Consider the following 115,343-nt stretch of genomic DNA (forward strand, 5'->3'; position numbering starts at 1 on the left):
TCTTAATGACACGTGTACATGAAGAATACAGTAAGACTGGCGACAATGATCATTCAATCCGTGTAGGTATCAAAGAAAGTGGACCTGTTATCGTAGCTGCTGCACTTATTATGTTCAGTGTATTCATCGCATTCGTCTTCCAAGATGACAGTGCAATTAAGTCAATGGGTATCGCATTAGGTTTCGGTGTGTTATTCGACGCATTCGTCGTACGTATGACATTAATTCCAGCATTGACGAAACTCTTTGGTAAAGCTTCATGGTACCTTCCTAAATGGTTAGGTGCAGTATTGCCAAACGTTGACGTTGAAGGTAAAGCTTTAGAAGAAGATAATCATCACGACACATATTCTGAAAAAGGTCATGTCAACGATAAAAATAATGAATACGCTAGACAAGACAAAGATAACTATGTTTATCAAAATGACAAACGTAACCACAATCGCAATTATAATGACGAAGATTATAACCGTTCTGTGCATTTAGATAATCATCATCGCCAACATCATTATGATAATCAACGTGATGATATCGACTATGAATCACTTTATACTCAAGATGGCGACCATACTTATCATGATGAACGTAATTATAATGATCGACACTATCAAGACAATTACGATAGAAACGATGATTATAGTCATAACAATCATGATCAACAAAATGATAACCATGATTATCATGATGCAAATTTCGATAAAACAACAAACTTATACAAAGAATTAACTGATAGCAATATTGATCAAGATGTATTATTCAAAGCATTAATGTTATACGCTCGTGAAAACAACAAAGGTGTTTACGATAGATATAACCGATCATCTCAACATCGTCATGATGACGAACTTAGAAACTAATTTTAAAAAGGAGGAAACACGTTATGTTAAAACGACGTAGTTCGAAATTCTTAGGACTACTAGCCACACTAGCCTTAGCCATAGTGCTAAGTGCTTGTGGTAATAGTGGTAGCGGTAGTGGTTCATCAGACGATAGTCAAACATCACTTGGTAATAAAGAAATCGAAATACCTTATATCGCGAGTGATAATTCAACACCACGTTCACTAGTTATAGCAGAAGTATTGAAAAAAGCAGGTTATGATGTAACAACTACACCAGTAACAGCAAGTGGCCCGTTATATGCTACTGTATCAGAGAACTCTGATTCATTCCATGCATCAGGTATCTTCCCTACTACTGATAAAAGTTACTACGATAAGTTCAAAAGTAAATTAACAATTTATGATGATAAACATTTAATTGATAACGCAAAAGTAGGTTTAGCCGTACCTAAGTACGTGCAAGATGTCGACTCAATTAGTGACTTAAAAAACAGTGACTTCGGAAAATCTGTAGATTGGACAATTCAAGGCACAGACGCACGTAATGGCGTTATGCAAGAAACTAAAGATGAACTTGATAGTGACAACTTGGATAAATATAGCTTGAAAGAAAGTTCTGACCAAGACCAATTCAAGAAAATTCAATCTGCTTTTAAACAACAAGAACCTATCGTCTTCACATCAATGGAACCTAGTTGGTTCTCTAAAGAATTAGACGTTAAAATGTTGAAAGATCCTGACAACATTTATGGTAATAATAATCAACATATTGACTTAGTATTTAACAAAAACTTTAAAGAGGCACATCCAGCTGCATACACAATTGCAACACGTATGGCAGATGATTGGAGTAAATCTGACGAAGACAAATTAGCTAAAAAAATCTTTGTTGATAACAAAAATCCAGAACAAGTAGCTAAAGACTATGTGGATGATAATGATAATAAAGTAGATGAATGGTTAGAAGGTATTGAGACTAACTAATTACAAAGTTAAGATAGACAAATAAAGAATATGCTCGTTTGGTGTAGCATATTTAAAACTCATAATGCAAATTTACAATAGCAAACCAAGTTGAGAAGGCGCTTAAGACAAACTCTTCTCAATCGTAGCTATATTGCGAGGGAGTGAAACTAAACTCAGTTTCGCTCCTACTTTTTTATATCGCTCTTATAGTATTAAACGTTTCAAATAACTTATTTACTCTTTTTTTATAAACAAATTTAAACGTAGTATCAGTTGTTATGTTTGGAAAAATCAACTTTATTGTGATAAATTACTCTTATTACGTCAGGCTATCTGACTAGATTAAATAAATAGGAGAATCAGATAATGCCGTCAGCAAATCAAAAGCGTATGATTAAACATATTCATGAAACTGTATTTATACTTTTACATGATTATCATTTTGATGAAATCACCGTACAAAAAATATGTGATATTGCAGAAATCAACCGCAGTACGTTCTACAGATACTTCCAAGATAAATATGAATTACTCTACACTTTACCTGACTTTATTACACAACAAATTATAGCTAAAGGTGACACATCAGCAGACATTACAACCCCTGAATCATTTGAAGACTTTATCTATTACATTGGTAATAATAAAAAGATTTTCAAACATCTATTAGTTTCGTCTCGACAGTCAGATGTATTTAGAAGTTTAACGAATGTGAGTCGCGAATTGATGTTAAATAACTCAACTCGTAAGCGTGACCTCTTAGCGCAAAAGATTAGAGAAAGTAAACATCCTGAAATTGTAGCTGATTTTTACAGTAGTGGCGTAATAGAAGTACTACGACGTTGGGTAGAAAATGACTATAACTATACAGTTGAAGAAGTGTTTGAAACATTAAATAATGTGCTTGAAACGTCATTATATTGTTATGATAAATAAAAGCAATCTCACATAAATTAAGAGTGAGATTGCTTTTTTGTCATTTGCGTTTTTTAACGTCTACTGTCTTGTAAACCATAAAAATACTATTAGCTATGATTAATAATGCTAGAATGACCATTGGCCAAATACCTATATTAATCATATTAAATATAATGAGTACTATCATTAAAATAAGATTTAATGCGTTTGAAATCATTAATGATTTATCCACTGAAACCACCTCTTATTACGTTATAACCTAATTCACTAAATTTAATTAGAAATTGGTTACCTCAATTAATATTTCCTACGTGTCATGCATAGTGCAATCATAATAGCGATAATACCAATCATAGCTATAATGTTAAATTGTACTGTGAAACTTGAAATCGTATTTAAGACAATGCTTAGAATAGGTGCAATCGCAGTACCTAAGAATAAAATAAATGTGTTTACTGATAAGAAGAACCCTTGGTTACCTCGAACAGTTAAGCCTACTTTAGAAATTGTTGATGGAATTGCGAAGGCGATACCACTTACAAATAGCACACTCCAAATAATTAGTAACACGATGTTTGTTGTTACAGACATTAAGATCAGTGCTACTGTACTCACAATTAATGCACTTAAAATAAGATTTTTAACACCTATGCGATCACTGATTCGTCCTGCAATTAGAGACAACAACATACCAATAATACCAAACAGTTTAGCATTAATCGCAGTTGTTTCATCCCCACCAATTGTATCGGAAGTGACGTAATGATTAAACACTGTATACATACTAATAAACATCGTCAACAATGTTAGCGACACCCCATAGCATAAGAGCACGGATTTATTCGTTTTAAAATCACTAAAATTATTAAAGAATTTAAGTAATTGTATGTTGGGGTTCTTCACAGGACTTTCAGGAATTTGTCTATGAATAACGAAGGCTAAGATGATATATAGCACCGTTAAAGTGAAATAAACCATATGCCAATTTGAAAAACCTACTATGATCTCACTTAAATTTTGACCAATAATCCCTGATAACATGAAACTCGTACTGATGAAACTAATCGCAGTCATACGTTTGACCGGTGAATAAGTTTCTGTCACGTATGTGATAGATACTGGTGAAAAGGCAGCAGCAAATATACCTTGTATCGCTCTTAAAACGATCAGTATTGCGAAAGAATGTACAAAACCTATAACCATACAAATCATTACAAGCCCACAAATTCCAAATAACATGGTGCGAATTCTCCCATATTTTTCTGAAATAGTCCCATAAAACAAACAACTTACTGAATATGTAACGGAAAATGCAACACCATTTAAAGTTGCAACTGATTGTGGAATTTTAAAGTCTTTAGCAAACTCTGCAGTTAATGGAATTGCCGTATATAAACTGCTCATTACTATAATTCCTGCAATAAAGAATATGGTTGTTATTTTGTTATAATTCATTGTTTTTTGGATAGACATTTGCTTCTCCCTTCTTTCTATTTTCTACAACATTCCTATTATGACACTTTCACTTATTTTTCAAAAGACTATTTGGAATTGACAAAATACTTTTAAAGTTCTTTCATTTAAAAATCACATATTCGCTTTTTAAAATAAAAATCTCTAATTCGAAACATTTCTATTGACTAATCCTAAAATAAGGACTACAATTCTAGTATAAAATTTATACCAATGGAGGTGACGTGTTGAAAATAGAATTAGGATTGACTTCATTTGCAGATAATGGTGATATGGTTATGCCTGATGGTACACAAGCTGCTGTTTCAAATGCTCAGAGAATTCGCGATATTGTAGAAGAAATTGAACTAGCTGATCAATTAGGATTAGATATATATGGATTAGGTGAACATCATCGTCCTGATTATGCTGTATCAGATCCAGTGACCGTACTTGCTGTTGCAGCATCACGTACTGAGCATATTAAATTGTCATCTGCAGTAACTGTGTTATCATCAGATGACCCAGTACGTGTGTATCAACGATATGCGACATTAGACGCCGTATCTAATGGACGTGCTGAAATTATAATTGGACGAGGGTCATTCATCGAATCTTTCCCATTATTCGGTTATAATTTAAATGACTACGAAGACTTATTTAATGAAAAGTTGCAATTATTACTAAAAATCAACGAACATGAAGTTGTAAGTTGGGATGGTAAATTACGTCCAAGTTTCGACCCAACAGGTATTTATCCACGTGTCGAACATGGTAAGTTACCTATTTCCATTGCAACTGGTGGTACACCTGAATCATCATTAAGAGCTGGTGCCTTTGGGTTACCAATAACGTATGCGATTATTGGTGGTAATCCTAGACGATTTACACGAAATATTGAGATTTATAAATCTGTCGCAGAATCTTACGGTCATAATCCAGACGAATTATCCGTATCGGTACACTCATGGGGGTACATCGCTGAAACAGACGAGGACGCTAAGAAAGAATTCTTCCCCTCTTTAAAGGCACACCATGATATTTTAGGTCGTGAACGTGGATGGCCTAGCTTTGACGAGAATATGTTTGAAAGAGAAGTAGGAAGTCAGGGCGCAATCTATCTGGGTAGTCCTGAGACGGTTGCCCAAAAAATTATTGAAACTGTTGAAACGTTAGGTCTTAACCGTTTTATGATTCATACACCTGTAGGTTCAATGCCTCATGAGTATGTAATGAAATCAATCCGTCTATTTGGCGAACGCGTTAAACCTATTGTTGATAAATATTTTGAAAACAAATAAAAAGGAGATTTTTAAATTATGATTTTACGTTATGCTGCAAACTTAAAACTTGCTAAAGAATTATACACTGCTTCAAAACCTAAATTAAAAGGTGACCAAGAAATGAAAGATACATTCCAAAATGTATTCGGCTTACCAGAAAGCTCAGTTAAATTAGCTGGTACTGTAGAAGCTGCTGCCGCTGCTTTTTATGCTGCTAGTTTCTTAAACAAAAACTTATCACGTTTAGGTTCAATTGCTACTTTCGGTGTATTAGGCGTTGCTGCTTACAAACACTTTGAAGCTGGACATGGTAAAGAAGGCGCTCAACACGCTTTAGACTTATTAGGTTTAGCTGCATTAAGCTTTGCTGATACTTTCGATTGCGATAACAAATAGTATCGTTAAACTTTATAATGTAATAGTAGGACGTGCGATGACTATCATCACACGCCCTATTTTTAATGTTCACTTTTTTAAAAATTCTGGGAAAGTTTGTGGTTTATCATGAACTAGTTGTTCAAAATCATTTGAATGTTGATCAAGTAACCCTCTTGCACCTGCTTCGTACATTGATGCAAGCAATGCACCAAACCCTTTAGGTTCATCATACATTTCTGAGAACTTTTCCAAAGAAACAGGACTATATTCAATCTTAGAACCTGCTGCTTCAGACAAAATTGCTGCTAATTCTGTCATAGAATAACTATAGCCAGATAGTAAATATCTGTGTCCAAATTTATCTGGTTGTTGTAATAATGCTACGATACCTCTAGCAATATCATCTCTAGAAATATAATTAATACGGCCATCACCCGCTGGATAAATGAGTTTCCGCATATCTGCAAGTTCTGGTAAATAAGGTTTCAATGGATCCATATACATCGCTATTCTGACATAAGTATATTTAAGACCACTAGATGCAAGTAAACGTTCAGCGTAGCCAAAGTATGGACTCATATGGAAAGGATTATTATGTTGATCTGCATAGTATCCAATAAACATAATGTGTGAGACATGTGCTTTATGAGCTGCACTAACTAAATTCTCCACTTCTGGGAGTCGCTTAAATGACGGATGAATAATACTCGGAATAAATATAACCGTATCAATACCTTTGAATGCACGAACCATACTTTCCTCATTAAAATCTAATTCTCTAACGCCTACTTTATCTTTCCAGTGTGATGGCATTTTATCTGGATTACGTATCCCAATATTAAAATCAGGCACCTGTTCTTTAACTGCATGTTCAGTGATATGTGACCCAAGAGCCTGTAAGTAAAATTGTCATTACTATCGCTTCTTTCTTTTATAATTTAATTACTTTCTATAGTACTGTATTGCCCAAATTTGTCTGGATATACGTATTCTTAATGACATTGTTTCGAACTAACCTACACAAAATAGTGATTATTGTAACAGCTCATATTTGTCAAAGATATTTTTTCAACATGTCAGGTGTAACATGACAGTATGAGATATCCTCTGGATGTTTATCGAGTCTGTCTTGATGTTCCTCAGCACTTGCAACGTAATTATTTAAAGGTAACACTTCTACGGCAATTCGCTCTTTATCAGGTCGTTTTGAGATGAAGTCGCGTGCTTCTTCAAGATGCTTCTGTTCATCACTATAAATACCTGTACGATATTTGGGTCCTTCATCAACACCTTGTTTGTTAATACTATATGGATCTATAATCTCAAAAAGATAATTCATTAAGTCAGTAATTGATGTCTGCATAGGGTCGAATGTTGTTTTGACACATTCTGCATAGCCGTCATATTTGTCACTAAGTGTTTCAGATATCCCATTTGCACGTCCTGCTTCAGTCGATAAGACACCTGGCAATGTTTTTATAAACGCTTGAACTCCCCATAAACATCCACCTGCAATGTACACAGTTTCCATCTTTAACACCTCATTTCGAATCATAATTAAAAAAATAAAAGGAACTTTGTCATAGTTCCTTTTATTCTATCAAATTATTTCCTAACTAATGCGATAATCCCAGCAACGAGGATTAGAATACCTGATAAATAACCAAAAAATCCTAATAAATATATATGAATTATTGCAGCAACAATAAGTATAATACCAATTAAAACACGTCTTTTATTAATTAAACAGCTTAATGTTAAAGTTATTGCTGATAAAATAATAGAGCTGGTTGCCACAATAGTCATTAATCCAACAAGTTCTGAACCATAACTTTTTCATAGTTTGTTAGAATTAGTGCAATCAATCCACCAATAATTCCAAATATACTTCCTGTTATTCCAAGAATCATTTCAATAATTCTGTTAGTTGGCTTAGGTTCATTCATATAATTATGTTCCATTGTTACCTCCTTTTCTATGCTGCGTCATCTTCAGAAGAAGTAACTTCTGTATCTTCTGTTCCACTGTCTAATGAAGGATCATCAGAACCAGGACCATTTGAATTGTCATCAGATTCAGATGCTTCATTTTCAGCTTGTTCTGCTTGTTGTTGTTCATATTCTTTTTGAGCCAATTGGTCTTCATAATCTTGCATTGCTTTTTCGTATTCTTTTTCGCTTTAGCATTTTCTTTCTCATACAATGCTTCTACACAAGCTTCTAATTGATCATACTCAATTTCTAACACATCTTTAGATACATGGTTCATCTTTTCACCATCAGTGAGTGAATTATATTCATCTACTAAAGCATTATACATATAAGCAGGGTATGTCACGCCCACGTCCGCTTGATTAGAATCATCATTTTTTTTTACTAGAAGATGTTGTATCTGATTCGTCCTCAACATCTGTAGTTGAGCTAGTCAAAGTATCTTTAGTGACATTTGAATTCTTAATTTCTGATTTATTAATAATCCATTGTGCCCTAACTTTGTTGAAATTAGGTATGGTATCTAATTCTAAAGTATAATGATCACTATCCGGTACATCATAAGTAATGTAGCCTGATGCAGTGTTATGCTGATTTAATTGGTGGCTAAATCCTTCATGCATATCTTCACTACCATACCATTCTTCATAATTCTCGTTATTTACTTTCATACTGAAATCAGTATTATCCATTAAAACTTGATCATCGTTATTATTTCTAAAATTTATGTATACTCTCAAGGCTTTGCCATTTACAGGTGCACTATACTCATCATAGTTATCTACGAATTCTGCTTTAACTACTTTAATATCTACACCGTGAGCATCCACGACTTGACCTATTTTAAATTTTTACATTTTGTCTGTAGCTTTAGCCTTGTTATTGGCTTCTTCACTTTCTGCTTTATCTTTGTTGTCACTGAAGGAACATCCTCTTAAAAATACTAAAAATATAATACTTATAAAAAATAATCTTTTCATATTAGCCTCCTCATCTTTTTTGTAAATTGAAAAGATACTATTTACATATATTTTTTATATTTGATTTAACTTTTTCAGTGACATAAATAATTAATTGATATCCCAACCTTTCGTACTCTTTTATATGAATTTAAGAAGATAATACGAATTATTCATAACTTTTTCAGAATTAATTTTTAAACTGGAATCACAAAATCAGATAAAGGAGTGCATAAGAATGACTGGTATCATATCATCAGTATTATTACTCATTTCAATGGGGAGTTTAGCAGTAGCTTTTTTAACAGGAATATACGAAATACTTTTATGGTTAAGAGATAAAGATTATTCTCCTACATTTAAAATTCCCGTATTATTCTTTGGTTTATACGTGCTATTCTATATACCAACATTTATATTAATTAATTAATAAAACATGGAGGTGAAATATATGGAGGGGTTTCATATTTTATTAGTAGAAGACGATGAAACCATCGCTAAAAATTTAAAACAAATATTACAACAAAAAGGTGCACAGGTGACATTAGATAGAACTGGAGATAGCGTTTTTAACGTATTGAATGACGTTCATATCATTATTATGGATATAATGTTACCCAATAATGATGGTTTGTCTATCACTGATGAGATAAGAAGCATTTCTACTATACCTATTATTTATTTATCAGCAAGAGTCGATATCGATTCTAAAGTTAAAGGTTTGAATAATGGCGATGATTACCTTACCAAACCTTTCAATCCGAGAGAACTTATTTCTAGGATTAATAATCTTTTAACTATCCATTATGCTGATAAAGAGGCTCAATTTTATGAGTTTAAAGTTAATGCTAAAGACAAGATAATCAAATCTAATGATGGAAACCAATTATCTTTAACTAAAACGGAACGTCGATTATTTTTCTATATGTATGAAAACAGAGATTTGATTTTAAATAAGGATCAAATTATTGATTACGTTTGGCAATTTGAATCCGCTTCTGAAAATACTTTGAACGCTTATGTAAAAAAATTAAGAACTAAGTTATTAGATTCTGGAACAATTATTGAGACAATTTATGGTATTGGTTATAGATTAAATGGGGGCTAATTTATGAGACTATTAAAAAAATACTATATGTTCATGGGATTGGGTTTATTATCGATACCTCTAGTTTTTTTAGCTATCAATAGTATGATACTACTATGTATTCTATTTATTGAAAAAGTCTTGGGTTATCCAATCGGTTTAAATTTTAAATCCAGTGGTCTTACAATAATTTTTTATATCTTTTTCTTCTTAATTCTAATTACTTTAGTTATTATTGCTTCACGCTATGTATATAAAATTGTGGATCGTTTACGTTTACTTAATGATAAATTATTAGACATTGCTAATAGTGACAAATTACCTAATAAATTAGACATACCTACTCATATAAATGACGAAATTGATGAAGTTGGCCAATCTATAAATATCTTAATAGACAGACTAAGATATAGAGAGTTAGAAATCATCGAAAACAAAAAGCAAGAACAAAATTACATTAATCAACTTGCCCATGATATTAATACGCCTCTAACTGCATTAAATTTAGAGTTATACCAACTCGGATTTCAATATCAAATTAATGATAATGATATAGAGTTATCTTATGAAAAGATAAACTATATTTCTAATTTAATTAAGGCATTACCTAACAAAGATGATATTACTAGATTTTATACGTTTAACCACCAAGTTGATATACAAGCATGTATAAACACAACAATTGATAAATGGCACTATCTATTAGATTCAAAGAACATTCTAACCATTCTAAATGTTGAAGGTAACCCTATTTATTGGCTTGGTGACCAATTATGGTATGAGCGCTTATTTGATAACATTATTTCTAATATTTATAAACATTCTGATTCATCTCGTATTACCATTTTTCTAAACGAGGATTATATTACTATTCAGGATAATGGTATTGGCTTTAATGATATGTCTACTAAATCTAAAGGTTTAACTATTATTAAAGATATTTGCGAAAGATTCTCTTTAAAATTAAATATTAAATCTGATTCTAACGGTACTATAATCACTATTGAAAACAACAGAGAGTAATTATTTATATAAATCATTTATTTGTTAAAACTAGATATACTTTCTTAAAAATTGTTTTAAATTAAAACCACATAAGAAACATAAGCGTTCACATTCTTTCGTGTGTAGTTCTAAGATAGATTACGAAACATAGTTGCGAAGACTCCTAGGGGAGCATCTCAACTAAAGTGGAATGATGAACCTAAGTGCTATGACACACCAGGAACGCGTATCAACTTATTTGAGTAATCATCTATCTAAGAACACCTTTACAAAACAAAAAAGCTTTTGAGTAAAAGTAGACTTTTTGTAAGTCTTCATTTATCTCAAAAGCTTTATTATCCTCATTTAATGATTTAACGCATTCGTAATGACATTTTTAAACGTAGTTTCTTCAATACGATTATTCTGTTCTTGTTGTGCATTGACTCGCTCTTTAAATACACTTGGTTCCTTAGCAATTTCATTTAATATATCAATTAATTGTTGAGGTTCGTCTTGCTTTGTAATATTCTTTTTAGCAATAAATGAACGACGATGCGCAGTTTCATCATAAGCCAAAATTAATTGATTATGGAGCATTGCACGTTCAATAGCATTAACGATTTCTCCACCTTTATTGATATCTAAATAAACATCACATGTTTGGAATAATTGATCAATCTTCGCTTGGGTGATTGTTGGATAAAGTTTAACGTTATCATATTTACCCAAGCCCATTAATTTAGCTGACATTTCGGTAATAGCACCAATATGAAATTCATAATCTTCACACTGTCGTATAATTTCTTCTAAATTTGGAAGATCATCAGAATTCGTTAAATTAAGTACTTGCTTGTTATAATTATTAGGCTTCTGATAATCATACAAGTAGCCCAATTGACTGATGAAAGGACGATACTGCGCCTCAACATTGGATGTAATAGCCTCAAATTCTGCACTATCTGGGATAATTACCTTTGAATTCAGCGTCTCTTTATCTAACAATAACTTCATATTTCCCGGGACATTACTATGACTTTGTTCTTGCCAGAATAACACTGCATTCAACATATGATTCGATTGATATAACACGAAAAATGGTGTTGCCAATGAATTGATGAAGACAGTTGAAGTATCAACATCTATTTGGTCTAAATAGAAGCTAATGAAGTCTTGTTTTGACGCAAAGAAATGCGATTGACCTTGCCAATCTAATATAATATCTTTTGTGACAAAGTTTTCATATAACACTTCTTTCCCTTGACGATCTACGTAAGTCTTCAAGATGGGCTTTTTATTTAAATCATATACCGTTTCCGCAAATTTAAATCCATCTTTGTTATAAAAATCGACCGAACGCAAACGGTCCTTTGTATCAAACCACTCCACAAAACTCACAATTCGATTTTTAAAATGCTCGCGATAAAATATTCGCCCTCTTACATTACCATTATCTATAATTTCTGCATGATTATAATTACCTTTAATTTCCCATAATGGTGGCACTTGAACCTCATTAAAAAATGCTGGTTTATCGTCATCATTTCGTTTATAATTTGCAAAAAATTGATACGGCGTCATGACGTTATCGGGTAAAAAACCGTCATCATCCATCACAATGGTCTCATGTTTAAATCCTGCAAATTGAAGTGATTGTTGAAGTTTTTGTGATGCTTCATCAAATATTTCAAATAAATTAATCATATAGCACCTCATCAATTAGATTTTGCCACTTTTGCGTAATATGCTCAGTTTTAAATGATTCTGCAATTTTATAAGATTTCTCATGCGAATGCTTAGGCCCATCATTAAAATACTGAACAATTTTTTCAGCCATAAGATTTGTAATGACTTCGACATCTTGGTTATCTTTATCAATTGGTATGAGATATCCATTCTCACCGTGACTAATAAATGTTGGATTACCGTAATTCACATCGAATCCTATCATGCCTAATCCAGAACCTACCGCTTCCATTAAGGTCAAACCGAACCCTTCACTTGTTGAAGCCGATACAAATAAATCATAGTTCACATAGATTTCATCTAACTTCTTATGACCTTTAAGTTGAATATAATCTTGTGCTTCATTTTCTTTAATGATTTCTTCAATTTTCGATCTTTCGTTACCATGACCATATATATCAAATGTTAATTTTGGCACTTTCTTTTTAGCTTTAATTACAGCTTTCGCAATCCAATCTACATGTTTTTCACTAGCTAACCTAGAAGCCGTAAGCATAGAATATCGCTTTCTTTCCCCAATTGGATAACTTAATTGATGTAGACTACCTACTGGGATAGTTCTGACACGAGGTTGATGAGATGTATATTTTTGAAATTGCTCGGATAAAACTTGATTTTGTAAATCCGTCGCAGTGATATAAAAATCGATATATGGTGCTTGTGCAAATACATATTCGTAATAGTTATTCCACAAAATGTAGCTATCATTTGTAGCATTTTCGCTATAATGTTCCGCATGTACAACAATACCGACTTTACTTGATCCTTTATGTTCTAATATACTTTGACCAACTTCAGTCGATCTATCAATAATAACGATATCTTGTTCAGTCAGATGCAACTTTTTCATAAAATAAGCTACAAATTCCTGTTTACTGTATAATCGAGCATCCTCAAATACATAGACACTCGATTCTCCGTCTATATATTCTTTATAAGCAATAGAGCCATCCTCATTGTAAAACTGTCGCTTATATAATTTGGCACGATTCTCATATGGTGCATAATATTCCGAGAAAGTTCGTACATAGCTATAGTAATCTTTCCGAACTAACATACCATTGACGACAACTTCTGCACGATCGACAATAATGTCATCTTCATTCTTCAAATAACAGCTCACATAGGATTTATCATTCCCGATGTATAAGCGCATAGTTTTACCAGTAACCACTTGGGCAGTGACAGGATTACCTAAATCCTTTTTCAAGTCATCAACCGTATACGTTGTTGGTGCGATAGGTATATCACTGAAATATTGATACAGCCATATCACTTCATCATCTTTAAACCCGATATTGTCAGTTAACGTTTGAATGTTCTCTGCGGAAATAAAGTCTAGAAAGATAAATTTAGCTGGTTGATTTACCTCTCTTAATAATTTGGCACGATAAGCTTGAGCATATTCTACACCACTGCTCGCCCACCCAATGCCAAAATTAATATTATATATTGTCATCTATGAACACCTCATTTTAAGGAAAATGTACTACTAAATCTTGATCTTTATCAAACGTTAGAATACTTAAACATAAATTACGAATCGTTGCCCGTTTAATATTTATCAGCATCATTTCATATGTTTCTAAAGCTACTTTATGATATTCGAATATTGCATTTCGTTGACCATTTTGTCGATTATTAACACTCGCTTTAAGTTGTTGAAGTTGATCAACTTGATTTATCCATTCTACATCTATGGCTTTCAATATTGCTTTTTGAAGAAATCGTAATTTAAAATAATCGTTATTTGCAATTTTCATATTCTCTTTTAATTGTTTGTTAAATTGTTGCACTAGATAATCAATGGTTTGTTCACGTGTTTGAATCTGTTGGCTAATAGCGTCATCTTTGAAACTAAAGCTCAACTGCTCATAAATATAATTGATGATGTCATCTTTATTATGAATATGCTTTGTTCTCAAATCATAGTCAAAGACATCACGCGCTAGTGAATCAAAGTCAAATGCACTGAAGTCTGACGTTTCAAGAATACGATTGCGCTCTTCATACACACGATCACGTTGAATGCCGATACTTTTTTCGAATTCATTAGCCATTTCACGCGCCATCATTGAGGTTTCTTCAGATACACGCTGTGCTTTAGAGACAATCCCTCTTACTCTTCTTCTGAAAAAAGGACTATCTTGTAGTTTGTCTGGATCAACGTCTTTTAGTTTTTTATTTTCAGCTAGTTTAGAGTTACTCCAACGTTTAACAATGTAATCATCTAATGATACATAAATCTGTGAAACACCTGGGTCACCTTGACGACCAGAGCGTCCACGCAATTGTCGGTCAACCCTGCTATTCTCCATATGTTCATTGATTATGACTGCAAGTCCTCCGAGCTCATAGACTCCAGAGCCAAGCTTAATGTCTGTACCACGACCAGCCATACTAGTTGAAACTGTAACAGCACCCAGTTGTCCTGCCTCAGCAATCATTTGTGCTTCTTTAGCAACATTCTGTGCAATTAATAAGTTATTAGGGATATTGTCTTTAAATAATTGGGTTGAAAAATATTCAGCCGCTTCAGCAGTTCTTGTTATTAAGAGTACTGGTTGTTTAGTGGCATGAATTTCTTTTACTTTCTCAAGTATCGCTTTATTCTTTTCATCTGATTTCGCATATACCCGGTCTTCTTTATCATTACGTATAATCGGATGATTGGTTGGAATTTCAACTACTAACTTAGAATACAAATCAAAGAATTCCTTTTCTCCCAACTTACCGGTTCCGGTCATCCCTGAAAAGCCATTAAATAATTTGAATAGATTTTGGAAGGTAATTGTCGCCATTACACTTAAATCTTGTGATAATTCTACACTTTCTTTAGCTTCAATCGCTTGATGCAAACCAGATTGTAGTTTGGTACCCGGCAACATTCGCCCTGTAATTCGGTCTAAAAGTACAACTTCGCCATTATAAATAAAATAATCTAAATTATCTTTGAACAGATACTTCGCGCGTAATGATAAGTTAATGACACGTACCAAATCAAAATATTGTGGTAGGTAGATATTATTCACTTTAAAATAATGATTGGCTACATCAATGCCTTCATCCGTAAGCCATACTTCTTTTTTATTCACATTTAATTTAAAGTGTTCATCTTCAACTAACGTTTCAACAAACATCTTAATAATGTGGAATAAATTGGATTGCACACGTGGAGCACCAGAAATAACCAGTGGTGTTTGCGCAGCATCCAATATAATTGAATCAACTTCATCAATAATCGCAAAGTTCAATTCAGGTAAATATTTAGCATTAATATGGTCTGCTAAATTATCAAATAAATAATCAAATCCTAAACGACCATTTGTTGTATAAATGATGTCATGGTTATATAACATTTGCTTCTCATTTTCGGCATATTCATAATCTGGAATATCCACAAAGCCAAGTGACGCTGTTAAGCCTAACCATTCATATAAAGGTCGCATTTCTTGAAAATCACGATTCGCCAGATAATCATTCGTAGTAATTAGAAATGCGCTTTTTCCTGTAAGTGCGTTTAAATAAAGGGGCATTGTCGCTGTTAACGTCTTACCTTCCCCGGTTTGCATTTCTGCTATATTACCTTGATGCATCACGATGGCGCCCATCACTTGAACATCTTTCGGATACATACCTAGTACACGTTTCGATGCTTCACGAATCGTTGCATAAGCTTCCGGCAACAGTTTATCCAGCGTCGTTTCCCGTTTCTCTAAACGTTGTTTAAAGTCAGCTGTTTTAGCTTGTAATGCTTCATCTGAACAGTTTCGCATTTGATCACTTAATCGATTTACTGCCACTAACTGCTTCTGTAATCTTTTCAAACGCATCGAGTTAATCACATTACTAACTTGATTAGCCATTTTGATCACCTCGCACATAAACACTTTCGCCAAATATGACTCGATTTAATACATCTAAATTAACTTTACTTTCAACGATAGAGTGTGTTTCAGATTCATCTGTATCTAACTCTTGAATAATAATATTTTTGAAAAAAAGTTCCGACAAGCCAGCATTTATTAATTCAATTTTATAAGCATAAGCCTCTTCAGGAAATTCGAATTCTGCATCACTATTTTGAATGATTAAATTGGAATGTTCCGTGTCATTTTTACGATAAAATGTAATCTTTATATACACACTCCCTAGAGGCTCGACATTGTAATTTAAAATCACTTTATATTGTTGTTTCTTTTTCAAAATAGGGAGCGATGGCGCGTATTTATGTTCACTAAAAGTTGTTAACATACGCCAATCATGTATAACAGTCCCTGATGGCATCAATGGATTGTTAAAGTATGTTCCATCATCCTCAATGCGTAATTTCGTACCATACATAAAGGTTGTAGTATTTATATGACGCCACGTTAATGTATAACTATTTAATGCTGACATCGCTATCTCTCCCGAATTGATCTTTTAATATAATGTTATAAAAGTTGACAAACCAACTTGTTATTGTAGGTGAATCATCATTATGTCGACCCGGTACACCACGACTCATAACATGTGAACCTTGTTGACTCAATACTGGTGATAAATTTTGAAATGCCGTAGCATCATAATCATCATTGTACATATATGCAATTGCAAATGTTGTATTTGTTAGATTACTGTTTTTTAATTTTTCCCAAAAACGTGTATCTAAATGTTGAACATCTGCAGTGGAAATACCACCTGTATTCGCCAACAACACATCGTTTGCAGTGCCAAATTCATTTGGACGTAACAATTTCATATTATCTGCTATAGTACCAATATTTAATAACGGTTTCCCTACTACAACCGCAGCTGGTTCTAATTGAGCTGCATAGTACAAGGCACCAAATGATCCCATAGATAACCCTGATAGTATAAGTTCATCATGCTTGAAACCTAAAAAGTCTAAGGCTTTTTGAATCACATTGATAATCCCTTGTTCAAAAGTTTCGGATCCAAGATAGAATGAACCACCTTCAAGACGAGGGTCACCAATTAAGATAAACGGTGCATTCATCTTATTCATCATGAAATAGCCTTCAAATCCTTCAGCAGGACGATAACCACTAAAATACACATTGAGCGGGGGCTTCATATCACCTGGATTAAAATAATGTATAAACTCATCTCGTTTCTCATCAGTAAAACGCTGTCCACCCAAAATAAATTGTCCCATTTCTAGTCGTGACCAACGTTTATGAATGGCACCAATACATAACTTACCCTTTCCTTTTGCTTTAAGAGATACGCTGACATTCATTTGAGTCGTCCTTAATGGTAATTGAATAGGTTGATTTAAATCTTTATGCTCAAAACGTAATGTTGTATCTGGATATTCCGTCGATCCAAACGGAGATAATCTAAATGTGTACTCGATTTCTACATCTCCTTCAAGTGAATACTCCGGCCAAAGCTCGTTAACCTTATCTTTATCACTTACTAAACTTTGTGTCCACGTAACAATAGGTTTGAATGATGTACCGAAATCACCTTCTAACACGAGTGACTTGTTCCCCTCATATTTATACGTTCCTTGAAAATGTGGGTTAACAGTCGTCTTAATTGGTGATACTCTATCGCCATATTGCCCAGGAAATGTTACAGCTAACAATTGATGATGTAGCTCTTTCTCAGTTTGATAATTAAGTTTCTTTACAAATTTGTGTTGGATTAATGGTTCAGCATCATAATTGGGAGACCACATTTGTGCATCGATGACCGTATTGTGAGGTGTAGCGACGACTCGTAATAAATCCATTAATTCAGGTGAGTAAGCACTTTGTACAAATACTAAATCAAAGTTACCAAATGCATTTATAATACTTTTTACCGCTTCAATATAACCACTATCAAACGTAAATAATGCATCATCTAAATAATCCCATTCAACACCTTTTTTACTGTCAAATAATGGTTCTAAATCTTTCCCACCTACTTGTAAGATTCTGAATTTACGTGCCATGAATTTCACCTTCAATCACACTATTTAATCTTTGGATTATCTTTTCTGAACTGAATTCATCACTTAATTTAATAGAATGCGCAAACGAATAATTCCAATTCTTCAGATTGTCTATAAAATAATTTAGCGCTGCACTTAATTGTTGGATATTATCGATAATTAAGCCATTTAACTTATCATCTACATAATCCGTCTCTCGCCTATTGATTTGTGGAACGCCTGCACTAATACTTGAAATTTGTAAATATAAATCAGGCTCTTGGTTTAAATCTACAATCACTCTTAATTGCGACAATTCCTTCATTAAATCTTCTTCGAAAGGCACATAAATTAACTTAACCTTTTCTATTTCATCTTCTTCAAGTTCCGTTTGTAAAATATCTTGAACTTCTGGAGAGAATTCTTCTTCCTCAACATTTAACAATGCATTTAATTGATCTATTTCATCTCTTAACCATTGCTGTATATCGTTCTCATTTAATCGCGTTAACAGATGGATTATGGTTTGTTCATGTTGAGAGACGTATTGACTCAATTGATTGATAACCGTTTTTAAGTCTTCTTCACTAAGTGAAGCTATCCAAACGCCAATATTCGTTTCATACAATTGACTACTTATATTAGGTAACATTTGTGCATCAAACGGCGTTACGCGCATAATTTTGAATGGTTGGTACTCAGGATTCTGAGTTATGAATTGATTTAATTTAGTCGCATTTGCTTGTGTATCAACTATACATTGATTCGCTTTTCCAATAGTTTCTAATAACGTCGCATCGATGTATGCATTTCTCTGCCTGAATAATGAGAAACACATATTCTCAGGTTTGAATGTATCTGTTAATACATAATTGTGTCTTTTATCTGCAGCAATAATCACTTTATCGTCATCCGCTAATGTTGAAGTATTGTATTGTTGAATTTTTTCAAAAATAAGTTCATCCATATTGCCATATGACTTCTTCTGAAAAAGGTCATAGAATTCTGGTTGGATAGTAATTTTTTCAGTCATAAAATCTTGAGTCATAATGATCTGACCTTTAACCGCTAAGTAATATCGTTTCATTGGTGATTGTCCATCATGATAAATTTCAATCGATGACACAAACCCTCTATCATCAAATATCAATTTACGGCTTAGTGTTTTGTGTTCATAATCCTCAATGCAAATTAAATAGCCTTCTTGACTAAAAATCATCTTAGAAAATTGATTATCACTTTTAATGGCCAAGACTTGAAATGGCGTATAAATAAATTCAGTGTCTTCTGACCAAGATAATTCTCTATAATCAATTGCTACAGGTGTGCCATGCGTTGCACCTTGTATCTCATCAAAAAGAGACCAATAATTCATTTCATAAAGCTCATGACGATGTAAAAATAATCGCAACAGGGGATTATAATTCAAGATGATTGTATTGAATGGTTCATTGTTTTTATGATGCATCAACATTAAACTTACCATGTCATCAAATTCTGTCGTTTTTCTTTTTATATAAAAGGGTACAACAGCGCTATCCCACCAATTGTTCGAATCGTACCATGCAGGTATAAACTGTTTCATAACTATCTCCTACCAATATTTATTCAAGATTTGCTTGTAACGATCAAAGTATAAGTACGTGCGAATCGTCTCACCAATATTAATACTGATGTACACTAAGATAATCAGTTGCATTGAAAAGTAAATTTCTGTTGATAGATTGGGCACCAACAATGTTGAATATAATGGCACTGCCAGAATCAATGCTACCAATATGGCACCAGTCCAACATACTCTTCTAGCCTTACTATTTAAATACCGCTCTGTCTCACGACCCGGACGTATAGAATCAAAATAATTCCCATTCTTTAGAAATTCATCCGCCTTTTTCTTAGTATTAATCAAAAATCGTGACAGCAAGTAACTCAGTACGATTTGTAACACAATATAAAACATAATACCTATCGGATTAGCAAAACTTAAAAATTCGAAATTTGCGTTTGACCCGAGCAATGTAGCTATTAAATTAATCATATTATTTAACAGTACGTATACTGATAAACTAATCATAATTGAAATACTTCCAGCCGGATTTAATTTCCATGCTAAATATGTTGGTGTCTTATTCGTAGAGTTATTCATGATGTCTTTGTAATTGAGTCGATATTCCGATAACTCAATAAATAATAGAATGAGTAATGCTATGACTAATGTCACAATTACTAATATAAGTAATAAGACACTTACACTTAACTTAAAAAAGTGTTGGTTATTAAATAATGATTTGATTAAACTTGTTAATACAATTGGCATTGGACCACAAATACCGTATGTAATATTTTGATCTGCTAACCAAACCAATAACATTGTCCCCGCAACAAGAATTAGCATGAGTAAAATGATGTTTGAATCTTTAATAAAGTTATTATGAATATACGTACTGATTACAAAATAACTTTGAAATATTGCAAACACTATTGTTATAATTCTTTCCTTATAATGCTTTTCAGAACGTGTTTGTTTCGTTGCTTGATCCAAATTACGATAATTTAATAACATAATGATAACTAGTGATGTTAACCAAGGTCCAAGACCTAATGAGAATACATTTAATGTATGAAGATCCCCACCTACATTTGAAACTGCTAATTTGAAAAATGTATCTTTGTTATCATAAATACCTTCCGAACCCACTATTGAAATATTACTTCCAAAAATGTAAACAATTAAAATGAAACAGGTAAATAAAATCCTCTTGTATAAAATCTTATATTCATGTTTCTTAATCATAATTTCACCTAAAATTTTAAAAATAAATTTTTTTACATTATATCAAAGAGGCTAAAGATATTAATTAGTTTGGTTTATACATACATTATTCCAACCAATAATTATACTTTAGCCTCTTTTTTTAAGGATAGACAACCAACTTATAGAAAAGTGATTATTTTATAAATCTATCTCCCACATGAAGTAGTTTATTGTTCTGATCCTTTATTCTTTTTATCTTTTTTATTTTTACGAGATTTACCAAATAATCCTAATCCCGCTAACATTGCTGCAACAGCTGATACAAGTCCTGTTGAATTAGAGTCACTATCTCCAGTATCAGGCAATTCATCTTTAGCATCATGATGAAGTGAATTGCTATGCATTTGTGAATCATTATTACTTTGAGATTCAGAAGTAGTCATTGACGTACTGTTTGAAGTTGATGCTGAGTGACTTAGTGACGTGCTCAAGCTTGTTGAATCTGTTCCACTCATACTTTCTGAAGTTGATATTGAATCAAATTGTGAGTGAGAAGTACTCATAGAATTTGATTCACTTACAGAATGTGATGTGCTGAATGAATGTGAAGCATTACTATCTGATGTGCTTGTGCTACTTGAATCACTAATACTTGTTGATGCTGATGCACTATCTGACGTCGTATTAGAATCAGAATTACTGATTGAATGTGATTTGCTGTCTGAGCTTGAAGTATTATTTGAATCTGTTCCACTCATTGAATGTGAAGCACTTCTACTTTCTGACGTACTTGCTGACGTAGATGTACTATCTGATGTGCTTGCGCTTGTTGAACTTGATTCGCTCATTGATATTGATGTACTGATTGATGTCGATACGCTTGCACTTGTTGAATCACTCACACTTGTTGACGTTGATTCACTTGATGATGTGCTTGCACTTGTTGAATCACTCACACTTGTTGACGTTGATCCACTTAATGATGTGCTTGTGCTTGTTGAGTCACTCACACTTGTTGATGTTGACGCACTCAATGATGTGCTTGCACTTGTTGAATCACTCACACTTGTTGACGTTGATCCACTTAATGATGTGCTTGCACTTGCTGAGTTTGAAAAACTCGTACTTGTTGATTCACTTAATGACGTACTTGTGCTTGTTGAGTCACTCACACTTGTTGACGTTGATCCACTTAATGACGTGCTTGCACTTGTTGAATCACTCACGCTTGTTGACGCTGAATCGCTTAATGATGTGCTTGCACTTGCTGAGTCACTCACACTTGTTGACGTTGACTCACTTAATGATGTGCTTGTACTTGTTGAATCACTCACGCTTGTTGATGTTGATCCACTTAATGACGTGCTTGCACTTGTTGAGTCACTCACACTTGTTGATGTTGATGCACTAACTGATGTGCTTGCACTTAATGAGTCTGAAAGACTCGTACTTTCTGATCCACTTAATGATGTGCTCATACTTGTTGAATCACTCATGCTTGTTGACGTTGATGCACTATCTGATGTACTTGTGCTTGTTGAGTCACTCACACTTGTTGATGCTGACGCACTCAATGATGTGCTTGTACTTGTTGAATCACTCACGCTTGTTGATGTTGATGCACTTAATGATGTGCTTGCACTTGTTGAGTCACTCACACTTGTTGATGTTGACGCACTCAATGATGTGCTTGTACTTGTTGAATCACTCACGCTTGTTGATGTAGATGCACTTAATGATGTGCTTGCACTTGTTGAGTCACTCACACTTGTTGATGTTGACGCACTCAATGATGTGCTTGCACTTGTTGAGTCACTCACACTTGTTGATGTTGATGCACTCAATGATGTGCTTGCACTTGCTGAGTCTGAAAGACTCGTACTTGTTGATTCACTTAATGACGTACTTGTGCTTGTTGAGTCACTCTCACTTGTTGACGTTGATCCACTTAATGACGTGCTTGCGCTTGTTGAATCACTCACGCTTGTTGACGCTGAATCACTTAATGATGTGCTTGCACTTGCTGAGTTTGAAAGACTCGTACTTGTTGATTCACTTAATGACGTACTTGTGCTTGTTGAGTCACTCTCACTTGTTGATGTTGATGCACTCAATGATGTGCTTGCACTTGTTGAATCACTCACACTTGTTGACGTTGATCCACTTAATGATGTGCTTGCACTTGCTGAGTTTGAAAGACTCGTACTTGTTGATTCACTTAATGACGTACTTGTGCTTGTTGAGTCACTCTCACTTGTTGACGTTGATCCACTTAATGACGTGCTTGCACTTGTTGAATCACTCACGCTTGTTGACGCTGAATCACTTAATGATGTGCTTGCGCTTGTTGAGTCACTCTCACTTGTTGACGCTGAATCACTTAATGATGTGCTTGCGCTTGTTGAGTCACTCTCACTTGTTGATGTTGACGCACTCAATGATGTGCTTGTACTTGTTGAGTCACTCACACTTGTTGACGCTGAATCACTTAATGATGTGCTTGCACTTGTTGAATCACTCACACTTGTTGACGCTGAATCACTTAATGATGTGCTTGCACTTGCTGAGTCTGAAAGACTCGCACTTTCTGATCCACTTAATGACGTGCTTGCACTTGTTGAATCACTCACGCTTGTTGATGTTGATCCACTTAATGATGTGCTTGTGCTTGTTGAGTCGCTCTCACTTGTTGACGTTGACTCACTTAATGATGTGCTTGCACTTGTTGAATCACTCACACTTGTTGACGCTGAATCACTTAATGATGTGCTTGCACTTGTTGAGTCACTCACGCTTGTTGACGTTGATCCACTTAATGATGTGCTTGCACTTGTTGAATCACTCACGCTCGTTGACGTACTTGTTGATGTGCTTTGACTGTTCGCTGTGCTTGTTGACGTACTTGTTGATGTGCTTTGACTGTTCGCTGTGCTTGTTGACGTACTTGTTGATGCGCTTTGGCTGTTCGCTGTGCTTGTTGACGTACTCGTTGATGCGCTTTGACTGTTTGCTGTGCTTGTTGACGTACTTGTTGATGCGCTTTGACTGTTCGCTGTGCTTGTTGACGTACTCGTTGATGCGCTTTGACTGTTCGCTGTGCTTGTTGACGCGCTTTGTGAGTTAGCTGTACTTGTTGGATCAGTTACAGTAACTTTTTTACCATTAAAAAAGTCAGTACCACCTGTGTCAGATGTAGAGTACGGATCAAATGTAAACGATGTATCGCCCCCAGAATTAATAGGAACTGTCCATGTCGTTGTTAAACCATAGCCTTGTTTAACCTGATATCCAGTCAGTTGATAACCATTTGCCCAAGTATATCCATTACCTTGTTTAACCATAGGTGTTGAATTTTCTTTTGGATTACTAACCTTTGTACCTGTTGAGTCTGTAATATAGTTCGTGGCAGATGAAGGAGTTCCATATCCGTTACCTAATGTAAACATCGTTTGATAAGATGTACCTGTATTGTATATTGCATAACTATTGTTTAACGCTGTTGGCTTTTCAACCGTTGTAGTTGCTGGATTATCATATGTAACTGTATAAGTAAATGTCATAGACGTTCCATTATTAACAGTTGTTAATTTATAGTAAATTGGTATGTTATAATTTGTGTCAGTCCCTGAACCTGTATAAGTATTTGTAGTTGACGTTGCTGCGAATGTTGTTGTTGCCAATCTACTAAATGTTCTAAGTTTTAGTGGTGCTGTACTTGTAGATGTACTTGTTGAATCGCTCACTAATAATGTAGAACCTAAATCTGTATTTATCTGACTTTCTGAAGTACTCGTTAACTGTGACGTCGTTGAATTAATAGAAACTGTTGAACCACTATTACTGTCTGATGTAGAATTTGATGCCGTTATACTATTTGATTCTGTTGAATTTTTTCTTATTTGATTATCTTTTGTACTTGTTGACGTAATACTATTATCATTGGTTGAAGTACTACCTTTTTGACTATCAGTAGATGTCGTGTTGGCTTGACTATTAGTATCTTTCTCTGAAGTGGTGCTATTATTACTTGTTGAATTATCAGTAGTTGATGAACTTGAAGCTTTAGTATCAGAATTTGACATCGAGCTATCTTGCTTTTCAGAATTTGATGTAGATTTATCTGACGTTGAATCTGTACTTGTTTGACTATCTGTTGTAGATGATGAAGTACTTTTTTCTGTTGAATTTGTACTAGATGTAGCATCTTGGGAGGTACTTGTTTGACTTGAAATAGACTCAGTTGTTGAGGTTTCAGACTTTGTAACTTTGGTTGAGTTTTGATTTGCAACTGTTTCACTATTAGATGCAATTTCTAAAGTCATTGGTGTTTCAGAAGCTGCGTATGCGTGATGATCATTCAACATTGCAAATGTAAAGGCGCCTCCTGCTAAACCTGTCGCCTTCATCGCTTGATTTTTAAAATTTTTATCTTTATTAGTATCTAAATTATTAATTTGTTCAACATCTTTATTTAAAAAGGGTATACCTAACACTTTAAGTAATTGAACTTCTCTAATCCCAGCTTTAACCCATTGTTTACCAGATTTATAAAGTTTGACCCTAGCTTTTTCTTGACCAAAGGACCGTTTAAAATTTCTCTCTTTTCTCGACATAATACTCTCCTTTATTCTCACACTTACTTCCCAATTAACTAATTGACCACAATTAATTTGAATTTACATCTTTATAGTCCCTTTTACATGTAAATTGCAACAGAATTAGAACATCTATATATATAGTTTTTCTAGGTTTTATTGCACAAAACTCAATAACATTCAATCATCTATTCAAAATTGATTTTAGTGTTAATCTTGCAATACGTATATGAAGCTTGATTTAATAAGATATAATGGCAAAAATAACCTCAACCAATAAACATAACCACTTCAATGATTAGGGTTAAAATTCATTAAACTGCATGTAAATACATAGCATTAAACTATATAACAATTTTGTAACTATCTAATTTTATTCATCGTATTTAAAATAAGAATGTATTGAAGAATTATTATTGAATATAGAATATTTAAGTTGAAGTAGAACTAGTTTCTTCTTATTAAAATATAGTTTTCTTATACTTTTAAAATTAAAATTTAAAAATTAATCAAAAAGCTTTAAGAAGAAAATATTATTTAATTATTGGAGTGAATGTCCAAAGAGGGAAATATCTATTTAAAATGTGAGAATAAAAAAAGTGAGAATACTCAAGAAATAAATTAAACATAATATAGATATAAGGTTGAAACGTATTCGTCTCAACCTTATCCTTTCACTTCTTTAACCATGTTATACCACTTTATACCAGCATGTTGTGAGGTTGACTCTCCCTCATTGTTGTAGCCATAACGTTCATACAATGACACTAAAGCCTCTCGACATGTGAGTGTCACACCGCATCTTAATTGGCGCTTCGCCAGTTTCTCAAATTGCTCTAACAGTTTGCCCGCAATCCCTTGTCCTTGATAATCTTTGTTAACGACTAGACCTAATACACTAAGATAACCACCACTGTTAGGGTTGGATTGAATCTCTTCAAATAAGTCGTCGGTTATATATCGTTGATTAATTACAGGTCCATTAATATATCCGATTATGCGTCCTTCCTTTTCAGCGATAATAAATGTATCAGGTATTTTATTGATTCTCTGTTTCAAAGTTTTTGGCATTGCCGCTTCATCTGGCGTAAAACCCTCATTTTCAAGTTTAATAAGTGAGAACAAGTCTTCTTCTGTAACTTTGCGTAATTGCATTAAAACACCCTCTCTTATTTTCAAAAAGTTGATTATATAATAGCATACGCTTGCCTTAAATAAATATATGACAAAACTGTCATTCAGTTGATAGAAAATATTAAGGTTTAAATTAAATTATTATGTTAAGTTAAAAATATACATATTTATGATATTTTTAATTATTAAATAATCATCTTTATGTATGAAGAATGCTTTTTACTAAGGAGTGAATAAATTGATTAAAAGACGTTTTAAATATGCTTTTGGAACAACATTGATAACATCATCACTATTACTTATGTCACACGGCCATGCTTTTGCAGCAACAAGTAACATTGACCAAGAGTTCAACCATGATAACAATGGTCAACCAATTACATCCCAAGATAGTAACAACAATGTAGATCCAGGTTTCAACCATGATGTTGATGACAATAACGATACTGATCCTGGTTTCAACCATGATGTAATTAACAATAATGACCCTACTAAACACCAAGCTGAAGATAATGACATGGGATTCAATGGCTATGCCGAGCAAAATGGTCTAGTTAAACAAACATCTAAGTCTAATTCTCAACAAGACTCTGCTAAACACCAAGCTGAAGATAATGACACGGGATTCAATGGCTATGCCGAGCAAAACGGTCTAGTTAAACAAACATCTAAGTCTAATTCTCAACAAGATTCTACTAAACAACAAGCTGAAGATAATGACATGGGATTCAATGGCTATGTCGAACAAAACGGTCTAGTTAAACAAACATCTAAGTCTAATTCTCAACAAGATTCTACTAAACAACAAGCTGAAGATAATGACATGGGATTCAATGGCTATGTCGAACAAAACGGTCTAGTTAAACAAACATCTAAGTCTAATTCTCAACAAGATTCTACTAAACAACAAGCTGAAGATAATGACATGGGATTCAATGGCTATGTCGAACAAAACGGTCTAGTTAAACAAACATCTAAGTCTAATTCTCAACAAGATTCTACTAAACAACAAGCTGAAGATAATGACATGGGATTCAATGGCTATGTCGAACAAAACGGTCTAGTTAAACAACAAGATCAATCAACAAAATCACAAATGAATTCGCCACTTATTAAACAAGCAACTCGTTCTCAACAAGCGAGTCAAACTTCATTACATCATGAATTACCTATGACAGGTGAACGCACCTCAACGACACCGTTTGTTTACAGTCTTATAGCTTTCATATTAGGCGTAGGTGTAATTAGCCTTAGACGTAAATTTTCTAAATAAGCAATAACTATATTTTTCTAATTATCTGTTACTTTTATTACTAGAGCATTTCTTTTATGCATATGAAAACGAAGAAGCTATCGCTACAGGTGAATCAACCTATAAGCGATAGCCTCTTTTTTATAACTTCTAAACTAATAATAATTTGATGCCTCTAATAATATTTTTAATGAACAAATAAACGCCTACTACCACCAATATAACTGCAATTGTCCATGAACCAAATACAATCCAGCTTTCTGTATTAGTTGATGCATTGCCCATAACACTAGCAGATAGCATCAATGCTAATGGCGCTAATGTAAAGCAAACCCAAGTAAGTATATGGTTAAATAAAGCTTTACGTGCATGAGTTGATACAGATTTGTCAGCGATAATCCACATTACAATAGGTAATAGTATCGGTGCAAAAAACACACTTAAATAACTTATAGATGATGCAATATTTTCATTTCTACTACCATAGAATTCATCGTTTCTATATTTATTACTATTTACATTTTCCATATTTACTCACCTCACTTATATATAAACATATAAAATAGGAGACTTTTAGGAAAAGCGTCCAAAATTACAACTCTGTAAATTTCGGATATTTTATAATTTTGTAGAAATGTGAGACATAACTATGGCAAATAAATTAGTGAATGAATGCTTAAAATTTATATCTTAATGCAATAACATTTCAAAGCAGTTAGAACACAATGCTGTAATCCATCGACAAGGTTATAATGCTGACAAACGTGATGCTTATGCTGCGATGATAAAAGGGTCGTCATTCCTATAATGAAGTCAAAATCATTTTTGAAAACACTTTACATAGGGTTTTTAAAACATAAAAAATAAACCATGGTAATGGGACGCCACTCATATCAAATGCATTGTCCTATCTCCATGGTATATTTTAAACATTTAGAGTATCGAGCCGATTAAATAGACTTTAATATTTACTCGACTCTCTCATCTATACAATTCGCTTACGTATTGCTCCTGAAATTAAGTCAACAATTGCTACCATAATAACTAATCCGATTAATATGATACCTACCCTGTCCCAAGAACGTGTTTGAAGTGCAAAAATTAATGGTGTACCGATACCTCCAGCACCGATAAGTCCTAGAATCGAGGCAGAACGTAAATTCAATTCAAAGCGATATAACACAAGAGATAAAAATGATGGTAATATCTGTGGTATAACTGCAAAGATCACAGTTTTCGTCTTGTTAGCACCACTTGCTTTCAATGCCTCGACTGACGTGAAATCTAGCCTTTCGATATCTTCTACGAATAATTTTCCTAGCATCCCCACTGAATGAATGCCCAAGGCTAATACACCTGAAAATGATCCTGGTCCAACTGCTTTAATGAAGATTAAAGCCATGACAATTTCCGGAAATACACGAATGACACTTAATATAAATTTAGTGATGCCAGTTACTGGTCGTACTTTGATTAAATTTCGTGCACCTATAAAGGCAAATGGAATACATATAATAGCAGCGATAAACGTACCAATCACCGCAATCGCAAACGTTTCAAGTAATCCACGTAATAAATCTTCACCAGCAGGAATGTATACATAACCCCAATCCGGATGAAAAAGTCCGTTAAAAATAGATTTTAAAATTTCAATGGATTTGGATTTTAATTCTAATGCGGGCATTCCTACAAAACCCCACGCAATAATAGCCAAAACAACAATTACTATGATCCAATTTTTAATTATTTTTTCCTTGTGCTTTTTTGATTTAACGGGATAATTTTGTTCTAAATTATATTTATTTTGTGTCATGCGAGTTGTTTCCTCACTTTCGAGCTTACATAGTCAATGATGACAACAATAACTAATGTAAATAAAATAATCATCGCAGTTTTAGGATATTGGAATAAGCCTAAAGTAGAATCATAGAACAATCCAATACCGCCAGCGCCTACAAGACCAAGTACCGCTGAAGCACGAATGTTAATTTCAAAAGCGAACAACACATATGAGAAGAAAGTTGATAATATTTGTGGCACAACTCCGAAGACAATCCATTTCGTTTTATTTGCCCCAACTGCCGTCATGGCCTCCATTGGGCCTGGATCTATGGTTTCAAGTGCTTCATAGAGTAACTTTGCAATAACACAAATAGTTAAGATAAATAGTGCTAATACACCTGGAATTTGACCAATACCGAAGACAGCTACAAATATAGCTGCTAGTAATAAATCTGGTATCGTACGCACAATATTTAAAATAAAACGAGCCGGAATTGAAATCCATTTCGTTTTAACAATATTACTTGCACAGATTAAAGCAATTGGGATAGATACAATCGCACCTAGAAATGTCCCAACAATAGCCATGCGAATGGTATCTAACATAGGTTTCAATATTGTATGTATATATACCCAGTCTGGCGGTACCATTTGTCCAAAGAATGAACCAATTTGAGGTAAACCTACCATTAAATCGGCAAAACTAAAGCCAGTATATAAGAAACTCCATATTATTAAAGCTAATACTAGAAAAATAGTAAAACTCGTTTTTAGCGAAAACTTCTTATTTAAATATTCATCATATTTACTTGTTGTAGGTGTCGCCATATTATTCAACCCCTAGCTTCTCATCATCTTTAAGTTTACGACCGTAAATATCATTAAACACTTCCTCAGTTGCCTCACTTGCAGGGCCATCGAATACAAGTTCACCAGCACGAAGCCCTATAATACGCGTACCGTATTCAAGTGCTAGATCTACAAAGTGCAAGTTAATAAGAATTGTAATACCTAATTCTTCATTTATCTTCTTTAAATCATCCATCACTTGTTTTGTTGTTAGAGGATCCAAAGACGCTACAGGTTCATCAGCTAAAATAATTGCTGGTTCTTGTGCTAATGCACGAGCGATTGAAATACGCTGTTGTTGACCTCCTGACAATTCATCGGAACGTTGGTCGTATTTATCCAGAATGTTCACACGCTCTAAAGCATCCATGGCCTTTACTTTATCTTCTTTTGGAAAAAGCCCTAACACCATCTTCCAAGTTGGATGATAGCCAACACGTCCGCTTAACACATTGCGTAATACAGATGATCGTTTTACAAGATTAAAATGTTGAAAGATCATCCCAATATTACGGCGCATCATTAGTAGATCTTTACCTTTAGCTTTCGTAATCGATTTATCTTCAATAAGAATATCACCAGATGTTATATCATGAAGTCGATTAACTGATCTTAATAGCGTTGATTTCCCTGCACCTGATAAGCCTACGATAACTGCAAAATCTCCCTTTTCAATATTCAAATTGATGTCTTTTAAACCTACATGACCATTTGGATAAACTTTATTGACATCTTTAAATTCAATTTGACTCATTTAAATAGCACCCTTCATTTATTACAAAGAAAGGCGTGAGACAGAATTGTTTATGAATTCGTTGTATCTTTAGCTTGTTGAAATTCCCTTTACTAGGGTCTGCTCACACCCACAAGGACGACTAGAACTGAGAAAGCTTGTTTTATGTGCCATCTCAGTTCAGCCAGCTACTGCAAATTTGCTGAGTAGCCTCAAAAATATTATTTTCGACCTTGCTCCTCTTTGTCTTTTATTAATCTACAATGTTCATTAGTCTAAGTTTAGATATATTGTGATAATTTTAAAACTTCAATTTCGTTTAATGATGTTCTAATATTATTTCATATCTTGAACTTGTTTTTCATATTTTCTTACAATATCAAAGTCTGAATCTTTGGCATCTGTGTATCCTTCATGAGAATATACTTCACTGATGATTTTGTGACCTTCTTTTGTTTTTGCGATATCTTTAAATGCCTTTTTAAGTTTATCTTGGAATTCTTTATCCATATCTGGACGAACTGAGATTGTGTCATTTGGAATAGGTTCTGTTAACTTAATAATCTTAGTGTCTTTAAATACGTTAGGTTGATCTTTTTTAACAATGTTACGTGCATCTTGGAATACTGCTGCCGCGTCAACATCACCATTGAGTAATGAAATAACCGCTTGGTCATGCCCTTTCACATTTACAATATTCATATCTTTAGTAGCGTTAATGCCAGTCGCTTCTTTAAGTGTCGCAATTGGGAACGTGTAACCTGCTGTAGACGTTACATCTTGTAATGCGATTTTTTTACCTTTTAAGTCTTTTAAATCTTTAATTCCAGAATCTTTTTTGACCAAAATTTCTGATTTATAATCTTTAACTAATTTGTCTGAGCTAGACCCATCTTTGTTAACGCCATAACGTTGAGCTTGTAACAATAAATCTGCTGCTTTTTGATCATGTGCTAATGTGTATGCAGTTGGTGGTAAGAAACCTACGTCTACTTTTTTAGATTTCATCGCTTCTACGATTGTATTGTAGTTAGTTGATACAGATACTTTTACTGGGATGTCTAACTTTTCAGATAATAATTTTTCAAGTGGCTTTGCTTTCGCTTCAAGTGTGTCCGCGTTTTGAGATGGCACGAATTGCACTGTTAATTCTTTAGGTTTGTAACCATCTTTACCAGAATCAGAACCGCTGTCAGAACTTTTGTTGTTGCTATCTAATGAGCTATTATTTCCACATGCTGCTGTAAAAATAATAACTGTTAAAGCTAGCACTAAAAGATACTTCATTTGCTTCATAACTGTAATGCCCCCGTTCGATATGTATAAATCGTGTAATTTGTCAATTTAATTGACAATATAAGATTAGCACAATATTAATTGAAATAGTATTTAATTAACATAAAATTTATATAAAATACGTTTATATCATTAAGTTATTGTAAATTATTTCTAAAAAATCTTCTTAAAATCTATTCTGCATATATTTTTTACTATAATTTTTTTACTATAATTTTTTTCTATAAAAATAAATTTATTATTGGATATGAATAATGATTGATTATCACGCATACCTTATAATTATAAATAACTATCATTAATGAAAGGATGGTACTTATGACTCAACTTAGCTTTTATATCGTTAGTGATGTTCACGGCTACATATTCCCAACTGATTTCTCACAGACGAATCAACAGTTACCTATGGGTTTGTTATATGCTAATCAACTTATCGAACAATCAAGCAAAAACGACGATATTTACTTCAAAATAGATAACGGGGATTTCTTACAAGGATCACCTTTATGCAATTATTTAGTTTCAGAGATACACACTAGCAAACCATTAACAGCGATATATAATCGCTTGAATTTTGATTTGGGAACGATTGGTAACCATGAATTTAATTACGGCTTGCCTTATCTTAAAGACACACTTCATGACCTTAACCATCCAGTGCTATGTGCTAATATTTTAGATTCGAAACAGCAACCTCTTACAGGTGAAGGCGTACATTATATTGAAAAAGAAGGACTAACAATAGGCGTCATCGGTTTAACTACGCAATATATTCCCAACTGGGAACAACCTCATCATATCGAAGGTTTAACTTTCAAGAGTGCGATTGAAACACTTACCCAACTATTACCTAATGTCCGTGAAAAAGCTGACATCGTCGTCGTTTCATATCACGGTGGATTCGAATGTGATATAGATACAGAGGAACCAACTGAAGATTTAACTGGTGAGAATGAGGCTTCCGAAATTCTACGTCGCTTCCATGAAAGTATCGATGTCTTGATTACAGGTCACCAACATCGAGATATCGCGACAGTTAAGTATGAAACTGCCGTTATTCAACCTGGTACACGTGCAACACAAATAGGTAAAGTAACGCTAACGATTGACGACAATAATCATATTATTGATACGCAAAGCGAATTGTTACCTGTAGTGGGAGACTCAGAATTTAGTCTATTACCGGAAGATTCTAAGCTATTAACACATCTAGAAGACTGGCTAGATACTGAAATCACGACCTTACCTGAACCGATGTTAGTAGAAGATCAATTTGAGGCTCGAATTAAACCTCATCCACTTATTAATTTAATAAATGTTATGTTATTAGAGAAAAGTAGTGCTAATATTGCTAGCACAGCACTCTTCGACTCTGCAGCAGGATTTAATAAACGTATTACTATGCGCGATATCATCAATAATTATCCATTTCCTAATACATTCCAAGTTTTAAAACTTACAGGTGCAGATATTAAAGACGCTTTAGAAAAATCAGCAAGCTACTTCACGCTTAACGATAAAAATGAAATAACTATCAACGATGCATTTTTATTTCCGAAACCACAACATTTTAACTACGACATGTATGGCGGTATCACTTATACCATTCATGTAAGAGAACCTATTGGTCAACGCGTAACTGATATTAAGGTTGGCAATGAACCACTTATCAGTGATAAAACTTATACCATTTGTGTCAACAACTATCGTGCTGTAGGCGGTGGTAATTATGACATGTTCGCTGAAGCACCTGTAGTTAAAGATATACAAGAAGAAGGCTCACAAATTTTAATCGATTTCGTTACTAATGGTGATTTGCACAATATACCTCAAGTTGTTAACTTTAAAGTCAAACAATAATTCTCTTCTCACACTATTTAAATAATGTAAAATATAAGTGTAAATATTCTCACTAGAAAAGGAGTTCATTATTATGAGTGAATTTTTAGCTGCCATTGTCGGAGGTATCTTTGCGCTAATTGGAACATTTTGGGGGATTAAATATCAAATCACTAAAGAGAAAGAAGAAAAACGTGAAGATTATAAAAATGATATTTTGAGTATGATAGATTTAACTGCTTATAAAGCATCTAAAATAAGTAAAATTCATTTAAGTGAAACCAATGCTCTAATAAACAAGCCGCAAACGTTAGAAAAATGCGATGACGTGGAGGAACTTTTTGTAAAATTAGACGATCAAATCCAAGAATTATTGGGTACTATGAGTCACCATGAAGAAGAATCTAATAAACCTATTCGTGATTTGCTAAATTGCTATGAATCACTGGAGAATTATATCTCTAAATTTTCTATAGCTGCAAGAATCTATAATGATAAATACGAAACAAACTCTGACGATAAGCGCGTTATCATCGTGAGAACCAAAGAGAAATTAGATCGTAACATAAATACGTTCATAAATGATTTACGTCAATTTTCTAAACATCACTTCAATCACGATATGTACGAACCAACATTAAAATTCGAATCTGAATAACTATAATAGAACACCTCCAACATCGGTATAAAGATAAACTGACATTAGAGGTGTTTTCAATTTAACTATTATTCTTCAAATTGAATGTGTTTCTTTTCATAAAAATAATTAACTGCATTAATTAAAATACCTAAAATAATTATTCCCCCTGACACAAAGGTAATCATTAAATAAGGTAAACCGATTGATAATAAAATTGAACCGATAATGGCACCTAAAAAATTTGCCACATTAAAGATAGACGCCGCTAATGTACTCGCAAGTAATGGTGCTTCTTTGGCACTTAATATAATCTTACTATTTAATAACGGTGTCGTACCAAATGTTCCAAATCCAAATAAGAAACATATAATAATGGCTAAAATCGCATTATGCACAAAAGTGACAAATAATATGATAGTTAAAAATAGTAATAAAAACGTATAAAATAGATATTTTGTCAGTTTAGGTTCTGGCACATTCCCTGTGATTAAGTTGCCTAACACACCGCCTAACCCAAACATAAATAGACAAATTGTTAAGCCTACTATTTTAAAAGGTGCGAAGTCGTGTATCATTGGTTCCATAAAAGTATATGTTGTGAATACGCCAGAATAACCAAAGACAATAATAGACATCACGATTAAAATGTGTGGATTTTTAAATACTTTTAATTCATTTTTTAAATTAGATTCTGTACTTAGAGATACATCTGGTACAAACTTCAATATACCTAGCATTGTAATAATCGCTAAACCAATCATAACGCCAAATACGGCTCTCCAATTCGCAAAGCCACCTAAGAATGAGCCGAATGGCACACCAATCATAACCGCAATTGTTAATCCTGCTTGGACTAATGCGATGGCTTGCGGTTGTTTACCACGAGGTGCAACGGCTGCAGCCACACTCATACACACGCCAAAGAATGGTGCGTGCATTGAAGCTGACAACAATCTTGATAACAGCAATACTTGAAAATTGGGTGCCAACATCCCTACAATATTACTACCTATAAATATGGCAACTAAAATGGGTAATAAGCGTTTGGCACGAACATTCATTGTGAATATACGCATAAATGGTCCAATTAACGCAACACTCACAGCATATACACTGATTAATAAACCTGCACTTGAAATAGACACTTTCATATCACTTGCGATTTGAGTTAGTAATCCCGTTACAACATACTCTGCCATTCCTACTGTAAATGTACCTAACATGAATATGAAGAACATCATTCTGTTACCTTTCATCATTGCTACCTCCTTTTTTGTCGCTCTCAAAAATAATACGAGTGCTATATTACAAAAAATTAGATACCATGTGAAGAAGTTTGTTCAGATTTTTTATTTTCTTAAGTCAGTGTTCGCAAGTTTTCATATATTTTCATTGTATTAAAATTAAGACAATTTCAAGTATGTAGTATTTCGAAAACCTTCCATATATGTAACATTTTCAATCAAAATGTCGCTATGTTAATCTAACTAGCATAGGAGTGAAATGATGTCTGAATCTAAAAAAGATTAAATCCAAACAGCCACTTTGGGAACTCATAATTAATATTATCCTAGAACTATTTAATGCGATCATTCGATTTTTCAAACATTTATTATCTTAAATTCTCAGGTGATGTGGCGAATAATTAATAATTATCAATGCTATTACAACACATAATCCGCCTATCATAATGTGCAATGTAAAAGGTTCACCTAACCCTATAATTGAAAAAATGGTTGAAAATAAGGGCACTAAAAATAAAAAACTACTCGAAATAGTGGCACCACATAAATTCAAACTGCTAAACCATAATCCAATTGATCCAATAGACGCAGGAAACACAAGCCACCAAAACCATAACCATCCCCAACCATTCAATTGTTCAATGTGATAGTGCTCTCCTAACAATTGGCTAATCAAGAGCATGATGATGCCACCAAATAATAGTTGCCATCCCGTTAATACCCATGCACCTTTATCAAACTTAAATTGCTTGGTCACGACAGTATTACATGACCAACATAGTGAACCAAGTAATGCGACACACGCACCCCACCCTAGCAATGTACGATCTAACCCTAGACATACCGTAACCCCAACCACACCAATCACGAGTGTAACCATTTTAATCATTGTTAACCGCTCTTTCAGTATGAAATGTGCAAGAACAGCTAACCATAATGGATTGGTAAACAGTAAAACACCTGACATTGAAGAGGATACACCCAATGACATTGCTATATTTAATAATCCCATCGTTCCAGCCGATTGTAACGACAAATATAAAGCCTTTATAACTATTATGAGCAATTGATGGTAATGTGTTTTTAACGCCCCTTTTCAAAAATAAAACCAATAAGATAATGAATCCCGCGATGGTAAAACGCCATCCGCCTAGTAACATAGGTGGCACGTGTTCAATTGAGATGAGGTACTTCCCAGTTGGAAAAGAAGATCCCATACATATTGTCGTTAAAATAATACATATATAGAAGTATAAATGCGAACGTTGATGTAAATTCATAGATGTCATCTCCAGGTTATATATTAAAGATAATTAAGATATTCTTTATCTTTAATTAGTATTATAATGCACCCTTTCTATTTTTCAATCATAATATATAAAAATTTTATATTATATTTTATAATGAAATAAACGTCTATCATTGGAGGACTGTTATGAAATTATCTATAGGATGGGAACAAGCCGTCTATGTTCTCATAATGCTGAATCTACTACCAGAACATAGCGTGATGACCTCTACTGCTTTAAGTGATCGTTTAAATGTTTCAGATTCTTATTTAAAGAAGATTATTAAAGCTCTTGTTAAAGAAGGTCTCGTTAATTCTTCTACAGGCAAAAATGGTGGCTTTTCTTTAAATAAGCCTTTAAATCAAATCACATTTTATGATGTTTTTATAGCAATTGAAGGTCGAGACGCGATCTTTTCTAGTCAGCAATTATTGAAGCCCTTCTTAGGTGAAAATGAAGGTCAAAAAGCAGAAATGTGCGTAGTTAGTCATGCTCTAAATAAAATTGAAGCTACTCTAATTTCAACATTAACTTCTATTACACTAGATGAAGTAAATCAAAACATCGTCACAAAATATCGTCTAAACGATTTAAACCAATGGGTTTTAACAAATAGCAAAACACTGTAATACAAGCCTTCAGGATGTCTTACTTCAGACAACCCGAAGGCTACTTTTTATATCTAATTTGACAAAAATACAAGTCTTTTTGACTAATATACTTGTCGAAATGACAAAGATAATGTAACGTAAAAGCCAAGGAGTTGATGAATATTGCGAAATCGTCTTAAAGAATTACGTGCTCGCGATGGCTTCAATCAAACACAACTCGCTAAACAAGCCGGTATCTCTCGGCAAACAGTTTCTTTGATTGAACGTAATGATTTTATGCCGTCCATTTTAACAGCCGTTAAAATTGCGCGTATATTCAATGAACCAGTTGAAAATGTCTTTATATTTGAGGAGGGAGATTTATGAAAGTAAAACGCTATCTTATATTACTAGTACTTGGTGGCATTATTGGTGGTTTTGTGGGTTCTTCAATGGGAAGTATTAGTACTTTTCTATCAAATGTTAATTTTGCACATACCCATTTTGGGTTAATCATTTGTATCATTGCATCGCTAATTATCATCGGTCTTACATTTTATTTGTGGAAAGTTCAAAAAGATGCGCTTAAATTTAAAAATCAAAGTCTCAATTCTATTGAAGATGATGATGCTGATTTATTCGAAATGAAATCCAATTTAAACTTCAATAAATCTAGTATCATCACCTATATTCAATTAATCATAAGTTTTGTTGCGCTTTTATTAATCGTCTTTGGTCATGGTTCAAATATTGATGTATTGTACGCTACCATCCCTTACATGTTGACCATCATACCTTCAATAATGCTAGGCTTTTTCAATCGTCGTTTCGATTCACGTTATCCTAAAATAGGAGAAAAAAATTATACTGAAAAAACCTTAGCACTTTTGGATGAAGGTGAACGTCATATCGCTATAGTAAGTATGTATAAAAACTACGGAGTAAACTTAGTACTATTAATGATCGCAATTATATTTTTAGGTATCTTCTCTATTGATACTGACTCAAATCAAACATTAGGGATACTATTCTTAATAATTATTTTCGCCTATAACAGTTTAGGTTATATGTTAAAAGTACGTAAATTTTACAAATCCTAGTTATTTATTAATTAATCTATATTATGATAAAAGCAACTAATCTTTAATTGAATTAAATCTAATACTAATCAACAGAAAGAGTGGTTTATTATGGAACATCTATTGCAAGTGCAAGATCTCAACAAGTCGTACAAGAAATCCAATTTCCATTTGAAAGATATTTCTTTAACACTTCAACCTGGCGAAGTTATTGGTTTAATTGGTAAGAATGGTTCAGGTAAATCAACATTGATTAATACATTAGTTGGTAACCGTTTTAAAGATTCTGGAGAGATTTCATTTTTTGATCAAGTTATCTCTGATAAGGATCATGCATACAAAGAGCATATTGGCGTTGTATTCGATGACTTACGTGTGCCTGATAAACTCGAAATTAAAGATATGGATAAAGTTTTTGAGAATATTTTCAAAACGTGGAACAGTGATCGTTTCTTTGAAGTCATTCAGCGTTTCGAATTACCAACTAACGCTCAAATTAAAACATTCTCAAGAGGAATGCGTATGAAAGCAGCCTTAGCCATGGCTCTAGCGCATGATACAAAATTACTCATACTGGACGAAGCAACTGCTGGTATGGACGTATCAGGACGAGAAGAAGTCATTGAAATGTTGGAAGACTATATTTCAGAGGGTAATGGCATACTCATTTCATCTCATATTTCCGAAGATATAGAACATTTAGCTACAAAATTAATCTTTATGCGTGATGGTGAAATTGTACTTCAAGAAAGCAAGGAAGAATTGTTAAATCAATACGGTATTGTCGAAGTTGATGAGCATGATGTTTTAGATATTCCACAAGACATCATCATTGCATCAAGAGTGAGACAAGGTCAACGCCAAATCTTAGTCAAGGATTGGTCTAGTGTGACAAACGCTAACCCACTTAACACTATTGATGACGCAACAAAATTAATTATGAGAGGTAATAAATAATGAAAGGTCTAATTTTAAGTAGTTTCTATGCATCTAAAAAATCACTTATCACATATTTAATTGTAGCTATTGTAGCAAGTTTCTTATTCGCTTTTATAAATCCAGCAATGGCATGTTTCTTACCAATGATTTTCTTATTGTCACCAGTGACGGATAACTTAAAGCGAGAAAAAGATTCTAAATGGATGTATTATATTTCAACATTGCCAACACATCGAAGTGCTTACATTAAAAGTTATTTCGCATTTTATGGCATACTCATCTTTATCGGATTAATTATTGGATTAATTGCAGTATTAGCGATACATCAGAATTTAATGTTAACACTTATTTCAGGTTTAGTAGGTATTGGTGCGGCAGGCACATATGCTATCATGTTCCCGTTAACATTTAAATTTGGTCCTGAAAATTCAAATGTCATCATGATTTCAACATCGGTTATCGTTCTTATTTTATTCTTTATTACTTACTTTGGTGTTATTATGTCTGCCATTGTACGTTCAGGTTCATTCTCTGATTTAGGAACAAATCCTACAGATATCCTTTTCATTAGTTTATATGCAATACTTGGTTTGATTTGTTTAGTGGCTTCTTATTTCATTTCAATAGCCATTTTCAACAAACAAGAACTGTAATTTTTTGAATAATAACATAGTTTAATATATTAATACTGGTTCTAAACACGAGGCATCAACTGCTATCAAGTGTTTGGAACCTTTTTCGTCTCTATTCTTACATGCGTCATTCCATCATTATAGGGTATGGATTACTAAAAGCTTTTAACAAAGGAGTCCTCATCTAATGGATATTCAAACTATCGAACACTATTTAAATATTGATTCATCAAAATATCATGAACCTTCACTTGAAGCACTCAATTATTATATTAAACGCTATATGTTGGCGGTTCCTTTTGAAAATATCAATGTCCAAAATGGCATGCCTGTTTCTGTAGAAATTAATGATTTGTATGATAAATTGATCAATCAGCATCGTGGTGGATTCTGTTACGAAATGAATCATTTCTTTGGGACTTACCTTGAAGAAAAAGGTTTCACCGTATATCGTATGTCTGCAACTGTTGAACAACCTAATGGCAATCGTAGTCCAGAAGGTTCACACATGTCACTTGTAGTTCCAATTAATGACGTAAATTATGTCACAGATGTAGGCTTTGGTGACTTACCTTTACAAGCCTTGCCTATTACAAATATAGATCCTACTCACCCCGTTACAGATATTACCGGTAAATTCCGAGCAATTTCAGAACATGAAGGAACTTATAGCATTCAGAAACTCGAAGATGATAGTTGGATTACACGTTACGAGGCTCGTTTCCAACCTAAGCAAATAGAAGATTTTGAAGATATGATTCAATATAATTCACAACATCCAGATTCTATTTTTGTACAACAACTTATCGTTACTCAACCACAATCATTTGGACGAGCAACGATGTCCTCACACCATCTAACGCTAAGTAAACAAGATGGCAAAGATAAATATGATGTAACTTCAGATAACTACCGAAATATTTTAAAAAAATACTTTAATCTTGATGTTAAAATCAAACCACTAGAAGCATAATTTAATATGACCAGCAAGGTAATCTAGATTTAAGAGGTGTAATTATGACTAATATAGAAATTATTGGTGCCAAACAAAATAACTTAAAAAATATAAATGTATCAATTCCGAAGAATCAATTAACAGTTTTTACAGGGCGTTCAGGTTCGGGTAAGTCTTCCCTCGTCTTCAATACTGTAGCTGCAGAATCTGAAAGATTGTTAAATGAAACATATTCAAGTTATGTGCAACATCAACTGACACAATATGAGAAACCAGACGTCGATCAAATTAAGCATCTTCCTGTCGCAATGATTATTAATCAGAAACGACTTGGAGGTAACTCTCGTTCAACTGTAGGTACAATTTCTGATATTTACGCGTCTGTCCGACTGCTATGGTCACGTATCGGCAAACCATTTGTCGGTTATTCAGATATCTTTTCTTTCAATAACCCTAAAGGTATGTGTGAAACATGTTCAGGACTAGGTTATGTTGAGGATATTGATTTAAATGAATTACTTGATTATGATAAATCACTTAATGAGGATGCGATTAAATTCCCTTCATTTAGACCTGATAGTTGGCGAGGTAAACGTTATTTATATACAGGTTTGTTTGATAATGATAAGAAATTAAAGGATTATACGAAAGAAGAAATGGATACGTTTTTATACACCGAACCAACTAAATTAAAGAATCCACCATCAAATTGGCCTAGAACTGCCAAATTTGAAGGTCTTATTCATCGTTTCCGTCGTTCATTTTTACTCAATGATAATTTTGAAAAGAAACGTTTTAAAGAAGATATTGACCGTGTAGTATCGAAACATGATTGTCCTGATTGTCATGGACAACGTCTTAATGACACTGTATTAAGCTGTGAAATCAATGGCTTAAATATTGCAGAATTTACAAACCTACAAATCGATGAGGCGTTAGACTTTTTAAGAAAAATAAAATCAGACAAAGCCCGTGTGATTATAGAGCCACTTAAGAAGCAACTAGAAGCATTAAGTTATATTGGATTGAATTATTTAACACTAGCGCGAGAAACAACTTCACTATCTGGTGGTGAGTCACAACGTATTAAACTCATTCGTCACCTTAATAGTCCTTTAAGAGACTTAGTCTATATTATTGATGAACCAAGTGTCGGACTACATCCAGAGGATATTCAGCGTATCAACGATATCATTCAATCCTTAAAAGATAAGGGCAACACAGTCCTCGTTGTAGAACATGATCCAGATGTTATCAAGACTGCTGATCACGTTATTGATTTAGGACCTTTAGCAGGAAAAAATGGCGGTGAAATTACATTTACTGGCTCTTATAATGAATTACTCAGTTCGGACACAAGTACTGGTCAGGCGTTGAACCGTCAGCATCAACTTAAAAAAACGCCACGTAAAGCGAAAGACATGCTTCAAATTGCTAATATTAGTCGCAATAACTTACAAAATGTCTCAACTGAACTACCTAAGCATGCAATGACTGTTGTTACAGGTGTTGCAGGTTCAGGTAAAAGTTCACTCATCACTGCAGGATTTGAACGTGAACAAGAGGCGATCTTTATTGATCAGAAACCTGTCCATGCATCAAATCGTTCTAATCTACTTACTTATTTAGATATCTTTGATGATGTACGTAGTTTCTTTAGTCAACATACTGGTCTTAAGAAGAGTATGTTCAGCTATAATTCAGAAGGTGCCTGTCCGGAATGTCATGGTAAAGGGGTTTTAAAAACGGAACTTGCATTTATGCCAGACTTTTCACAAGTATGTGAATTATGTGGTGGTACAAGATATCGTCCAGAAGTGTTAGAAGCAAAAGTGGAAGGCTATTCTATTGCGGATATTTTAGCGTTAACCGTAGATGAAGCTATTGAGAAATTTAGCGACAGTCCAGGTATTACACGACCGCTTCAAGCATTAGCGGATACTGGATTAAACTATATGACTCTTGGACAATCATTAGATACCCTTTCAGGTGGTGAAATTCAACGTGTGAAACTAAGCCGTTACCTGACACAAGATGTGAACGATAAGATCTTTATTTTTGATGAGCCAACGACTGGGCTACATGAAGATGATTTACCAATTCTAATTGATTGCTTTAATCATCTTATTGAAGAAGGCAATACGGTTATCTTGATTGAACATAATTTAACGATGATGACTCAGGCGGATTGGTTAATTGATATTGGGCCTTATGCTGGAGATAAAGGTGGTCAATTACTTTATGCGGGTGAACCTGAAGGCATTTTTGACATCGACAATTCCGTAACCGCTAAACATTTAAAACGATATATTGGCCAATAAGTAAACAAAACAAACACCCCCACATGCTGATTAGACATGTGGGGGCATAATTTTGCCATTATGAATTTTATCTACACTTATAGTAACTTGTGTTGGTGCAACAATTCTTCGATATAGGTACCTTTTATTTTCTTCAAGAAAGCGTTAAGAGCGAGTTTCTGTATTTTGTTATGTTCTGAGAGTTCTGATAGATTTTTACCATCATTAAGTTCATATAAGGCATCCATCAATATACGAAGGTCGAATTCTGTTGCAACCACTTCAGGGACACCTCTATCTATGTCCAATAATTGGTATACTGCTTCCATAGCAGTCCTTACCGAATATCCAGTGGTAAATACAGTATCTCTTTCTGTTTCTGCAAAATTACCAATAAAGGCTATGTTGCGAGCATTTTCAGGCACGACAAGTGGTCTGTCCCCAACGGATCTAGGCATAAAATAAGAACAGATATATGGCATATAGACTGGTATCGTATTACATTGCGTTTTAGCGAGGTCTTCAATTTGATTGATAGGAACGCCCATATGATATAACCATTCTTGGCAAATTTCATTTCCACTGCATTCAGTGATAGGTTTATGGATGTAATCCCCATTTACGTTTGAATATAATGCATAGATCCAAACGCTCACCTTGTCTTCGGGTTGGCTTTTAAATTGTTGTTGACGATTAACAGTAAAACTCATTTGCCATTTAGAATCATTAACAGTAACAATACCACCTGTCACTGTCTTGCCGGCTAAAGGGTCTCGTTTACAAATTTGCTCGATTGTATTAATAATTGTCATGTTATTTGTCGTCGCGGTTGCTGATACAAACCAACTTTTGTCTGGTAAACGATGATAGAACTTTTCGGGACAACCAAACTCAGGGCTCTGTTTGGCAAGATTACGCCATAACGTCCAACTACCACCGATTTCTTTTGTAGGGGGTGCGGGTGTGTTGTTATCTCCATAAGTTGAACTTTCAGTGATACTACCATTCGTAACAAATACTAGATCATCTGGCATTAGAGGAATGATATCATCTTTACCTGAACGCTTAAGTTGAATTTCACGCGCAACCTTCTCTTTCGTTGTGATATCTACTTTGATATTCAACACTTGAACATCATATTGAAATTGCACACCGTGGGACTCTAAGTAAGCAATCATCGGAAGAACTAGTGATTCATATTGATTATATTTGGTGAACTTAAGGGCACTGAAATCTGCTAATCCTCCAATATGATGTACAAAGCGCATTAAATATCGACGCATCTCCATTGCAGAATGCCATGGCTCAAATGCGAACATCGTTTTCCAATAGATCCAGAAATTCGAATGCAAAAAGTCATTTGAGAAGACATCCGTAATCTTCACATCGTTTAATGTCTCTTCTTTCATTAAACATAAATGAATGATTTCTTTAATGGCTTGTGGCGCCAAAGTAAAATCACCATCAGTAGCTAACTGATGCCCCCTTTTCTCAATAACACGACAACGTGAGTAATTAGGATCTTCTTTATTTAACCAATAAAACTCATCTAGAACTGAAGCATTTTCCATTTCAAGTGACGGGATGGAGCGAAATAAATCCCACAAACATTCGAAATGGTTCTCCATTTCTCTTCCACCTCTCACAACATAGCCTTTCAAAGGAAGTTCATCTCCATCTAAACTTCCACCAGGTTTAGATAATTCTTCTAAAATATGGATTTTTGACCCATCCATTTGTCCGTCTCTAATCAAGAAACATGCAGCAGCTAGAGATGCTAATCCGGAACCAATAAGATAAGCAGATTTACGCTCTACATTTTCTGGTTTTTTAGGACGTGCAAATGCTTCATAATTTCCATTACTATAGTACATACGTATCACTTCCCAAGTTTTCATAGTTTTTAATTTTTAGATTGAAAAGTAGTAAACTATAAGTAATCTTAAAGAAATTAATCTACCCTTCGATAGTATTATAAAATGACGAGGGGCAAGAATTGTGCGTCACTTATGTGCGTTTGTAACATATGCGACATTTTATTCAAACTGTCCGATATGAGGAGTGATTAAGTTGAACAAACAAGATTTACGCGTCCAAAAAACACATCAAGCCCTAATTATTTCATTTTCTGATTTACTACAAACTAAATCTTTTGAACAAATAACGGTTCAAGACTTATGTGCAAATGCAAATGTACGACGATCAACTTTTTATCGTCATTTTAATGATAAATATGACTTGTTAAATCACGTTGTCGGCACGTTGATTGATCATTTTAGAGAGTTATATTTACCAGACATTAATCCCGACAATCCTAGACAATTTTTTGAGAAATTGATGAGAGATGTTTTGACATTTATTCACGATAATAAAGATATTGTCCGTAGCGTTATAACACTCAATTTTTACGGCGAAGTTTATACTATTTTTTATGAGCAAATCTATAAAGCAGTTCAAAAGCAAATTGAATTTGATCGACAGAGTGGTCAATTTTATGTAGATGTAACAATATATGGAGAATTTTTAACTGGAGGTATTTTGAGCGTCATCACGAATTGGATTCAACATGGACAACAACAATCGATTGATAAAGTAACGAAAGAAATTGTTAATATGATATGTGGCGCAAGAGAAGTACATTTGAAAAAACTGAGCTAAAACGCCTTTATTAAAGATATTTCATTATTTGAAAAATGTCGCCAAGATAAAAGCTTAGCGACATTTTTTCTAATTTAATTTACTGATTTAGAACCATTTCCATTTTTTATCAGCAGCTACACGTGGATACTGACTGCCTGGTAAGAAATCCCTATTATAATGAACATAGACTTTACCTTTACTATTGATAGCTAGATGCCATTTAGATTTATCTTTAGGTACAACATCATATAAATCTTTTTTTACATGATATTTCTTGCCATCTATCTCATGGTCTCCTTCAGTTAACACTTTCTTATATTCATATTTTTGACGATATTGTTTGATGATGTGATTACCTATTCTATTTCTATTGTATTTCGCATTTACATCACCAAAGGGTTTCACATTCATTAGTGTTTCATTTAGACGTAATTGATCTTGCTTATTTGTCAATGCAATATTATAGCCTTTATTACTTGTACCTGTCTTTAAGCCATCTGTACCAGGTAAATATAGTGGTTGCCCTTTTAAAGATAAATTCGTACTTTTAAAAGTATTTCCTTTTTGAGTATCCCGTGGCAACTTAGATATTTGTAATATCTGAGGATACTTCTTAATTAACGCTTGCATTAAAAGGTTCATATCTTTAGCGGTACTTTTAGGGTAATCTTGTTTCTTAAATTTTGAAGGTGCATATTGATCTAATAAACTATTCTGCGCACCTGCTGGATTGACAAAATTGGTATTAGCCATATTAAACGATTTAGCTCGTTGATTCATTGTGTTAGTAAATTTATTATTATCGCCACTTACTTTCTCACCTAATATCATTGCTGCGACATTACTTGATGCTAAAGTGGTTTGTTTAATTAATTCCTCAATAGTATGCGTTTGACCTTGTTTCAATGATACTGATGATAGGTTTGGTAGGTTGGACATGGTAGCATACTTATTTGTAATTTTGACTTTGTCACTGAGCTTTAACTTCCCATTCTCAATCGCTTCATAAGTTAAATATAAGGTCATTATTTTAGACATAGAAGCAGGGTCAACCTGATTATTTCCCCGGTAATTATATAGAATTTGCCCTTGCTCAGTAGTAAGCATGACACCACTAGGCTGATATTTCGTACTAATACTACTTTTCTTTTCTTTATTAGCAATAGTTACTGGCGATTCACTCGCATCACTTATCGAAGTATGTAATAACGAAATCGTAGTGATAATACCTATTCCTTTTACAAATTTACCAAACAAAATATCCCCTACTTTTTTAATATTAATAATGTTGTACAATACCTTTTATAACAATATTATAGGAATAATACAACTACATTCAAAATCATAATCACTTAACTATATTGTTGTTACTTACTATACATTTTGATATCCATTAAACTTTACTTGCTTTTTAATGAAAAATTGAAACTCTGAGAACTACCATAATACAATTCTCAGAGTTCGACTATGTCGTTTCAATTAAGATTCGTCACATAGAAAGTAATTAAAATTATTTATAACCTTTCTCACCTTTAAAATAACTACGATCTTCTTTGCTATAAACTTTGTCTGGATTTACAAATGGTTTCAACTTGTTTTTAAAGTCATATAGATTCAAACCATCCATAGCAACACGGTCTTGATAAACGCTATCTTCACCAATATCAGTAAAATTATTTGGACCTACTCCAGCTAAGAATTTAAATCCTGCTTTATTCTCTAGGTACTGATAGCCTGCTGAACCTCTATCTTGCGCACCATGAGGGAAAATAAATAAATCCGTTTTGCCAATAATCGGCGTTACTTCTTTCTTCCAACGTTCTGTATCTTTCACAATACGATCATATGAACTATTTGCAAAATCAATGTGCCCCCAAGAATGACTTGCGAATGTCCAACCATCGCGTTTCATTGCATTTGCAACTTTTATCGCTTGTTCTTTTCGCTTAGAGTAGTCTTTACTATCCAACTCATTCGTGCGATATCCGAGTACCCCATTGTATCCAGTTAAACCAACTACACCTTTTTGTCCATTCAATGAAAAATCTGGATGTTCTTTTACGAATTGATTTAGAATTGGAACAATATCATTCGATTCACTTTGAGTAACCTTACCATCTTTGTCTTTCGTTTCAGATACAACATGATTATATTTGTCTAATACTAAGCGATCTGCATAACCATTTCCTCTCATATATTCATAATAATTCATATCATCTATTGATAAAATTAACGGTTTCTTTCCTTTGGGCAACTTAAGTGATTTCTTTTTAATAGGTTTAGAATTGAAATCATATGCATCATGTGGATCAATCAATATGTAATGATACTTATATAATTCATCAAGTGAGCGTTTAAATTCTTCAACGGTAATCATCCAATCATTATTGCCTTTGGCTTGATTCACTTCACCAGTAAACGCCACTTTAGGATCCGTAATTAAAGGATGGAAGAAAATATGTGCTACATCCCCCTTATATTCAACCCAATCTTTTTGACCAGAACTACGCTTTTTCGCATAAATATTCTCTTCTTTATTATGCGTTTCTTCTTTAGCTTTTTTCTCATGCGTTTGCGATGTCGATTGACAAGCACATAAAACCATGGCTATTAAAACAGTGAATACACTCAACAAATATTTTTTAATCATGTATTAGCTCCTTTATGTAAGAAAGTAATTTTATGCTGATCACTAAATATTATATAACATTTTTATACTATGTATAACATATCATTTATAACTTAACGGAATTTTTACATGAAATTAATTTTATTCTGTATTAAATTATTTGTTTCTTCTTTTCGCGAGAAATTTCATACTTATATTAACTACAATCGCTAAAACGATTAAGCTTTTCAATATTAATTCATAAATTGTTGGCATCGAAAATGTACTAATAAACATAAATATTAGTATGAGTACTATCGCAATTTTATCGTGAATATCTAATTTCATTATGTTCACCTTTAGCTTTAATATAATTTCCTATATAATTGCATTATACATATAATAGGAGATGTATGTTTTGAGGAAATTAAAGGTTATACGCTGAAATATAATTGTCGCCTTGGCATCACGCAATTGCCAACATATGGTTTTACTGTAAGAGTGTTATCCAATATGACCCAGGAAATTGAGGAGATTCTAAATACAGTTCAATCTTATATTGCGAATAAGTTATATGATCGACAAATAGAATTTTTAAGAAAATATTAATTAAGAAAACAGCTTATGGTGCACTTTGTGATGTGTACTATAAGCTGTTTTATATTATTCTTTAATTTTGAAAATGAACGATTGAGATGGGATTATATTTAATACTGCTTACTTGCATATAAATGCTTTTTCATGATGCTATTCGGTATCGCCAAATATATAATTATATATGTCTTGTGATACTTGTTCGAAGTTATCGACGTTGAGTGACAGATAGAATTTCAGTTTAGGCTCTGTGCCTGATGGTCTTAAGGCAATAAACCCTTCTTTAAAGAGAATTCGAATCACATTCGCTTGTGGTAATGATATTGCTTCTTCCGTGTTGTCTTCTTTATAAATGCGTTTCAATGTCTCGTAATCTTCTACTGCAATGACTTTTAATCCTGCAATGACATCAGGAATATTACGTCTTAATTTATCCATTAAAGCGTTAATTTGTTGTTGTCCTTCTCTACCTTCAAAGACTTTAGACATCGGTTTATCCCGATATTGTCCTACTTCTCTATGAATCTCTTTTAATGCATCGTGCAGTGTTTTGCCTTCATTTTTCAAAATAGAAGCATACTTAATAATTAATGGAACGATTTGAATGGCATCTTTGTCTCTCACGAAGTCGTCAGCTAAGTAACCATAGCTTTCTTCATAGGCAAATAAAAATGATTCTGTGTCATCTAATTCACGAATGGCTTTAGCAATGTGTTTAAAGCCGATTAAGACTTCCTTCACAGTCACCTCATGTTGTTGTGCAAGACGTTTACCTAACTCACCACTTACAATAGATTGAATAACAACCGAATGATTCGGCACATTCGTGTATTCGAGCAGATATTTAATGAGTAATGCGCCAATTTCACTACCACCAAAGTAATATGTTTGACCATTTGTATCTCGTTCTACAAATCCCATGCGATCGACGTCTGGATCTGTCGCAATAATAAGGTTAGCCTCCAAGTCGTGTGCCTGTTGAATTGCTAAATCAAAGGCTTCTCGCTCTTCGGGATTCGCACTTTTAACGGAACTGAAATTTGGATCTAACTCACATTGCAATTCGACTAAGCTTACATTCTGAAAATTAAGATGCTTTAAAACGTCCGGAATAATCGGCACACCAGTACCATGCAAACTTGTATATACGACCTTCAAATCAGATTGTGTAATATCACCTATAAGATTTGTAATTTCATTTATGTAACTATCATAAACCGCTTCTTGTAAATCAAAGGTGTTCTTCTCAATAAGTTCTTGATTTAAGTCAATATTCAACTCAAGTGGATTACCTAAGTTATTGATATATTGAGCAACTTCTAATGAAGTATCCTCATCTAATTGCGCACCATCTGCACCATAAACTTTGATGCCGTTATAATCTTTAGGGTTATGGCTTGCTGTAATCATGATACCGGCAGATGTTTGCAAGTATCGGACAGCAAAAGATAGTTGTGGCGTTGTTTTATATACATCTGCCAGATAAACTTTAATGCCTTTCGAAGTCAAAATTTGCGTAATAATATGCGCGAATTCTGAAGATAAATGACGAATATCATAGTGAATGACAATTGAAGGATTATCTTCTTTATCTTTTAAGTAATTAGCAATTCCTAATGCCAGACGTTGTATGGTATAGCGATTTAAACGGCCTGGACCAAGTCCAAACTGGCCACGAATACCTGCAGTTCCAAAAGCTAATTCAGTTTCAAATCCTTGTTCTTGAAACGTTGTGGTCTGACTATCATAGAATGATGCTACAAGACTGTCATCTTTATATTTCATCCAATTGTCTTTCATTATATACTCCTTTCATACTTATACGGATGTCTTATTATTCTATTTCAGTATACTGGATATTTAAAAAAGTTTCATTTGATTAGGAGATAAGCATTATTTAGTTATCGTTGATGCTCAACGAATCAAACTCGCAATAAGTAACCCATAGTGATAAAATACATTTATAAATTAATTCCATTGGCAACACCAAACCCCTCACTATTGGGCTAGTGAGGGGTTTTATGGTGTGTTAGACGATGTCGCTGATTTCTCTATTACTTACTGAAATTGATAGCTTTCATGACCTTTCGCAAAAGCTTCAACGGTATAAATCATTGAACCACCCTCTGAGTCGTTCTCGATGTCATTGGTACAAATGAGCAATTGGTTTGTTCCAGGAATAAATTGTGGATGTGTTGAACGTAACATTTTACCTTCATCACGCCCTGGCATTAAGATTTGACCAATAGGATATCCACGTTTGTTGAAGACTAGAACACGCCCTTGTCCATACATTGCTACGTATAAATTATCATCGCTATCAATACAAACTGAGTCTGGTCCTTCATGGCCAGTAAAGTAATATGGAATCGTTGCGCCAAATGGTGCAATTGTCACGCCATCGTCCTCTAATTGAATACGATGTAGTCGGTTAATCGTTGTTTCTGTAACCCATAATATTTTTTCATCCGTACTTAAAGCTACACCATTCGCTACTGAAATGTTCTGAATGACTGGTGTTACTGTCTTGAAGTCTGGTGAAACATAGTAAACGCCACCTTTAGGGTTGGTAGAATAGCCTCTGAAATCAGTGAAATAGAAACCACCTTTACTATCAAAGACCATGTCATCAATACAATATTCAGTATTGAGTTCCGAAATGATTTCTTCAAATTGTTCACCATGTTCATCTGTGGCGAAGATACCACCTGTTGACTCGAAATCGCCTAAATAACAAGTGAATAAACGTCCATCTTTATGTATTTTGACTGCAGCTGGATTTTGTTTTGTTGATTGAAACGCTGTTGAAACCTTTTTTGTGTCTATGTCGACTTTAAAGATTTTACCGCCAAACACTTCACATAAAAATAAATTATGATCTCTATCAAAGACAAGACCTTCAAGTTGAAGTCCTTCATCTGAAATTTTTAACCAAGGTTCTGCCGTTACCGTTTGTAATTCACTTTCAGAAATAATAGGTACTGCACTTTTTGATGCCCCAGTATATGTTAATTTTGGTAAAGATTGATTTGTCATAATTAACAATTCCTCCCTTTTCGAAAAGTATAATCTTAATTCATTATAATCCTTTAATTCACTTTCTACTTATCGTACTACATGTAATCGTTTTCAAAAAGTAATTGTACTTCTAACATAGGTCTGTTGTCCTATATTCAAAACCGAAATATTGAAAGTTATTGTAAATTTGGTAAAATAATATAATGTTGATTTTTATAAAAAGATAAATTATTGAATAACTAAATGATATGGCTTACCTTTACGATAAATAAATTTTTAGAGGAGAATTAGAAAATGGATTATAGAGTGTTATTATATTACAAATACACAACAATTGATGACCCTGAAACATTTGCAGCTGAGCACTTAGAATTCTGCAAATCAAATAATTTAAAAGGTAGAATTTTAGTTTCTACAGAAGGTATCAATGGTACATTATCAGGTACGAAAGAAGATACTGATAAATATATCGAACATATGCATTCAGATGAGCGTTTCGCAGATATGACGTTCAAAATTGATGAAGCTGAAGGACATGCCTTCAAAAAAATGCACGTGCGTCCAAGAAATGAAATCGTTGCTTTAGGTTTAGAAGACGATGTTGATCCACGTGTTACAACTGGTAAATATTATTCACCTAGCGAATTTAAAGAAGCACTTGAAGATGAAGATACTGTCATCTTAGATGCTCGTAATGACTATGAATTTGACTTAGGTCACTTCCGCGGTGCCATTCGCCCTGATATCACACGCTTCAGAGACTTACCAGACTGGATTCGTGAGAACAAAGATCAATTAGATGGTAAAAACATCGTAACTTATTGTACAGGTGGTATTCGTTGCGAAAAATTCTCTGGTTGGTTAGTTAAAGAAGGCTTCGAAAATGTAGGACAACTACACGGTGGTATCGCAACTTACGGTAAAGATCCTGAAACTAAAGGTCAATATTGGGACGGTAAAATGTACGTCTTCGATGAACGTATTAGTGTTGACGTTAACCAAGTTGAGAAGACAGTTATCGGTAAAGAACACTTTGACGGTACACCTTGCGAACGTTATATTAACTGTTCAAATCCTGAATGTAACAAGCAAATTCTTGTTTCAGAAGAAAATGAAGACAAATATCTCGGTGCTTGTTCATATAACTGTGCCAAACATGAACGTAACCGTTATGTAGCTAAAAACAACATTAGCGATGAAGAATGGAATCGTCGTTTAGAAAACTTCAAAGACGTTCCAGAACATGCACATGCTTAATATCTAAATCATATCCCTTATGAGATTTAATTAGCTCATAAGGGATATTTTTTGAAGTGGCTTAGAATTCTTCATGAAGTCATTGTCCACCGCAACTTACTTTGCTTATATGATTTCTTTTTTGAGATTTTCAATGTTGGAATATAACTAGAATTGAAATATCTTTATACAAGCATCTAAGCAATTATTTAACAGCATTTTCTTCGCTATTGGCACTTTTATTATTTCTATGATAGTTGACTATTACGGTATAATTTGGGCCTATATTATTTGTTTTAGTATGTATATAGCAACTTTTATTTTAGGACTCTTTTTCCGAAAAACTTTAAAAATTGAAATGCGTAATTAGAAATCTTATAATTGATAATAATTCTCACTTTAAATACTGGAGGTTTCTACATATGTGTACAGGTTTTACGTTTCAAGCTAAAAACGGTGACGTTATTTTAGGACGTACGATGGACTATGACTATCCATTAAGTGGACATCCTGCTGTGCAACCACGTCACTACTATTGGGAATCTCGTGTAGATTATAAAGGTACAACGTCGTATGGTTTTACTGGTGCCGGTTCTGATATGGAAGGCTTTATTTTCGGAGACGGTGTAAATGAGCATGGCCTCGCAATATCTAATCAATATGACCGTGGTTATGCCTCATACGCTAATAAAATACGAGATGGATACATCAATATTTCACAAACTGAAGTATTAACATGGGTACTTGGTTACAACAAAACGATTGAGGAACTTATTGAACAAGCAGACCAAGTTAATGTTGTTGCACATACATTGAATGATATTAATGAAGCGCCACCATTACATTATCATGTATCGGATGCGACAGGCCGAACTGTAGAGATTACGTTTGTAGAAGGTCGCATTGTCGTTCATGATAATCCAGTCGGTATACTAACAAATAGCCCTGATTTAAATTGGCATTACGAGAACTTGAAGAATTATGCGAATGTGACACCTTACAAACCACAATATAAACGCTATAAAAATTTATATATCGGCAATGAAAGTGGTACCTCTGGACTACCAGGTGGTTATACGTCAGCAGAACGTTATGTAAGAGCAGCTTATCTTGTAAGTAATATGTTGCCTGACGATGGTGATGATGCAGTATTAGATGCGTTTAGAATTCTTGATAGTGTAAGCATTCCTAAAGGTGCAGTTCGCCCTTCTGAAGATGAATTCCACTATACGCTGTACCAAACTGTATTTAACTTAACATCGCGTACATTGTATGTGAAATACTATAATTCTAATCGTATTGCTGAATTACAATTAACTGAGGATTTATTAAATAGCGACGAATTAGTTATATTTGATCCGATTCCGCAAGGATTGTCTACCGATAAAGTAAATTAATTATCTATAAACAAACAAGCGTGGCTGATAAAAAAGCCACGCTTGTTTTTATTATGCTTTAACATTTTTAGGAATCAGAATAAATGCTGATATAAGTCCAAGTATCATAATAATTGCCCCGACTAAGAATGAAATCATTGCTGACATTTCTACTGAATAGAATTGTTGGCATACTGTAAATACGGTCGTATTTAACGCGATACCAAAAGCTCCTCCAAGTGTAGCGCCCATCTTATATAAACCTGTAGCAAAACTCACTTTCTCTTCTGGCATATTGAATACTGCAATCGTTAAGCCTGGTGTAGCAACTAACCCATTACCAATCGCACATACAACAAATGCGAAAGTTACAATACCTACATACCAACTTGGCGATAAGAAAGTGAAGCTAATTAGAATGATACCAATTGCTGGAAATAGCGGCCCTGCAATTAACATACTTTTACCGCCATATTTTTGAATTGCTTTTTCACCTAAGCGTATCATCGCTATCGCCATGAAGACATACGGCACTGTAACCAAACCAGTTTGTGCTTCGCTCATACCAAATTGTTTTTGAGCATAACCATTGAAGACTACTGTGGTACCTACCCCAGTGTTAAGCACAAAATTATTGATTGTTGAGCCCAGAAATGCTCGATTTTTTACAATTGAAAAATCAATAAATGGTGTGGGTCTGCCTCTTTCAAAAATATAAAATACAACTAAAGCAATGAGACCAACAATTGCAACAGTTAACGTGAATCGACTTGCCCAACCATATGTAAAACCTTGAGTCATCAATAGCATTAAGCAAGCGATAATTACGCCGAAAATCACCATGCCTACATAATCAAAGGGCTGGTGATCACGTTCTTGACGTGGCACTTCTTTTCTACGACTTAAAATAAAAATCGCAATAATTGATAAAACGATAGAAAACACAAAGATAAATTGCCAACTTAAAAAGCTAGAAATAAGACCACCGACATAGGAAGAAAATCCTATTCCACCAACTGTCGCAATCATCATAAAACTATAAGCTTTACGGAGTGATTGACCTTTAAAGTTATCTGATATTAAGCCAATTGTAGAAGGTAGTAATACGGCAGCTGATAGGCCTTGAAAAATGCGCCCAATAACTAAGAATGGCGTGGCAGGAACAAAAATAAGACTAAGGCAACCAATAATACTAAAGACGAGACCTATTATTGTCATCTTGAGGTTTCCCACTTTATCTGCAATATCTCCTGCACCCACCATGAAAATACCTGTAACGAATGATACAAGGCTGATAGATAGGTTAAGTGTAGAATCTGTAGCACCAAACGTCTTTTGTACACTAGAACCAATATTTATAAATGATTGTGCAAACAACCAATATGTTAACACTGCAAAACTAGCTGCAATGATTAATTTACCGTCGAACCTACTTTGATGTGAACTCACATCTGACACTTCCTTTATTGATATAATAAAATAGTTATTGAGAATTATTCTCATATAACCTAAGATATTATATCATGCCCTTGAAGAAAATATATAATTTAAAATTTTAATGAAGGCAACTAATAATCAGTTTATTTTAGAAACTTATCATAAATATCGTAGTTTTATATATTTATTTAACCAAACTGTAATAAATAAACACAGACCTAACTTAATTGAAGAACATAAAGAAATAGTCTCGGAACTCGCAAAAGGTAATGTTCAAATGCTACTAATTTACTTTAAAATCATTTAAAAAAAGATTTAGAATTTAGTCTCTATTATCTTGAATTTTTAAACCTATTTATCATCTAACATTCCAAACAATATCTAAATATAAAATATTATTCAATTTATTTTAAATTCACTTTAATAGCAATTTTAGTTGTGCTAATATTAAGAAAATTACATCTATTATTCACTTATCTTTTACATATTAATTAGATAGGGTTACAGAGATTAATTGTAACTCTGAATCTCATCAATTAAATATTAAAAGTTAATTTGAATAACTGTTAAGGAGTGTTTTTATGGAATGGATTAAATTGATTGGTATTTTAATCATAATCATCGGCTTCATTCTTAAGTTTGACACTATAGCAATTATTTTAATTGCAGCAGTAGTCACTGGTTTAGTTGCCGGTATGAATATCGTTGAAGTACTTTCAACACTTGGAAAAGCCTTTGTAGATCAACGTCTTGTAACTTTATTTATGCTTACACTTCCTATGGTCGGTTTAATTGAACGTTTTGGTTTGAAGCAACAAGCTTCTAAACTAATTAGTAACGTCAAGAAAATAACAACCGGTCGCCTTCTTACTTTATATTTAATTATTCGTGAAATCGCCGGCGTAGCTTCAATACGTATCGGTGGCCATCCTCAATTTGTTCGACCTTTAATTAACCCTATGGTTCAAGGTGCACTTCGAACACGTTACAATCTTACTGATAAAGACATCGATGAGAAAGATATTGAAAAACTAAAAGCCGAAGCATCTGCCATGGAAAATTATGGTAATTTCTTTGGACAAAACTTATTTGTTGGTGCTGCTGGTGTGTTATTGATGGTTGGGACTTTCCAATCTTTAGACATTAAAGTGAATGCGATGAGTTTAGTGCTCGCTTCAATTCCTGTTGCTATCATCACACTTATTTTAGTTTGGATTAAAAATATTTTACTCGATCGTTACTTCAATAAAAAATATGGAAATAATGAGGTGAAAAGTCATGAGTGAAGCAACTTTAAACCATATTTTAGAAATATTTTACATATTGATTGGACTTCAATTTTTATATACAGCTTATCGCGCTTTACGTTCACAAGATAAATCTAAAAGTTTAGGTACAGCAGCATTTTGGACCATTTTAGCTATTTTATTTATAGGTGGTCCTTATATACCAAATGCAATTAATGGTCTGCTAGTTTTAGCAATGGGTGCTTTAACACTTTTCAGACAAGTGAAAATCAAAAACATTATCGATGTTAATGATGAGGAAGTTGAAAGAGGTTCTGCTAAATATGGAAATAAGCTTTTCATTCCTGCAATTGTCTTAGCTGTGGTGGCAGTAGTTGTTTCAAACTGGACTCCACTTGGCGGTGCCATCGGTTTAGGTATTTCATCTATTGTAGGATTAATCGCAGCACTACTCATTATCAAACCAAAATTATCTTACACATTGTATGACAGTGACCGATTAACGCAACAAGTTGGAACGACAGGTATATTACCACAATTCTTAGCTGCACTTGGCGTACTCTTTACTGCAAGTGGTGTGGGTCAAGTCATTTCAAAAGGTATCTCTTCATTTTTACCTGAGGGCAACCATTTAATTGGTGCAATTGCTTATATATTAGGTATGGTTCTTTTTACAATGCTTATGGGAAATGCTTTCGCAGCATTTACTGTTATAACAGCAAGTATTGGTATTCCATTCGTTATTGCACAAGGTGGCGATCCAATCGTTGCAGGTGCGCTTGCCATGACTGGTGGTTTCTGCGGAACATTACTTACACCTATGGCGGCAAATTTCAACACATTACCAGTTGCACTACTTGAAATGAAACAAGAATTTGGCGTTATTAAAGCACAGGCGCCTATAGCATTAACACTTATAGTAATTCACATTGCTCTAATGTATTTCTGGGCATTTTAAATAATTCTAAGGAGGAAATGAATAATGAAAATTTTAGTTACAGCATTTGATCCATTTGGCGGTGAAAAGATTAATCCTGCACTAGAGGCAGTAAAGCAATTGGAGAATACGATTGGCGAACATACCATTTCAAAGTTAGAAATTCCAACCGTCTTTCATGAATCTAAAGACGTCATTGATAAAGAACTGTCTAAAGGCGATTACGAAGTGGTCTTGTCTATTGGTCAAGCTGGTGGCCGTTATGACCTTACTCCTGAGCGTGTAGGTATCAATATCGACGATGCACGTATTCCTGACAACAAAGGAAATCAGCCTATTGATGTGGCCATTCAAGAAGATGGCGCACCTGCCTACTTCTCAAACTTACCTATTAAAACGATGACTGAAGCGATTAAAGCAGCAGGCGTCCCTTCAAGCTTATCGAATACAGCGGGCACATTTGTTTGTAACCATGTCCTATACCAATTAGGTTATCTCGCTGACAAGTCTTATCCGGGGCTACTATTTGGATTTATTCATGTACCATTTATCCCTGAACAAGTAACAGATAAACCTGAGAAACCGTCGATGTCTATTGAAACAATTGCGAAAGGTTTAACAGCGGCTATTAAAGCCATTTCTAAAGAAGACGACGCCAAAGTTGCACTAGGAGAAACACATTAAAAAGAGGGTCCCCCCTCTTTTTTTAATTTCAAAATTGGAAAACTTCTACGTACCTATTCACAAATTTATCATTTCAAAGAATTTGTATAGGGTGTATCATATAATAATGTTTATTGATGGAAAAATATTTTCAATAACTAAACTCTATTATAAAAAATAATGATGAATACAATAGAAAGAAGGTAAACATTGAAAAAGCGCATATTCTATTCACTTTCTATATGCGCGATGCTTATGTTAAGTGGTTGTGCTCAGTATCATAATGATGACAAAGAGGTTAAAGTCTCATTACCTCGTGAATTTAATACAAATCAACTAGATGCATAAGGCTTTGATGCGCCTATGCCTGTGTACAATGCTATCTATCAACCGCTTGTAACTTATGGTAAAAATGGCAAGATTGAACCAGGTCTTGCTACATTTTGGGAAGCTTCAGAAGACGGTAAACACTACCTATTTCATTTAAAGAAGAATGTAAAATTCAATGATGGTTCTGATTTTGATGCATCGGCAGTTAAATTCTCAATTGAACGTGCGAAGGCAACGGATACAACCGATCCTATAAACATTTAAGAATTGAGCATATTTAAGTTAAAAAACAATGCCTATCAAAACTTAGGCATTGTTTTTATTGCGTATATACTATGTAATTAGAGTATTTCTACCAAAAATAATTTTGAAATGTAGCTAATATATTACCAAACATGTGTATGATGATAGGTATTTCGAGCCGTTTTGTTTTTAAATATGCAACAACGAAAATGAAACCTGAAAAGCCGTAAATAAACCATTCACCTATGTTGCTTGGGCCATGAGCGCCAGCGAATAAAATAACAGATACTATGCCACCAACTATAGGTGCACCTCTAAAGATACCTTTAATTAACAATCCTCTAAATATAATTTCTTCTAAGATAGGACCTAAAATACCTATCGCAATGAGTTGTAAATACAGTGGTACATTGCGGTAACTTTCCTCTAACTCCTTCTCATTCCCTGTCGTAGGCATGAATTCAAAATAAATATAATCTGTACCATTTGCAAGAATGAATCCAATGATAATGATTAGCCATTGCTTTTTAGTTATTCGACTAAATTGAAATAGCTTCAACTTACTTAATTTTAAAATTAGAAATGCAATAATGACCCCTACAATAGCAATCCAAAAGTATCTTGGCTTCTCTACTAAGAGTATAACCATTGATTCGGCAACAAATAAAATACAAATTAAAAATAGAGATTGTAATAGCAACTTCCAATAAGGTTTTTGAGAAATTTGAAAATCTCCTGTTATATGGTCATGTGACATTTCATCTTTAGACATAGTTAGCCTCCTAAACATATAATTCGAAATGTTAATTTTTAGTTTAGATAACGCATTTTTATGAAGTAACCTACAATAAATGTCAAATATATGTTACATTCATATAGAGGTATTCATTTTTCAAAATCTTATATTTCTAGACAAAGGTGGGTTTATTATGATGAATCATCAAAATATGGATACAATTTCTAATACTACATCTTCTTCAAATGAAGATAATTCAACTAAAGACCACATACATACCGAAGAACGTCGTCCAACTGGTAATAAGTTTGTACGTGCCCTTATTTTCATTGGCTGGATGCTACTAATTCAAATTCCTATTGTGAGTAGTATGTTTATCTATAGTTTTTCTATTTATATGGATACATTAACTTGCACATTAGTGACCATCATTTATTTCATACTAGCTGCTGTAGTAATATGGCTAGTTAGAGGTTATTACAAACGTCATACCTATGAAAAGTCTAAAAAATTTACAGGTAAGGATATTGCAGTTAATGTTGGTTGGGCCTTACTTCTTAGATTAATCGTTATTGGTATGTCATATTTAATGCTATTTGCGACAGGTTCAATGCAAACACAAAACGACAAAATGTTATTAGGTGATATGAACGCTGCCAAACCAACGCCTGATCAATTGGGCCAAGTCTTCCCGCTAATTGTCTTCGTACTGACGATTACATTTGTAGCACCTTATTTAGAAGAACTTGTTTATCGTGGCATTTTTAAAGAAACATTATTTAAACGTACACGATTCTGGTTACCGTTCATCCTATCATCACTTATCTTTGCTTCTCAGCATGGTATTTCAAATTGGGTAGCAATTCTAATGTATACCATGATGGGAATGATATTCTACCTTGCTTACCATCGTCGTAGAAATGTTCGTGACAGCATGATGGTTCATATGATTCATAATGGTGTGAGTGGCATCATGGTTCTAGTAAGTTACTTTATGGTATTTTTTAGTTAAACATTGAACTCTTAAACTAGTTCTAACATAACAAATATTGTCGTAATTTAATCTTAAATATTTCTTAATTTAGAATTTAGCACTTATTAACACTATAAAAGCAGGACTTCATTACGTCGAAGTCCCGCTTATTTTTATTTATCAAATGCAATGGTCTTTATATTTTTCTCTTTCAAGAATTTCTCAATTTTGGCTTGTTCTCGACCATTCGCAATATTTTTATCTTTATTGATATCGAGAATATCTTTTAATGATGCATCTTCATCTAAATTTAACGCACGTTGATTTGTTTGATATGTTGCTATCATATAATTACTTATCTTTTTAGTGTATTGTTCATATTCTTTGTTAGGCATCTGATTATTTTTTATGTACTTGGCAAAGTTATTTAAATTTTGTTCTTGTAAGTCTACAATATGATTGAATTTTTGTTCTTTTTTCTTAGATAACTTTTCGTCAGAATCTAACTTGTCCTCGTATGGCTCTCTAGCATCTGTTAATTTTCTATCGGTATCTAAATAGATTTTAATATCTTTTTTAATCGTGTTTTCAGAAATTTTCTGATCTTTAGTTGTTTTATCAAAAATATATTTCGGTATTTTATAATTATGATTAGCACTATTTTGTGACTGCTTGTTATCATTTGATGTATCTTTAGAATCATTTTCTTCTGACGATGACGAACAGCCAACTAATGTAAAAGTAAGAATAATTACAGGAATAACTAATAAGTATTTCTTCATATTAATGCTCCTTTATAATGTAAGTAATTCTTTCCTTTTTTTAGTATAAGCAACTACATAAATAATTTAAATAAACCATGTAAAATAACAACTACTTTTAAAGTAACTTGTTTACTATGCCTAATTTCATGAGAGAATATCACTCTATAGAAATCTGAACCCTTCTATTGAATACCTCTATGTTTAATCATTAGTAAAATAAAAATAACGCCTATGTATCCTGCGATAGATATAATGGATGCTTCATAACCAAATTGATTACCTGTGATGGCTATGTTGTTCGTATGTACGACATATTGCCAAATACTATACTGACTTTCCTTTTCAGTGATAAGTAAAAGTTGGGATAAATTCCAACAAAAATGTAGCGTAATGCTTGCCCAAATGGTATTAAATTTATAGGTTGCCAAACCGAACATGATGCCTACTAGTGAACCGCTAATTAATAATAAGAAGAAACTACTTACATTTAACCCACCATTTAATAAATGGATTGCTCCAAAAAATATTGCCGTGGAAATAATGGCAATCTTGATGTTCGTCTTCTTCTCAATGTACCCCATCAATAAACCTCTGCATACCATTTCTTCAACGACCGCGCCACCTAAGGCTGTTACGAAGATAGACCAGAAAAATGAATGCAACATATCAATTAAATTACCAAAGTGGTGCACAGTAAAATCACCTGGAACAAAAATGAAATAAATGCCATAAACTACTATTGGTAAGCTTAAGCCTAATATCACATAGAGTTTATTAAACTTAGGTGTTGTTATACGATATGCGCTCAAGCGATCTTTTAATACACGTTTAATGAATAATCGAACGACTAAAAAAGCAAAAATGATATATAAAATCCCTTGTAAAATAGCGCCTATACCTAGAAATGGAATTAAATCACTAAAGATGGATGCAATGCCTTGTGTAACGACCATGATAAGTAGTGCTAATAAGAATATACCTGCAATTTTCAATATTTTCATGATAATACCCCTATCTTTTTATAATCATTATTATATTAGCACAATGTTAAAGATATAAAATACGAGTCGAACAATCAATTATGTCCAACTCGTTTACTAAATATTATTTTTTCTCTATTACTTTAGAAATATATGTTGATGGTTTATCTTTATCAAATATTGTTAGCCCAGTAATATCTTTTGCATTTTTAGATGGTACGACAAGACTTACTAAATATCCGAAGACGAAAGCAACGACGAATGAAATGATTGATACGTAGAATGGTGAGTTACCTCCACCAACGCCATTTAGTAGGTATGCAATGATTACACCTGCAATTAATCCTACTAAGACACCAAATGTATTCGCACGTTTTGTAAAGATACCTACTGCAAAGATACCAGCTAGTGGTACACCAAATAATCCAGTGATCAATAAGAATAAATCCCATAAATTGTTTGAATCAGCAGCAATTAAGTAAATTGAAATAACATAGCTTAATAAGCCTGCCACAACAATGACTAATCGTGCAAAGTTAACTTCTGATTTATCTGCCCCTTTTCCAAAGAAGCGATGTTTAATATCTTCAGAAATACAAGCAGAGATAGAGTTCAAGCTTGATGAAATCGTCGACTGTGCAGCCGCAAATATAGCTGCAATCAGTAATCCGCCCACGAATGGTGGCATTTCAGTTAGAATGAAGTAAGGCACGATAGATGATGTATTGAATCCTTTAGGCAATACCTGTTCATGTTGATAGAAAGAATACATCATAGTTCCCATTCCATAGAAAATAGGTGCAGAGATTAACGCTAAAACACCATTTGTCCATAACGATTTCTTCGTTTCATCCATAGAGTCAGATGCTTGATAACGTTGAACAACATCTTGACTCGCAGTATATTGGTGTAAGTTGTTAAAGATATTTCCAAGGAAGATAATCGGAATCGCTGCTGCTGCGCTATTTAATTTCCAGTTATCTACACTAATAATCTTCTTATTGGCAATTGCATCACTGACAATTGTGCCGAAACCACCTTTGATTTCAAAAGCACCGATGATAATTATCATTAATGCGCCACCAAGTAAAATAACACCCTGGATAAAATCGCTCCATACAACGCCTTCGAATCCACCTAAGAAAGTATAAAGAATACATAAAATACCCACTAAACTAGCTACGATGAATGGATTCATATCAGATACAGCTGTGATTGCTAATGTTGGTAAATAAATAACAATCGCTATGCGTCCTAAATGGAAAATGACAAATAATAATGAACCGATGACACGTATACTTGGTCCAAAACGCGCTTCTAAATATTCGTACGCTGATGTTACGCGTAACTTTTTAAAGAATGGTACATAAAATGCGATTAAAATTGGAATAATTGCGACAATCGCAATATTACCAGCGATGTATGCCCAATCTGTTAAAAATGCCTTTTCCGGTGTAGACATAAAGGTAATGGCACTTATAGTCGTCGCATAAATCGAGAACCCAATGGCCCACGATGGCAAACGACCACTTGCCGTGAAGAAACTATCCGTATCTTTACCAGCCCTTTTAGTAAAGTACGCTCCAATTAATAACATAATGACAAGATAACCAATAACAGCTACCCAATTCCATGCCCCAAAACCGACTTGATGCATAATCAACACCCCTTGTGTTACATATTCTGTTGTTAAATATTCTCAGTTTGTCTATAAATCGTATTTCTTAATTAATGTGTCCAATGCATCGCGATGTCTTTCATCAAATGGTCGGAATGGACGTTTAGGCAATCCTCCATCGATACCACGCGTTTTTAATATTTCTTTTAATGTTGGGTAAATGCCCATACTTAATACCGTTTCGATGATGTCATTCGTATCATGTTGTATTTGATATGCTTCAGCAATTTTGCCTTCTCGTGCTAAATCAAATATTTGTCGTGCACGGCGACCATTCACATTGTATGTTGAACCAATTGCCCCATCGACACCTGAAATTGTCGCTTGCACTAACATTTCATCAAATCCAGATAATATGAGTTTATTAGGAAATGCCTTACGGATACGTTCTAATAAGAAGAAGTTCGGTGCAGTGTATTTCACGCCTACAACTTTTTCATGATTAAATAACTCGCCAAATTGTTCGATGCTAATATTGACACCTGTTAAGTCAGGAATCGCATAAATAATCATATTGTTTTGTGTTGCTTCGATAATGTCGAAATAATATTGCTTAATTTCTTCAAAAGAGAATGGATAATAGAATGGTGTCACTGCTGATAACGCATCATAACCTAGTTCTGTTGCGTATTTCCCAAGTTCAATCGCTTCATTTAAATCTAATGATCCAATTTGCGCAATTAAGTTCACATCGTCTCCAACAGTTTCTTTCACTACTCTAAAAATTTGTTTCTTTTGTTCTTTACTAATTAAGAAGTTCTCCCCAGAACTACCATTCACATATAAGCCATCAAGTTTCTCAGTCTCAATCGCATTTTTAGCAATTTGCTTTAATCCTTCTTCTTTTATTTGTCCATGTTCATCAAACGGTACAAGTAATGCGGCGTATAATCCTTTTAATTTATCTTCCATGTCATGTTCCTCCAAATCAATTTTTATTCAAATTCATTTTTATAAACTTTGAGATAAATTCAATTACAATAAATTTCTATTTACACTTCGAATTGTAAACGCTATCATTTTCTTAAACAACTATTTTTGAAAAGATTTAACAAAATGTTGCGAATTTGATGAAAATATTTTTCAAAAAGAATGATGACGATTACTTTAATTTGAAGTGTCGTTATAATAAAGACGACTAAGGAGGTACCTCAATGTATAAAATAGCTATAGATATAGGTGGAACAAATATTAAAGTGGCAGTCATTAATGATGACTTAGAAATGATTGATTATAAAAGGATTAAAACGCCAGATAATATTAATGTGCAAATTGTAGATGAAACATATCAATTAGTAGCAGCATTTATGAAACAATATCAACTTAAAAATCCATTTATTGGTATTTCAAGTGCTGGTGTCGTCGATTCAGATTTAGGTCAAATTATTTATACGGGGCCAACCATTCCTAATTATGACGGTACACAATTCTTCGAAGTCTTCAAAGATTTATCGTCTGATATCGCTGTTTATAATGATGTGGATGCGGCATTGTTAGGGGAACTTAAACTCCATCATTATGAAGAAGATAATATATTCTGTTTAACTTTGGGGACAGGTATTGGTGGTGCATTTTACAGTCAAGCTTCTGGCATTTATCAAGGTTCGCGTCACCGTGCCAATGAAATTGGTTACTTACTTTATCGTGAAGAAGATGGTAAAACATTTGAACAACGTGCCTCAACATCAGCTCTTAAAGATTTAATGACTAAACATCAATTTGAACATGGTACGGATGTACCTAGATTATTTAATCTAGCAGAAGATGGTAATGAAGAAGCACTTAATATTCTCAATGAATGGAGTAATTATGTTGCAGAAGGTATTGCTCAAATTCAAATTATTTATGATCCAAGCTTGATTCTTATTGGAGGCGGTATTTCATCTCAAGGTGAAACACTTCTCAAATATATAGAACCTAAAATTCATCATTATTTACCCTCTGACTATGGCATTGCTAAGATTCAAACAACTCAAACAGAGAATCATGCTGCTTTATTCGGCGCAATCACTAAATAACAGCTGGATTTAGATAGGCGTGGGACACTGAATTCATAACGAATTCTGTCCCACTCCTCACTCATTCTTTCTCATTTCCTAAAATGACATCTCGTGTTTGTTGATACACTTGTTGCATATGTGTGTCATTCAATAATAAATAACTCACGATATCTAATAAAAATAGTGTTGCGATTTGTGAGTTGATGAATTTTGAATCATTGTTACTTGATTGAGCCGTCGTGATTAATACTAAATCTGCATTCTTAGTAAGCGCACTACCTTCGAAATTTGTTATGACTACGACATACGCCCCTTGATTGCGAGCAATCTTCGCAGCTTCAATTAATTCTAAGGTTTCCCCACTATTTGAAATAGCGACAAACATATCTCGTGATGAAAGTAGCGACGCCGATATCTTCATTTGGTGCGCATCTGTTGATACAGAACCTTTGATACCCATACGCATTGTGCGATAGTAAAATTCACTTGCCGTTAATCCCGAACTTCCTAATCCTGCGAAATTGACTTGTCTACACGTTTTTAAATTGTGTGCTAGACGCTTAATCTTTTCCTCGGAAATAAATTCACCCGTTTGTTGGATAATGTTTTGATGATAACGATGAATAAGCTGAACAAGCGGTGCATTTTCTACTACCTTTTCTGATTTTTCGTGTTGCAAATTAAACTTCATATCTTGAAAGTTGGCATAATTTAATTTGCCACTAAATCTTGTAATGGTAGCTGGTGATGTCCCGATAGCATAAGCTAAGGAATTAATTGTAGAGAAATTTTCATCAAGTTCATGTGTTTGTATATATTCAATAATTTTTTTATCCATTTTCGTTAATAAATGACGACTTCGTTGAATACGATTTTCAAATTTCATGACAACACCTCGTAATTAAGTTAGTTAAACTGTATTATATTTGAAAATATTTTTCAATTCTCAATTATAAATTGATAAATATTTTCTTAATGTTATGATATGAATGAATAAACGAATCAATTATAAATACTATTTCTATTTACAATTTTGAAAAAGACGGAGCGTGTTTAAAAATGTTACCAAATGGATTAATCGTGTCATGTCAGGCGTTACCTGACGAACCATTACACTCATCATTTATTATGTCAAAGATGGCTCTAGCAGCTTTTCAAGGTGGAGCGGTTGGTATACGTGCGAATACTAAAGAAGATATTTTAGCGATTCGAGAAGAAGTATCACTACCGGTTATCGGAATTGTAAAACGAGATTATGAAGGTTCTAATGTATTTATTACAGCAACTTCTAAAGAGGTGGATGAACTAATTGAAAGTGGATGTGAAGTAATTGCTTTAGACGCGACAACGCAAACACGTCCTAAGGAGTCCCTTGAAGAATTAGTTCATTACATTCGAGAGAAAGCACCCCATGTTGAAATTATGGCGGATATTTCAACTGTTGAAGAAGCCATCAATGCAGATCATTTAAACTTTGATTACATTGGCACAACATTACGTGGGTATACGTCTTATACAAAGGGACACATTCTCTTTGAAAATGATTTTGAATTTTTAAAAGAAGTATTAGAAAAGGTCAACGCGAAAGTTATTGCAGAAGGTAATGTCATTACACCTGAAATGTATAAAAAGGTAAGTGACTTAGGCGTACATTGTACGGTTGTCGGTGGCGCAATTACACGTCCTAAACAAATCACTGAACGTTTTATAGAAGTTGTCCAACAAAAATAATTGCTTAATTTGGAGGCGTAAATCATGAAGATAACGAACTTAGTAGATAAAAAATTAGCGAGTGATTATGTTGCAATTGAACTATTGAAGTTAATTAAAGATAAGCCTGATGCTATATTAGGGCTTGCTACTGGTGGCACGATGACAGATGTTTACCCACGCTTCTCAGAATTAGCATTGGCTAATCGAGTAAATTTAGCAAAAGTTCAAACATTTAATTTAGATGAATATGTAGGGTTAGCACCTGAACATGCTCAAAGTTATCATACGTATATGCATCAATTATTATTTGATCACAATGCTAGTTGGAATGCCGATAACATTCATATTCCTCAAGGCCATGTTGAATATTTAGAGCGTGAGGCACGTCGTTATGAGGATCAATTGAAACAAATTGGTCAACCGGACATTCAGTTATTAGGTATTGGTGAAAATGGACATATCGGCTTCAATGAGCCTGGCACATCTTTTGAAAGTGAAACGCGTGTGGTTGATTTAACTGAATCAACGATTAATGCTAACAGTGTTCATTTTGATCATATTGATGATGTGCCTAAACAAGCCGTTTCTATGGGATTGAATTCTATTATGCGTGCGAAACGAATCATCTTATTAGCATTTGGAGAACGTAAACGTGATGCAATTCATCAACTCTTGAATGGTGAAACAACTGAGTCATTACCTGTATCTATCTTGCATCAACATCCTAATGTAGAAATCATTGTTGATGACACTATTTTCAAACATTTATAGTTCACTACCCAAATAAAATAGAAAACAGAAAGTGGATTGATAGCCAATCCACTTTCTGTTTTTTCATTTTATGAATGTTTAAATAGTTTTAAAATTAAATACATAATAATACTAATAACCGCAATTACTGAGAAAGTAATTAAGAATATTAATTCTGTTTGGTGAAATTCAAATGCTAAAGTAAAATTATTAAAACTTTTGAATGTGCTATAAACGATTAAATTAAGTAGGATTAATGCGATTAAAGCAACAATAGATAACCATGCTAACCAACTAAAGAAATGCTTAGCGTTAGGGAATCTGAAATCATTATTCATGAATGGACACCTCTCTTCCGTCGCTCGAGTTTCGTATCAAACATTTACTACATATATACACTAGAATGTATATCTTTAAACGCGAATAGAGGTTAGAGAGAATTTATAATAACTACATCAACCAATTTTTTTAATATTGATGTACAACTCCTGATTTAATTGTTTTATCAATACGAATCGTATCATTTACCATAACGATATCAGCATCTTTACCGATTGCTAAACTACCTTTATGGTCATCAATTTTCAATGCAATGGCTTGATTCAAACTCGTTACTCGCCATAAATTCTCTAATGAATCATGTGTATATTCAATTAAATTATACAAACCGTCATTCATTTTCAAGATGCTACCTGCTAAAGCCCCACTTGCTAAGCGAGCCTCTTTTCCTTTAACGATGACATTCTGTCCGCCTAAATCATATTCACCGTCTTCCATCCCTTTCGCACGCATTGCATCTGTGATGAGATACATGTGTTCATTTCCCTTTTGCTTATAAGCAATATGTACAGAAGCAGGATGTGAATGAATACCATCAACTATAATTTCCGTATTTAATTGTTCATTCGTCCACGCCGCACCAAAGACACCTGGATCGCGATGTTCAAATGGTGTAGCAGCATTATATAGATGCGTTACGTGTTTAGCACCATGGTCGACCGCTTCATTCGCTTGATCAAACGTTGCCACAGTATGCCCCATTGAAAAAATAATATCTTCATGTAATTGATTGAGTGTATCATGTGCACCTTCAACTTCAGGCGCAAAGGTAATAATTTTGATTTGCTGATTCGCAATTTCTTGGAAATGTTGAATCTTAGACGCTGACGGACGTTGCACATATTTAGGATTTTGTGCGCCAACTTTATGCTCTGAAATAAATGGACCTTCTAAATGAACACCACCTACTTCAGCTGCTTCTCCTCGTTGTTGATCAGCTTGATATGCCACAATATTTTTCAATGACTTTTCAATATTAACATCAGATTGTGTCATCGTCGTTGCTAAAAATGTTGTCGTTCCCTCCGATAATAACTGTTCAGCCAAATGTTTCAAACCTTCATAAGAAGCATCCATTGCATCCTCGCCATAACCACCATGAATATGAATATCTATGAAACCTGGTAATACATTTTGACCTTTCACGTCGAGTTGTTCTAATTCTCCAGTATACGTTCCTTGTTGAATATCACTTATTTTGCCATCTTCTACTACAAGATATCCATTTTCAATAACTTGCTTTTCCGTATAAATTTTACCATTTGTAATGACATAGTTTGTTGACATGATATACCTTCTTTTCTATTTAATTCTTCAAATTTTCATCTCAATTATAGCATTTCATTAGGTCGTATTTAGCCAATTTTCTCTTTTGGAAAAAGTTTTCAAAACAGAACACTATGACTTAGAAATCAAGATATTTCAAAAAAATTGAATTTTGAAAATATTTTATATTATAGGTATACTCAAACTAAATAAAATATAAAGGATGACTTAATTGAACAATGAATGACAAGCGAAAGAAAAACAATTATTTAGTATATGTGATATCCGTAACCATCATTGTACTTATTACTGCTATGGCCGGATTCTTTCCTAAAGCATTTGGCACCTATGCACAGCATATTTATAATTTTATTTCTAATTCATTTGGTTGGCTGTTCTTACTTATTATATTTATTTTAGATATCTTTTTAATCTCGTTAGCAATTTCTCGTTACGGTCGCTTCAAATTAGGCAGTGATGATGAAGAACCTGAATTTTCATTTTTATCATGGTTAGGTATGTTATTTTCAGCGGGACTTGGTGTCGGTATTGTATTCTGGGGTGTTGCTGAACCACTCACACATTATCTTCACTCACCGTTTCCAAAAGATGTTCCGAATCAATCAGCAGAGTCAGCGCGTGTAGCTATGGGCTATACCTTCTTCCATTGGGGTATTTCACAATGGTCTATCTTCGCCATGGCTGGACTTATCGTGGCATATTTTCAATTTAGAAAGAAGCGAGATGGTTTAATTTCTACAGCAATGGAACCTGTCTTTGGTCAAGCTTACAAACGTCCATTTCGAAATGTGATTGATATTTTAGCAATTATAGCTACAGTTATGGGGATTGCCACTTCTATAGGTCTTGGTATCATGCAAATTAGTGGTGGATTGAATCATGTCTTCCATGTACCAAATAATAACATTACAAAAATTGCTATTACGGTACTCATGGTTTGTATTTTCTTAGGTTCTGCGATAACTGGATTAAATCGAGGCGTTAAATGGCTAAGTAACATCAATATTATTTTAGGCGCTGTTTTACTACTATTCATGCTTATCTTTGGAGACTTAAAATTCATCTTTGAATCTTATACTCTAGCAATCGGAGACTATATCAGACACTTTGTTGAATATAGCTTACGTATCAATCCATATTCTGGCAATAATGCTTGGATACAACAGTGGACCGTCTTTTACTGGGCATGGGTAATCTCATGGTCACCATTCATAGGAGGTTTCGTCGCTCGTGTATCTCGTGGACGTACAATTCGTGAATTTATCATGTGTGTTTTAATCGTACCTCCACTCATTTCATTCGTATGGATTGCAGGATTTGGCGGTATGGCCGTTAAGATTGCTATGGGTGGCGATAACATCGCTAAATTAGTAGATAAAGATTACACAGTTGCTTTATTTGAATTACTATCAAAATTTCCATTAGCAGATATTACGAGCATATTAGCAGTCGTCTTAATATTCTTACTCATAGTGACAAGTGCAGACTCAACAACACATATTGTTGCTGGCATGGCAACAGGAGGTAGCGAGAATCCAAAGGTGAAACATAAAGTGATTTGGGGATTGCTCATCGGTGCCATTTCAGTTGCAATGACGATTGCAGGTGGTTTGACGAGCTTACAAACTGCATCCGTTGTAACAGGTTTGCCATTCTCTATCATTCTATTACTAATGACACTCTCAATAATGCGTGCGCTTCGCAGAGAACATACGAAGCACTTCCAAATGTCTTATATTGATGATGACAAAGATTATTCTATTCCATTAGAACAACGAGAAGATCATAATAAATCTAATGAAAAGGAACAAGACAAGGAACAAAATAATGAAGAAAAATAACAATATGGATCTGTACTTTAATTTACTGCCTTTAATTGGACTAATCATAAGTATATTTTTTTATTCATACTATATTTTGTCATTTATCACATAGATGATAATTGGGTTATTGTAAGTTTATATTGCTTATTACCAATATTTGTGAATAGTTCTATCACTTTAGTCTATAAGCTTTTTAATAAATAGCGCATATACTGCTCTTGTCATATGTGTAATTTTAAAATATTGTAGTAATAAGCACTTTCTATCATTAAGGGGAAACAAGGGGGATTATAATGAATTACAAACAGACATCACCTGAAGTCTTACGTCAATTAATTCGAGATGGAGAACTTGTCGGTCACACAAGCGGTATGGCAGAGGGTTATATACAAGCTAATGTGGTTATATTGCCATCGAAATATGCTTATGATTTCTTAAAATTTTGTTTTAGAAATCCAAAGACTTGCCCACTCTTAGATGTGTCAGAAATTGGCGCACATTCCTTTCCATATTATGGGCCTAATGCAGATATACGCACTGAAGTTCCGAAATATCGTATTTATGAACATGGTCAATTGATTAAAGAAGTTGATGAAATCACTGACCTTTATACAGAAGATATGGTTAGCTTTCTAATTGGTTGTAGTTTCACTTTTGAGCATGCCATGTTGGAAGCTGGCTTACCTGTACGTCATATTGAAGAGGGTCATAATGTACCGATGTATCGTACAAATATACCAGCACATTCAAGCGGATACTTTAAAGGTAATATCACAATTAGTATGCGTCCTATGACTATGACTCAAGCGATTAAGGCAACAGAGATCACTTCACATTTTAAGAATGTTCATGGCACGCCAATCCATATTGGCACACCAGAAGAACTAGGAATCACTGATATCGATAAGCCTGATTATGGAGAAGGCGTCACAATCAAACCTAACGAAATTCCAGTCTTTTGGGGATGTGGCGTTACACCGCAATCTGTTGCACTTGATGCCAAACCTGAGTTAATGATTACACACTCACCCGGACACATGTTTATTACAGATATTAAAGATAGCGAATTAAATGATTAATTTTTAAAAAAAGGGAGATACGCAGCTAAAATTTATGCTGAGATATCTCCCTTTATATATTTATATTATCCAATGTGTATTAAAAGTTGATAAATAAGTGTGCCCGCATAGTTCCCTATGACATAACCCAATGTACCTATAATTAGTATCGGTCCAACAAGACCTTGCCATCCTTTACTGATAGCTAAAGCTGCTGCCGTTGTAGGACCACCAGCAGTAGCATTACTTGCCAACAGTATTTCTTCAATCTTGAAGTTAAATAACTTTCCTAGTATTAAACTTAAACCTAGATTAAAAATTAAAATAATCATCACAAAGATAAATAATAATGGTGCTGTTTTTATAATCGTCATAAATGAAGCAGGTGTTCCTATCACTACAAAGAATATGTAAATAATAAATGTTCCAATTTCTGAAGAACCGGCTAATTTATCAAAGAAATCTCCCCAAATAGCCACTGCCAATAATGTAAGTGTTGTAAGTAACAAGTATTGATCGCCAAAGAAAGAAACCAGTATCGTAAGTAGGACATTAGACTGCGGTATCACATGTTGAATGACCTCAGATAATTTAAAACTGATTGCTACTAATGCCACTGCAATCGCTATCGAAAGTGCAATATCTAATAATTGAATTTGCTTCGGTTGCCAATAAGATTGTTGTGTTTCTGGTGTTGACTCAGTTTGATAATCTGTCTTAAACCATCTTTTTATAATAGGTAAAGACGGTATTGCAATCAACAACATAAAGTACAATGCCATGACACTATTATCTGCAACGACTGTTGATGAAATCATGTCACTCGGTGTTTTAAACTTCGTGCTTAAAGCTGCAAAGTTCACGCCACCTCCTATATAACTTCCTGTCATCATCGCGCCAATTTTTGATAAATATGGAATCCATTGATGAAGTAAAATAAATCCTACCGTTGTCCCTATCAATGTTCCAACTGATGCAATTAAGAAGATATATAATAATCGACGACTTTCCTTCCAAATCTTTAAAATATTAGAACTGAACAATAATAAAGGAATTGATATTGGTACCGCGTAATCCCATACCGTATCATAAACCGGCGATTCAGTCGGGATAATCTTAAAATTGGATAATAACATAGCCCCTACTAAAGCAATGATGGCACCTGAAATGGTGCTTGCCCATTGATATTTCTGTTCTAAGAAGATACTGATTGTCGCCCAAACTATAATTATGGCCCATAATATCCACGTATCATCTTTTGCGATTAATGTCCCTATTGTAAACATCATCCCATCCCCCTTCTTTAGTAACATTTTATACTATTAATAATTTAATTTCGATATTCTATGCCATTTTTATAACGTTATAATCTACTGATAATAATTCTCAATGAAACGTAAAAATGCTCTGTACATTGCTAAAAAATAGGACTATTCTATGTATGAAAATGTTCGAAATTTGGAAAGAAGGTTTCTATATGAATAACTCTGTTAAATAAAAAAATTTATATTACCTCTAGTCATAGGCATACTTATAGCTGTGCTTGCCCCTTTCAGACCTGAATCATTAAGTCTGGATGCATGGCTAATGTTTGCTATATTCGTAGGTACCATTATCTGCTGTATCACACAACCTATGCCTATTGGTGCCGTATCGATCATAGGGTTCACGCTAACCGTTTTAGTTGGTGTTATCGATACAAAGACTGCCGTTCAAGGTTTCGGTAATCCAAGTATTTGGTTGATTGCAATGGCATTCTTTATCTCTAGAGGATTCGTTAAAACTGGACTCGGCCGTCGTATCGCACTTCAGTTTGTAAGATTATTTGGAAAGAAGACACTCGGTCTAGCATACTCACTTGTCGGTGTGGATTTGATTTTAGCACCAGCAACACCTAGTAATACTGCTCGCGCAGGTGGGATTATGTTTCCAATCATTCAGTCGCTTTCTAAATCGTTTGATTCTGACCCGAAACAAGGTACTGAGCGTAAGGTGGGGTCATTTTTAATATTCACTGAATTTCTTGGCAACCTTATTACTGCCGCGATGTTCTTAACTGCAATGGCCGGTAACCCACTTTCTCAGAACTTAGCTGAGAAGACTGCACATGTTCACGTTACTTGGATGAACTGGTTCTTAGCAGCCATCGTTCCTGGCATTGTGTCACTTATCGTCATACCATTTATTATTTATAAAATGTATCCGCCAACAGTCAAAGAAACACCTGATGCGAAAGATTGGGTCGAAAATGAATTAGCTGATATGGGGTCAATTGCTAAAGCCGAAAAATTCATGATTGGTGTATTTATTATCGCATTACTACTTTGGGTAGTAGGTAGCTTTATTGGTGTAGACGCAACATTAACTGCGTTTATCGCATTATCTTTATTACTTATCACAGGCGTATTAGATTGGAAAGATATTTTAAATGAAACTGGTGCTTGGAATACATTAGTGTGGTTCTCAGTGTTAGTGATGATGGCAGATCAACTGAATCAATTAGGCTTTATTCCATGGTTAAGCCATACTATCGCAAACAGTTTAGGCGGTCTAAGTTGGCCAGTCGTCCTTGTTATTCTAATAATCTTCTATTTCTATTCACATTATTTATTTGCCAGCTCAACCGCTCACGTCAGTGCAATGTACGCAGCATTACTTGGTGTAGCCGTTGCTGCAGGTGCACCACCGTTATTTAGTGCATTAATGCTTGGTTTCTTTGGTAACTTAATGGCCTCTACAACACACTACAGTAGTGGCCCTGCGCCTATTCTTTATGCAGCTGGTTACGTCACTCAGAAACGTTGGTGGCTCATGAACCTAGTCTTAGGCGTTGTGTACTTTGTAATCTGGCTCGGTTTAGGTTCATTATGGATGAAACTGATAGGATTGATGTAACTATATTAAGGGAGAGAAACTTATACAAGTAAGAGTTTCTCTTTGTGAATTTTTCAGAATTTTCTATTTATTTTATAAATATTAACGGTATAATGAATTTATCTAAATACTTATTACAGAATAAAAGTGACAACTTTGAATGAACCTCAAGAAAGCACTCTAAAAGACTTAACGTTATGTATTAAGGCTAGTCAAATGGTAAATGAACAAAATAATATAATTGATGAAGAAAATATCTATATTAGAGATAAAGTAATTAAAATTATACGTAGAAATACATTAATATATCGATTAGTTATTTTTATATTATTTTTCTTATTATTATCATCTATTTATTTAAAATTCAGATATGTACTACTTGGTTTAATAGTGTATATAATATATTTCATCAGAATTAAAAAATATTCTAAAAATAATCCTGCTTTTCTCAACTCTATAAAATACTCGTTTACACGTAATAGATTAATTCATAAAAATCATTTTACTTCTTCAATTAATAGAATTAATGAAGCCAATAAAGTTAAAAATGAAGTAGCAACTGTTTTAAATGAAATAGATATATATAAACGTATTCCAGAGAAATATTGTAATGCTTATGCTGCATCTAAAATGTATGATTATTTTCTTACATATCGTGCTGACAACATAAAAGAGGCAATTAACCTGTTTGAGCTTGAAGAACATCAATCAAGATTAGAAGCCAAACAAGACTATATTATAAAGCAAAATGACCAAATACAAATTGAGATGTTTTAGCTTCTAGATACGCTGCTAAACTTGCTACACGTGAATCTAGAAAAGCCAAAATCAGTGCTTCAAATGCAAGTTTAAACTCGTTCTTAAATTTATTAAAAAAATAATAAAAATACAATTGTGTGGTGTGCAAATATGCACCTTACAATTGTTAGCGCCGTCATTACCTTAATCGGTAATGGCGGTTTTTTGCGCACTCTTCATTTTCTTTTTTCCCAATCACATACCGTTCTTTTGAAAGACAGAGAGGTCTCTGAAGCAAATCGTAAAGTACGTTATGCAGGATCTGATGCTCACAAAGTACGTGAAAACATAGAACGTTTATAAAATAATAGAAGCCACTTATATAGTTACATTGATAGATAAGTGGTTTTGTTTTATTCTTCATTATTTTCCAAAATAAGCGTGTCATGGTTACTTTTTAAATTTAAAAATTCTTCTTCTGTCAAATTTCTCTGACATTTACTTACGCTATTATCGCTTTTTTTCAAATTACCTTTTGATATTTTTCCACTTGAAACCTGATTATTATGTCTACTTTTAAAGAAATAAAAATATTCATCTTCAATTTCTTTTAACATTTCTTTAGTATCTTCATCATTAACTCTATAATCATTTTTTAATACCGTCTCAATAAGATTTTTCCATACTAAATCATATCTTCTAAAGATGAATATAGGTTGGACTTTATTGCTTAAATCACCTTGAAGATATAATGCTATTCTTCTTAAAATAATACGAGCACCTAATAGTACCGTATTTACTTCTGTTTCAACTAGCTCTCTACCGAAGTTATTTTTTCCAAAACCTAATTTGGGTTCTTTCGAACGAAATGGAAAAATTTCAAGATTACACGTCTTTAATTTTTCAGCATTCTCTTTTACTGTATAATAATTCTCTTCTTTTCCTAAATCTTTTTTTAGCTTTCGAAAAACTTTAGTACTCTCGTTATCACTTGTTAACAGAGGATAAAAATACTCGCCTAAATAATAAAACCTATTCGTTAATTTTTTTACACCACTCATTAATTCTTTGAAATTGGATTCATCTAATTTTATTAAGTTCAATAGCTCTTTACTTAACATTGAGCTTTCAGTATCCACAATATGCTCTTTAATTCTTTCTTCATTTGAATAGTTTGAGAATTTTGCACTTAAATCCCCAGTATCTGTGATTTCAAATTCATCAAAAAAATCTTCTAGATTTTCAGGTTCACTTTTATTATCCAAAATAGCAATATTAGGATTAAGTAAGCATTGAAAAATTGTTGATTTATCAATATCTCCATGTATTTGGTTTGGTAAACCATAATGTATATTTTTAGGAAATTGATTTCTATTATCTGTTTTTAAATACTTATTTTCTAAATTCTCTTCAATCGCTAGCCAAGAAAAGTTTTCACTGTTGTAATTGAAATCACCAGTAAAATAACTAGATTCATTCTCTTTATCCATTAGCTTTAAATAATTATTAATAAGATGTGTAGCTCTCTCTTGTTCCCATGGATTGTATTTTTCCATAAATTCTTTTTTATTAAATATTGTATTATCTAATAAGATCTTTTCAAATTTCTCTTTCATTTGTCCTCGCCCCATTCCTAATAAGTGAGACTTCTACGATAACGTTTATGTTTAGTGATAGTCGTCTCATCACTTACATTTAATCACTTAACAAGGACAATATATGGGATTATATTATTAATTCGTAATTCAGTGATTTCTGTCGTCTTTTTCTCTAAGTTTGCCTGAATTAACTATGCCTATAGTAAGTGGCGCATATAAAAACATTAATGCATATGCCACATTAACACCCATTACAAAATAAAATATACAGAATACCCATATACCCACTACTATTAATAAAATGTTATGCCAACGTTTATCTCCAAATGATGATTGTTTAGATGACATGTTATTTTTATCCTTTTCCAAATATTATTCTCTTTTATCTTATCAAATATCAAAGTCTTCCTAATTACCCATCAATCTCAAACCCTAGATCTTCAATCATTTGATAATCGAGTTCATTCGGTTGTCCCCCTGTAATCAGATAATCACCTACAAAGATGGAATTGGCTGCTTTTAATGAGATGGCTTGTAAAGAACGTAAATGGACTTCACGCCCACCTGCAATACGTATTTCTTTAGATGGATTGATGAGTCGAAACATCGTGATAATTCTCAAACATTTCATCGGTGATAACAAATCGAGTCCGCCAAATTTTGTCCCTTTGATTGGATGTAAGAAATTAATCGGAATACTATCAGCGTCAATTTCCTTCAACGCAAATGCCATATCAATAATATCCTCATTCGTTTCCCCCATCCCACATATCACACCAGAACATGGTGAGATGTGATTCTCTTTCATGATTTCAACCGTACGTACACGATCTTCATATGTATGTGTCGTCACGACTTCGCTATGGTAACGTTCACTCGTATTTAAATTATGATTATAGCGATCTACACCCGCTTCTTTTAACTTCTCAGCTTGTGTTTCATTCGTTAACCCTAGACATGCACAAATTTTAAGTTGAGGATGCAACGCCTTAATATCATGAACCGTCTCACAGATATGATCAACCTCTCTATATGTAGGCCCACGTCCACTCATAACAATACAATATGTGCCAATGTGATTCTCCGTCGCTACCTGTGCACCAGCTTTAATTTTGTCAGGTTCAACTAACGCATAGCGCTGTTTTTCTTTCATTTTCACCGATTGACCGCAATAGCCACAGTCTTCTGGACAAATTCCACTCTTCGCATTTAATATCATATTGAGTTTCACTTTTTTTCCGAAAAAGTGTTTTCGAATGATATATGCCTCATTTAATAATTCAAATGTATCAATCGTTTCATCTTCAAATAATGCTAAAGCTTCTTCTTTACTTAGTACGTCTTGATTTAAGATACGTTCTGCTAAATTTAATCTCATGTTGTTAAACTCCTTACTTTAAAAAATCCCGTAAAAACCTAAATGTAAACTTTATATATAAGTAAGTTTACATTAACAACGTGAAAAATTAAATATTTAGCTAGAAATTAACCAAAACAAAAGGCTGGAATGTATTAAAACATCCCAACCTGTATCAACATATTCTCCGTACTAGTCATCATTGCAAGGCAACCAAATCTTTTTAACACATTCGATTTATGCCTTGCGCCCTACTCTTCATCGTAATTTTTCTCTAATTTACGCAATTCATCGCGTGTTTTCTTCTGCAGTCCTTCTCCGTAATCCATCATTTGAACGATGTCTTTAAACGCCGCATGTGGAATGGCAAGTTCATCTAATTCATCTGGATGTACATGTAAATCAATGTCATCTTCACGTCCTTCTGCCAATTTATGAACGAAGTCAGGTTCTGTGACAAATGGTGATGACATGCCAACCATATCAGCGTTATTTAAAGCATCTAGTGCTGTTTCAGGTGTATTAATACCACCACTCGCAATCAACGGCACACGTCCATTTAAATACTCATATACGACCTGATTGACGCGACGTCCATAATTATCGCCTGGTGTACGCGTCTTATTCTGATAAATATTGCGTCCCCAACTTGCGATAGCCAAATAATGAATATTTGCGACTTCCATGACCCAATCTAAATGTTGATTAAATTCATCAACTGTATAGCCTAAATCACTACCTCTTGTCTCTTCAGGTGTCGCTCTGTAACCGAATATGAAATCACTTGGTGCCTCTTCATCGATGACTTTTTGTACTGCCTGCATGACTTCTAAGCCAAAGCGTGCTCGGTTCTCTAACGAATCTACACCATATTGATCATGTCGTTGATTGGAGAACTTAGAGAAGAAAGTTTGAATGAGTAAACGTTGTGCAACGGAGATTTCAACGCCATCAAATCCCGCTTGAATTGCTCGAGATGTTGCATCGGCATATTGTTGTATGACGTCATGAATTTTCTCCACCGACATTTCTAAAACGTCATGTTTAATTGGAGAGTGTAACGTCATTGGACTTGGGCCATAGACTTCCCCATAATTCATAATCGCAGTATTTGAGAATCTTCCAGCATGTGCAAGTTGAATTATCGCTTTATGGCCATCTTGTTTCATAGCTTGAGCCACTTTTCTTAAACCGGGAATGCAGGCATCATCAGAAATATTAAATCCATATTCAAACAACTGACCATATGGCTCAATATATGCTGCGCCAGTCACTTGCAATCCTGCTGAATCAGCACGACGTTTCGCATAACGTATGTCTTCCTCTGTAATATGGCCTTCTTTAGTAGAAGAATTCGTCGTCATGGGCGAAAGGACAAATCGATTAGCTAATGTAATGCCATTAGGTAATGTAATAGGTTCTAGCAATGGTGCGAATTTCGACATTTATGACATCCTCTTTCGTTCTTTATGTATTATTTTCAAAGTATCATGCTTTATGACATTACTCAATCGACTTGTTTGTGAACTGTTTGGACACCCCTTTTCAGGAAAAGAAGAAAAGCATTAGAACATTTGTGTGACGTATAAACTAAATTCCTACAAAATTTCACTAAACACGTTAAAATGGTGGTGGGTATTATAATTAAGGGACTAAACAATTAACTTTGGAGATGAGCGCCAAGTGGATTTCAATATATTAGATTACGCCATGATTGATGAAGGCAAGAATGCGACACAAGCTTTACAAGATACCACAAGACTTGCGAAACTCGCTGATGACTTAGGCTACAAGCGTTTCTGGTTAACAGAACATCATGATGTTCCAGCGTTTGCGAGTGGTAGTCCTGAACTCTTAATGATGCATTTGTTAGGGGAAACGAAGCGTATTAAGTTAGGCTCTGGTGGCGTCATGTTGCCTCACTATAGCCCGTTTAAAGTGGCCGAAAATTTTAAAATGCTAGAGGCACTCCATCCTGGTCGGGTTGACTTGGGTATCGGCAATAATCCAGGTACAGCGGTGGTCAAACGTGCAATGGATGAGGACAAACGTGACTATCTTGATTATTCACAAAGCATTGAAGATATTCGTCATTATTTGACGCGAGCACCAGAGGAACAACGTGTAGGACAAGTCATTAGTCAACCTCACCTATCACGTCATCCAGAAATGTGGCTCTTAAGTGCGAGTCAACGCTCAGCTAAATTAGCTGCTACACAAGGCATGGGCTACACCTTAGGAACATTCTTATTACCTAGCCAAGATAAGATTGATGCAGCTAAAGCGTCAGTAGAAACGTATCGTGAACACTTTCAACAAACTGCGTTAAACATGTCACCCACAGTCATGTTAACAACGTTTGCGATTGTAACGGACACTGAAGAAGAAGCGCAAGACCTACTACACGCTCTTGACGTATGGTTATTAGGGAAACGTCAATTTGCCGAGTTCGACCGCTTCCCATCTATCGAAACAGCAAGACAATACAACTTAAGTGAACGTGATAAACGTGTCATAACTCAGCACCGTGCACGTATCTTAGCTGGCACAATCGAGCAAGTGAAACCCCGCTTGGACGCAATGATCCAAGAATTTAAGGCGGATGAGGTCTTAGTCGTACCGCTATTACCAGACATCGATCAACGATGTCGAACGATTGAACACATAGCACAAGCGTATTTATAAATAGAGAAAGGATGAAATGAAATGGCTAAATTAGCTAATTATTTATATGTCGAAAAGGTAGGAAACCAATATATTTATCGCATGACACCTGAATTACAAGATGACGTAGGTACAGTAGGTTATGTAGAATTTATGGGACCAGACGACGTTAACGTCAATGATGAAATTGTAAGTATCGAAGCATCGAAAACTGTATTAGATGTGCAATCTCCACTTGCAGGTAAAATCGTCGAACGTAATACGAAAGCTGAAGATGAACCAGCGATTTTAAATTCTGAAAAACCAGAAGAAAACTGGTTAGTTAAATTAGAAAATGTAGATGAAGCAGCATACGACGCATTACCAGATCCAGATGAGGACTAAATGCCAGTGAACCAACAAGAACGTTTAGCTTATCTTATTGAAACGATGTGGAAGGAACAATATGGCGACAAGCCTTTAGACTTCCCTCACACTGACACAGAACAATGGGAACTTTATCGAGGTTTAGCCAATGTGCGCCCTCCAAAGCCTGTCAGTTCTGAGTACTTAGATATTCAAGATGCCTATTTATCTACATTAAACAACCAACAAGACATTAAACATATTGATGATTTAACGCCTGTTTCAGATGAGCCATTATATTTATGGCAAGGTGACATCACAACACTTGATATTGACGGTATCGTCAACGCAGCGAATAGCCGATTCTTAGGATGTATGCAAGCGAATCACGACTGCATAGATAACATTATTCATACCAAGGCTGGTGTACAGTTACGTTTCGATTGCGCTCATATAATTGAGCAACAAGGACGTAAAGAAGGTGTTGGTAAAGCAAAGATTACCTCTGCTTATAATTTACCAGCCAAGTATGTCATTCATACAGTTGGCCCACAAATTCGTAAACAACCTGTATCTCAGATGAATAAAGATTTACTTGCACGTTGTTATCATAGCTGTCTAGCGCTTGCCGATGAAAAGGGGTTAAGACACTTAGCATTCTGTTGTATTTCAACAGGTGTCTTTGGATTCCCACAAGATGAGGCAAGTCGTATAGCGATTGAAACGACACGTCAATATTTACATGAAACTGGCTCAGAGTTGAAAGTACTCTTTAATGTATTTACAGATAGAGATTTAGAACTATATAAGGAGGCTTTCAATGACAACAACAGATAACCCAACGCATAACGAGAATTGGATAGCGCTTGATAAGGCGCAACAACAAGACGCCACTCAAACGGATATCTTGGCACAAGCCATTGATGAAGCTGATGCCATTGTTGTTGGCATAGGCGCTGGTATGTCTGCTTCAGACGGTTTCACTTACATTGGTGAACGTTTTACGCAGAACTTTCCCGACTTTATTGAGAAATATAATTTCTTCGATATGTTGCAAGCGAGTTTGCACCCGTTTGATAGTTGGCAAGAATATTGGGCATTTGAAAGTCGTTTCGTGAAGTTGAACTACTTAGACCAACCTGTCGGCCCTTCTTACGTTGCACTTAAAAAGATACTTGAACACAAGGATTATCATATTATTACGACCAATGCAGATAATGCCTTTTTAGTGGCAGATTATGATTTAAATAAAGTATTCCATATTCAAGGAGAATACATTCTTTGGCAATGTAGCCAACACTGTCATGCACAAACATATCGTGATGATAATGCCATTCGCGAAATGGTAGCTAAACAAGAAGACATGAAAATCCCATATGAGTTGATTCCACATTGTCCAAAATGTGATGCCCCTATGGAGATTAACAAACGTAAAGCACAAGTTGGCATGGTTGAAGATGCAGATTTCCATGCACAATTAGATCGCTACAATCATTTTCTAGATACTCATAAGAATGGCAAAGTGTTATATCTTGAAATTGGTATTGGTTATACGACACCACAATTTGTGAAACATCCTTTCCAACGTATGACGCGTCACAATCCCAATGCCGTGTTTATGACGTTAAACAAGAAAGCGTATCGCATCCCTAAATCAATTCAAGATAGAACCATTCATCTCACTGAAGATATAGCATCATTAATCATTAACGCACAAAGACAATTAACAACTTAGGAGACGAAAACATGTATTTAATAAAACCTATTCGTAATGGTAAATATATCGATGATGGCGCCGTAAACTTGGCGATGCAAGTATATATTAATAACAATATCTTTCTAGACGAAGATATTTTACTTCCTTATTATTGCCAACCTAAAGTAGAAATCGGTCGTTTCCAGAATACAGCGGTTGAAATCAATCAAGACTACGTCGATGAGAACAACATTAAAGTCGTACGTCGTGATACAGGCGGTGGCGCAGTTTACGTCGACGATGGTGCCGTCAACGTATGTTGTATTTTAGAACAGGATACATCCATTTATGGTGATTTCCAACGCTTCTATCGCCCTGCTATTCAAGCGTTACATAATTTAGGCGCAACTGACGTCATTCAAAGTGGTCGTAATGATCTCGCTTTAAATGACAAGAAAATTTCAGGTGCTGCGATGACATTATTGAATAACCGTATTTATGGTGGTTATTCATTACTATTAGATGTCGATTACGACGCCATGGTCAACGTATTGAAACCAAACCGTAAGAAGATTGAATCTAAAGGCATCAAATCAGTACGTGCCCGCGTCGGTCAAATCCGCGATGCATTAGACCCTAAATATCAAGACATCACCATTCATGAATTCAAAGATCTCATGATTAAGCAAATTATGGGAATAGATGACATTAAAGATGCCAAACGCTATGAATTAACAGACGAAGATTGGGCTGGCATCGATCAATTAGTCGCTGAAAAGTATGATAATTGGGAATGGAACTATGGCCGTTCACCACGATATGAATACAATCGAAATGAGCGCTTTAGTTGTGGCACAATTGATATTTCCCTATCAATTGAACATAACCGTATTGCCGCTTGTCGTATTTATGGCGATTTCTTTGGTCAAGGTAACATTCACGATGTTGAAGAACATTTAATTGGTACGCGTATGGTCAAAGCTGACTTGATTGAACGTTTGAATGACATTGATTTAAAGTTCTACTTTGACAATCTTAGCGTAGAAGAATTTGTGGCATTTATATTGAGTTAATTACAATAAAGTAATTTGAAGTCGCATTTTACACTTTCTGATATTGAAATATTTTAACAAGTTTCATAATACATTTAGTAAACATCAATCCCCTCACTACGCCAACTAGTGAGGGGATTTTTAATACCCAAAAGACCACTAAAAAACCTGAGCTTACGTATGTAAATCACACACATTAAGCCCAGGTTCAACTTATTTATTAAAATGTATTGAGTGTTATTGTATAACCATGTCAAAAGTTAATCGCGTTTATTATTTTTTAATTAATGTACCAATTTTACCGTCTAGGGCATCTCCTAAATCTTCAAGAGATGTAATTAATACACTACCTTCCGGATTTTTCTCGATAAATTGTAATGCCGCTTCTACTTTAGGTAACATACTACCTTTTGCGAATTGACCGTCAGCAATATGTTGATTCATTTCATCCACTGTTACTTCACCTAAAGCTTCTTGATTATCTTTACCGTAATTAATATAAACATAATCTACTGCTGTTAAGATAATTAATTGATCTGATTTTAAGTGTGCCGCAAGTAAAGCGCTTGTTTTATCTTTATCGATAACAGCATCGACGCCTTTATAGTTACCTTCTTTTTTAACAACTGGGATACCGCCACCACCAGCTGCAATAACTAATGTACCGTGTTTAATTAATGTTTCAATGCTATCTAGTTCTACAATGTTGATTGACATTGGAGAAGGTACAACACGACGATAACCTCGTCCAGAGTCTTCTACGAATTTGTAACCTTTTTCTTTCATTGTTTGTTCCGCTTGTTCTTTTGTATAGAATAAGCCAATTGGTTTCGTAGGATTATTGAATGCTTGGTCATCACCATCTACTTCAACTTGAGTCACTAATGTAACCACTTGTTTATCAATATTTAAAGCATGAAGTTCATTTAATAAACTTTCTTGTAATTGATAACCAATATAAGCTTGACTCATTGCGCCACATTCTGGGAATGGAAACGCTGGTCCTTGACCATTTTCAGCTGCATAATTTAATCCTAAATTAATACTGCCGACTTGTGGTCCATTACCATGGCTGATTACAACTTCATAACCTTTTTGGATTAAGCTAACTAATGATTTAGCTGTTCCTTTAACTAATTCTAATTGCTCTTCAGGTGATTGTCCTAAAGCGTTACCACCTAAAGCCACTACGATTTTAGACATAGGTAGGTCTCCCTTCAATTATTCTCCTAAAGTTGCAACCATTACAGCTTTAATAGTGTGTGCTCTGTTTTCAGCTTCTTGGAAGACAACAGATTGTTCACTTTCAAAGACTTCGTCAGCAACTTCCATTTCAGTTAAGCCATATTTTTCTTGGATTTCTTTACCAATTTTAGTTTCAGTATCGTGGAATGATGGTAAGCAGTGTTCAAAGATGGCACGTGGGTTACCAGTTTTTTCCATCATTTCTTTAGTTACACGATATGGTTCTAATAACTTGATACGTTTTTCCCAAACTTCGTCAGGTTCACCCATTGATACCCAAACGTCTGTGTAGATAACGTCTGATCCTTTAACACCTTCATCGATGTCATCAGTTACTAAGATTTCGCCACCATTTTTAGCTGCGATTTCTTTACAACGTTTTAATAACTCATCAGTTGGATTTAATTCTTTAGGGCAAACTAAGTGGAAAGTCATTCCCATGATAGCTGCACCTTGCATTAATGCATTTGCTACATTGTTACGTCCATCTCCAACATATGTGAAGTTGATTTCATGGTAAGGTTTTTTCAATACTTCTTTTGCTGTTAAGAAGTCAGCAAGTACTTGAGTTGGATGATCTTCATCTGTTAAGCCGTTCCACACAGGCACACCTGAATATTTCGCTAATTCTTCAACAGTACGTTGTGAGAAGCCGCGGTATTCGATTCCATCATACATACCACCTAATACACGAGCAGTATCTTTCGCAGATTCTTTTTTACCCATTTGGCTTCCAGTTGGTCCAAGATATGTCACGTGAGCGCCTTGATCATATGCTGCAGTTTCAAACGCACAACGTGTACGAGTAGAATCTTTTTCAAAAATTAATGCGATGTTTTTACCTTTAAGTTTTTGCTGTTCTATACCGGCGTATTTCGCACGTTTTAAATCCTCTGATAGATTTAGTAAAAACTCAACCTCTTTTTGTGAAAAGTCTAATAGTGTTAAAAAACTTCTGTTTCTTAAATTTTGCATCTTGTACAACTCCTTTGTGATATCTTTCACATGTATTGTAAGCGATTGCAAAATATAATACAACACTTTTTAAATAACTTTATAAATTATTTATGTATAATTGACAAAATGTTTACAATAACATGTTTTTTGATATATTTACAATTTTTAGCGCTATAATGAAAGTGATTACTATGATTTTTACGATTTTATTATTACACATAAAACAGTATTATTAAACTTATTTAGTAAATACTTTCTTTTAGGGATTTATATACCAAAAACCTTCTTTGTAATGACAATACAAAGAAGGTTTATTTTTAATACTATGCGTCTTTAGCACCTCGATCAATCATATCTTGTTTAGTAACAATTGGATATTTCTTAAATACGAGTGAACCAATCCAACCTGCAAGTCCACCAACGATAGCCATGACAACGCCATAAATAACGACTGTCATTGGATTGTTAAAACCAAACATTACAAGGAATCCAGCAATCGGTGTTGCTGTACCTGTCGCATCATTGATCATGCCAGATAATGCGATTATTAAACCTGCAGCTGCTCCACCAAAGAAATTCGTTATGTAAATTGGAATTGGGTTAGCTGACACTATATCTGCTTGTGACAAAGGTTCTATGCTTACTGAAATCGTTGACTTGCGATCACCTAATTTTAAACGATGGAATAATGTACCGTTTATAAATGCCGAACTAAATGCTGCCATTGCCCCGATTGCCATAGGTATACCTGTTAGTCCTAATAAAGCTGTTAATGCCATTGAACTTAATGGCGCAGTACCAACAACTGTAATAATACCGCCAAGAACGATACCCATAAATATTGGATTCGTATCTGTACTACTTTGAATAATGTCACCAATTTTTAAAAGTGTATTATTAACGACTGGCGTTAAACCTGCTGCAATCAATCTTGCAAGTGGCGCAAGTAGAACTACTGAACCAATCAAATCAACGCCATCTGGAACATATTTCTCTGTATACTTCATAACGTAACCGATAAGGTAACCTGCGAAGAAACCTGGTAAGAGATCCATACCACCACAGGCAGCACCAATAACTAGTGCATAGACTGGAGATACACCAATCGCAAGCGCAGTTAATCCAGCTGCAGCAACACCGCCAAGACCTCCCGCAGCATCCCCTAACTCTTCCAGAAATTTGATTCCGAATACTTCTCCACCAACATACTTGTTGAATGCTTCGACTAAGAATGTCGCAATAGCCGCATTTGCCAGTGCTCCCATCGCACGCATTCCGTTAGGCGCTTTATACGTAAATAATGTAAAAATAATAAGAACTAAAATTAAGAATAAAGTACCAATTAGTAAATCCATAAAATTTTTCCATCCCCTTGTAAATAATAAAAAAATGAGAATATAAGTTAACTGTTTTAGACGTTTAAAGTTATCTTTCATCCTCGTTTGGTGACTATTTTACTAAAAAAACAAATTATATTCCACGGAATTTATTATTTTTTATGTAAAAAGCAAAATTAATACTATGCAAAAGAATATATACGAATTTCGCATTTAATATTATTATTTGTTAATTGGAATGACTTTTTATTCATTATTAGCGTAGCACAATTTAAAGTAGATTACTTTTGATTTAAATAAAGTTAATATTTTTATTCTTTTGTTTGTAAAAAGAATTTTATTTTAATTTGATTGGGTATTTATTAAAAGTAGATACATAATTGATGTATTTGTTTTGGGGTAATCATTGCATTAGTAATTTCTTACGTGTTGAATTACATGCTCTTTTCTTTTCAATTTAGATTGAATTACTCACACTTCCTTAAATTATAGAGTACATTTATGAATCACTAATGATCCCATGCCGATAAAATGTATCCTTACTATACATTTTATTAAAAGCCAATAATTGTATTTTCCCAAAACGTCAATATGGCCGTTAAAGCACTTATAGTTCCCCCAATGCTATAAGTGCTTTTGCTATGTATAAAACAAGGGAATGAAACTGAATTCAAGTTAAATTCTGTCCCACTCCCTACCCCATATTATGTCTTAAATATTACCTTGGGCATCTGCAGTTTTTATAAATGCTATAACTCCCTCTATTATTCCAATTACACCAGGAATACCTGTCCAACAAAATAATATATATAATAGTGCTTTACCATATTGTTTTCTATAAAATCTATGTGCCCCCAAGCCACCTAAGAAAAATGCTAACGCTGCATAAACATATTTATTCACTATAAGTTCATCTCCTTTAACCAAATGATTTAAAGAAACGCCAAAAAGTTCTGTCATCTCCAATAATGAATGTATGTCTGGAGAACTGACATCCCTTTCCCAATTTGAAATAGAATGTCGAGAAACATTTAGTTTTTCTGCCAACCTCTCTTGAGACATCTTTTTAGACTTCCTTAAGTTTCTAATACGTTCTCCTACACTCTTGGTTTTCAAATTGATCCGCTCCTTTACGTTGCCATCATATGGTTAAAATCTTGTTTATTCTAGCGAAAATTGTGAACAAATACGTTGTTTTTGTAGAAATTTTGCGATATGCAATTAATTTTGTAATTTAAGACCTTCCGGAATAGAGGGTCAGTCTAAAATTAAAAATTATAAATATGGTTTGATTTCTTGATAGTTTTAATTAAAAATAAAGCAATTAAACTAAAAATCACTATTCCAACAAGTCCAGTTGAACCATAAAGTAATGGATTGAATTGTGATTCTTTTATAGAGAAAGTAGTTACAGTACTTGAAAATTGATTTAAAATTCCGTGCATTATCGCTGGGACAAAGATATTTCCAGATTTGATATATGAATAAAATAGAATAATGCCAAACGGAATACACACTAATATCATCATTATATTTCCTAGAATTGGATGATTAGGATAATTATGTCCCATTAAGATAAGAGGGAGATGCCATAATCCCCATATAAAGCCGCCTAAAATTAATCCTTTTGTTACTCCAATATTGGTCAATTTAGGGTACATGAAAGCTCGCCAACCTAACTCTTCACCTAGATAAGCAATCATACTAAATAGTATACCTATTGATAGATTAAGTATTATTGGAATCAATAAGTTGATAAATAGTGGTACATCTGGTAGGAAAATAAAAATATCTTTCATTCTATCTTGTTGTTCTGTGCTATTTAGAAATTGATTGGGATTCAACATATAAGAAACTAAGTATATAATTATCAAAGCCAATAGCATCATCAATGGATGTATAAACCAATTTTTAATTTTACCTAATCTAAGTCCGAAGAACTTCCAAAATTTTTTGTCACGATAATAAATTGCCCATACAATGATTACCGTAATAGCAGGAAACAACATCGTTAAACTCGCAATTATTGAGAAAGCTTGAAGTCCGCCGATTAAATAAACAAGACCTTCAATACTATAGGTTAAAACGAACACTAAAATAATATATGTAAGTAATGAACGACGCATCGTTGATTTGGTACCTCCTTATTGTTGATTTAGTTTTTGGTACTTTCTTTTTCTGAACCAAAGTAGAATAGCTAAAATAATCGCACTTCCTATGTATAATCCAATCAATAATCCTAATGTGCCAAAAACGCCTTGTTGTGTTTCATGAAATTTAATGATAGATTGGCTTGAACTCATAAAGATAAATCTAGTCGTTTCTAGACAAACTAAATGAAACAGCATATTCGCCCATAAGGAACCTGCAAATTCTCTATATAGTTGTAACGTGATGCCAAATATAAAAAACTGAATCATTAAACCTACAACTGACAATAGTTCTGGATTACCTAAATGTATTAAGTTTGAAATAATATGTACTGAACCGCCAATAATCACAAATAATACCGGTTGGATAAATAATGATGGAATAAATTTAAACTTTTTTCGTAACTCATTTAATATCAATCCACGAATCAACACTTCTTCTGGAAAAGCCTCATATAATACTGCGAAAAGACAATTAAATAAAAACATTGCCCAAATATGTATATCCGTACTTACGCTCACATTTTGCATTAGACCTGTACTAATACCTATTACTAATACGATAAATGTAATTAAAAATGGTAGTGCCAATGCTATGATTAAATCTCGCTTATTACTATACCCTTTTAATTTAATTTCTTTTAAAATGTCTGGGTTCTTTGAGTGAATGTACTTTAATGTTATCAATGTCCCAACGGTAAATATAATTCCACTTATCAGTTGACCAATAGGTTTCGCTAGACCATGATTCATAGCGAGCCCACCTAATTCTCCTGCAACTTCCAATATGGCAATTGTGAGAATCATATAAGCCAAAATTTTATAAATACTAAATTGCCTTACCGCCATAAATCATTATCTCCTTCAAGTTAAATTTTTATGAGTGCAATTTAAGGCTAACATACTAAAGCACAAAGCTTAATAACCGCTTTGTGCTTAGTTTATTTATATGGATTTCATTACCTTTTCTACAAGACTATTCACTTTTTTATTTACAGATTGCCTATTACTTCGGTTGAGTTGATCAATATAAAATTTTTTTATATTAGAAATACCAACTAAATTTAGTGGATACTTTAATACTCTATAACCTAGATTCAAATTTAATAAATTAAACCATTCACTTCCACCAATTGTATATATAACTATTGCTTTTTTATCTTTCCATAAACCGTTTTTATAATATTGTTTATTTTTGAAACTAAAAGCCTTATTAGGCCAAAATGTCATATCAATAAATCCTTTAAGCAACATTGGCATGTTTAACCAATATAGAGGATAAATGAATATTAATGTATCACTTTGATTAATAATATTTATAAATTCATTTTGCTTATCTGTTAATTCATGTTTATATCCTTTTTCTAAAATAAGTATGTCTTCTTTAATAAGTTGTAGATTGAAAATATACTTCTCTTTATTTTCCAATTTTTGAGTTAATAAGTTAAAAATTCCATAACATGTCCCTGATTGATTTCCAGCATATATAATACTAATCATACTCTTTAACTCCTGCTAACATATTCAAAATTTCTGTTTTATTTTCCTCAAATTTCATGTCTTGTGAGAGCTCCTTAACTTGTTCCAATCTATTCAATATATTAATTTGTTCATTAATATTTCTTTTATAATCCTTAATAATTCGATCTAAGTACTTAGTAGATTGGATGTTACACTCCTTTGAAATAGGCTTGTTAAATAAATTTACAATATATTTTATTTCTTCTAGGCTTAAGTTTAATCGTTTTAAATCTTTGATAAGTTTCAATGTTGTATAGACAGTCTGATTAAATTCCCTATAATTATTTTGATTTCTAGAAATGTTAATCAAGCCTTTTTCTTCATAATAACGAATCATTGATTTAGATATATTAAGCTTTTTGGAAACTTCATCTATTTGCATTTTCGCATCCCCTTTCCTTGTTTTTTAAAAGTTATCATTAAACTATACTTGAAGGTCAATAAAAAAAGAGACTAAATTAGTCTCTCAAGTTAATTCTTTGCACATTTTTCTTTTCAACTAAAATTATTGCTATTACGAATAATACGATTGCTACGAGGGAAGAGGTATTGCCGTATGCGCCACCCGTTAGGAGTATGTTTTTAACTTTAATAATATACTGAATTACGCCGTAGTCATCATTATGCGTTGTGATGTGGACAAAGTCTGACAGATTCCAACACATATGCATAAAAACACTTGGCCAAATTGAGTTAAATTTATACGCCGTCAGACCGTACAATATACCAGCGACCGTGCCGCTTACGACTAATAATATTAAACTAACACCAGACATCCCGCCATTAAACAAATGGACTAAAGCGAATAATACAGATGTAACAATGATGGCAAAGATAATATTCGCTTTCTTTTCAATGTAGCCCATTAATAAGCCTCGTACTGTTAATTCTTCAGCTATAGGTGCACAGATTCCACCTAAAACAATAATTTCAAATAACATTTCTAGATATTCTATTACAGTATCAGCTTTCGTTATTTCAAAATGACCTGGAATAAAGACGCAATAAATGATGATATTTATAATCGGAATCAGTAAGCCAACTGATAGATAACTGAGTTTACATTTAAGTAAGTTAATACGATAGTCACTTAATTTCTCTTTAAATCCTTTATTAATTAAAAGTTTAATGAATAAAAAGGTAAGTCCCACATAGGTGATACCATGTAAGATTGTTTCAAAAGATTTCAAATCTAACAAATGCCATAGTAAAGCAATATTTTGCGCAATGACTGTTAATACAAACGTCAAAATAATGACACCAATTATTTTTAAATACTTAATTATTAAGCTCATCATGTACCTCCCAAGTTGAGTTAGGAGACCTCACTATTAACTTGTAAAGATTTGTGTTATTGTACCGCACACGATAACTACCAAAATTAATACGAACCACCACTTTTGAGATAAGAAATCCCAAAAATTTAAATGTTCAGGATATGATTGTGATGCTTCTCTTTTATAAGGATGAGACGTTTCCCCTGTTAATAATTCGTCTGTGGAAATGTCAAAACGTTGCGCTAATTGCACAATCATTTGCGCATTCGGTTCAATCGTACCCTGTTCCCATTTGGAAACGGTTTGTCGCGTGATATGTAATTCAGTAGCCAATTGATCTTGAGTTAGGTCATTCTCTTTACGGTGTTTCCTAATCTGTTCAGCAAGTTTCATAGTTATGGTCACCTCTCTTCTAACTTAGCAAGTTCATATGTAACTTTCCGCATACAAAATGGTGCATTTGCTTGAATTTCGCTAACATTTTGTTTCCAAAACTTAGCATATCATGTTAACTATATTTTTATCAGTCAATTTTCTACTATACAAATTTATGCTATGTTATTAATAGATAAAAAAATCACTAGGGGTGCATTTAATATGCTGAGAGAAAGTAAAAAACTTTCAACCCTTGAACCTGTTGGTTAGTACCAGCGTAGGAAAGTGAAATACATATATTGTTATTTCTTTCAAATTCACTTTTTTACGAAAAAATTGTCTATTGGAGGAATTTTTTTATGGAAAAATTAATTGTTGGTTTAGAATGGTTTTTAAATCCTGATCACTTACCTTTAATTTTAGGTATTGAAAAAGGCTGGTTTAAAGAAGAAGCGTTAGAAATTGAAATGATTGAACCAGAAAAACACTTCGATGCATTGGAAGAAATCGAAAATAATTCAATGGATATTGCAATTACTGAGCCTATTCATTTAGTTGAAGATAAAGCAACTAATCAAAATGTGGTAGGTTTCGCTAGATATCTACACACTAATGGCGGTGTTATGTATAACAAAGATAAAGGAATAAAGACACCTAAAGATTTAGTTGGTAAACGTCTTCAATATCCTGGAGCCCCTGGCCTAGGAGGTATTGCTATTGCTAAAACAATGATTGAAGCTGATAGTGTAACATACAAAGAAGGAGATATAACACCAGTTAATAATAGTTTTTATCATACTGACGCACTATTAAATGATAAAGCAGATGCTGCCACACTTATATTTGAAAACTTTGAGATTCTTGAAGCAAAAAGTAAAGGTTTAAATGTAGATTATTTTGCATTAAAAGATTATAACGTGCCAGACTTTTGCCAATTAATTTTTATTACAAGTCCTAATAAATTAAAAGCGGATAAAGAAAAAATCAATAAATTCCTTAAAGTCATTAAAAAAGCAATTCAATACATTAATACTCATCTCGAAGAGGTAGTCGATGTTTATGCTACATATACTCAAACGGATATAAGTAATCAATTAAATAAAGACACAATCATTGCAACTACCAAATGTTTTACTAATGATTTATCTATGAGCCCAGAATTTTATGATGACTTACAATTATGGCTTAAGGAAAATGGCAAAATTGAAACAACTATAGATGCTAACGAATACTTTAATAACCATTTATTATTTAACAGAACTTCTAAATAATAATGATAAGAGCACACTAGATTTCAGATTAGCGTGCTCTTAATTTATATATTATTTCTCAGATTTCGAAGCTTTGCGTTTTCTAATAAATGCTAAGCCTAAACCGCCAAGTAACACTGACCATAGCATTGTGTTTGTTTCAGTTTGACCTGATTTTGGCAGTTCTTTTTTTACGTTATCAGTCGAAGTATTTGAATGGTTTGCATTCTCAGATACTACACTTCCATGGTTAGTTGCCCCTACGTGATGACTTGAAGATTTTGTGCTTACCACACTCAAGTTAAGAGTGTTAGAATTTATTGTTTGCTTATCATGGCTTTCTTCTTGATGATTTGCATGGGCACCATGATTCATATTGTGTGAAGCATCTTTACTCTCTACATCTTCATGTGACTGTGCTTTTGTATCATTGTTATCTTCTTGATCTGAGATAACCTCGTCGCTATCATCTTCAAAAATGTCTCCGTCGATTTCATAAAGTGGTTCTAAGCCTTCATCATTTCCATTAGTGTCATCAGAAGAATGGTTGTCTTCATCATTATTTGAAGTATCGTCACCATTATCAGGTTGTTCTCCATTATCTACATCATGATCTGTATTTGAACCATCATTTTCAGAAGGTGGATTAGGAGTTGTATCGTCATTATTAGACTCCCCATTAGTATTTCCCGGGTTATCATTAGATTGGCCGTCGTCCTCGTTCTGACCACCTGTTAAATCTTCTAATTCCCAAGCAGATGTTGTGCCAGACAATTCGAATGACACTATTAACATTGGTTTGCCGTTAGGACTCCTTTCAGCACTTTCAAAAGTAATGCCCTCAGGTGAAATATCTTTATTATCTGGGTCGTATAAATATTTCACAAAATACGGTTCATTAGGATTTGTAATATCATAAATCATAATACCACCAACACGTTCTAAACCGACAAAGGCATATGAATGACTACCTACTTTACCAACGACCACATTTTCAGCTTCTGGACCTTTATCATCACTTCGGTCATCTACTTTAATGTCATCGGCTGATTCATAATTAGCATTAAAGCGTTCAGGTAACACGTCTAAAACGCGTTGCTCAATATCGCTGCCACTGTCATAAATCATTTCTAAATCAGAAGCTCTTAAAATAGAGAATGAACGACCACCATAAGATACAAGCGCATTGTATTTACCATTTGCATCTTTAAACGCATGCGATGTTGTAACTTTCAAACGACCCAATTGTTCGTCATCAAACAAGCCATTCTCCACCATATCATCTAGTTCTGCTTGCGTGTAACCTTGATAATAACGTGCATCCAATTGAATATCATCTTTCAATTTCTTCACACGTTTTTCTTCAGAATAACCCTCATAATCTTGAGAATCGCCTTCGTTCGCAATCAATAAATAGGTTTCGCCATTGTAGTCATACGTATCGATGCCATCTGGTTGTAACAGTCCTAATACTGGCACACGTCGCAACTCAGATTTACCATCTTCATCTGATGCATCCATTGCATTTTGTGCTAGTGAATGATCTTTGTAAGGTAACCCTTTCACTTGAACGATTTGTCCTTTTGCGATATCAACCTTTGCAATGGCACTGACTTCCTGTAATGTTACATAGGCATATTTACTTTGACTATCTACCGCAATATATTCTGGTTCAATATTCAAGTAAGCATCTTCCGAATTATGACCTAACGCACGAATACCTTCTTGATGTTCTTTCGTGAACATTGCTGTACGCACATTATTGTCAGTCACATTAGCTGGGCCACCTGTCACATCAATGACTGACACAGATCCTGGTGGGTTAACAGTGTAATCGTCGCTCGGTTCCCCTTCATTAGCTACTAATAAATATTTACCATCTTTAGAAAAAGTGACCATATCAGGAAGACTGCCTACCGTCACATTATTGATGTAATCACCATTTGAACCATAGAATACAACATATCCTGGCTTCGTCTTATCCACTGCTGGCGCAGACACGGCTACATAGTCTCCACTCGGATGTACCGTTACACTTGTTAAATCACCCGCTTCAATTTCATTATCTTGTAGATAAATACGCTTCACTAAATTAATTGCGCCATCTTTTCCAGGATGTTTCACATCAATAATATCCAATGCTTCTTTATCGCCATTTACCGAATACGCATAGCCATTCTTCGGATTGTACTTCACAATTTCTGTGCCACCATTCCCGAAATCCGCGCCACTTGTATAACGACCTTTATGCGTAATATTTAACTGATCTTGACCAGTTCGAGATGCATTCTTTGTACGTTGTGCTGACGTCCATTCAGGCGTTGTAGATAGAATCGCTATTGGTTGTTGGTCTTGCGTATTCGCATCACGTTGTAACGCATTGAAGAGCACTTGTTTTTGTTTTGGAGACATGTGCTTCATTTGTGTTTGAGGTACGTCTGAAACTGCGACATCATTCTCTTCTGCAGCAGTTACTTTATTCATTTCTTCTTTTGAAAAAGGTTGAGCGTTAGTACGTGTCGCATTAATATTTGAAACTTCTTCAGATGACGTTACGTTGGATTGAGATACCTCAGAATTTGCTTTTTGGTCAGTTTGTTGTGTCGTATTACTTTTTTCTGATTGTTTGTTTTCAGTAGTTAGTTGTGTTGAATTTTTAGTTTCTTGTGTAGGTGCTTTTTGCGTGTTGCTTTGTGAAGATGTTTCTTTAATTTCATGTTGAGGCTGTACTTCAGTTTGTGATTGTTCTTTTTTAGATTGAACTTCAGTAGTTGATGTCTCTTGTGTCATTACTTCTTGTTTAGAGGTGGGTTGTGTCTTTTCCTGTGTAGGTTGCTCAGTCGAAATTTTTTCTTGTTTCATTACATCATCAGATGCTTTATTTTGTTGTGTTTTTTGTTCTTCTTTAGATTGTTCTGATGCTTCATTACTTTGAGTATCATTATGTATAACTTCGTTTGACTGCGTTTCCTCAGTAGAAGAATCCTCGTTAGTCTTTGTCTCTTGTGTAGCTATCGTCTTGTTTTGTGGTTGTTCAACACGTTGCGTTGAGGCTTCATGACTCGGTTGATCTTCAGTTGATTGCGCTTGTGACGTTGAAACCTTTTCAGAAGTATTAGTCTCATTACTTTCGGTAGCAGACGCTTGGCCCCCACCTAAAAATAATAAACTCCCAACTAATATAGACGCCGCTCCGATAGAGTATTTACGAATTGAAAACGACTCACGCTTATTCCCTAACTGCTTCTTATCCATAAAAAATCCCCCTGTAAGATAAAAGTGTATACACCACCATCTTACAAGAGGAATATTTATGGATTATTTGGAGTGAGTAAAGAAATGGTAAAGTGCAAATAATCACACTCACAACAATTTAATACAATTATTCTACACTAGAATAACTCACTATAATACTTAACTCACCTTCAAATTTAATTTCATTATCTTCAGTTGTCAAAATAAAATGTTTACCTTTTTCTATTTCAAAATTTTCACCATCAATATTAATTTTACCATTACCTTCTATTACTGTTATTAAGCAATAGTCATGTGGTTTCTCATAATCTAAAACACCTTGTATATCCCATTTTTCCACAGTAAAGAATTCATTAGATACAAATTGAGTAAATTTCTGACCGTTTCTATGTTTCTCAATAGGTTCTGTGTTAGGGTCTTGATTCGAAATATCAATAACATCTTTACTTTGTTCTAAATGTAGGTCACGCGTATTTCCATCTTTATCTTTTCTATCATAATCATAAATTCTATACGTAGTATCCGAGGACTGTTGTGTCTCTAGAATCATGATACCTGACTCTTCAGAAAGACTTTCAATAACTTCAAATAAAATATTAAAAATAAAAGGATAAAGCTTTTTAATATTGCCTGCTAATGGGTTATTTAAATACACTTTTTTAACGATTCTTAAATATGTTCTGCTAAAAGGTAAACTCTTTATCATTCATTAGAAGTTTGTAAGCTAAATTAATAATAGCCTTACTATCTTTTTCTATAATAGGATTTAGCATAGCCTGAATATATTTAATATCGTATTCTTGATTGTTTAATACATATCCCTTAGATTTAGCACTCTTGATTATTGTATTTTCAAATTTGTCATTCAAAATTTTTATATCGTTTCTAACTGTTCTATTGGACACATTTAGATACTCAGCAATTTCATTGGCGCTTAAATATGTATAGGGATTGCTTAAAAATAATTTGATTAACTTCTTATGTCTTTCAATCATCCTCACACCTCCTTAACATTCTTCTTGTGCTTGATCATTTTAATATAATTTTATATTCCAGATTTGATAATAGTAATATACTTAAACTTCAGTGTTCATTATATAAATTATTCAATTGTGGAATGAGCTTCTAATCATACGTAATAAAATCCCCTTGTAAGATAAAAGTTTATCGACTTTTATCTTACAAGGGGATTAATTTCAATATTGATTATTAACTCTTTTTATAACTCATCGTATTTACTATTATTATTTTTACTTTTTTCAACAGGATATTTCTCAGCATTTTTCACTAGTTTTTTTCGAATAATGTCATTAATATCAAAATCTAAGTTGTCTGCTAACATATAACTATAAATCAATACATCTGCTAATTCCTCAGCTAGTCTTCCTTGTTTATTTTCTACTACTTCTTCTGGTGTTTTCCATTGAAATAATTCTAATAATTCAGCAGCTTCTAAACTGATAGATAAAGATAAATCCTTTTCATTATGAAATTGTCTCCAATTACGTTCATCTCTAAATTGATTTATTTCTTTTAATACTTCATGTATTTCATTCATCATTCTCACCTCGTGAAGCTTTTTTAAGTGCCTCTCTCAATTGGTCGTCTACAGCATAAATATATAGTCCATTTACCCCTCGAGTTAATAGAACGTTTAATTCATTTCTCAAAAGCATATCTGAATAATATTCTTTCGAACCGTCTTGCAATGTTCTTCTTTGAGTTACTTTCTTATTAGCACTGCAAGATTTGTCAAATACAATTTGTCCATCCCTATATTTAACTGAAGGACCAATAATAACTCCTGCATAATTCAAATCCAATCCTTGAATAGAGAAAGTTGAACCTATTTCATCTATTGTCTGTTCCTGCTCAACCCAAGGTAAATCTTTAACTTTTCTTTTAGGTTTTATTTGATAGTTCCAAGGCATTGACCAATTATCAACTTTTACTCTCCAATAATCTTCATCTTTAGGCGGTTTACTATTATATTTCCAATCAAATGTAGCAAGCATTCTTGATATACCACTATCTGTATTTTGAGCTTTATTTTTTATCGCAACCTCTAACTCATTAGGTGAATCAAATACTTTAATTTCATAGCCTTTACTGTCTTTTGGAAGTTTGTTTATAGTTTGATTATCAATTAAATTTCTTATCCAATTGAAAGTAGTTTCATCACTATTGATACGCATTTGATTTCTTAATATAACTCGATTATTTATATTTTCCGATTGATTATAGTATTTTTCTAACTGTTCTTCTTCCCATATTTGTCCAGTTGTTAATACTTGCTTTAAATCTAATACAATAACTACGACTTTAGCTCTTTGTAATAAATCATCTAAATGATTTTTTCCTTGATAACTCTGCTGTCCTTGCGTTAGTAGCAAATGTGCTTCATCAACTATTACTACATCTACTTTATTCTCTGGATTATGGCTATTGATAAAGCTAGTTGGTTTTCGTACTATTTTATTAAATTTACTAGAAATCCCTAGTTTTTTAGCTATTTGATCATAAATAGTTACATGTTCATTGTGATTTACTAAAAGATTTATATCTAAATTCTGATTTAAATCTAAGTTATACTTACCTAGTTCGTATAATAATGTACTCATTAGTACAGTTTTACCTGACCCTGCTTCACCTTCAACAATTATCAATTGACTCTCTTCATTTGATAAAATTGCTGCTTTAATTTTATTTAATATCTCCTCTTTTGCATTTATTTGTTCTTGAGTTAATTTGTGAAATGGAGAAGCTTTAAATATAGCAGAATCTTTTATTATACTTTCAATTGGGAATAAAGCCCCATTCTTTTTATGTAGTGATTGCCAAATATTTGAGAAAATTTCATCTAATTTTTCAGAAGTATAATATTCATTTTGTTGATTAGTCCTACTGTTATGCACCATTGAAATATTATCTACACTGAGCAAATATTGCATGAGTCTATTTTCAATATCTAGCGTTAATGACTTATTAAATAATTCATGACCAATGACATACATTGAAGAATTATCTGATTCTGAAAATTCTTCCCAAAATGCTTTGACTTTTGTATCCGCATTAAGATGCTGTCTTGTCCTACTTTTAATATCTCCAGTCTCACCAACATAAACTTCAAAATCATTTTTCTCTTTTTTATCATTTATTATGTAAACTGTTGGATATCTTAGTAAAAACTTTCCATCTTTAGATGTTTCCCATTTTTGCACTGATTCATTTAGTTTGTCTATTGAATATTTTATATTTTCAATTTTTAATAATTGTCCCATCTCATCACCTATATAGCATATCGTCTGATAATCCCATTTTATCAATTTTCGGACTAATTTTATCAAGTTTTCACCAAATTTTATATATACAAACCGAAATTCAAAAGAAAAAGAGATTTCTACACTAAGTAAAAATCTCAACTACTATTCAATTAAGTTTAATGAACTTAACATTATATTTTAAATTATACTGAAAGCGTGAGCTTCATTTAGCTTTATGTATGAGGATCAACTCATAAGATTAAATAAAAAGTTTGATACATAGGTTTCTAGAAAAGCTGCAATAATGATTAATGGTAATGCGATCAATACATAGGATTTGATTACATTGATTAAGTTAACTTTTATCGCGTAGTTTTCTTTTTTACTTTTCCTAAAGAGATTGGTAAACCGACGTGTGATGGCTTTGTTTAGCATATACAACGCACTTGTTAAAATACAAAAGCCCATGATTTCAAATGTATAATGTGGGATAAATGCTATACTCCCTATCAACCCTTTATGTAAATCAAAGCTCAGAAGAAAGCCTAATAGAATTCCGGGCATAATAATGGTAACCACTAGATTAATCAAATAAAGATAAGGTATAGGTAGTAAGGCTAAGATAAACATTTGTAGTGGAACTCGGAAACCATTATTAACGATATACTTCCAAACTTTTTCAAGTCCTTTAGTGTTGCCAATTTTTTCACTCGCATTTCCCATATTTTTCAAGTCATTGAAAGATGGATGAACAAAATAACAGAATATCGTAGTAATGATTAAACAAATGGTAGCAACTACAAAGATTTTCACGGCACGTTTAATAATTTCCAAATCGAATGATTTTAGCATAAGCAACCTCTCTTTTATCTCTTATACTAACAAACATAACATGAGCCTGGGACATAAATAATAGGATGATGCTATTTTGCAAATTCGCAGTAGCTGACTAAACTGAAAAGGTGCTTAAATCAAGCTTTTTCCAGTTTTAGTCATCCTTGCGGGGGGTGGGACGACGAATTTAAAAAGAATTCTGTCCCACTCCCCCTATAACTATTTCTAGCAAAGGAGTCAAAATATATTTAGCAGTCTTATTTAAAGAATTTTTCTACTATCGTTTTAGACGCTATGCCCTTTTCAAAGGTACAGAAACGATTGTAAAAGGCTTTATATTTCTCTCTATATTCTTCTTGTATGTCATCAATATTTTTTATTGCTTCGATTAAGCCATCATTTGTTTTAATTTGTGGACCTGGTGCTTCTTTTTCAAAATTAAAATAAAAGCCACGTAATCTGTTCTTATAAAATTCTAAATCATAGGTGAAGAATAATAATGGTTTCTTTGTATTTGCAAAATCAAACATGACTGACGAATAGTCTGTGATGCATATATCTGTAATTAAGTATAGATCACTGATTTCAGGATATTTGGTACCATCGACGACAAAATCATTTAGTGATTCACTTAAATTTAACGCGTTACTAATAATAATATGTGGGCGTAAAATGAGAATATATTCATCCCCAATACTTTCCTTCAATCTTTGTAAGTCAAGTTTTAGATTGATGATGTGTTTTTAGGCTTTATTAATTTCATCATCTCTAAATGTCGGTGTGTATAAAATGATTTTTTTATTACTTTCAATACCTAGTTGAGCTTTATATGATTTTTCACCAATTACCCACACTTTTTGATTTTCCTTTTTTAAGAAGTTGGGACATTTTGATCTTTTTAACTCATCCACATATGTTAAGTAACTATCGATGTCATACGTATTAATTCTAAAAGATAAATTACAACCTTTCATCGTGAAATAAGGTGTAAGTGACACTATATTACCGTTAAACTCAGTAATAATTTCACCTTTTAATAGCTTTTCCGCCATTATTCTAGGATTTCCGATTTTTATTCTTAAATTCTCCGATGATTCTAGTACTTTAATACTTAAGTAAATATCTATAATATCCTCATTTTTGTATTCATACTTCATGAATTCTATCAAATCTTTATAGATTTCTACCGAAAAATTATAAGTAGATGCATTTTTCGTCTTTCCAATTTCTTCATGATTGATATTTACGAATGTTTCTCTGTCAGTCAGCCTCGTTTTTATTGATAGTTGCACAGTTTCTAATGTGAAATTCAGTATCGCAAACTGACCTTTTATACACGCTGCAGTGTTGTTTATTTTAATATTATCAATATGTCTTCTTGAAAAATATGTTTTTTTAAATCAACCTCCTCCAATGATAAATGTAAATCCCCATTGGTGTCTTCCACATCTATTGAATTAAATTCGTTTTTTATGTAGAGCTTTTCAATCTTATTAATAGGATTCTCAAAATAGATATGTAGTATTGATCCATCTTGTTTAATAGTTTGCAATTAAACCCCTTCTTTCAGCTAAAATCAAATTCCCATAATATTACAGTGATTTTTTATTATTTTTTTAATTATTTATAAATATATCTACTTTCGAACGGTAATATGCGTTACAATATAAATACAATATTTAATAGTAACCAAAATATATAAACCTTTATTTATTATATTATAATACATGTAATTACTTTTAATGTTTTTATAAATATAATTTTTTATATTTACTACAATTTAAAGGGGTTAGTAAAGTGAAAAAGTTAATTTTAATTTTCAACAGTGTCTTATGTTTAATGTTTTTAATTAAATATAGACAACTTAAGAAAGCTCACCATTTTTACTTAACAAACATTGAATCTGAAGATGATAAATTGAATAAAATGGGCATGTATAAAGATAAAGATGGAAATATTTATCCAATAGAAGAGGCAATTGAATGAATCAAACAGTTTAATTAATCTCACTTATACATAACTAAGTTTTGAAATTATTAACTTTTATTCCAATAAAAAAGAGAGTTGAACAGAATTCATATTGAATTCGTTGTTCAACCCCCGCAAGGATGACTAGAACTGAGAAAAGTTTAATTTAAGTGACTTCTCAGTCCATTCAGCTACTGCGAATTTGTAAAATAGCACCATTATATTTTTTATTCCCAAGCCTTATTGTAAATTATTCAGGTCTAGGGTTACGTTTCATTTTCACGTATTGAGAAATACTGTATAATACGATACCGAACCAAATGAGCGCAAATGTAACCAATTGTTGCGCATCAAAATGTTCTTTAAAGGCGAAGATACCTAAGAAGAACATGATTGTTGGACCAACGTATTGAATGAATCCTGTTAGAGATAACGGAATACGTTTGGCACCCGCTGAGAATAAGATTAATGGAATGGCAGTTACTGCACCTGATAACATTAACCAGAATGTGTCCATATTCAAACCTACTGATGATGTTCCAGTATTCCATAAATAAATCATATATATTAATCCGGCTGGCGCTGTAACGATACATTCAATTGCAATACTGATAATGGCTTCAATTTTAACAATCTTCTTCAACAAGCCATAAATACCGAATGAGAATGCTAACATTAATGAGATGACTGGGAATTCTCCAACGCGAATCGTCATATACAGAACTCCGATTGTCGCAAAGATGATTGCTAGCGTTTCAAATTTATTGAATCTCTCTTTTAGGAAAATGAACGCCAATAATATACTTACTAATGGGTTAATATAATAACCTAAACTAGATTGTAGTACGTGTCCATTTGACACAGCCCAGATGAACGTTCCCCAGTTGATTGTAATCACATAACCAGCAATAATAATGACGATTAGTTCAATTGGATGTGAGAATAAATGTTTTAAATCACGTTTGAACGTTTGTGATTTCTTTAAAACTACGATCATTAGTATCATAAAGATCATAGATAATACAATGCGGTAAGCTAAGATTTCAAATGCACTAACGCCACCAATTAATTTCCAATAAATTGGCAAGATACCCCATAATACATAAGCACCTAACGCATATAGAATCCCTTTTTTAAATTCAGTATCGGAATTCATCCTAACCCTCCTTACGGTATAACCCTGGAAATATGTTTTAATTAATAAAACTATGGTACCAATAGTTAAGAAAGTTAGGTATATAAACTGCTCAAATTATTCAAATTCTTAGTAATTTAGGTTGAATTTATTTGATTTTAGACATCCGAACCTCTAACATCACACAACCCGAAGTCTACCTTTTCGCCAAACAAAAAAGAATCAGCCCCTAGAAAGTCGCTGATTCTGACATAAATATTGATATTCAATTATCCACCAAAGAATAAATCGACAATATCACTCGTTCTATTATTATTTGTTTTATAAAATTCAGTACAACCACAATTTTTACAAGTTATTGTTTTAAAGTTGTTATGCTGCACATCAAACATCTTAGATAGTCCAGATCCTGTTGCTGATAATGTTCCTTCTTCCACTTCCGTATGTCCACATTTCACACATCCGTTTCCTGTGTTTCCAGTCATAAACAACATTCCTTATATTGTTTCTTACTTGTCATATAACCTGTTTCCTATCATTTAATCTTTAAATAAGTAATAACTTATTGCGCATTTAGAATATAATTAATGACATTTTTTCATTGCCATATTCAAACATTTTCAATGGAATTTCTCACATAATTATCATAAGTAGAAGTTTCTTACATTGGGCTTAAATATAGTTGTGAGACTCTCACCATGACCTTGTCACAATTACTGTGACAAAGTCGCATTTTCTTTGTGTTGTATACGCTTTCCTGTGCCATTACAATTGAATTATCAAATCAGAATAAAAAAAGAGGTGTAGTTATGGCTCAAACAGAGACACAAGAGAAAAAAGGTCTCGGCCGTAAAGTTCAAGCGTTTGGTTCATTTCTTAGTAGTATGATTATGCCAAACATCGGTGCGTTTATCGCATGGGGCTTTATTGCTGCGATTTTCATTGATAATGGTTGGTTCCCTAACAAAGAATTATCTCAATTAGCAGGACCAATGATCACATACTTAATTCCATTACTTATCGCATTTAGTGGTGGTCGTTTAATTCACGACTTACGTGGCGGTATCGTTGCAGCAACAGCAACTATGGGTGTTATTGTTGCATTACCAGAAACACCAATGTTACTTGGTGCAATGATTATGGGACCACTTGTTGGTTGGTTAATGAAGAAAGTTGACCAATTCTTACAACCTAGAACACCACAAGGCTTTGAAATGTTATTCAATAACTTCTCAGCAGGTATTCTAGCATTCATTATGACAATCCTTGGCTTCAAATTATTGGCGCCAATTATGCAATTCATCATGCACATCTTATCTGTAGCAGTTGAATTCTTAGTACACTTACACTTATTACCAATCGTAAGTATCATCGTAGAACCAGCTAAAATTTTATTCCTTAACAACGCGATTAACCACGGTGTATTCACACCTCTTGGTACTGACCAAGCTGCAAGTGCAGGTCAATCAATTTTATTCGCAATCGAATCAAACCCTGGACCAGGTATCGGTATCTTATTAGCGTACATGATCTTCGGTAAAGGCACAGCGAAAGCAACTTCATATGGTGCAGGTATCATCCACTTCTTCGGTGGTATTCATGAAATTTACTTCCCATATGTATTAATGCGTCCATTATTATTCATCGCTGTTATTTTAGGTGGTATGACTGGCGTAGCAACTTACCAAGCAACTGGTTTCGGATTCAAGAGTCCAGCTTCACCAGGTTCATTCATCGTGTATTGTTTAAATGCACCTAAAGGTGAATTCTTACACATGGTATTAGGCGTATTCTTAGCAGCACTTGTTTCATTCGTAGTTGCAGCATTAATTATGAGATTTACTAAAGAACCTAAACAAGATTTAGAAGCAGCAACAGCTAAAATGGAATCTACTAAAGGTAAAAAATCTAGCGTGTCTTCTAAATTAACTGGTGCGACAACTGGTACTGGCGCAGCTGGCGTAGCTGCTAACAAAGCTGATGATGAAGATAAAAAAGAAGCTTCATCAGAGGATGAAGAAGAAGACTTACTTGATAACTACAACACTGAAGACGTAGACGCTCACGACTATAGCAACGTAGACCATGTTATTTTCGCATGTGATGCGGGTATGGGTTCTAGTGCAATGGGTGCAAGTATGTTACGTAATAAATTCAAAAAAGCAGGCATTTCAGACGTTAATGTTACAAATACTGCTATTAACCAATTACCAAATAATGCACAACTTGTTATTACACAAAAAACATTAACAGACCGTGCAATCAAACAAGTTCCAAACGCAATTCATATCTCAGTGGATAACTTCTTAAATTCTCCACGTTATGAAGAGTTATTAAACAACTTGAAGAAAGATCAAGACAAAGCATAATTAAATAGTTTGGGAGTCGAACATATTATTTCTATCACTTATGTTAAGACTCCTTTCAAGGGGGGACACACCATGTTAATGAGTACACGTGAAAAGGAAATCATTGAACTGCTAATTAAGTATTACGGTCAATACGTTACGATTTATGAAATTGCTCAACAACTTGGCGTGTCCTCTCGTACTATTCATCGTGAATTAAAAGGGATTGAAACCTACCTCCAAGGCTTCAATATGACACTTGAACGGGCAAATAAAAAAGGGATTAAGTTATCTTGTGATTATGACCAGATCCGACGGTTAAAACAAGAAATGGCGCAACACGATACCATTGACTTGTCTGTTGAAGAACAAAAGGCAATTATTCTATATGCGCTCATTCAATCAAAACATGCTGTTAAGCAATACAGCTTGGCTCAAGAAATTGGCGTATCTGTTCAGTCATTAACCAAATTGCTTGATGACCTAGAGAATGATCTCGCTAGCTATCAACTTATCCTTTATCGCAAGCGTGGTGAAGGGGTATATCTTGATGGCCCCGAATCAAAGAAACGTGAGTTCTTAAGTCAATTGATGGTCAACAACTTGAATAGTACAAGTGTTTACTCTGTTATCGAGAACCACTTCGTCTATCAATCGATTAATCAATCACAACAAGCTTTAGTCGACCTTGATAGCATATTTAAGATTGAACGTATTTTAATGGATTACCTAGGTCAATTACCTTATACCTTAACAGAATCGAGTTATCTGACCTTAACCGTCCATATCGTGTTAAGTATTGCACGTATTCAAAATGGTGAATATGTATCGATTAATGAAGATATTCATAATTCTGTAAAAGACACATTTGAACATCAAATTGCCACAGAAATTGCGAAACGTATAGAGACACTATACGACATCGACTTTAACCAAGCGGAAGTCACTTTTATAACAATTCATTTACGTGGTGCAAACCGTCGAACAACCTCCAAGATGTTTGAGAATAATGAATTTGACGACCGTAAAATACAAGCATTTGTAAATCGTGTAGAGCGCTTATCAGGCCAATCATTCGAAGACTATGCAACGCTTGTTCATGGATTATCATTGCACATTAATCCAGCGATTAATCGTTTGGAAGCAAACATTGAAACGTACAATCCACTCACCGAGGTGATTAAGTACAAGTATCCTCGTCTCTTCGATATTGTACACAAGGCCATCGATCAGACATGGCCAGAGTTAGTCTTCCCGGATAGTGAGATTGCCTTCATCGTTTTGCATTTTGGTGGCTCCTTGAAAAGTCAGTCCACCCAACTACTACATGTTTTAGTTGTCTGCAGTAGTGGTATTGGAACAAGTCGATTGTTGGCAACACGATTACAACAATCTTTTAATGAAATAGAGAAGATTACACAAGCGTCCGTCAGTGATTTGAAAATGTTAAATCTAGAGGATTACGATGGCATTATTTCAACGGTTAAATTGGATATCACAACGCCATTTATTACCGTCAATCCATTGCTACCAGAATCCGATGTAGCGTATGTAGCATCATTCTTAAAGACAACCGAGCATATAGCGAAACAATATGAAGAGAACGAAATGAAGCATTCGATTCAAGACCCTGATCAAGTGGTCATGAACATCGAACACGGCTTATCATTGTTGAACTCTATGCAATTTGAATACAAAGATGTAACTATTTGGAATCATTATTTAGCTGACTATCTTGAGGAACATGGCGTCATTGCGCCGAATAGTCAGACGTCATTCGCTGAGCTGTTGCAAGATAAATTAAATCAGAATCCTGGTTGGATATTGCAACCCTATCCCGTTGCGATTCCACATATGAAGAATGATTTAATATTACGCCCCCTCATTTTAATCACGATATTAAATGAAAGTTTGGGCATGCAAAGTACTCAAAATGACCTTTTCAAAATTAAATATATGGTTAGCCTATTCATCCCAAATAATGATGAAATGGCACAACTTGTTGGGGAATTATCTGCTGAATTAGGACATCATCTCGAGCAAATTGATGACTTCATCCAAGATCCTGACGCTATGAAACACATATTGAGAGATAGCTTTTTAAAACGAATTCACAACCAATTAACTTAGGAGTGTATAAAATGACTGAATTATTTAGTAATGACAATATCTTTTTAAACGTATCTGTAGGAAGCCAAGACGAAGCAATTGAAAAAGCTGGTCGTGCTTTAGTAGATAACGGTTCTGTAAACGAAGCGTATATCCAAGCAATGAAAGAACGTGAACAACTTGTTTCAACATTCATGGGTAATGGTTTAGCAATTCCTCACGGTACTGACGAAGCTAAAGATGATGTATTAGCATCAGGTTTAACATTACTACAAATTCCTGAAGGCGTAGATTGGAACGGCGAAACAGTTAAAGTTGTTGTTGGCATCGCTGGTAAAGATGGCGAACATTTAGACTTGTTATCTAAAATCGCAATTACATTCAGTGAAGAAGAAAATGTTGATCGTATCGTCAACGCTAAATCTGCTGAAGAAATTAAACAAGTCTTCGAGGAGGCTGACGCATAATGAAAGCTGTACACTTCGGAGCTGGAAATATTGGCCGTGGATTCATCGGCTATATTCTTTCAGATAACAACATTGATGTAACATTTGCAGACGTTAATGAGGAAATTATTAATGCATTAGATAATGAAGGCGCGTATAACGTTATTCTTGCTAATGAAGAAAAAACAACAACACGCGTTACTGGCGTTAGTGCGATTAACAGTGGTCAACCTTCAGATGAATTGAAACAAGCAATTCTTGAAGCTGACATTATTACAACTGCAGTTGGTGTGAACATCCTTCCTATCATTGCGAAATCATTTGCACCAGTCTTAAAAGAGAAGGAAAATCACGTTAATATCGTAGCGTGTGAAAATGCGATTATGGCGACTGATACGCTTAAAGAAGCAATCTTAGACATCACTGGTCCATTAGGTGATAACATTCACTTCGCGAACTCTGCAGTTGACCGTATTGTCCCACTTCAAAAGAATGACAATATCTTAGACGTTATGGTTGAACCTTTCTTTGAATGGGTTGTTGAAAAAGACGCTTGGTACGGTGAAGAGTTAGAACATATTAAATATGTTGATGATTTAACACCTTACATCGAACGTAAATTATTAACAGTTAACACTGGTCATGCTTTATTAGCATATGCTGGTCGCTTCTATGGTAGAGATACTGTATTAGATGCTGTTAAAGATGAAGCTATCGTTGCAGATTTACATCAAGTATTAGGTGAAACAAGCGAGTACATCGTTGATAACTTCAGTTTCACTAAAGAAGAACAAGCGGCTTATGTTGAGAAGATTATTGGTCGTTTCGAGAATCCATACCTTTCTGACGAAGTAACACGTGTAGGTCGTGGAACAATTCGTAAAATCGGTCCTAAAGATCGTATTATCAAACCTTTATCTTATTTATATGAAAATAATTTACGTCGCAAAGGCTTATTAAAAGCAGCAGCGTTATTATTAAAATATGATGATATGAACGATAAAGAAACAGTTGAAATGCGTGAATACATTGATGCACATGGCGTAAAAACATTCTTACAAGAATATGCGAAAATCAATGACCGTTTAGCAAATGAAATTGTAGCTGTTTATGAAGAATTGTAATTCATTACTTTAACAATTTAATTACCTTAACAGGTAAATTAAGTTACTTAAATGTTTGATAGTAATTTAATGTGTGCAGTTTACACAATACTGCGTATTGTTGCTACTCGCTTTCTCTAGGTATAGCCTGAGCCAAGTTGTTTATAATTGAAAAGAGTTAAATCACTTTATAAGCCTTTTTCAAAGTCTTGTAGGTTGTGATTTAACTCTTTTTTTATTTAGGTTTTGTCTCAGTGCTAATGCTATTCCTAGTAGCGTCTCGCAGCCAATACTTAGTATTTTTAGCAATGTTAATTTATATCTTTGATATATTTAAATATGTTAGTTCAATCAATTTTCTCAACTCTAATTACTTATCTTTTTCTTTTCGGTTCGTGTAGTAAGCATGTCCGAAGAATGCGATGTTCATCCCGATTATTAAAACGATATAAAGTACAATTGATATCGTTAAAAATTGCTCGTTAGAATGGCTATGCGCTTTAAATATTTGACCTATTAAATTAGGTAAGCACACGATAAATATTACAAGTGCAAATAGTTTTTGTTTAACTATGAAACATAGCACCATGACGATTGCTAATAATATGAGCCCAGTAATGATGCTTTGGGTTTGATTTAGTGTCACAAGTGTATATATTGGGTATCTTTTAGCAGTAAACGTACTTAAAATCATCAGTGAGAAAAGAACTATTCCTCCTATAAATGCATAGACATATACACGTTTAGCATCACCATATTTCATAATAGCTTTCTTTATTAAAAATAATGGTACGACAACACTTAATACAAAGATAAAGATTGTATTTAAAATATATCCTAATGTTAGGGTAAACTCATTTTCAAAGAAATCTGGAATTGTGAATAACGCAAACATAAAAAGCACAAAGTACGTTAAATATCTAGGTAGTCCTTTGGTAAAGCTCATTTCTTTAGAAAAGTTATCCGCATAATCTTTTACAGGCGTGTTCAGAATGTTACTGACGTCATCACCGTTCGCTTCTGCCATTTCAAAGTGATCTTGCAATTCGTCTCCAATAGCGTGTACTTCATCTTCATCCTTACCTCTAAACATTAATTCTGCTTTTAATTTAAATATATAGTCCTCTTGTTCTTTAGTCATCATATTCATCACTCCCGAATAAGTTATTCATTCCTGAGTTAAGATAACTCCATTTCTCTTTGAATCGTTTTAATTCTTCTTGTCCACTTTCAGAAATCGTATAATACTTTCGCTTAGGACCACCGTTATCCGATTTGCGCGTGGTTGTGTGAACATAGCCCTTCTTGCTTAACCTAAGCAATACCGGATAAATACTACCATCGCTAATTTCAGGAAATTGGTTTTCTTTTAATTTCTCTAAAATTTCATACCCGTACGTCTCACCCTTAGCTATAAGTCCAAGTATTGCGCCATCTAAAAGCCCCTTCATCATTTGATTAGATACTGACATGTCATCACCTTTTATTAACTATCTTATAATATAAGATAGTGCATTTTAAAAAATAAGTCAACTATCTTATGATAAAAGATAGTGGTTGCTTAATGGTTTCTAAATCGCAG

The 115,343-nt window shown here is 33.7% G+C and carries 109 protein-coding genes, 9 pseudogenes and 1 riboswitch (1 of these 119 cut by a window edge); of the genes and pseudogenes, 48 read left to right on the top strand and 70 right to left on the bottom strand.

Translation table 11 applies throughout. The features are described from left to right. From BDW31_RS00510 to BDW31_RS00520, 3 genes are all read left to right on the top strand, one after another. Window positions 1-857, top strand: the 3' portion of a protein-coding gene (locus tag BDW31_RS00510) for an MMPL family transporter (RefSeq protein ID WP_053024612.1). 1,813 nt of this gene lie to the left of the window's left edge; only the last 857 of its 2,670 coding nucleotides appear in the window; the start codon falls outside the window, past its left edge; its stop codon occupies window positions 855-857. A gap of 23 nt (window positions 858-880) precedes the next feature. Beyond that, a complete protein-coding gene (locus tag BDW31_RS00515) occupies window positions 881-1,825 on the top strand; it encodes a glycine betaine ABC transporter substrate-binding protein (RefSeq protein ID WP_002449935.1) in 945 nt (314 codons plus the stop codon). 348 nt (window positions 1,826-2,173) lie between these two features. After that, window positions 2,174-2,743: a TetR/AcrR family transcriptional regulator gene (locus BDW31_RS00520; RefSeq protein WP_110708898.1), complete on the top strand. Its 570-nt coding sequence runs from the start codon at window positions 2,174-2,176 to the stop codon at window positions 2,741-2,743. 40 nt (window positions 2,744-2,783) lie between these two features. Here BDW31_RS00520 and BDW31_RS12400 read toward each other — a convergent pair whose 3' ends face one another. Both BDW31_RS12400 and BDW31_RS00525 read right to left on the bottom strand, forming a co-directional pair. After that, window positions 2,784-2,957: a hypothetical protein gene (locus tag BDW31_RS12400; protein ID WP_174165700.1), complete on the bottom strand. Its 174-nt coding sequence runs from the start codon at window positions 2,955-2,957 to the stop codon at window positions 2,784-2,786. A gap of 65 nt (window positions 2,958-3,022) precedes the next feature. Continuing rightward, window positions 3,023-4,192 carry an MFS transporter gene (locus BDW31_RS00525; RefSeq protein ID WP_180535379.1) on the bottom strand — a complete coding sequence of 390 codons (1,170 nt, stop codon included), beginning with the start codon at window positions 4,190-4,192 and terminating at the stop codon, window positions 3,023-3,025. 233 nt (window positions 4,193-4,425) lie between these two features. Here BDW31_RS00525 and BDW31_RS00530 point away from each other — a divergent pair, with 233 nt between their 5' ends. Both BDW31_RS00530 and BDW31_RS00535 read left to right on the top strand, forming a co-directional pair. Continuing rightward, complete coding sequence (locus tag BDW31_RS00530) at window positions 4,426-5,478, top strand: LLM class flavin-dependent oxidoreductase (protein ID WP_110708902.1); 1,053 nt, start codon at window positions 4,426-4,428, stop codon at window positions 5,476-5,478. A gap of 18 nt (window positions 5,479-5,496) precedes the next feature. Further along, a complete protein-coding gene (locus tag BDW31_RS00535) occupies window positions 5,497-5,856 on the top strand; it encodes a DoxX family protein (RefSeq protein WP_037538195.1) in 360 nt (119 codons plus the stop codon). A gap of 69 nt (window positions 5,857-5,925) precedes the next feature. Here the strand turns inward: BDW31_RS00535 and BDW31_RS00540 are convergent, their stop codons facing one another. The 6 genes from BDW31_RS00540 to BDW31_RS12625 all read right to left on the bottom strand — a co-directional run bounded on the left by BDW31_RS00540 (window position 5,926) and on the right by BDW31_RS12625 (window position 8,809). Beyond that, window positions 5,926-6,717, bottom strand: a complete 792-nt coding sequence (locus tag BDW31_RS00540) for an SDR family oxidoreductase (RefSeq protein ID WP_375342104.1) — start codon at window positions 6,715-6,717, stop codon at window positions 5,926-5,928. 175 nt (window positions 6,718-6,892) lie between these two features. Then, window positions 6,893-7,369, bottom strand: a complete 477-nt coding sequence (locus BDW31_RS00545; RefSeq protein WP_048667904.1) for a peptide-methionine (S)-S-oxide reductase — start codon at window positions 7,367-7,369, stop codon at window positions 6,893-6,895. 274 nt (window positions 7,370-7,643) lie between these two features. Continuing rightward, entirely contained in the window at window positions 7,644-7,799 is a 156-nt protein-coding gene (locus BDW31_RS12830) for a hypothetical protein (protein WP_309146102.1), read from the bottom strand. Window positions 7,800-7,813: 14 nt separating this feature from the next. Next, window positions 7,814-7,993, bottom strand: a complete 180-nt coding sequence (locus BDW31_RS12615) for a hypothetical protein (RefSeq protein WP_257643617.1) — start codon at window positions 7,991-7,993, stop codon at window positions 7,814-7,816. A gap of 207 nt (window positions 7,994-8,200) precedes the next feature. After that, complete coding sequence (locus tag BDW31_RS12620; RefSeq protein ID WP_257643616.1) at window positions 8,201-8,659, bottom strand: DUF4352 domain-containing protein; 459 nt, start codon at window positions 8,657-8,659, stop codon at window positions 8,201-8,203. Between the two features lie 21 nt (window positions 8,660-8,680). Beyond that, window positions 8,681-8,809 (bottom strand): hypothetical protein, encoded by a 129-nt coding sequence (locus tag BDW31_RS12625; RefSeq protein WP_257643615.1) that lies wholly within the window; start codon window positions 8,807-8,809, stop codon window positions 8,681-8,683. 217 nt (window positions 8,810-9,026) lie between these two features. On the opposite strand from BDW31_RS12625, the gene BDW31_RS00560 reads away from it, so the two are divergent. The 3 genes from BDW31_RS00560 to BDW31_RS00570 are packed head-to-tail and all read left to right on the top strand — an operon-like array spanning window position 9,027 to window position 10,898. Next, complete coding sequence (locus BDW31_RS00560; protein ID WP_033079658.1) at window positions 9,027-9,218, top strand: hypothetical protein; 192 nt, start codon at window positions 9,027-9,029, stop codon at window positions 9,216-9,218. Window positions 9,219-9,239: 21 nt separating this feature from the next. After that, window positions 9,240-9,896 (top strand): response regulator transcription factor, encoded by a 657-nt coding sequence (locus BDW31_RS00565; protein WP_180535354.1) that lies wholly within the window; start codon window positions 9,240-9,242, stop codon window positions 9,894-9,896. A 3-nt stretch (window positions 9,897-9,899) separates the two neighbouring features. Continuing rightward, a complete protein-coding gene (locus BDW31_RS00570; protein WP_037538185.1) occupies window positions 9,900-10,898 on the top strand; it encodes a sensor histidine kinase in 999 nt (332 codons plus the stop codon). 327 nt (window positions 10,899-11,225) lie between these two features. Here the strand turns inward: BDW31_RS00570 and gtfB are convergent, their stop codons facing one another. The 8 genes and pseudogenes from gtfB to BDW31_RS12980 form a co-directional block, all read right to left on the bottom strand. Then, window positions 11,226-12,563: an accessory Sec system glycosylation chaperone GtfB gene (gene gtfB, locus BDW31_RS00575; protein ID WP_053017735.1), complete on the bottom strand. Its 1,338-nt coding sequence runs from the start codon at window positions 12,561-12,563 to the stop codon at window positions 11,226-11,228. Then, a complete protein-coding gene (gtfA, locus tag BDW31_RS00580; protein ID WP_110708906.1) occupies window positions 12,556-14,064 on the bottom strand; it encodes an accessory Sec system glycosyltransferase GtfA in 1,509 nt (502 codons plus the stop codon). The genes gtfB and gtfA overlap by 8 nt, the downstream gene beginning before the upstream one ends. A 16-nt stretch (window positions 14,065-14,080) precedes the next feature. Continuing rightward, a complete protein-coding gene (gene secA2 / locus BDW31_RS00585) occupies window positions 14,081-16,471 on the bottom strand; it encodes an accessory Sec system translocase SecA2 (protein WP_110708908.1) in 2,391 nt (796 codons plus the stop codon). Continuing rightward, window positions 16,464-17,006, bottom strand: a complete 543-nt coding sequence (gene asp3, locus BDW31_RS00590; RefSeq protein WP_011274658.1) for an accessory Sec system protein Asp3 — start codon at window positions 17,004-17,006, stop codon at window positions 16,464-16,466. Before asp3 ends, secA2 begins: the two co-directional genes overlap by 8 nt. After that, the gene (gene asp2 / locus BDW31_RS00595) at window positions 16,990-18,552 is read right to left on the bottom strand and encodes an accessory Sec system protein Asp2 (RefSeq protein ID WP_110708910.1); all 1,563 of its coding nucleotides are present in this window, start codon (window positions 18,550-18,552) and stop codon (window positions 16,990-16,992) included. Before asp2 ends, asp3 begins: the two co-directional genes overlap by 17 nt. Further along, on the bottom strand, window positions 18,542-20,116 hold the full coding sequence (gene asp1 / locus BDW31_RS00600) for an accessory Sec system protein Asp1 (protein WP_110708912.1): 1,575 nt from the start codon (window positions 20,114-20,116) through the stop codon (window positions 18,542-18,544). Before asp1 ends, asp2 begins: the two co-directional genes overlap by 11 nt. Before the next feature lie 9 nt (window positions 20,117-20,125). Further along, window positions 20,126-21,325 (bottom strand): accessory Sec system protein translocase subunit SecY2, encoded by a 1,200-nt coding sequence (gene secY2, locus BDW31_RS00605; RefSeq protein ID WP_037558375.1) that lies wholly within the window; start codon window positions 21,323-21,325, stop codon window positions 20,126-20,128. A gap of 188 nt (window positions 21,326-21,513) precedes the next feature. After that, a pseudogene (locus tag BDW31_RS12980) lies at window positions 21,514-24,189 on the bottom strand (LPXTG cell wall anchor domain-containing protein); the annotation flags it as partial. Between the two features lie 193 nt (window positions 24,190-24,382). Between BDW31_RS12980 and BDW31_RS12985 the strand changes: the two are divergent. After that, window positions 24,383-24,556 (top strand): hypothetical protein, encoded by a 174-nt coding sequence (locus BDW31_RS12985; protein WP_201420457.1) that lies wholly within the window; start codon window positions 24,383-24,385, stop codon window positions 24,554-24,556. A 741-nt stretch (window positions 24,557-25,297) separates the two neighbouring features. Next, window positions 25,298-25,432, top strand: a complete 135-nt coding sequence (locus tag BDW31_RS12990; protein ID WP_256122440.1) for a hypothetical protein — start codon at window positions 25,298-25,300, stop codon at window positions 25,430-25,432. 344 nt (window positions 25,433-25,776) lie between these two features. Here the strand turns inward: BDW31_RS12990 and BDW31_RS12995 are convergent. Further along, a pseudogene (locus tag BDW31_RS12995) lies at window positions 25,777-25,899 on the bottom strand (KxYKxGKxW signal peptide domain-containing protein); the annotation flags it as partial. A 648-nt stretch (window positions 25,900-26,547) separates the two neighbouring features. Then, a complete protein-coding gene (locus BDW31_RS00615) occupies window positions 26,548-27,036 on the bottom strand; it encodes a GNAT family N-acetyltransferase (protein WP_110708916.1) in 489 nt (162 codons plus the stop codon). Between the two features lie 208 nt (window positions 27,037-27,244). Between BDW31_RS00615 and BDW31_RS00620 the strand changes: the two genes are divergently transcribed. Beyond that, entirely contained in the window at window positions 27,245-28,288 is a 1,044-nt protein-coding gene (locus BDW31_RS00620) for a hypothetical protein (protein ID WP_258365713.1), read from the top strand. A 129-nt stretch (window positions 28,289-28,417) separates the two neighbouring features. Here the strand turns inward: BDW31_RS00620 and BDW31_RS00625 are convergent, their stop codons facing one another. The 5 genes from BDW31_RS00625 to BDW31_RS00645 all read right to left on the bottom strand — a co-directional run bounded on the left by BDW31_RS00625 (window position 28,418) and on the right by BDW31_RS00645 (window position 32,927). After that, a complete protein-coding gene (locus BDW31_RS00625) occupies window positions 28,418-28,795 on the bottom strand; it encodes a magnetosome magnetite crystal formation protein family (RefSeq protein ID WP_070632177.1) in 378 nt (125 codons plus the stop codon). Between the two features lie 457 nt (window positions 28,796-29,252). After that, window positions 29,253-30,080 (bottom strand): phosphonate ABC transporter, permease protein PhnE, encoded by an 828-nt coding sequence (gene phnE / locus BDW31_RS00630; RefSeq protein WP_110708921.1) that lies wholly within the window; start codon window positions 30,078-30,080, stop codon window positions 29,253-29,255. Continuing rightward, window positions 30,077-30,877, bottom strand: coding sequence for a phosphonate ABC transporter, permease protein PhnE (gene phnE / locus BDW31_RS00635; RefSeq protein ID WP_110708923.1), 801 nt, complete (start codon window positions 30,875-30,877; stop codon window positions 30,077-30,079). Before phnE (BDW31_RS00635) ends, phnE (BDW31_RS00630) begins: the two co-directional genes overlap by 4 nt. A gap of 1 nt (window position 30,878) precedes the next feature. After that, window positions 30,879-31,652 (bottom strand): phosphonate ABC transporter ATP-binding protein, encoded by a 774-nt coding sequence (phnC, locus tag BDW31_RS00640; protein WP_110708925.1) that lies wholly within the window; start codon window positions 31,650-31,652, stop codon window positions 30,879-30,881. Window positions 31,653-31,967: 315 nt separating this feature from the next. Then, window positions 31,968-32,927 (bottom strand): phosphate/phosphite/phosphonate ABC transporter substrate-binding protein, encoded by a 960-nt coding sequence (locus BDW31_RS00645; RefSeq protein WP_110708927.1) that lies wholly within the window; start codon window positions 32,925-32,927, stop codon window positions 31,968-31,970. A 318-nt stretch (window positions 32,928-33,245) separates the two neighbouring features. Between BDW31_RS00645 and BDW31_RS00650 the strand changes: the two genes are divergently transcribed. Beyond that, window positions 33,246-34,787: a bifunctional metallophosphatase/5'-nucleotidase gene (locus tag BDW31_RS00650; protein ID WP_110708929.1), complete on the top strand. Its 1,542-nt coding sequence runs from the start codon at window positions 33,246-33,248 to the stop codon at window positions 34,785-34,787. Window positions 34,788-34,860: 73 nt separating this feature from the next. Beyond that, the gene (locus BDW31_RS00655; protein ID WP_016930610.1) at window positions 34,861-35,424 is read left to right on the top strand and encodes a hypothetical protein; all 564 of its coding nucleotides are present in this window, start codon (window positions 34,861-34,863) and stop codon (window positions 35,422-35,424) included. Between the two features lie 68 nt (window positions 35,425-35,492). Here the strand turns inward: BDW31_RS00655 and BDW31_RS00660 are convergent, their stop codons facing one another. From BDW31_RS00660 to BDW31_RS13000, 3 genes and pseudogenes are all read right to left on the bottom strand, one after another. Then, window positions 35,493-36,662, bottom strand: a complete 1,170-nt coding sequence (locus BDW31_RS00660) for an MFS transporter (protein WP_110708931.1) — start codon at window positions 36,660-36,662, stop codon at window positions 35,493-35,495. Between the two features lie 361 nt (window positions 36,663-37,023). Beyond that, entirely contained in the window at window positions 37,024-37,539 is a 516-nt protein-coding gene (locus tag BDW31_RS00665; RefSeq protein WP_483883063.1) for a DMT family transporter, read from the bottom strand. Window positions 37,540-37,551: 12 nt separating this feature from the next. Next, window positions 37,552-37,939 (bottom strand): annotated as a pseudogene (locus tag BDW31_RS13000) (EamA family transporter); the annotation flags it as partial. 146 nt (window positions 37,940-38,085) lie between these two features. Between BDW31_RS13000 and BDW31_RS00670 the strand changes: the two are divergent. The 7 genes from BDW31_RS00670 (at window position 38,086) to BDW31_RS00700 (ending at window position 44,455) form a co-directional block, all read left to right on the top strand. Continuing rightward, entirely contained in the window at window positions 38,086-38,568 is a 483-nt protein-coding gene (locus BDW31_RS00670; RefSeq protein WP_110708933.1) for an RrF2 family transcriptional regulator, read from the top strand. A gap of 144 nt (window positions 38,569-38,712) precedes the next feature. Then, the gene (locus BDW31_RS00675; protein ID WP_011274640.1) at window positions 38,713-38,916 is read left to right on the top strand and encodes a helix-turn-helix transcriptional regulator; all 204 of its coding nucleotides are present in this window, start codon (window positions 38,713-38,715) and stop codon (window positions 38,914-38,916) included. Continuing rightward, entirely contained in the window at window positions 38,913-39,629 is a 717-nt protein-coding gene (locus tag BDW31_RS00680) for a DUF3169 family protein (RefSeq protein ID WP_110708935.1), read from the top strand. The genes BDW31_RS00675 and BDW31_RS00680 overlap by 4 nt, the downstream gene beginning before the upstream one ends. Before the next feature lie 90 nt (window positions 39,630-39,719). Continuing rightward, window positions 39,720-40,565 carry an ABC transporter ATP-binding protein gene (locus BDW31_RS00685; RefSeq protein WP_110708937.1) on the top strand — a complete coding sequence of 282 codons (846 nt, stop codon included), beginning with the start codon at window positions 39,720-39,722 and terminating at the stop codon, window positions 40,563-40,565. Beyond that, entirely contained in the window at window positions 40,565-41,200 is a 636-nt protein-coding gene (locus tag BDW31_RS00690; protein WP_016930604.1) for an ABC-2 transporter permease, read from the top strand. Before BDW31_RS00685 ends, BDW31_RS00690 begins: the two co-directional genes overlap by 1 nt. Window positions 41,201-41,366: 166 nt before the next feature. Continuing rightward, window positions 41,367-42,152 (top strand): arylamine N-acetyltransferase family protein, encoded by a 786-nt coding sequence (locus BDW31_RS00695; RefSeq protein WP_110708939.1) that lies wholly within the window; start codon window positions 41,367-41,369, stop codon window positions 42,150-42,152. Window positions 42,153-42,196: 44 nt separating this feature from the next. After that, on the top strand, window positions 42,197-44,455 hold the full coding sequence (locus BDW31_RS00700; RefSeq protein WP_110708941.1) for an ATP-binding cassette domain-containing protein: 2,259 nt from the start codon (window positions 42,197-42,199) through the stop codon (window positions 44,453-44,455). A 77-nt stretch (window positions 44,456-44,532) separates the two neighbouring features. On the opposite strand, the gene BDW31_RS00705 is transcribed toward BDW31_RS00700, so the two are convergent. After that, window positions 44,533-46,308, bottom strand: a complete 1,776-nt coding sequence (locus BDW31_RS00705) for an oleate hydratase (RefSeq protein WP_110708943.1) — start codon at window positions 46,306-46,308, stop codon at window positions 44,533-44,535. A 196-nt stretch (window positions 46,309-46,504) separates the two neighbouring features. Here BDW31_RS00705 and BDW31_RS00710 point away from each other — a divergent pair, with 196 nt between their 5' ends. Then, window positions 46,505-47,092: a TetR/AcrR family transcriptional regulator gene (locus tag BDW31_RS00710; protein WP_110708945.1), complete on the top strand. Its 588-nt coding sequence runs from the start codon at window positions 46,505-46,507 to the stop codon at window positions 47,090-47,092. 87 nt (window positions 47,093-47,179) lie between these two features. Here BDW31_RS00710 and pbp4 read toward each other — a convergent pair whose 3' ends face one another. From pbp4 to BDW31_RS00735, 5 genes are all read right to left on the bottom strand, one after another. Beyond that, on the bottom strand, window positions 47,180-48,331 hold the full coding sequence (gene pbp4 / locus BDW31_RS00715) for a penicillin-binding protein PBP4 (RefSeq protein ID WP_110708947.1): 1,152 nt from the start codon (window positions 48,329-48,331) through the stop codon (window positions 47,180-47,182). A 253-nt stretch (window positions 48,332-48,584) separates the two neighbouring features. After that, window positions 48,585-49,724: a polysaccharide deacetylase family protein gene (locus tag BDW31_RS00720; RefSeq protein WP_110708949.1), complete on the bottom strand. Its 1,140-nt coding sequence runs from the start codon at window positions 49,722-49,724 to the stop codon at window positions 48,585-48,587. Between the two features lie 135 nt (window positions 49,725-49,859). Further along, window positions 49,860-50,030, bottom strand: coding sequence for a hypothetical protein (locus BDW31_RS12405; protein WP_161511575.1), 171 nt, complete (start codon window positions 50,028-50,030; stop codon window positions 49,860-49,862). Between the two features lie 399 nt (window positions 50,031-50,429). Further along, on the bottom strand, window positions 50,430-52,076 hold the full coding sequence (locus BDW31_RS00730) for a phospho-sugar mutase (protein WP_110708951.1): 1,647 nt from the start codon (window positions 52,074-52,076) through the stop codon (window positions 50,430-50,432). 258 nt (window positions 52,077-52,334) lie between these two features. After that, a complete protein-coding gene (locus BDW31_RS00735) occupies window positions 52,335-53,312 on the bottom strand; it encodes an SMP-30/gluconolactonase/LRE family protein (protein WP_110708953.1) in 978 nt (325 codons plus the stop codon). 276 nt (window positions 53,313-53,588) lie between these two features. Here BDW31_RS00735 and trhO point away from each other — a divergent pair, with 276 nt between their 5' ends. Both trhO and BDW31_RS00750 read left to right on the top strand, forming a co-directional pair. Further along, on the top strand, window positions 53,589-54,551 hold the full coding sequence (gene trhO / locus BDW31_RS00740; RefSeq protein WP_085060202.1) for an oxygen-dependent tRNA uridine(34) hydroxylase TrhO: 963 nt from the start codon (window positions 53,589-53,591) through the stop codon (window positions 54,549-54,551). 401 nt (window positions 54,552-54,952) lie between these two features. Then, complete coding sequence (locus BDW31_RS00750) at window positions 54,953-55,927, top strand: choloylglycine hydrolase family protein (protein WP_070485227.1); 975 nt, start codon at window positions 54,953-54,955, stop codon at window positions 55,925-55,927. Window positions 55,928-55,978: 51 nt separating this feature from the next. Here the strand turns inward: BDW31_RS00750 and BDW31_RS00755 are convergent, their stop codons facing one another. Then, window positions 55,979-57,355, bottom strand: coding sequence for an MFS transporter (locus BDW31_RS00755; protein ID WP_053024428.1), 1,377 nt, complete (start codon window positions 57,353-57,355; stop codon window positions 55,979-55,981). 569 nt (window positions 57,356-57,924) lie between these two features. On the opposite strand from BDW31_RS00755, the gene BDW31_RS00760 reads away from it, so the two are divergent. From BDW31_RS00760 to BDW31_RS12640, 5 genes are all read left to right on the top strand, one after another. After that, complete coding sequence (locus tag BDW31_RS00760; RefSeq protein WP_053024427.1) at window positions 57,925-58,629, top strand: DUF969 domain-containing protein; 705 nt, start codon at window positions 57,925-57,927, stop codon at window positions 58,627-58,629. After that, a complete protein-coding gene (locus BDW31_RS00765) occupies window positions 58,622-59,548 on the top strand; it encodes a DUF979 domain-containing protein (protein ID WP_053024426.1) in 927 nt (308 codons plus the stop codon). The genes BDW31_RS00760 and BDW31_RS00765 overlap by 8 nt, the downstream gene beginning before the upstream one ends. Before the next feature lie 24 nt (window positions 59,549-59,572). Next, window positions 59,573-60,211 (top strand): pyroglutamyl-peptidase I, encoded by a 639-nt coding sequence (gene pcp, locus BDW31_RS00770; protein WP_053024425.1) that lies wholly within the window; start codon window positions 59,573-59,575, stop codon window positions 60,209-60,211. A gap of 189 nt (window positions 60,212-60,400) precedes the next feature. Continuing rightward, the gene (locus BDW31_RS12635) at window positions 60,401-60,538 is read left to right on the top strand and encodes a hypothetical protein (protein WP_226955367.1); all 138 of its coding nucleotides are present in this window, start codon (window positions 60,401-60,403) and stop codon (window positions 60,536-60,538) included. A gap of 15 nt (window positions 60,539-60,553) precedes the next feature. After that, a complete protein-coding gene (locus BDW31_RS12640) occupies window positions 60,554-60,784 on the top strand; it encodes an ABC transporter substrate-binding protein (RefSeq protein WP_053024424.1) in 231 nt (76 codons plus the stop codon). Between the two features lie 88 nt (window positions 60,785-60,872). Here the strand turns inward: BDW31_RS12640 and BDW31_RS00780 are convergent, their stop codons facing one another. Then, entirely contained in the window at window positions 60,873-61,535 is a 663-nt protein-coding gene (locus tag BDW31_RS00780) for a CPBP family intramembrane glutamic endopeptidase (protein WP_016930589.1), read from the bottom strand. Window positions 61,536-61,692: 157 nt separating this feature from the next. Between BDW31_RS00780 and BDW31_RS00785 the strand changes: the two genes are divergently transcribed. Next, window positions 61,693-62,511, top strand: a complete 819-nt coding sequence (locus BDW31_RS00785; protein WP_016930588.1) for a CPBP family intramembrane glutamic endopeptidase — start codon at window positions 61,693-61,695, stop codon at window positions 62,509-62,511. Window positions 62,512-62,645: 134 nt separating this feature from the next. Here the strand turns inward: BDW31_RS00785 and BDW31_RS00790 are convergent, their stop codons facing one another. The 4 genes from BDW31_RS00790 to BDW31_RS00805 form a co-directional block, all read right to left on the bottom strand. Then, window positions 62,646-63,254, bottom strand: coding sequence for an NDxxF motif lipoprotein (locus tag BDW31_RS00790; RefSeq protein WP_053024423.1), 609 nt, complete (start codon window positions 63,252-63,254; stop codon window positions 62,646-62,648). A 164-nt stretch (window positions 63,255-63,418) separates the two neighbouring features. Next, window positions 63,419-64,237, bottom strand: coding sequence for a CPBP family intramembrane glutamic endopeptidase (locus BDW31_RS00795; protein ID WP_053024422.1), 819 nt, complete (start codon window positions 64,235-64,237; stop codon window positions 63,419-63,421). Between the two features lie 103 nt (window positions 64,238-64,340). Beyond that, a complete protein-coding gene (locus BDW31_RS00800) occupies window positions 64,341-65,873 on the bottom strand; it encodes a sodium:solute symporter family protein (protein ID WP_110708955.1) in 1,533 nt (510 codons plus the stop codon). A gap of 51 nt (window positions 65,874-65,924) precedes the next feature. Next, window positions 65,925-66,806, bottom strand: coding sequence for an N-acetylneuraminate lyase (locus BDW31_RS00805; RefSeq protein ID WP_037550753.1), 882 nt, complete (start codon window positions 66,804-66,806; stop codon window positions 65,925-65,927). Between the two features lie 242 nt (window positions 66,807-67,048). Here BDW31_RS00805 and BDW31_RS00810 point away from each other — a divergent pair, with 242 nt between their 5' ends. Next, entirely contained in the window at window positions 67,049-67,912 is an 864-nt protein-coding gene (locus tag BDW31_RS00810; RefSeq protein WP_053024420.1) for an ROK family protein, read from the top strand. Between the two features lie 61 nt (window positions 67,913-67,973). Here BDW31_RS00810 and BDW31_RS00815 read toward each other — a convergent pair whose 3' ends face one another. Next, window positions 67,974-68,780, bottom strand: coding sequence for a MurR/RpiR family transcriptional regulator (locus BDW31_RS00815; RefSeq protein ID WP_053024419.1), 807 nt, complete (start codon window positions 68,778-68,780; stop codon window positions 67,974-67,976). Between the two features lie 173 nt (window positions 68,781-68,953). Here BDW31_RS00815 and BDW31_RS00820 point away from each other — a divergent pair, with 173 nt between their 5' ends. Next, the gene (locus BDW31_RS00820; RefSeq protein WP_053024418.1) at window positions 68,954-69,625 is read left to right on the top strand and encodes an N-acetylmannosamine-6-phosphate 2-epimerase; all 672 of its coding nucleotides are present in this window, start codon (window positions 68,954-68,956) and stop codon (window positions 69,623-69,625) included. A 24-nt stretch (window positions 69,626-69,649) separates the two neighbouring features. Further along, the gene (gene nagB, locus BDW31_RS00825) at window positions 69,650-70,378 is read left to right on the top strand and encodes a glucosamine-6-phosphate deaminase (protein ID WP_053024417.1); all 729 of its coding nucleotides are present in this window, start codon (window positions 69,650-69,652) and stop codon (window positions 70,376-70,378) included. A 68-nt stretch (window positions 70,379-70,446) separates the two neighbouring features. Here the strand turns inward: nagB and BDW31_RS00830 are convergent, their stop codons facing one another. Together BDW31_RS00830 and nagA are read right to left on the bottom strand one after the other, a co-directional pair. Continuing rightward, entirely contained in the window at window positions 70,447-70,695 is a 249-nt protein-coding gene (locus tag BDW31_RS00830; RefSeq protein ID WP_053024416.1) for a hypothetical protein, read from the bottom strand. A 130-nt stretch (window positions 70,696-70,825) separates the two neighbouring features. Beyond that, window positions 70,826-71,983: an N-acetylglucosamine-6-phosphate deacetylase gene (nagA, locus tag BDW31_RS00835; protein WP_053024415.1), complete on the bottom strand. Its 1,158-nt coding sequence runs from the start codon at window positions 71,981-71,983 to the stop codon at window positions 70,826-70,828. 218 nt (window positions 71,984-72,201) lie between these two features. Between nagA and BDW31_RS00840 the strand changes: the two genes are divergently transcribed. Next, entirely contained in the window at window positions 72,202-73,824 is a 1,623-nt protein-coding gene (locus tag BDW31_RS00840; RefSeq protein WP_110708957.1) for a BCCT family transporter, read from the top strand. Window positions 73,825-74,099: 275 nt separating this feature from the next. Continuing rightward, window positions 74,100-74,885: a putative hydro-lyase gene (locus BDW31_RS00850; protein WP_053024413.1), complete on the top strand. Its 786-nt coding sequence runs from the start codon at window positions 74,100-74,102 to the stop codon at window positions 74,883-74,885. Window positions 74,886-74,950: 65 nt separating this feature from the next. On the opposite strand, the gene BDW31_RS00855 is transcribed toward BDW31_RS00850, so the two are convergent. Further along, complete coding sequence (locus BDW31_RS00855; protein ID WP_053024412.1) at window positions 74,951-76,150, bottom strand: DUF819 family protein; 1,200 nt, start codon at window positions 76,148-76,150, stop codon at window positions 74,951-74,953. A 191-nt stretch (window positions 76,151-76,341) separates the two neighbouring features. Between BDW31_RS00855 and BDW31_RS00860 the strand changes: the two are divergent. Then, a pseudogene (locus BDW31_RS00860) lies at window positions 76,342-77,759 on the top strand (anion permease). A 135-nt stretch (window positions 77,760-77,894) separates the two neighbouring features. After that, the gene (locus BDW31_RS00865; RefSeq protein ID WP_053024410.1) at window positions 77,895-78,515 is read left to right on the top strand and encodes a hypothetical protein; all 621 of its coding nucleotides are present in this window, start codon (window positions 77,895-77,897) and stop codon (window positions 78,513-78,515) included. A gap of 374 nt (window positions 78,516-78,889) precedes the next feature. Here the strand turns inward: BDW31_RS00865 and BDW31_RS00875 are convergent, their stop codons facing one another. The 4 genes from BDW31_RS00875 to BDW31_RS00890 all read right to left on the bottom strand — a co-directional run bounded on the left by BDW31_RS00875 (window position 78,890) and on the right by BDW31_RS00890 (window position 82,876). Then, the gene (locus tag BDW31_RS00875; protein ID WP_110708959.1) at window positions 78,890-80,092 is read right to left on the bottom strand and encodes a hypothetical protein; all 1,203 of its coding nucleotides are present in this window, start codon (window positions 80,090-80,092) and stop codon (window positions 78,890-78,892) included. A 129-nt stretch (window positions 80,093-80,221) separates the two neighbouring features. Further along, window positions 80,222-80,443, bottom strand: coding sequence for a hypothetical protein (locus BDW31_RS00880; RefSeq protein WP_053024407.1), 222 nt, complete (start codon window positions 80,441-80,443; stop codon window positions 80,222-80,224). A gap of 43 nt (window positions 80,444-80,486) precedes the next feature. Further along, entirely contained in the window at window positions 80,487-81,452 is a 966-nt protein-coding gene (gene bioB, locus BDW31_RS00885) for a biotin synthase BioB (protein ID WP_053024406.1), read from the bottom strand. A 230-nt stretch (window positions 81,453-81,682) separates the two neighbouring features. Beyond that, on the bottom strand, window positions 81,683-82,876 hold the full coding sequence (locus BDW31_RS00890) for an NADH-dependent flavin oxidoreductase (RefSeq protein ID WP_037550781.1): 1,194 nt from the start codon (window positions 82,874-82,876) through the stop codon (window positions 81,683-81,685). 238 nt (window positions 82,877-83,114) lie between these two features. On the opposite strand from BDW31_RS00890, the gene BDW31_RS00895 reads away from it, so the two are divergent. Genes BDW31_RS00895 through lplA form a run of 5 tightly spaced genes read left to right on the top strand, consistent with a single transcriptional unit; the run spans window position 83,115 to window position 87,209 of the window. Beyond that, window positions 83,115-84,116 carry an LLM class flavin-dependent oxidoreductase gene (locus BDW31_RS00895; RefSeq protein WP_080287548.1) on the top strand — a complete coding sequence of 334 codons (1,002 nt, stop codon included), beginning with the start codon at window positions 83,115-83,117 and terminating at the stop codon, window positions 84,114-84,116. 21 nt (window positions 84,117-84,137) lie between these two features. Continuing rightward, window positions 84,138-84,479 (top strand): glycine cleavage system H family protein, encoded by a 342-nt coding sequence (locus BDW31_RS00900; protein ID WP_011274595.1) that lies wholly within the window; start codon window positions 84,138-84,140, stop codon window positions 84,477-84,479. Beyond that, entirely contained in the window at window positions 84,480-85,277 is a 798-nt protein-coding gene (locus tag BDW31_RS00905) for a protein-ADP-ribose hydrolase (RefSeq protein WP_053024405.1), read from the top strand. Continuing rightward, complete coding sequence (locus tag BDW31_RS00910) at window positions 85,261-86,175, top strand: SIR2 family NAD-dependent protein deacylase (RefSeq protein ID WP_037550785.1); 915 nt, start codon at window positions 85,261-85,263, stop codon at window positions 86,173-86,175. Before BDW31_RS00905 ends, BDW31_RS00910 begins: the two co-directional genes overlap by 17 nt. Before the next feature lie 11 nt (window positions 86,176-86,186). Further along, window positions 86,187-87,209, top strand: coding sequence for a lipoate--protein ligase (gene lplA, locus BDW31_RS00915; protein ID WP_110708961.1), 1,023 nt, complete (start codon window positions 86,187-86,189; stop codon window positions 87,207-87,209). Window positions 87,210-87,461: 252 nt separating this feature from the next. Here lplA and arcC read toward each other — a convergent pair whose 3' ends face one another. The 3 genes from arcC to BDW31_RS00930 all read right to left on the bottom strand — a co-directional run bounded on the left by arcC (window position 87,462) and on the right by BDW31_RS00930 (window position 90,703). Then, window positions 87,462-88,391: a carbamate kinase gene (gene arcC, locus BDW31_RS00920; protein WP_110708963.1), complete on the bottom strand. Its 930-nt coding sequence runs from the start codon at window positions 88,389-88,391 to the stop codon at window positions 87,462-87,464. Between the two features lie 18 nt (window positions 88,392-88,409). Next, window positions 88,410-89,408 carry an ornithine carbamoyltransferase gene (gene argF / locus BDW31_RS00925; protein WP_037550791.1) on the bottom strand — a complete coding sequence of 333 codons (999 nt, stop codon included), beginning with the start codon at window positions 89,406-89,408 and terminating at the stop codon, window positions 88,410-88,412. A gap of 305 nt (window positions 89,409-89,713) precedes the next feature. Next, window positions 89,714-90,703: a PTS sugar transporter subunit IIC gene (locus BDW31_RS00930; protein ID WP_229664809.1), complete on the bottom strand. Its 990-nt coding sequence runs from the start codon at window positions 90,701-90,703 to the stop codon at window positions 89,714-89,716. On the opposite strand from BDW31_RS00930, the pseudogene BDW31_RS12645 reads away from it, so the two are divergent. Then, window positions 90,663-90,746, top strand: a pseudogene (locus BDW31_RS12645) (hypothetical protein); the annotation flags it as partial. The gene BDW31_RS00930 and the pseudogene BDW31_RS12645 sit on opposite strands and share 41 nt — an antisense overlap. A gap of 692 nt (window positions 90,747-91,438) precedes the next feature. On the opposite strand, the gene BDW31_RS00935 reads toward BDW31_RS12645, so the two are convergent. The 7 genes from BDW31_RS00935 to BDW31_RS00965 form a co-directional block, all read right to left on the bottom strand. Further along, window positions 91,439-91,843, bottom strand: coding sequence for an NINE protein (locus tag BDW31_RS00935; RefSeq protein ID WP_080287549.1), 405 nt, complete (start codon window positions 91,841-91,843; stop codon window positions 91,439-91,441). Window positions 91,844-91,995: 152 nt separating this feature from the next. Then, complete coding sequence (locus BDW31_RS00940) at window positions 91,996-92,853, bottom strand: CPBP family intramembrane glutamic endopeptidase (protein WP_110708965.1); 858 nt, start codon at window positions 92,851-92,853, stop codon at window positions 91,996-91,998. Window positions 92,854-92,871: 18 nt separating this feature from the next. After that, a complete protein-coding gene (locus tag BDW31_RS12345; protein WP_142641252.1) occupies window positions 92,872-93,726 on the bottom strand; it encodes a CPBP family intramembrane glutamic endopeptidase in 855 nt (284 codons plus the stop codon). A gap of 96 nt (window positions 93,727-93,822) precedes the next feature. Continuing rightward, complete coding sequence (locus BDW31_RS00950; RefSeq protein WP_053024403.1) at window positions 93,823-94,377, bottom strand: NAD(P)H-dependent oxidoreductase; 555 nt, start codon at window positions 94,375-94,377, stop codon at window positions 93,823-93,825. Continuing rightward, window positions 94,370-94,780: a MerR family transcriptional regulator gene (locus tag BDW31_RS00955; protein ID WP_053024402.1), complete on the bottom strand. Its 411-nt coding sequence runs from the start codon at window positions 94,778-94,780 to the stop codon at window positions 94,370-94,372. The genes BDW31_RS00950 and BDW31_RS00955 overlap by 8 nt, the downstream gene beginning before the upstream one ends. Before the next feature lie 76 nt (window positions 94,781-94,856). Then, window positions 94,857-95,693: a CPBP family intramembrane glutamic endopeptidase gene (locus BDW31_RS00960; protein ID WP_053024401.1), complete on the bottom strand. Its 837-nt coding sequence runs from the start codon at window positions 95,691-95,693 to the stop codon at window positions 94,857-94,859. A gap of 36 nt (window positions 95,694-95,729) precedes the next feature. Further along, the gene (locus BDW31_RS00965) at window positions 95,730-96,068 is read right to left on the bottom strand and encodes a helix-turn-helix domain-containing protein (RefSeq protein WP_053024400.1); all 339 of its coding nucleotides are present in this window, start codon (window positions 96,066-96,068) and stop codon (window positions 95,730-95,732) included. A 179-nt stretch (window positions 96,069-96,247) separates the two neighbouring features. Next, a riboswitch (TPP riboswitch) is annotated at window positions 96,248-96,351 on the top strand. Window positions 96,352-96,409: 58 nt separating this feature from the next. Here BDW31_RS00965 and BDW31_RS00970 point away from each other — a divergent pair. Next, window positions 96,410-97,321 (top strand): ABC transporter substrate-binding protein, encoded by a 912-nt coding sequence (locus BDW31_RS00970; protein ID WP_053024399.1) that lies wholly within the window; start codon window positions 96,410-96,412, stop codon window positions 97,319-97,321. A 51-nt stretch (window positions 97,322-97,372) separates the two neighbouring features. Here BDW31_RS00970 and BDW31_RS00975 read toward each other — a convergent pair whose 3' ends face one another. From BDW31_RS00975 to BDW31_RS12650, 10 genes and pseudogenes are all read right to left on the bottom strand, one after another. Further along, window positions 97,373-100,555: a choice-of-anchor I family protein gene (locus BDW31_RS00975; protein ID WP_053024398.1), complete on the bottom strand. Its 3,183-nt coding sequence runs from the start codon at window positions 100,553-100,555 to the stop codon at window positions 97,373-97,375. Window positions 100,556-100,682: 127 nt separating this feature from the next. Next, window positions 100,683-101,114: pseudogene (locus BDW31_RS00980) on the bottom strand (class I mannose-6-phosphate isomerase); the annotation flags it as partial. A gap of 45 nt (window positions 101,115-101,159) precedes the next feature. Beyond that, window positions 101,160-101,261, bottom strand: a pseudogene (locus tag BDW31_RS12905) (hypothetical protein); the annotation flags it as partial. Beyond that, on the bottom strand, window positions 101,239-101,550 hold the full coding sequence (locus BDW31_RS00985) for a helix-turn-helix domain-containing protein (protein WP_053024397.1): 312 nt from the start codon (window positions 101,548-101,550) through the stop codon (window positions 101,239-101,241). The pseudogene BDW31_RS12905 and the gene BDW31_RS00985, both read right to left, overlap by 23 nt. Window positions 101,551-101,774: 224 nt before the next feature. Continuing rightward, entirely contained in the window at window positions 101,775-102,113 is a 339-nt protein-coding gene (locus BDW31_RS00990; protein ID WP_037550799.1) for a nucleotide pyrophosphohydrolase, read from the bottom strand. Beyond that, entirely contained in the window at window positions 102,106-103,836 is a 1,731-nt protein-coding gene (locus BDW31_RS00995; RefSeq protein ID WP_037550801.1) for a DUF2075 domain-containing protein, read from the bottom strand. Before BDW31_RS00995 ends, BDW31_RS00990 begins: the two co-directional genes overlap by 8 nt. Window positions 103,837-104,064: 228 nt before the next feature. Beyond that, window positions 104,065-104,670, bottom strand: a complete 606-nt coding sequence (locus BDW31_RS01000; protein WP_037550803.1) for a stage II sporulation protein M — start codon at window positions 104,668-104,670, stop codon at window positions 104,065-104,067. A gap of 239 nt (window positions 104,671-104,909) precedes the next feature. Continuing rightward, window positions 104,910-105,479: pseudogene (locus tag BDW31_RS13005) on the bottom strand (CDP-glycerol glycerophosphotransferase family protein); the annotation flags it as partial. 177 nt (window positions 105,480-105,656) lie between these two features. Further along, window positions 105,657-106,022 (bottom strand): annotated as a pseudogene (locus BDW31_RS13010) (CDP-glycerol--glycerophosphate glycerophosphotransferase); the annotation flags it as partial. Then, window positions 106,004-106,204 (bottom strand): hypothetical protein, encoded by a 201-nt coding sequence (locus BDW31_RS12650; RefSeq protein ID WP_053024394.1) that lies wholly within the window; start codon window positions 106,202-106,204, stop codon window positions 106,004-106,006. The gene BDW31_RS12650 and the pseudogene BDW31_RS13010, both read right to left, overlap by 19 nt. A 245-nt stretch (window positions 106,205-106,449) precedes the next feature. Here BDW31_RS12650 and BDW31_RS01010 point away from each other — a divergent pair, with 245 nt between their 5' ends. Further along, entirely contained in the window at window positions 106,450-106,638 is a 189-nt protein-coding gene (locus tag BDW31_RS01010; protein ID WP_053024393.1) for a hypothetical protein, read from the top strand. A 232-nt stretch (window positions 106,639-106,870) separates the two neighbouring features. On the opposite strand, the gene rarD is transcribed toward BDW31_RS01010, so the two are convergent. Both rarD and BDW31_RS01020 read right to left on the bottom strand, forming a co-directional pair. Then, window positions 106,871-107,776, bottom strand: coding sequence for an EamA family transporter RarD (rarD, locus tag BDW31_RS01015; protein WP_070632258.1), 906 nt, complete (start codon window positions 107,774-107,776; stop codon window positions 106,871-106,873). A gap of 248 nt (window positions 107,777-108,024) precedes the next feature. Next, complete coding sequence (locus BDW31_RS01020; protein WP_053024391.1) at window positions 108,025-108,240, bottom strand: zinc ribbon domain-containing protein; 216 nt, start codon at window positions 108,238-108,240, stop codon at window positions 108,025-108,027. 324 nt (window positions 108,241-108,564) lie between these two features. Here BDW31_RS01020 and BDW31_RS01025 point away from each other — a divergent pair, with 324 nt between their 5' ends. From BDW31_RS01025 to BDW31_RS01040, 4 genes are all read left to right on the top strand, one after another. Continuing rightward, a complete protein-coding gene (locus BDW31_RS01025) occupies window positions 108,565-110,124 on the top strand; it encodes a PTS mannitol transporter subunit IIBC (protein WP_110708969.1) in 1,560 nt (519 codons plus the stop codon). Between the two features lie 72 nt (window positions 110,125-110,196). After that, on the top strand, window positions 110,197-112,233 hold the full coding sequence (locus BDW31_RS01030; protein ID WP_110708971.1) for a BglG family transcription antiterminator: 2,037 nt from the start codon (window positions 110,197-110,199) through the stop codon (window positions 112,231-112,233). A gap of 11 nt (window positions 112,234-112,244) precedes the next feature. Continuing rightward, window positions 112,245-112,679 (top strand): PTS mannitol transporter subunit IIA, encoded by a 435-nt coding sequence (locus tag BDW31_RS01035; protein WP_053024388.1) that lies wholly within the window; start codon window positions 112,245-112,247, stop codon window positions 112,677-112,679. After that, the gene (locus BDW31_RS01040) at window positions 112,679-113,782 is read left to right on the top strand and encodes a mannitol-1-phosphate 5-dehydrogenase (protein WP_053024387.1); all 1,104 of its coding nucleotides are present in this window, start codon (window positions 112,679-112,681) and stop codon (window positions 113,780-113,782) included. The genes BDW31_RS01035 and BDW31_RS01040 overlap by 1 nt, the downstream gene beginning before the upstream one ends. Window positions 113,783-114,131: 349 nt before the next feature. Here the strand turns inward: BDW31_RS01040 and BDW31_RS01045 are convergent, their stop codons facing one another. Both BDW31_RS01045 and BDW31_RS01050 read right to left on the bottom strand, forming a co-directional pair. Continuing rightward, complete coding sequence (locus BDW31_RS01045) at window positions 114,132-114,905, bottom strand: hypothetical protein (RefSeq protein WP_053024386.1); 774 nt, start codon at window positions 114,903-114,905, stop codon at window positions 114,132-114,134. Then, entirely contained in the window at window positions 114,895-115,233 is a 339-nt protein-coding gene (locus tag BDW31_RS01050) for a PadR family transcriptional regulator (protein WP_033079817.1), read from the bottom strand. The genes BDW31_RS01045 and BDW31_RS01050 overlap by 11 nt, the downstream gene beginning before the upstream one ends. Window positions 115,234-115,343 lie beyond the last annotated feature (110 nt).

Origin of the sequence: Staphylococcus sp. AtHG25 (assembly GCF_003217445.1) — a bacterium.
GTDB classification, from domain to species: domain Bacteria; phylum Bacillota; class Bacilli; order Staphylococcales; family Staphylococcaceae; genus Staphylococcus; species Staphylococcus haemolyticus.

What these genes read in the sequence shown, in the direction of transcription:
- BDW31_RS00680 (WP_110708935.1), top strand. Translation starts at nt 38,913, where the DNA reads ATGAAAGTAAAACGCTATCTTATATTACTAGTACTTGGTGGCATTATT.
- BDW31_RS01020 (WP_053024391.1), bottom strand. Translation starts at nt 108,240, where the DNA reads ATGACTGGAAACACAGGAAACGGATGTGTGAAATGTGGACATACGGAA.
- asp2 (WP_110708910.1), bottom strand. Translation starts at nt 18,552, where the DNA reads ATGGCACGTAAATTCAGAATCTTACAAGTAGGTGGGAAAGATTTAGAA.
- BDW31_RS00815 (WP_053024419.1), bottom strand. Translation starts at nt 68,780, where the DNA reads ATGAAATTTGAAAATCGTATTCAACGAAGTCGTCATTTATTAACGAAA.
- BDW31_RS00660 (WP_110708931.1), bottom strand. Translation starts at nt 36,662, where the DNA reads ATGAAAGGTAACAGAATGATGTTCTTCATATTCATGTTAGGTACATTT.
- BDW31_RS00970 (WP_053024399.1), top strand. Translation starts at nt 96,410, where the DNA reads ATGGAAAAATTAATTGTTGGTTTAGAATGGTTTTTAAATCCTGATCAC.
- BDW31_RS00950 (WP_053024403.1), bottom strand. Translation starts at nt 94,377, where the DNA reads ATGATTAGTATTATATATGCTGGAAATCAATCAGGGACATGTTATGGA.
- nagB (WP_053024417.1), top strand. Translation starts at nt 69,650, where the DNA reads ATGAAGATAACGAACTTAGTAGATAAAAAATTAGCGAGTGATTATGTT.
- BDW31_RS00515 (WP_002449935.1), top strand. Translation starts at nt 881, where the DNA reads ATGTTAAAACGACGTAGTTCGAAATTCTTAGGACTACTAGCCACACTA.
- arcC (WP_110708963.1), bottom strand. Translation starts at nt 88,391, where the DNA reads ATGTCTAAAATCGTAGTGGCTTTAGGTGGTAACGCTTTAGGACAATCA.
- BDW31_RS01030 (WP_110708971.1), top strand. Translation starts at nt 110,197, where the DNA reads ATGTTAATGAGTACACGTGAAAAGGAAATCATTGAACTGCTAATTAAG.
- pcp (WP_053024425.1), top strand. Translation starts at nt 59,573, where the DNA reads ATGAAAATTTTAGTTACAGCATTTGATCCATTTGGCGGTGAAAAGATT.
- BDW31_RS00720 (WP_110708949.1), bottom strand. Translation starts at nt 49,724, where the DNA reads ATGATTAAAAAATATTTGTTGAGTGTATTCACTGTTTTAATAGCCATG.
- BDW31_RS00940 (WP_110708965.1), bottom strand. Translation starts at nt 92,853, where the DNA reads ATGCGTCGTTCATTACTTACATATATTATTTTAGTGTTCGTTTTAACC.
- BDW31_RS00570 (WP_037538185.1), top strand. Translation starts at nt 9,900, where the DNA reads ATGAGACTATTAAAAAAATACTATATGTTCATGGGATTGGGTTTATTA.
- BDW31_RS00795 (WP_053024422.1), bottom strand. Translation starts at nt 64,237, where the DNA reads ATGAAAATATTGAAAATTGCAGGTATATTCTTATTAGCACTACTTATC.
- asp3 (WP_011274658.1), bottom strand. Translation starts at nt 17,006, where the DNA reads ATGTCAGCATTAAATAGTTATACATTAACGTGGCGTCATATAAATACT.
- BDW31_RS00655 (WP_016930610.1), top strand. Translation starts at nt 34,861, where the DNA reads ATGAGTGAATTTTTAGCTGCCATTGTCGGAGGTATCTTTGCGCTAATT.
- BDW31_RS01045 (WP_053024386.1), bottom strand. Translation starts at nt 114,905, where the DNA reads ATGATGACTAAAGAACAAGAGGACTATATATTTAAATTAAAAGCAGAA.
- bioB (WP_053024406.1), bottom strand. Translation starts at nt 81,452, where the DNA reads ATGAGATTAAATTTAGCAGAACGTATCTTAAATCAAGACGTACTAAGT.
- BDW31_RS01035 (WP_053024388.1), top strand. Translation starts at nt 112,245, where the DNA reads ATGACTGAATTATTTAGTAATGACAATATCTTTTTAAACGTATCTGTA.
- BDW31_RS00780 (WP_016930589.1), bottom strand. Translation starts at nt 61,535, where the DNA reads ATGTCTAAAGATGAAATGTCACATGACCATATAACAGGAGATTTTCAA.
- BDW31_RS00650 (WP_110708929.1), top strand. Translation starts at nt 33,246, where the DNA reads ATGACTCAACTTAGCTTTTATATCGTTAGTGATGTTCACGGCTACATA.
- BDW31_RS01050 (WP_033079817.1), bottom strand. Translation starts at nt 115,233, where the DNA reads ATGTCAGTATCTAATCAAATGATGAAGGGGCTTTTAGATGGCGCAATA.
- BDW31_RS01040 (WP_053024387.1), top strand. Translation starts at nt 112,679, where the DNA reads ATGAAAGCTGTACACTTCGGAGCTGGAAATATTGGCCGTGGATTCATC.
- BDW31_RS00645 (WP_110708927.1), bottom strand. Translation starts at nt 32,927, where the DNA reads ATGAAGCAAATGAAGTATCTTTTAGTGCTAGCTTTAACAGTTATTATT.
- BDW31_RS00535 (WP_037538195.1), top strand. Translation starts at nt 5,497, where the DNA reads ATGATTTTACGTTATGCTGCAAACTTAAAACTTGCTAAAGAATTATAC.
- phnC (WP_110708925.1), bottom strand. Translation starts at nt 31,652, where the DNA reads ATGAGTCAAATTGAATTTAAAGATGTCAATAAAGTTTATCCAAATGGT.
- BDW31_RS00955 (WP_053024402.1), bottom strand. Translation starts at nt 94,780, where the DNA reads ATGCAAATAGATGAAGTTTCCAAAAAGCTTAATATATCTAAATCAATG.
- BDW31_RS12830 (WP_309146102.1), bottom strand. Translation starts at nt 7,799, where the DNA reads ATGGAACATAATTATATGAATGAACCTAAGCCAACTAACAGAATTATT.
- BDW31_RS00850 (WP_053024413.1), top strand. Translation starts at nt 74,100, where the DNA reads ATGAATTACAAACAGACATCACCTGAAGTCTTACGTCAATTAATTCGA.
- secY2 (WP_037558375.1), bottom strand. Translation starts at nt 21,325, where the DNA reads ATGATTAAGAAACATGAATATAAGATTTTATACAAGAGGATTTTATTT.
- BDW31_RS00820 (WP_053024418.1), top strand. Translation starts at nt 68,954, where the DNA reads ATGTTACCAAATGGATTAATCGTGTCATGTCAGGCGTTACCTGACGAA.
- gtfB (WP_053017735.1), bottom strand. Translation starts at nt 12,563, where the DNA reads ATGATTAATTTATTTGAAATATTTGATGAAGCATCACAAAAACTTCAA.
- nagA (WP_053024415.1), bottom strand. Translation starts at nt 71,983, where the DNA reads ATGTCAACAAACTATGTCATTACAAATGGTAAAATTTATACGGAAAAG.
- BDW31_RS00750 (WP_070485227.1), top strand. Translation starts at nt 54,953, where the DNA reads ATGTGTACAGGTTTTACGTTTCAAGCTAAAAACGGTGACGTTATTTTA.
- BDW31_RS00615 (WP_110708916.1), bottom strand. Translation starts at nt 27,036, where the DNA reads ATGCAATTACGCAAAGTTACAGAAGAAGACTTGTTCTCACTTATTAAA.
- BDW31_RS00760 (WP_053024427.1), top strand. Translation starts at nt 57,925, where the DNA reads ATGGAATGGATTAAATTGATTGGTATTTTAATCATAATCATCGGCTTC.
- BDW31_RS01025 (WP_110708969.1), top strand. Translation starts at nt 108,565, where the DNA reads ATGGCTCAAACAGAGACACAAGAGAAAAAAGGTCTCGGCCGTAAAGTT.
- BDW31_RS00520 (WP_110708898.1), top strand. Translation starts at nt 2,174, where the DNA reads ATGCCGTCAGCAAATCAAAAGCGTATGATTAAACATATTCATGAAACT.
- secA2 (WP_110708908.1), bottom strand. Translation starts at nt 16,471, where the DNA reads ATGGCTAATCAAGTTAGTAATGTGATTAACTCGATGCGTTTGAAAAGA.
- BDW31_RS00805 (WP_037550753.1), bottom strand. Translation starts at nt 66,806, where the DNA reads ATGGAAGATAAATTAAAAGGATTATACGCCGCATTACTTGTACCGTTT.
- BDW31_RS00855 (WP_053024412.1), bottom strand. Translation starts at nt 76,150, where the DNA reads ATGTTTACAATAGGGACATTAATCGCAAAAGATGATACGTGGATATTA.
- trhO (WP_085060202.1), top strand. Translation starts at nt 53,589, where the DNA reads ATGGATTATAGAGTGTTATTATATTACAAATACACAACAATTGATGAC.
- BDW31_RS00975 (WP_053024398.1), bottom strand. Translation starts at nt 100,555, where the DNA reads ATGGATAAGAAGCAGTTAGGGAATAAGCGTGAGTCGTTTTCAATTCGT.
- lplA (WP_110708961.1), top strand. Translation starts at nt 86,187, where the DNA reads ATGTATTTAATAAAACCTATTCGTAATGGTAAATATATCGATGATGGC.
- BDW31_RS00685 (WP_110708937.1), top strand. Translation starts at nt 39,720, where the DNA reads ATGGAACATCTATTGCAAGTGCAAGATCTCAACAAGTCGTACAAGAAA.
- BDW31_RS00800 (WP_110708955.1), bottom strand. Translation starts at nt 65,873, where the DNA reads ATGCATCAAGTCGGTTTTGGGGCATGGAATTGGGTAGCTGTTATTGGT.
- BDW31_RS00565 (WP_180535354.1), top strand. Translation starts at nt 9,240, where the DNA reads ATGGAGGGGTTTCATATTTTATTAGTAGAAGACGATGAAACCATCGCT.
- BDW31_RS12345 (WP_142641252.1), bottom strand. Translation starts at nt 93,726, where the DNA reads ATGGCGGTAAGGCAATTTAGTATTTATAAAATTTTGGCTTATATGATT.
- BDW31_RS00735 (WP_110708953.1), bottom strand. Translation starts at nt 53,312, where the DNA reads ATGACAAATCAATCTTTACCAAAATTAACATATACTGGGGCATCAAAA.
- BDW31_RS00840 (WP_110708957.1), top strand. Translation starts at nt 72,202, where the DNA reads ATGAATGACAAGCGAAAGAAAAACAATTATTTAGTATATGTGATATCC.
- BDW31_RS00730 (WP_110708951.1), bottom strand. Translation starts at nt 52,076, where the DNA reads ATGAAAGACAATTGGATGAAATATAAAGATGACAGTCTTGTAGCATCA.
- BDW31_RS00765 (WP_053024426.1), top strand. Translation starts at nt 58,622, where the DNA reads ATGAGTGAAGCAACTTTAAACCATATTTTAGAAATATTTTACATATTG.
- BDW31_RS12405 (WP_161511575.1), bottom strand. Translation starts at nt 50,030, where the DNA reads ATGAAATTAGATATTCACGATAAAATTGCGATAGTACTCATACTAATA.
- BDW31_RS00890 (WP_037550781.1), bottom strand. Translation starts at nt 82,876, where the DNA reads ATGTCGAAATTCGCACCATTGCTAGAACCTATTACATTACCTAATGGC.
- phnE (WP_110708923.1), bottom strand. Translation starts at nt 30,877, where the DNA reads ATGGCGACACCTACAACAAGTAAATATGATGAATATTTAAATAAGAAG.
- BDW31_RS00900 (WP_011274595.1), top strand. Translation starts at nt 84,138, where the DNA reads ATGGCTAAATTAGCTAATTATTTATATGTCGAAAAGGTAGGAAACCAA.
- BDW31_RS00695 (WP_110708939.1), top strand. Translation starts at nt 41,367, where the DNA reads ATGGATATTCAAACTATCGAACACTATTTAAATATTGATTCATCAAAA.
- BDW31_RS00910 (WP_037550785.1), top strand. Translation starts at nt 85,261, where the DNA reads ATGACAACAACAGATAACCCAACGCATAACGAGAATTGGATAGCGCTT.
- BDW31_RS12640 (WP_053024424.1), top strand. Translation starts at nt 60,554, where the DNA reads ATGCCTGTGTACAATGCTATCTATCAACCGCTTGTAACTTATGGTAAA.
- gtfA (WP_110708906.1), bottom strand. Translation starts at nt 14,064, where the DNA reads ATGACAATATATAATATTAATTTTGGCATTGGGTGGGCGAGCAGTGGT.
- BDW31_RS00960 (WP_053024401.1), bottom strand. Translation starts at nt 95,693, where the DNA reads ATGAGCTTAATAATTAAGTATTTAAAAATAATTGGTGTCATTATTTTG.
- BDW31_RS00625 (WP_070632177.1), bottom strand. Translation starts at nt 28,795, where the DNA reads ATGGAAAATGTAAATAGTAATAAATATAGAAACGATGAATTCTATGGT.
- BDW31_RS12625 (WP_257643615.1), bottom strand. Translation starts at nt 8,809, where the DNA reads ATGAAAAGATTATTTTTTATAAGTATTATATTTTTAGTATTTTTAAGA.
- BDW31_RS00690 (WP_016930604.1), top strand. Translation starts at nt 40,565, where the DNA reads ATGAAAGGTCTAATTTTAAGTAGTTTCTATGCATCTAAAAAATCACTT.
- BDW31_RS00560 (WP_033079658.1), top strand. Translation starts at nt 9,027, where the DNA reads ATGACTGGTATCATATCATCAGTATTATTACTCATTTCAATGGGGAGT.
- BDW31_RS00875 (WP_110708959.1), bottom strand. Translation starts at nt 80,092, where the DNA reads ATGAAAGAGAAATTTGAAAAGATCTTATTAGATAATACAATATTTAAT.
- BDW31_RS00810 (WP_053024420.1), top strand. Translation starts at nt 67,049, where the DNA reads ATGTATAAAATAGCTATAGATATAGGTGGAACAAATATTAAAGTGGCA.
- BDW31_RS01000 (WP_037550803.1), bottom strand. Translation starts at nt 104,670, where the DNA reads ATGCTAAAATCATTCGATTTGGAAATTATTAAACGTGCCGTGAAAATC.
- BDW31_RS00705 (WP_110708943.1), bottom strand. Translation starts at nt 46,308, where the DNA reads ATGTACTATAGTAATGGAAATTATGAAGCATTTGCACGTCCTAAAAAA.
- BDW31_RS00995 (WP_037550801.1), bottom strand. Translation starts at nt 103,836, where the DNA reads ATGGGACAATTATTAAAAATTGAAAATATAAAATATTCAATAGACAAA.
- BDW31_RS00670 (WP_110708933.1), top strand. Translation starts at nt 38,086, where the DNA reads ATGAAATTATCTATAGGATGGGAACAAGCCGTCTATGTTCTCATAATG.
- BDW31_RS00785 (WP_016930588.1), top strand. Translation starts at nt 61,693, where the DNA reads ATGATGAATCATCAAAATATGGATACAATTTCTAATACTACATCTTCT.
- BDW31_RS12615 (WP_257643617.1), bottom strand. Translation starts at nt 7,993, where the DNA reads ATGCAAGATTATGAAGACCAATTGGCTCAAAAAGAATATGAACAACAA.
- BDW31_RS00990 (WP_037550799.1), bottom strand. Translation starts at nt 102,113, where the DNA reads ATGAATGAAATACATGAAGTATTAAAAGAAATAAATCAATTTAGAGAT.
- BDW31_RS00665 (WP_483883063.1), bottom strand. Translation starts at nt 37,539, where the DNA reads ATGATTAAAATGGTTACACTCGTGATTGGTGTGGTTGGGGTTACGGTA.
- BDW31_RS00965 (WP_053024400.1), bottom strand. Translation starts at nt 96,068, where the DNA reads ATGAAACTTGCTGAACAGATTAGGAAACACCGTAAAGAGAATGACCTA.
- BDW31_RS00700 (WP_110708941.1), top strand. Translation starts at nt 42,197, where the DNA reads ATGACTAATATAGAAATTATTGGTGCCAAACAAAATAACTTAAAAAAT.
- BDW31_RS00790 (WP_053024423.1), bottom strand. Translation starts at nt 63,254, where the DNA reads ATGAAGAAATACTTATTAGTTATTCCTGTAATTATTCTTACTTTTACA.
- argF (WP_037550791.1), bottom strand. Translation starts at nt 89,408, where the DNA reads ATGCAAAATTTAAGAAACAGAAGTTTTTTAACACTATTAGACTTTTCA.
- BDW31_RS00985 (WP_053024397.1), bottom strand. Translation starts at nt 101,550, where the DNA reads ATGATTGAAAGACATAAGAAGTTAATCAAATTATTTTTAAGCAATCCC.
- BDW31_RS00905 (WP_053024405.1), top strand. Translation starts at nt 84,480, where the DNA reads ATGCCAGTGAACCAACAAGAACGTTTAGCTTATCTTATTGAAACGATG.
- asp1 (WP_110708912.1), bottom strand. Translation starts at nt 20,116, where the DNA reads ATGAAACAGTTTATACCTGCATGGTACGATTCGAACAATTGGTGGGAT.
- BDW31_RS00545 (WP_048667904.1), bottom strand. Translation starts at nt 7,369, where the DNA reads ATGGAAACTGTGTACATTGCAGGTGGATGTTTATGGGGAGTTCAAGCG.
- BDW31_RS00830 (WP_053024416.1), bottom strand. Translation starts at nt 70,695, where the DNA reads ATGAATAATGATTTCAGATTCCCTAACGCTAAGCATTTCTTTAGTTGG.
- phnE (WP_110708921.1), bottom strand. Translation starts at nt 30,080, where the DNA reads ATGACACAAAATAAATATAATTTAGAACAAAATTATCCCGTTAAATCA.
- rarD (WP_070632258.1), bottom strand. Translation starts at nt 107,776, where the DNA reads ATGAATTCCGATACTGAATTTAAAAAAGGGATTCTATATGCGTTAGGT.